Here is a 115,343-nt window from a genome sequence, read left to right on the forward strand (position 1 = left end):
AATTGCTGCGCCATGCTCGGTGAGTTTCACCAGCACGCCCCGCTTGTCATGTGGATTCGGAAGCCTTTCAATCCAGCCTTTACAGGCCAGTCTGTCCAGCATCCGCGTCAGAGCGCCGAGATCGACAGACAGCACTTTTTTCAATTCGACAGGGGTGATGCACACCGCGCAACGGATGGAGCAAAGCACCTTGAACTGCGATGCCGTGATATCCAGCGGTGACAGATAGTCGTTTAGCAAACGATCTTTTTTCTGATTAACCATGTAGATCAAACGACCCAGTGGGATGATTTCGTTAAACAGATCACTGGTGCTTTTCACAATGGTTGCCCTGGCAAGTAGTTAGTCACGGCTGATATTATTGCTTAGGCAAATATAAGTCAAATGAATGAGTCGGCAAATGCCACGTTTTGCTAAAGCATCAGGCCGAACACCTGGCGAGTGGAAATTTAACGGTTTGATAATTATGGTTTATACCTGCAGATGAAAAATGAATCCTTACAGCGCGAAAATGGCTTATCTCCCGGATTTCACCGTATACTTGCCGTTGACGATTAACGCACAGGAAAGATGACATTATGATGGACTTGTTTAAAGCAATAGGGCTGGGGCTGGTAGTCCTGTTACCGTTGGCAAACCCGTTAACCACCGTGGCGTTGTTCCTTGGCCTTGCCGGCAACATGAACAGCGCAGAGCGTAACCGTCAGTCACTCATGGCGTCCGTTTACGTGTTCGCTATCATGATGGTGGCTTACTACGCCGGACAACTGGTGATGAACACCTTTGGGATTTCGATTCCCGGGCTACGTATTGCGGGTGGGTTAATCGTTGCGTTTATCGGCTTTCGGATGTTGTTTCCACAGCAGAAGGCGCATGATTCTCCGGAAGCGAGAAGCAAATCAGAAGAACTGGAAGACGAACCGACGGCCAATATTGCATTTGTTCCGCTGGCCATGCCAAGCACTGCCGGTCCGGGTACGATTGCAATGATCATCAGTTCGGCGTCAACTGTGCGTCATGGTTCCGAGTTTCCAGACTGGGTGATCATGGTCGCGCCGCCGATTATTTTTGCGGCAGTCGGGGTGATCCTGTGGGGCAGTTTGCGCAGTTCCGGTGGGATTATGCGCCTGGTCGGTAAAGGCGGGATTGAGGCGATTTCCCGTCTGATGGGCTTCCTGCTGGTATGTATGGGCGTGCAGTTTATTATTAACGGCGTGCTGGAAATCATTAAAACTTACGCTTAAAACAACGCGCCCGGCATGGCCTGCCGGGCACGGTTTTTTACGAATGTTGAGGCTGTTCTTCCAGTGATACCGGCCATTTACGGAAGATAATTATCGACCAGATCAACGCCAAAACGGCAGGCACTGCGCCGACATAACCAATCGTAGACATTGACCAGTGCAGACTCACCTGATTTCCCACCAGCGCGCCAGCCCCTATACCGATATTAAAAATGCCTGAGAAAAGGGCCATTGCGACGTCGGTGGCATCCGGGGCCAGCGCCAGCACTTTGACCTGCATACCCAGACCTATCAACATAATGGCGATGCCCCAGAATATACTCAGGACGGCCAGATGCATTTCGCTGTTTGCGGCGGGAAGTAACAACACCAGGCACACCGTCAGCAGGGCAATGGCGCTGCTAATCAGTACGGATGCATGTTGATTACCCAGCTTGCCAAAAATGACGCTACCGACAATTCCCGCACCCCCCAGAACCAGCAGTAGCACGGTTGCAAAGTTTGCGCTCAGCCCGGCGACGGTCTGCACAAACGGTTCGATATAGCTGTAGGCCGTGTAATGCGCGGTGACCACAATCACTGTCAGCAGATACAGGCTCATTAACGCCGGACGATGAAATAACACGGGTAGGCTTTTCAATGAACCAGAATGCTCGCTGGGTAATTTGGGCAGGAGCTTAATCAGGCAAAGCAGGGTAACTAACGCCCCCATACCGATGGCGAAGAAGGTGGTGCGCCAGCCAAAATACTGGCCAACGATCCGCCCGATAGGCAGACCAAGCACCATCGCCAGCGCGGTGCCGGTCGCAATCAGACTGAGCGCCTGCGCGCGTTTCCCGGCAGGAGCCAGGCGAATCGCCAGCGAGGCGGTGATCGACCAGAAAATGGCGTGCGCAAAAGCAATACCAATACGGCTAATTACCAGCACGGTAAAATTCCATGCCAGGAAAGAGAGTACGTGGCTGGCGATAAACACCACAAACAAGCAGATCAAAAGTTTACGGCGTTCTACCTGGCTGGTAAGCAGCATGAAAGGCAGCGACATCAGAGCCACAACCCAGGCGTAGATCGTCAGCATGATCCCGACCTGCGCGGTCTGCATATTAAAACTTTGTGCGATGTCGGACAGCAAACCGACAGGGACAAACTCAGTGGTATTGAAAATAAAACCGGCAATGGCAAGCGTAACTACCCGTAGCCACGCGACTTTGCGGGAAACAGTGTCTGTTGTCATATCAAATAGGTGGATTAGCTGCGAAAAGGTAAGGTCACGATCTTAAAACGTTTGCTGGCGAAAATACAATCATTTCGTGATTTATATCACATTATTCTGCTGAATGTTTGGCGGTTTTTCGGGGAACCGGTCAGTACGATGACTGACCGGGAAACAGAGCAAAGTAATTGCAGGTGTTAATGCTGTCGTGCCTGGTTCATGCACAATGCGTCATACTCGCTGTCAACGATGGGTTCGACTTTGCCCATTAAAAACAGGTAATTCAAAATACCCAGTACGACGAGTGCCGCGGAAAATACAAGGGCCCACGTAAATGAACCCGTGGCAGCGACGATTGCACCTGTAATAATCGGGCCGACTGCACCGCCCATGTTTGAGACGGTATTCTGTAACCCGGCAACAATCGACACGCTGTTTTTGGGGGCAACATCGCCTGGTAATGCCCAGACCTGTGAGGCCGCGACGGTAGTTCCTGATTTAGCTACACACAGTAAAAAGACAGTCATGAAAACGGAGTCAGTAAAGGGGGCAAAACCAATACATAAAGCCATCAATAAACCAATAGTCAGGAATAATTTTCTTGTAGCGGTGAGCGATAATATCCGTTTATGTACCATGCGATCCGACGCCCAACCTGCGAACACTTCAATCACCATTCCGCAAAGCAATGGTAGGGCCGCGACCATACCCATTTTGATAAAATCCATACCTTTGTCTTTTACCAGATAGGTCGGCAACCAGGTAATAAAGAAATACGAAGTGTAATTGATGGTGAAAAAACCGATACACATTGCCCAGATATTGCGATAGCGTAGCAACTTATACCATCGCATGGGTAATACAGATTTATCACCATGTTTCTGTTTTTGCCCCTCGCGAATATGTTTCACTTCCGCCGGGCTGATTTTTTTGTGATCTTCCGGGTTTTCGGTATAAATAAAATACCACGCAATGACCCATAAAATTCCCACGCTACCAATAATAAGAAACGTTAATCGCCAGTCGAATTGATAAATCATCCAGACGATCAGCGGCATGGCAACGGCTCCGCCGAATTTTGAGGCACTGTCAAACAACCCGGAAACAGTTGCTCGCTCTCTGTCAGGGAACCATCGTGCGGCGATCCCCGCATTGCTTGGATAGGCAGCGGCTTCACCCACGCCCAAAGCCAGTCTGAGTGCCAGCAGTGACTTAAAACCAGTGGCCAGCCCCATCATTGATGTGGCTATTGACCACCACGCTACGGCAATGCCCAGACCTTTTTTCTGGCCGAAGCGATCGGCGAACCAGCCTGCAGGTATTTGCAATAAGGAGTATGACCAAAAGAATGCTGCCATTATAAACCCCATCATTTCGGGATCGAGCTTAAGCTCATCAATAAGATGCGGAGCAGCAGCTGATAATACCGTTCGGTCAATATAGTTAATTGCAATAGCAAGCCACATTAATCCCGCAATCCACCAGCGAATCCGGGATTTTTCAGCTAAATTATTCATATATTTGGCCCATGGTAGATGTTTATTGTTTTAGTATGAAGGGTACATTTTTACCGTTCTTTTAGAGTGAGTTCATAATGTTTTGCGGCTTATGTTGATGTATGACGCACGCAATAATATTGTGTACGCATTGCTCTCCAATATTGCTCACCGCACCTTCGGTATATCCTGCGATGTGCGCCGTCGGAATAAAGTTTTCAAGGGCAAACAAAGGATGTGAATTGCAGGGCTCCTGTATAAAGACATCGGCTGCAGCTCCTTTAATAACGCCCTGAGTCAGCGCCTGGAACAGATCCTCTTCATTAACGACACCACCGCGTGAAACATTGATTAAATAGCTGCTTTTCTTCATTTTCTGCATGCGGGCCAAATCAAAGAGATTTTTTGTTTCAGGGGTTAGCGGTGTATGGAGGGTAATAAAATCACTGTTTTCTGTTAAAGCATCTAATGAGACATACTCAACGCAATTTGCTTTGGCGAATGACTCATCCTGCCAGGCATCGTGTGCCAGTATGCGCATGTTGAAACCGCGGGCACGTAGCGCGACCTGTTTACCTATGTTGCCCAGCCCAATGATACCGATGGTTTTGCCATAGACATCAGAGGCGAAAATACGTGGCCAATTTCCGGCGCGAGTTTGCTCAATTGCACCGGGTAATTGTCGAGCACAGTTAAGGATCAATGAAAAAGCAAAATCGGCGACGGCATGTTTGTTGGCATCCGGCACATTGGTAACGTAAATGCCTTTTTCCCGGGTGGCATCCAGGTCGATGTTATCGACACCGACGCCATGCTTACAGACGATTTTCAGCTGAGGGGCCGCTGCCAGCAATTCAGCATTAACCTCTGTGAAGGCAACGATCATCGCCACCGTGTCTGCAAGGTATGGTTCGAGTTCTTTTCGTCCGATATCTGCGGGAAGCATGATTAATTTAAGACCCGCATCCTGCAGTTGCTCGATTGGCTGCCGATCGTATTTGGCAAATGACGGAGAAGTACAGATGACGTTCATAATACAATCCTGTTAGTTAAGCGGCGTTACCGCCGCTGTAAAAGAGGTTATTGCAGATAGTTATTGATAATCTGTTGGATCAGATTTTCCTGTTGTGCGTTAAACGTGACAGCGTAACGACTTGCGCCAACCTCATGCCCCATGATTTGCAACGCTTTTTTGACTGCAGCGGGCGAGAAGGCAACTTTATAGAGATCGGTTCGCAAGCCCGTGACGCTTTCCTGTGCCTCATGCGATCCGGCAATATCACCGGCCTTGAATCGCGCCCAGATAGCATTAATTTCTTTTGGCGCCACGTTTGCCAGACCAGAAATACAGGCAGAACAACCGTCAACGAATCCCTGGTGAATCAGCGAATCCGGCCCATTCAACACATCAAAACCTTCAATATCTTTGACGGCGTCAAGGAATCCACCGAGGCTTTCATAGCTACCGGCGCTGTCTTTGATGCCAATGATGTTGGGATGCGCCGCCAGCACTCTTGCGGTTGCCGGTTCAATGGTGTTACCCGTACGTGCCGGGATGTTATAGAGAAATACCGGCACCGATAGCGCGTCGGCAATCGCGGTATAGTGGGCAATCAGTTCCTGCTGTTTGAGCGGAACAAAATACGGGGTAATCACCGATACGGCATCGACGCCCAGTTTTTCTATTTGTTTACCCAGACGAATGGTTTCACGGGTTGAGATTTCACCAATATGCGCCACCACATTTGCCCGTCCAGCAACTTCCTCAACGCAGGTACGGGTCACCGCTATTTTTTCTTCCTCGTTAAGTACAAAAAACTCGCCATTGGTGCCGCCGCAGAAAATACCGTTTCCAGCGTTTAGCTGGCGATTAACCTGGTTTTTGAGTTCGGTGAGGTTTAATGCCCCTTCGTTATCGAAAGGGGTGACGATTGCCGTCAGTACGCCACAGATTTTTTTACTCATGATTCACTCCTTTGGTAATCAGTTCTGGAAAAAGTGTTTGATAAATAGCCTTAACATCGTCATGGCTCACCTGACAGGGCGCGTTGTTCATAAGACGTTTTACGTTAAGCGCGGCATCGGCCAGCGCGGAAAGGTCAGTGGAGGGCACGCCAAGCGTTGCCAGGTTGTCGGGCAGGTTGAGCCGTTTCACGAGCGCGGAGAAGTACTCCACCAGCGCGAAAGATTTTTCTTCAGCGCTGAGTGTGCGATCGGCGTCAGGTAGCAGATCCCAGACCTGGGCAAATTTGTTGACCGCGTGAGGGCGAACCACCTTCATGCAGGGTGCTAACAGAATCGCGTTAGCGACACCATGTGGGAGATGGTATCGCCCCCCCAGCGGATAAGAGAGCGCATGAACCAGATGTGTACCGGCGTGATTAATCGCTACACCGCCATAGTATGACGCCCACAGCATTTCCAGTTTAGCCAGCAAATTGTTCGGTTCATTAACCGAGGTTTCGATGTTTTTCAACAATTTCTGTAAACCGATGAGCGCAGCGTTGTCGCTGATTGGGTTGGCGATAGTTGCTGTAAAGCACTCAATCAGATGACAGAGCGCGTCAATGCCGGTGGATGAGGCGATGTGCGCTGGCATACTGGTGGTGAGTTCCGGTAGCAAGGCGACATAATCCGGCAGCAGCACCGGGGAGATGATACCCACCTTGGTGTTTTGTTCGGGGATGGCCAGTATCGCGTTTGGAGTGGCTTCTGAACCCGTGCCTGCTGTGGCGGGGATTAGCACGGAGGTCACACGTTGTTGCGGTTTTTCACCTGCCAGCATGGCGTCAAGCGTCGGGGACTCAGGGTGACATAAGACGGAGAGCAGTTTCGCCACATCCAGTACGCTACCGCCGCCAATGCCTATCACCATTTCCACATTGAGGTCAGCCACGCGTTTGACGAGTTTGCTGACGTCATGATGTCCCGGCTCGGCGGGTACGTTATCAATCAGTGTCACCTGACGGCCATCATTAGCCAGCAGGGTACGGATCTGCGCTACTGCATCCAGTCGAACAATATTTGCATCAGTTACCAGCAGTAACTGGCGTTTACCGCTCAGTAATGGCTCCAGAGCGGGGATGGCATGCGAACCGCTGATCACGGTGCTATTAATTGTTGCCACAACATTCTCCTGTTGTTTGAGTGATTGAATTCGCTCACTGTGATTCAGGAACGATGACATCATGGGCTAAATTTATAATTTATCTCGGAACTGAATAACTTGAGCTTGCTCACACTTAATCAATTGTGATTGAATATAATCATTAACAACACATAACGACCCGGAGCATGGATGAGTAAACAAGTAGCTAGACCGCAAATCCTGGTTATCGCCGATGACTTTACCGGGGGGAACGATGCGGGGGTCAGCCTTGCGCTGACGGGAATGACGGTGAATGTCGCCTTCACGTTACCCTCCACCGAGGAGACCGACGTACTGGTCGTTAACAGTGATAGTCGTGCGTTGGATGCACCGCAGGCATCTTCCCGCGTGAGAGCTTTAGCGCTTGCCTGTCATGCAGACTCGCGGGCGCTGTGGCTAAAGAAAATGGATTCCACATTACGTGGCAACCCAGGGGCCGAAGTTGAGGCGTTAATGCAGGTCACCGGTAAAAATCTGGCCATTGTTGCGCCAGCGTTTCCCCTGGCCGGTCGGACGACTGAACAAGGTCTTTGCCTTATCAACGGTGTCCCGGTTACCCAAACCGAATTTGCCAGTGACCCGAAAACCCCGGTAGCTAGCGCTGATATTTGTGCGGTACTTCAGGCACAAACCACCATCACATGCCGGGCTATGTCACTGACTGACTATTTGCAACGCCTGACAGAACCTGCCGCTGATATGCCGCAAATTTGGGTGGTTGATGCGCAGAGTAATGCCGATCTCGATGCCATTGTTGTTGAAGCAAGGGAGCGAAATGATACGCCGCTTTTGGTGGGGTCAGCAGGAATCTGTGACGCACTGGCCCGCCATATCCAGACGGCATCTTCCCGGCGTTTACTGGCGATTGTGGGCTCAATGAGTGAAATTGCTCAACGCCAGATTGCTGTTGTGCGCAGAAACCCGCAGGTAGAGACGGTATTCATTGATATCGAAGATATGTTGAAGGGGGCTGTGACGGGGTACGTCGCCCGCATTATTGGCGTTCTGGCATCCGGTAAACACTGCATTGTTCACACTTGTCCTGATACTGATGCGCGGCACCATATTCCGCATCTTTGCGCCCGCTGGCAGGTAAGTCGCGCTCAGTTGGGCGAAAAAATCTGCCAGTTCCTTGGGCAACTTACCCGACAGGTTGCTGATGATATCTCACCCGCAGCGCTGTATCTCTCTGGCGGCGATGTTGCTATGGCGGTTGCTGAAGCGCTCGGAGCAACAGGATTTCGTATCAGCGACCGTGTGGCCCAGTGCGTGCCGTATGGTCATTTTGTTGGTGGATACTGGCAGCGCCCGGTTATGACAAAAGCAGGGGGATTTGGTGACGAAACGACCTTGCGTCAGGTTTTGAATTATGTTGAGGAGAAAATGAGTGAATAACACTATTGCGGTAACCATGGGCGATCCGGCGGGTATTGGACCGGAGATCATTCTTAAATCACTGGCGAAGGGAGAGCTTTCTGGCGCGCCGGTCATTGTTGTTGGATGCGTGCAGACGCTGCGACGGATCCAGTCATTGAATATAACACCGCCAGCGGAACTTCGGGTGATTGAAAGTGTAGCCCAGGCGCAATTCGACGCAGGTGTAATCAATGTCATTGATGAACCGCTTGCCGATCCAGATTCTCTCCAGCCCGGTGTAGTGCAAGCACAGGCCGGGGATCTGGCATATCGCTGTATCAAGCGTGCCACGATGTTGGCGCTGAATGGCGAAGTTAAAGCGATAGCCACTGCGCCTCTGAATAAAGAAGCATTACATCTGGCGGGTCATCATTATCCTGGGCATACCGAACTGCTGGCGCAACTGACCAACAGTAAAGATTATGCAATGGTGCTGTATACCGACCAGCTCAAAGTCATCCATGTCACCACCCATATTGCGTTACGAACATTCCTGGATACGCTCAGCGAACAGCGGGTGAAAACTGTTATTCAGGTAGCACATGATTTCCTGCGTCGCGTTGGGTATGAAAATCCGCGTATTGCGGTGGCAGGGGTGAATCCACATGCTGGAGAAAATGGTCTTTTTGGCGATGAAGAAATCAAAATAGTTGGACCCGCAATCCAGACTATGCAGGCGCTGGGGCTAAATGTCACCGGGCCGTGCCCACCGGATACGGTATTTATGCAGTGCCACGAAGGAATGTACGACATGGTGGTAGCGATGTATCACGATCAGGGGCATATTCCGCTAAAATTGCTTGGATTCTATGATGGGGTGAATATCACCGCCGGGTTACCGTTTATTCGCACCTCTGCAGACCACGGTACGGCGTTTGATATTGCCTGGACAGGTAAAGCCAAGTCTGAGAGCATGGCGGTGTCCATCCAGTTAGCAATGCAAATCACGCGGGATTAAAATGAAGGGATATAATCGGTTAGAACAGATTATGGATTATCTGAAAGGGCATAATCTGGCGACGGTAGAACAGTTGGTTGCCGTGACGGGCGCCTCTCCGGCGACTATTCGTCGCGATCTGATTAAACTCGATCAGGAAGGCGTGATCAGCCGTACCCATGGTGGTGTGACGCTTAACCGATTTATCCCATCGCAGCCTACTACGCATGAGAAAATGCAACGCAGCCTGCAAGAAAAACAAGCGATCGCCAGCGCGGCAGCAAGCCTGGTGAAGGCAGGGGATTCTATTGTTCTGGATGCAGGTACGACAATGATTGAACTGGCTCGTCAGCTCACCCATCTGCCGCTGCGGGTCATCACCAGCGATCTGCACATCGCACTTTTTTTCTCCGAGTTTAAACAAATTGAAGTGACGATCATTGGCGGGCGGATTGATGACTCCAGCCAGTCATGCATCGGCGAGCATGGGCGTAAACTGTTGCAGAGCGTCTGGCCGGATATCGCGTTTTTAAGCTGTAACGGTTGGGATCTGGCGCGTGGGATCACCGCGCCGACGGAAGAGAAGGCCGGGGTAAAACGTGACCTGATTGCCAACGCCAGTCGCCGGGTACTGCTGGCAGACAGTTCAAAATATGGCGCGTGGTCATTGTTTAATGTTACCCATTTGAATGCGCTGACGGATATTGTGACCGATGCCCGGCTCAATGAGGGCGTGCGCGAGCAACTAGAACAGTTACCCTGCCAACTGACGATTGCCAGTTAATCCCTATTCTGCGACAACTGGGGGTTCAAGATCTCAATAAACGCTTCCAGTTGCCTCGTCATTGCGCCTCTGCGCCAGACCAGCCACGTATTCAGCCAGCGCCAGTTTTCGCTTAGCGCCCAGGCGTTGACCTGATGATGCCCAGGCATGCTCTCCAGCATCGAGCGCGGGATCAGCGCGATACCCGCGCCGGCAATAACGCAGGCCAGCATTCCGTGATACGACTCCATTTCATGAATGGTGCCGGGCATTGCGCGATCGGCATGAAACCAGCTTTCAAAGTGGCGGCGATAGGAACAGTTGGCGCGAAAGGCGTAAATACTACAACCGTTAACATCACTGGCCCGCTGGATGGGAGGGTGACCGTGCGGCGTGACAATCATCATCTCTTCACGGTAGACCGGCATTCCTTCAAGGCCAGGATGGGTAATCGGACCGTCAACAAAGGCGGCGTTCAGCGTCCCCTCGAGCACACCATCCAGCATCGTGCCCGAAGGGCCTGTCGCCAGCGCAAACTGAATTTTGGGGTAACGCTGGTTATATTCCGCCAGCGTGGCGGGGATTCGCACAGCGGCAGTACTTTCCAGCGAGCCAAGAGAGAACAACCCCTGAGGTTCATCCCCGGCGACGACCATTCTCGCTTCCTCAACCAGTGCGAGGATCCGCTGGCTGTAGCGCAAAAAGTTGTGCCCGGATGGGGAAAGTCGCAGACGCTGGTTTTCACGAATAAACAGATCGACGCCAAGGTCGGCTTCAAGCTGGCGAATGCGGGTGGTGAGATTAGATGGCACGCGATGCACCTTCGCAGCGGCCTGCGTAATACTGCCGGTCTCTGCGACGGCATTGAACATTTCCAGTTGCGTCAGATCCATGGTGTTCTCTATTCGTGAATGGTGTGGTTAATATTATTCATTTTTCAGAAAGAGTAAATATGCGCATGATATAACCATACCCTGCGATGAAGAGAGGCAACTATGACTATCACAGCAGCAACACATGCGATTTCCGTTAATCCTGCTAATGGAGAAAGGCTGGCAGCGATGCCATGGGCGAGCGCTGAAGAGATTGCACATGCGCTGAGCCTTGCTGCGAAAGGCTACAGCGAATGGAAACATACTTCCGTTGAACACCGTGCGCAAACGCTGCGTGATATTGGGCAGGCTCTGCGTCATCGTGCGGAAGAGATGGCGCAATGTATTTCCCGTGAAATGGGCAAACCCATCAAGCAGGCACGGGGTGAAGTTGCCAAATCGGCCGCATTGTGCGACTGGTACGCCGAACATGGCCCGGCGATGCTCAATCCGGAACCTACGCTGGTGGAAAACAATCAGGCTGTGATTGAGTATCGCCCCGTAGGAACCATTCTGGCGATCATGCCGTGGAACTTCCCACTCTGGCAGGTACTGCGTGGCGCCATTCCAATTCTGTTGGCCGGAAATGGCTACCTGTTAAAGCATGCACCGAATGTAACCGGCTGTGCTGCGATTATCGCCCAGGTATTTGCTGATGCGAATGTTCCTGCCGGGGTTTACGGTTGGGTGAATGCCGACAACGCTGGGGTAAGTCAGATGATCAATGACCCGCGTATTGCGGCGGTAACGGTGACGGGCAGTGTTCGTGCCGGTGCGGCGATTGGCGCTCAGGCAGGGGCGGCGTTGAAGAAATGTGTGCTTGAGCTGGGTGGTTCCGATCCGTTTATTGTCCTTAATGATGCTGATCTTGACCTGGCCGTTAAGGCGGCAGTTGCCGGGCGTTACCAGAACACTGGGCAGGTGTGTGCGGCAGCGAAGCGTTTCATTATTGAAGAAGGTATTGCGGCAGAATTTACGGCTCGTTTTGTCGCGGCCGCGAGCGCGCTCAAAATGGGCGATCCGCTGAACGAAGAAAACGATCTGGGTCCGATGGCGCGATTTGATCTGCGTGATGAGCTTCATCAGCAGGTTGAAGCCTCCCTTGCTGAAGGAGCGCGATTACTTCTCGGCGGGGAAAAAATTGCAGGCCACGGCAATTACTATGCTGTGACGGTACTGGGTGATGTCACTCCAGAGATGACGGCTTTTCGTCAGGAGCTGTTTGGCCCGGTTGCAGCGATTACCGTGGCAAAGAATGCGGAACATGCCTTAGCACTGGCAAATGATAGTGATTTCGGTTTATCCGCCACGGTGTTCACCGCAGATGAAGCGCTGGCGCAGAATATGGCGTCACGCCTGGAATGTGGAGGCGTATTCATCAATGGCTTCAGTGCCAGCGATGCCCGTGTTGCATTTGGCGGCGTGAAGAAAAGTGGTTTTGGCCGCGAGCTCTCTCACTTTGGCCTGCATGAGTTCTGTAACGTGCAGACCGTCTGGAAAAACCGCCTCTGATGGTGTGGGTGCCTCCATCGGGGGCACCTGTCTTATTTCTGCAATTTTTCTGTCATTTACTCTCCGTATATTCGCGTCTAACGCTTTGATACAGAAGAGTAATATGAACATAACGCAAATTTTTCAACGTCTGATCCCCCGTCAGTTTGGTTTGTTAACTGGTATTTTCTGCATAATTGCACTGTTCTCTGTATTGCAGGTCGCGTCCTCTTTGATGCTCTCGGCCTCAGTCAGCGACGCGCAGCATAATGAAGGTCGTAATCAGCTCGCGCTAATACAGCAGGCGAAGATCGATGAAGCGAGGGTGGCATTATTGTCTGCCAGCGATCTGCTTAACCGGGCTGGAGTTTATTTTATGCAGGATGCCGCCACCGGCTCTGATGGAAGTTGGCGGCCATTAATGGAGGAGGCTCATCGGGCGCTGACACAGTCAAAAACCGCATGGGATGCATGGAGTCATTTAAAACCGCAGCCGGATCCAGAACTCACGGAGAGCTATCAGCGCTTTTATAGCGGCATTCAGGAACAGGCGGACGGGCTGATGCAGTCCGGTTCGATTGACGCTTTTTTTGCCGTGCCCGTACAGGCGTTTCAGTCAGATTTTAACGACAACTACGCCCGCTTTCAGCAGGAAAGTGGGCGACATGCGGAAGTTGGGCGTCAGCAATTGTTGACCAGTCTTGAGCGTTTACAGCATCTGTTTTTGTTTATTCCTCTGGTGCTGGTGGTTATCGCTGTGCTGGTCTGGCGCAGTATGTCTCGTTGGGTGATAACACCGCTGCGACGGCTGATCGATCATATCGATATTTTAGCGGCAGGCGATCTTTCCCGACCAGCTCCGCAGGTGAGTCAGTTCAATCGGGAAGTGATGCAATTAAGTTTGCGAATTGCTGCAATGCAGCAGGGACTCTGCGCGCTGGTACAGCAGGTGAATGACGCCACAACCGCAATGGTGGGGAACATCAGCGAACTTGCGCAAAATAATAAGCAGTTGTATCAGCAATCGGCGAAGCAAAGTGAAGAGTTGAGTACCGTGACTTCGCATATTGGTTTTCTTGAAACGCATGTTGAGGATAACAGTGGCTTTGCTCAACTGGCGAATCAGCGTGCTGTGCAGGCCCGTGATATTGCGGCGGGCGGAGACCGAATGATGGCGACGGTAAATGCGTCAATGCAGGCGATTGTGACGCGCTCGTCTGAAATGCGCGGAATTATAACGCTAATCGACAACATCGCGTTTCAGACAAACATCCTCGCACTGAACGCGGCAATCGAGGCTGCACATGCTGGGGAACAAGGGCGCGGGTTTGCAGTGGTCGCCAAAGAAGTTGGACTTCTGGCGCGAAAAAGCGGTCAGTCGACGCAGAATATTCAGGCGCTCATTCAACACTCTTTACAGGGCATTGAAGAGGGCTTTCATGCCGTAAACGGGCTGGATGAGAATCTACAGCAGGTTATTTCGCTGGTGGAAAACCTCGGCGCATTGCTGAACGATATTTCGGCGGCAACGTTAAATCAGGGGGACAGTATTCACCAGTTGACTCGTAAGCTTCATGTTCTGAACGGAGAGGCCCGGCAAACCAGCGATCTGGTGAATGCCGCATCCAATTCTTCCTTGCAGCTACATCATGAATCTCACCAGCTTATGCAGGCAGTGGCCAGATTCCGCCTTCCGGCCTGACGCTGCGTATTCAGCTCTGTTATACTCGCAGGCCTTTCATACCTGCGAGCAAGGAGCATGTTGTGGCCAGGGCCATGGACAATTCAATTTTAGAGACCATTGTGCAGCAGGTTCGTCCGCTGATTGGTCAAGGTAAAGTCGCTGATTACATTCCTGCATTAGCTTCCGTGGACGGTTCAAAACTGGGTATTGCCATTTGCACCGTCGATGGACAGCACTATCAGGCGGGGGATGCGCAAGAGCGCTTTTCTATTCAGTCAATTTCAAAGGTGCTCAGTCTGGTCGTGGCGATGCGTCATTATCAGGAGGATGAGATCTGGCAACGTGTCGGCAAAGATCCATCCGGTCATCCTTTTAATTCCCTGGTACAGCTGGAAATGGAACAGGGGATCCCGCGTAATCCCTTCATCAATGCCGGGGCGCTGGTGGTTTGCGACATGCTGCAAGGGCGACTGAGCGCACCGCGTCAACGGATGCTGGAAGTGGTTAGGGCATTAAGCGGCGTATCGGATATCGCCTATGATTCGACAGTGGCGCGTTCTGAGTTTGAGCACTCGGCGCGTAACGCGGCTATCGCCTGGCTGATGAAATCATTTGGCAATTTCCATCATGATGTGACCACCGTTTTACAAAATTACTTTCACTATTGTGCGTTGAAAATGAGCTGTGTAGAACTGGCGCGTACGTTCGTCTTTCTGGCGAATCAGGGACATGCCTTTCATCTTGCGGAGCCCGTGGTTACGCCCATGCAGGCCAGGCAGATCAACGCGTTGATGGCTACCAGTGGCATGTATCAGAACGCAGGGGAATTTGCCTGGCGAGTAGGTTTACCGGCGAAATCTGGCGTTGGCGGCGGTATAGTGGCTATCGTTCCCCACGAGATGGCGATTGCCGTCTGGAGTCCGGAACTGGATCCTGCGGGAAATTCGCTGGCGGGTATCGCCGTGCTGGAGCAATTAACACAACAACTGGGGCGCTCGGTTTACTGATGAATACGCTCGGTCCTCTTTTTGCCAGGCTGGCGAAATCAACGTTTCGCTCGCGGTTTCGTCTTGGTCAGAAAGAAAGGCAGTATTGTCTGGATAAAGGTGCGCCAGTTATCGAGCAACACGCTGCGGATTTTATTGCCAAACGGCTGGCTCCGGCGTTACCGGTCAATGATGGTAAGCAGACGCCCATGCGTGGGCATCCGGTCTTTATCGCTCAACATGCTACGGCCACCTGTTGTCGGGGCTGTCTGGCGAAATGGCATGATATTCCTCAGGGTGTCGCGCTTAACGATGAGCAGCAACGTTACGTTGTCACGGTTATTTATCACTGGTTAGTGCTTCAAATGAATAAGCCATAGATAACATAATCCTATGATATGTCTCCTTGTGTTGTGCTTTTGTTAAAAGCAGTATAAGGGGTCAATCTAAGGAGAAAAAATGGCTACCTGCAAACCCTGCTTTGTGATGAGTTCGGCACAGATTCTGTCGAGAATCGACGAGCTCAGCGACATCCTTGAAACATGCGTCAATGACGGCGCCTCTGTCAGCTTTATGCTGCCTTTTACGAGTGAAAAGTCACGACCTTTCTGGATGAGCGTCGCGCAAAGTGTCGACCGTGGAGAAAGGATTGTTCTGGGGGCACAGGACGCACAGGGTGTTCTAGTTGGTACCGTCCAGCTCATTATCGATCAACCCGAAAACCAACCCCATCGTGCAGATGTCGCCAAACTACTGGTTCACACCTCTGCGCGACGGGGCGGTGTGGCTCGGGAATTGATGAACGGACTCGAACGTTGCGCGCATCAACAAGGCAAGACGCTGCTGGTGCTTGATACGGCCACGGGCAGTTCCGCTGAGTTGTTCTACCACAATTGCGGATGGCAAAAAGTTGGGGTGATACCCGACTATGCCAAAATGCCCGACGGGACGCTGACCGGGACCACACTTTTCTATAAAACGCTCTAATTTGTTATCGGGAATTGATCAAAACAGGGTTTCAATGTATTAAAGTTTGCTAACCTATTGGACCAATTCAATCAGGTTGTATGACTAATCATAAAGGGAACCCATTGTGCAAACACTAAATCGTCGCGATTTCCCCGGTGCTCAGTATCCTGAACGCATCATTCAGTTTGGTGAAGGAAACTTCCTGCGCGCCTTCGTTGACTGGCAGGTTGATCTGCTGAATGAGCATACCGATCTGAACGCAGGTGTGGTCATTGTTCGTCCTATCGAAAGTACCTTCCCACCATCGCTGAGTACACAGGATGGTCTCTACACCACCATTATTCGTGGCTTGAATGAGAAGGGCGATGCCGTAAGTGATGCTCGTTTAATTCGTTCAGTTAACCGCGAAATCAGCGTCTATAGCGAATACGATGAGTTCCTGAAGCTGGCGCATAATCCAGATATGCGTTTTGTTTTTTCCAACACCACTGAAGCAGGCATCAGCTACCACGCGGGCGATAAGTTTGAGGATGCACCGGCGGTGAGTTATCCCGCTAAACTGACCCGACTGCTGTTCGAGCGGTTCAGCCATTTTAATGGTGCGTCGGATAAAGGCTGGATTATCATCCCTTGCGAACTGATTGATTACAATGGTGATGCGCTGCGTGAACTGGTCCTGCGCTACGCTCAGGAGTGGGCGCTACCGGAAGCATTTATTCAGTGGCTGGATCAAGCCAACGCATTTTGTTCCACGCTGGTGGACCGCATTGTTACCGGTTATCCGCGTGACGAAGTAGCGCAACTTGAAGCTGAGCTTGGCTATCATGATGCATTCCTGGATACGGCTGAGCACTTCTATCTGTTTGTCATTCAGGGGCCAAAGTCATTAGCCGCCGAACTGCGTCTGGATAAATATCCGCTCAATGTCCTGATTGTTGATGACATCAAACCGTACAAAGAACGGAAAGTGGCCATTCTCAACGGCGCGCACACCGCACTGGTTCCTGTTGCCTGGCAGGCAGGGCTCGATACTGTTGGTGAGGCGATGAATGACGCAGAGATTTGCGCCTTCGTTGAAAAAGCTATTTATGAAGAGATCATTCCGGTACTGGATTTACCTCGCGATGAGCTGGCATCTTTCGCCAGCGCGGTGACCGGTCGATTCTGCAATCCGTACATTAAGCATCAGCTGCTGTCGATTGCCCTGAACGGCATGACTAAATTCCGTACCCGTATATTGCCGCAGTTGCTGGCAGGGCAACAGGCCAGCGGCAAACTGCCGGCGCGCCTGACGTTTGCGCTTGCCGCGCTGATTGCCTTTTATCGTGGAGAGCGTAACGGTGAGTCATATCCGGTTCAGGATGATGCGCACTGGGTGGAGCGCTTTCAACAGCTTTGGTCCCAGCATCATGACCGCCAGATAAACACCGAAGATCTGGTTAAATCTGTACTGGGCGTTAAAGAGCACTGGGAGCAGGACCTGACTCAGGTTTCTGGGCTGGTGGAGCAGGTTTCTGCCGATCTGGATACCATTCTGGCAAAAGGCATGCGTGAAGCCGTTAAACCACTGTGCTAAGAAAACAGCCCGGCTCAGGCCGGGTTTTTTGCAAAACAATTATTAGTTACAACATACTATTGTATGTTAAATACTAAGCCATTCTGTAACTCAGGTGCGGGAATTGTCTGGCAGGAAAAAGATGTTTAGTTAATGTTGCGATTAACTTGCAACATTGATCACTATCGCGTCTAATGTGACGGGTTTCACATTTTTCCGAAGATAACCATGATCGTTCGCCCCCAACAACACTGGCTACGCCTGATTTTCGTCTGGCATGGTTCCGTATTATCAAAAATCTTTTCACGTCTGTTGCTGAACTTCCTGCTCTCCATCGCCGTTATTATCATGCTTCCGTGGTATACGATGCTGGGTATTAAATTTACTCTGGCGCCGTTCAGCATTCTCGGCGTGGCTATTGCTATCTTTTTAGGCTTTCGCAATAACGCCTGCTATTCACGTTACGTTGAGGCCCGCCACCTTTGGGGGCAGTTGATGATTGCTTCCCGATCGCTTTTACGAGAGGTAAAGACCACCTTACCGGATGACGTCGAACTGGGGCAGTTTGTTCGTCTGCAAATCGCGTTTGCCCACTGTTTACGCATGACTTTACGCCGAAAACCGCAGGCAGCGCCGTTGGCGAAGTACCTCAGCGAGAAAGATCTGCAGACGGTATTTGCCTCACAATCACCGGCAAACCGCATATTGTTGCTGATGGGGGAGTGGTTGGCCGTGCGCAGGCGTAATGGACAACTATCAGATATATTATTCCATAGTTTAAACAATAGGTTAAATGATATGTCTGCGGTGCTGGCAGGTTGTGAGCGGATTGCGAATACTCCGGTCCCGTTTGCGTATACTTTGATCCTTCATCGCACGGTGTACCTGTTTTGTATCATGTTGCCATTCGCCTTAGTGGTGGATCTGCACTACATGACACCTTTCATTTCAGTGCTTATTTCCTACACTTTTATTTCGCTCGACACGCTTGCAGAAGAACTGGAAGATCCGTTTGGCACAGAGAACAACGACCTGCCGCTGGATGCGATTTGCAATGCTATCGAAATCGATTTACTGCAAATGAACGATGAAACAAATGTGCCAGCAAAACACATGCCGGATAAACATTATCAACTCACTTAGCGACGTTCGTTTTGCCACCAGGCGGGTTGCATATCGGAAAACGAATGAAACTCTGGGGCCAGATCTTCATCGTTAGGATCGTCAAAAGCTCCGGCTAAAAGTGCAATTACCGGGGCGTCATCAATGGCGCCCACGGAACTCCCGCACTGAGGGCAAAAGGCCCGACTGGTCGTTTCAGATGAGCGCCAGGTTGTCGGTTTTCCGGCTTTTCCCGTCCATTCTACATTTTCTGCAGCAAACTCAATCCAGACGACGGTCGGCACGCCAGTATGTTTCCGGCATATATCGCAGGAACAGGTATGGGAATTATTAGGACTGCTGGCAGTGAAGCGGATCGAGCCACACAGACACCCACCAATGTAGACTTTAGACATAACAACTCCCGTCAGAAATACGTGGCAAGACACTAGCAGATGCACGCCATTGCCACTAGAACCTTATAATAAAAAGGCGAGGGCGCGCATAGACGATAGTTCATTCCTGTGATCTGTCTGATGATTAACGCTTAACTATTGCGTCTGGCAACCATAAACATTCGCGGAAACGCCAGTAAAATTTTGCCATTTTCCTGTAATGGATATTGCTCCTGCAGGAGTTCGTGGTAGCGCGCCAGGTACTGGCGTTGCTCTCTTTCGCTCAAATCCTGCAACCAGGGGCGCAGGCCTGTAGAACTTACCCAGTCGATAATCGCCTGATGAGAATCCATAATGTGATAATACGTTGTGCGCCAGATATCTACCTCACAACCTGCCTCGCTCAAGATATCATAGTAGGCGTGTACGCCTGGAAGTGGCGTCCGGCCCCGGTCGGGATAACCCTGTTCATAAGCTACTTCGCGCATCAGAACATGCGTGGGTTCCAGCCAGTTATCCGGCATTTGCACGGCCAAAACGCCGTTGCGACCAAGAAGCGATACCAGATTTGGCAACAGTTCATAGTGATTGGGTACCCACTGTAATGACGCATTGGCATAAAGCAGATCTACGGGATGCTCTACCTGGAACTTACTGATATCCGCTTCAATAAAACGGCATGTCGGTAATACGTTTCGCGCCTCATTAAGCATGGCGGGTGAGGAATCAACTCCGGTTATTACAGCCGAGGGCCAGCGCTGATATAGCAATGCCGTACTGTTTCCCGGACCACAGCCAAGATCGACGACTGAACGGACACTCTCTAACGCCACTCTGCTGAGTAATTCCGCAGCGGGTCTTGAACGTTCAGTTTCATATTGCAGATAAAGCGAAGGGTTCCAGTCGGCCATGAATGAATCTCCAGTATGAGAGAAAAAGGCGGAAAGGGTGCATAAATCCTTGCCGATGAGCCATTTCTTTTAGAAGATTATATGAAAATGAAAGATAAGGGCAGAAATATGCTGGAAACATCGAGACTGGTTTTACGCCAGTGGGAAGCCAAAGACAGAGCCCCGTTTGCTGCGCTAAATGCCGATCCGGACGTGATGCGTTTCTTTCCGACTCCGCTGCAACGAACGGAAAGCGACAACCTGGCTGCAAGGTTCGAGGAAGGCATTACAGAGCGCGGTTGGGGATTCTGGGTCGTTGAACTTAAAGAAACACACCAGTTTGTGGGGTGTGTAGGTTTACATCCACAGCCTGATAAATTTCACTTTTCACCCTGTACCGAAATAGGCTGGCGTCTGGCTAAAGACTACTGGCACCAGGGGCTGGCATTGGAAGCCGCCGAGGCATGCCTGACGTTTGCTTTCGAGGAGCTGGGGTTAAGTGAGGTGGTTTCATTTACTTCCGTACTGAATAAACCGTCAGAGCGCCTGATGATACGGTTGGGCATGAATAAGACTGAAGAGTTCCTGCATCCCGCGTTGCCGTCTGATCATCGGCTAGCACAACACGTCCTGTATCGTCTTTGCCGATAATTAGTCAGACTATTTTGAACCCTTCCTCATATCAGAAAAAATAACTAAGCCTATTCCAGCTAAAATAATAATGCTTGCAAGAAGGATCCTGGCGGTGAGCGTTTCACCCAAAAACACGATCCCGCCGAGCGTGGCGAGACAAGGAACGCTGAGCTGGATGGTACTGGCCGTCGTGGCTTTGAGCAACGGAAGAAGCGAGTACCAGAGCAGGTAAGCGCCTCCCGATGTTAGTGCGCCTGATAATACTCCCAGCATTATTCCGTTTATATCAATGTGAAGATGGGTATGAAAGATGAGGGGAATAATCAGTGCAACCGGGACCGTCAGGATGAAATTACCACTCGTTGAGGCTACGGCATGCGTGATTTTTTTCCCTGCGATACTGTACATAGCCCAGGCAACACCGGAAATAATCATCATGACTGAGGCATACAAGGAAGGCCGCTCAGCACCAGGAAGTAGCAATATCGCTATTCCAACCAATGCTCCCAGAATCCCTGTTATTTTTAATATTACGAGTTTTTCTTTCTGAACTAATCCCCATACCGTCATGACGAGCTGAACGGTACCAAAGAGCAGCAGGGCGCCGGTGCCGGTATTGAGCGAAACATAGGCAACGGAGAATGAGAAAACATAAATGCAAAGTAGCAGGGCGTTTAACCATCTAAACTCTATTTTTTTACTCTCAGATGCTATCGTGATGAATAAATAAAGGGCAATCGCACCACTGATTAACCTGAGACTGCTAAAAGAAATGGCATCGGCGTGCATACCCTTTAGCGCGATTCGGCAAAGCACTGAATTTCCTGCAAATGCGCTCATTGCGATAACGATTTTGATAAGCAAGTTAGCGTCCTCAATCTAATACAACAGTCAGTGCCGGTGCCGGTGTTCAGGTTTCAAAAACAGGTGTATTGATCGATGTATTTACCCACATCTACGACGTTGTTCGTTTCAGGATCGACATTGAGAACCACAAAACGCGTTTGCGGACAAAATTGCTCAGCACTTTTCTTGCTGCATTCAGTTTGCAGCCATCGATGTTGACCATAATCGGTGACAACCGTATTGAGATTGCTATATTCGCTGCATACAAAACCTTTTTCAGTCGCTCTTTGTCTCGCGGCATCCAGACTCAGACCAACAACATTCAGGCTGTCGACTTCTTTGGCATGTGCGCTGTCGGAAACGCGGGTCAATACGCATCCCGTTAGCGTACAGGCAAAGAGCAGTAAGAGTGCCAGGCGTTGGATGGGTTGAGCATTTTTATTACGCATTGTCTGGATAGTGGTCAATTTTATTACCGTTTTTCTGAAAGTGAGCGATGCCTCATGGAGCAGTATATAACGATTACATGCATCTGCTTTAGAATCGCCGACATGCTGCTTTCCGTTTTTAAATGAAACATTTCAATGCCGGGACGCACAGAATAAATAAGGGAGATAGATATCAGTTAGGTCGCGGCGCTTTAAACAACGGTTCGACATCATTATTGAGCAGCACAAGGACTACCATAAAACCTTAGATTCTTCCTCATTCCATCTTAGTGCGCATAATGTATATTATGTTAAATGCAAAATAATGGTCTCTCAGTTCATGGCCCTCAGCATATGGTGCTCACTCGCGTGCTTACCCTTCCCCAATCCGGCTTCGGTTAAAGCGAATAAGTTTTCTATCCGTTCTGGTGCCGGAAACATGGCGTGAGTTTCTGTTCGTCGAACTCATACATGCGGTCCTGGCCACCAACTGTCTGCCAGCAATCTTCACAGAATCCTTTAATGAAACTAACTTCAGCGTAAAATCGCTTCTGCTATTTGTTCCTGCTCATCAATGCGCTGAGCAACCCGTGTGTTTGCTTGCGGCTGCTGCGGTAAAGCTTCAGTCAGATCCTTCGAATAAAAACTCGTTTGATATCTATAGTATCTCTAATGCGATGTCCGCTGTTACGAATTAGCCCGACCCGGCTATCATTTGGATACATTTTCAAGGGTTGGTAACGGTGATGATAAACGACAAGGTCAAAGCTATAGTCGCATTTTAACGTGGAGGCGGTTTTTGATTCCCGGGAAAAGAACGCTCTGACTCATCCTGTGGGCAAACAGTGAACATGACTGTCTGCTTTGAGTGTAAAACAGACAGTCACCTGGATTTTCTACGTAAACTTTATCTATTTCTTATAATCAATGCATCTGGCTGGATGTTTTTATAACAAATTTGTAAGTTCAAAATCAGCCACAATGACACTTCCCTTTTAATTTACAATTAAAGGTTTGCAACGTTATGATATACTTTTTGAACATCATCGTCAGCCTCAAGAGCGTCAACGAGTCCTTCAAAGATTTCTAAATCTTCAGGTGAAAGTTCAATTTCTGATTGAGCAATCATTTCTAATTCTGTTGTTGAGAACTCAGTAATGCCAGCTTCTTTTAAAGCAGCAATTCCTTTGTGGAGATCTGTAGATTCAGTATAAACAACGATGTTCCCTTCTTCTTCGGTTACATCGCGGACATCTACTTCGGCATTCAGCAAAACTTCAAAAATATGGTCAGGGTCTGTTCCTTTAAATACAATCACCCCGGTATTGTCAAACATATAGCTGACTGCACCTGCTGCTCCAATGTTTGCCCATTTACGTCCCACTGGAATGGTCTCCTCAAAAATTCATTTATGCTACGGACAGGTTAATAACCTGCATATTTTTCCGCCGCATTATATCATGATACACAAACTCTCGTCCATGAAAACAAAAATATACAGATTATATGGTGTGTTACTTTAATTACATTAATTATTAACATTATGGATAAAATATTTCCACATTATATTTTAGATCTTTTATATTCTTAATAATTGAACCGCAGCAATAATAAAAAACCCGTCATTGCTGACGGGTTATTACATGATTTCTATCTACAATTAAGGTGTCACAATGTTAAACCAGAAATCAAAACTGTCTAAATATCCGACGAACTCGTCAAGTTTGGCGTGATTGCCAGTGATCTGTACCTCACCCTTCTCTTCCGCTTGCTTCAGCGATTCTTCCTTCAGGATAATTTTGTTCAACGTCGCCCGATTCAGCGTAATGGAGGCATCAGCATGACTGGCCTGAGTATCAGCACTATGGTTAAGAACACCGTTTTCCAGTTCCAACTTGTATTTACCACCGTCAGCGCCTAAATCAACGTTGAAGATCGCCTGCGCATTTGCCGCTTTTTCGCCATTAATATGTACAGCCAGATAATCGAAGAACATTTCCGGCGACATAGCTTTAACCGTATCCGGGCTGGCGGTATTGGGGGTTGCGCCTTTTACCACACCGTTGCGTAATTCTTGCGCACCAGTCAGATAAAAATTACGCCATGGGCCGGACTCTGCCTGGTAACCCATCTGCTCAAGAGCATCGGCTTCCAGATTACGAGCCTCTTTATTGCTCGGATCCGCAAAGACGATATTGTTAGTCACCTGCGCCACCCAACGGTAATTACCGTGGGCATAATCCGCTTTTGCTTTTTGCATGATGGCATCGGCCCCTCCCATATAATCGACATATTTCTTCGCGGCATCTACTGGCGGTAGTTCGTTCAGCGTTGCCGGGTTACCGTTGAACCAACCGAGGTAAAAGACATAAGTTGCTTTCACGTCATGGCTAACGGAACCATAGTATCCGCGGCTGGCCCATGATTTTTCCAGACCAGACGGCAGTTTGAAGTTAGCGGCGATTTCGTCACGAGTCAGACCCTGGTTAGCCATTCGTAATGTCTGATCGTTGATGTAACGGTACATATCGCGCTGGCTCTTCATTAACTTCACAACATTTTCATTACCCCAGGTTGGCCAGTGGTGCTGAGCAATAATAATGCTCGCCTTACCTCCCCAGCGGCCAATAACGTCATTGATATATTTTGACCATGCCAGCGGATCGCGGATCTTCGCGCCCCGCAGCGAATAGGTGTTATGCAGCGTGTGGGTTACATCTTCAGCGGCCTCAATCATTCCCTTCTCTTCTACATACCACAGCATTTCAGAGGGCGCTTCTGAACCCGGCGCCATCATGAAATCATAGGTTAGACCGTCGATAACTTCTTTCTGCCCGGTGTGGGTAATGTAATTAGTAGGTTCAATCAGCGTCACCGTACCCGCAGAGGTTGTCGTACCAAGGCCTGCACCTACCTGACCTTTTGCATCCGGTTTTAACAGATTGCCATACATATAACTGGCCCGGCGACTCATGGCGTTACCTGCCATAATATTTTCAGATACGGCCTCCTTCATAAAACCAGCCGGTGCATATACCTTCACTTTGCCGGATTTAACATCAGCTTCATCCACGACACCACGTACGCCGCCGTAGTGGTCAACATGGCTGTGCGTATAAATGACGGCAACAACGGGTTTTTTACCGCGATTTTCATAATAAAGATCCATTCCGACTTTTGCCGTTTCTGCCGATACCAGCGGATCAATGACCGTAATTCCCTCTTTCCCCTCCATTATGGTCATATTCGAGAGATCCAGATTACGGATTTGATATACACCATCGGTTACCTGGAACAGACCACCGATATTGATCAACTGCGACTGACGCCACAGGCTTGGATTAACCGTAGCGGGAGCTTTTTCGCCTTCCTTGATAAAAGCATATTGCTGCGGATCCCAAACAATGTTCCCTTGCTTTCCTTTGATTAGTTCATCGGGAAGCGGAGCGATAAATCCCTTATGGGCATTTACGAAATCTGTTTTATCAGTGAATGGCAATTGCCCGTATAAGGCATCATTCGCGCTTTTGGTTTGAGCTGTAGCATCTTTTGCCCCTTCCTGTGCGATTGCAGAAAGTGACATTAACGATGTCGAACAGACACCGGCTAAAGCCAGATAGCTTACTCGTTTATTTAGTTTCATAAATTCTCTGCTAATAATAAATTTTCAAGCAGGATCAAAACTGCTTCATTGATTATTGACATGCATCTGCGATGCGATGTTTATCAGGACGGCGTGATTGAGTATTGAAAGGTTAACATAACCTTATAAGCCAGTATCATTAAAAAATATTTAATTATAAATTTTTATTTAAATAAATCATCCGTAGACAATGGGTTGTTTAAAAAGATAATGACTGGCATCCATTTCCTTAGGTCAATAAATATGCGTGCATTTTATCTATTACTCATCATTGGAACCCTCTCTGGTTGTAGCTCTTCGCCACCGGAGAAAGTAATTAGAATTAATAAAATGATTATTCCTGTTATCCAGAATAACTCCGTGACTAAATCGAGCAGTAATTCGAGATCCTTGTCGTTATATCAAGAAAATAAACTGCAAATTAAAAACGTGGCAAATACGCTAAAAAGTGATTATCTTCATGATGTTAAGCGTAATGAGATGTTTGATGTTCATAGCCAGGCATACCAGGTGTATGCTTCATTATCTAAGCTTGAGCAAATGCAACAGATGAACAATTTTTATTATAAGGAGCATAATCAAACGGGTCTGTTGAGCATCAATCAGTCGGTTAATTCTCTTATTGAATAATAAAAGAGCCTCCTCATTGATGAATGAGGAGGCTCTTAAATATGGGCTGTTTGATTAACTAAGGTTAGTCATGCTGGCCAAAACGATATGACAGCCCCGCCGTAACAGAACTGACATCGCTGGTTGCTCCAATCTGGTTTTCGTTACCGACATTGCTGACCCATTGATACTCAAGGCGCCCTGCCCAATTATTATTAAAGGCATATTCAGTACCTACCGCCACTACCGGACGGACACCGGTATCAAAACGATTATTCCCTTTAATATCGGACTCTGCGCGATATCCCATGGCACCTGCCCGACCATATACATCCCAGGCGTCGTTCAGACCATAACTTGCTTTCAGTGTGAGTTGCAGTCCCTGGCTTTTCATTTGCGAACCTGATGCGCCATTTTTACCATTGAACTGCATATTACCTAAATAATCATAACCACCTTCAACGGCGAGCCATGGTGTAATTTGATAACCGGTGAATACACCGCCACCAACATTATCGCCATCGGTGCCAACATTTCCAAATTTTTCACCGTGATTATTGCTCTGTTGTGTGGTGCTGGAGTCAAAATAGTGTGACCAACCAAATTTTCCGCCAGCATACCAGGTTCCGACATCCGCTGCAGCAAAAGCGGTTGTGGCTGTAAAAGCGTTAGCAATAATAAGTGTAATAAGCGTCTTTTTCATGATTTTCCTATCGAGGCTTTCAGTTACGATTGATACAAATAACGTGTGGCTACAATAGGGTATTTAAGTTGTGGTGATAATTGCTTTTTAATTTATTTTTGGATTTCCTCAAAATCGCTCAGGTAATTTATTGATGGTGGTAAGATATCCCCCGCGTTCAAAATCAATATAGCCTCCTTTTTTTAGGGCTGAAATGACATTTAAAACGCTGCTGCGTGATAAGTGGGTGCGATCCTGAATGTAATCCAAAATAGACATGCGTTTGCGGGTCTCTTCCGGTAACAAAATCATTTCCTCGAGATGGTTTCGTATCACCGAATAGGTACGTTGCTGTACCACTAAATCATCGCGATAAAAGAGATAACCCGTGTGATATGAAAGCACAGCCGCCGCATCTTCCCACAACCCTTGTTGATGGAAGAGCTCTCGCGCTTTATCGGCATCCACGCGTAATATTGTCGACTCGGCTTCTGCGCGTAATAAGTGACCATGAACCGGCTGGATCATCTCGGCAATACCGAACAGATGAGGTTCATAGACAGTCACAATTAACAGGCCATCAGACGAACGTAAAATGGAGAGTTCTCCTTGCAGGAAAAGATATAGCTGAGGCTTATTTTTGTATTTCCACATGATACGGCGTCGAGGTACAACCTTAAGATTTTCTGCAATCGGCTCAAGCACTTGCATTAAACGTTGTATGCTTTGTTCAGGGCGTACCGGGGGTGAAATTTGCATGTTCAAACCTGTATTCTTTTGATTGAGATAACGCTATGATTCTACGTATATTCCATGAAGAATAGTACAGCCTCATATTAAAACCATAGGTTGCGCAATACTAAAAGTACAAATTTATTTTTATTTAAATGATTTTTTTAGAAGGCCACCAGCAGACGGTCACTGAACATTAGTGGATGGATGCTTTGCTATGGTGATTATTGACAATACATAACATTTCGACTTGATAACAACGATGCTAAAACTGATAGCTGTAGTTAACGCTGGCAAACCAAAGCCACGGATTTTTATACTCACCGGCATAGATATCAGATTTAACGCTGGATGACTGCATATGCAAATACTCAACGGCTACCCCGATATTACTGGCTGGGGTAATCTGGTACTGAGCCCCGGTGGCAAATCGCCATTCATCCCCGGTCGGTAACGAAAGCGCGGCATTACTTTGTGTTTTGTACGGTGAACTGTCAAATGCGACCCCGGCATTAATTCGCCACTGCTCATCGGGATGATATTGCACACCCACCGCCGTATGCCATGTATCTTTCAGCCTATTAACACGATCGTCAGATTGACCATTTATTGTAATCTGAGGACTACCAAACTGACTCCAGTCCTGCCAGCCAAGATCCCCCATCACTGACCATCTTCGGTTAATATCGTGAACCACACTAACCATTACCTGCTGTGGCGCGCGGACCTGGGCGGAAATCGGCAGGTCATAGCCAATATTAGGTAGATGTGGGAAACGCGCTTTGCCGTCAATATTGAAATGATAATCAGTCTTGCTGCTCCAGGTTACGCCCGCCCGTGTTTTGTCATTTAAATCCATCAATAAGCCAAGGCGGTAATTCAACGCCCAGTCATGATCGCTTTGTTTTTCATCGCGGCCGTCGACATTTCTTTTTAAAGACAGAAAACCGTAGTTCAAACCCGCAGCAGCACCAACCGACACCTTGTCACTCAGTTTCCATGCAACGCCTGGACTCAGCGTCATCGCAACCAGGGTGCTTTGTTTAATCAACCGATCCCCGGCCCAGTTGCCAAAATCGATACCCAACCCATAGTTGCCATATAATCCCAGCCCGGCTGAAACGGTATCGCTCAGGCGTTGCGCATAAAACATACTGGAATTGGGGAACAGCGTCATTACGTTCCCCGGACTTTGCCTTTCGTCAGCGCTATTGTTCAGCGTATAGGGAATATCTCCCCCCATCGCCTGCAACCCTCCGGTGACCATATGGTCAGACAGACGGGTCATTCCCGCTGGGTTCGTTAAAAGCGTTGAGGCATCCTGAGCGCGAGCGGCCTGCCCTGCACCAGCGAGTGCTGTATCCTCCGTTCCGACTTCATAAAAATAGAGCGTACTGGCGTTACCGAACGCCGAAAAGAGCATTCCGGAAAGAAGAATTATATTTTTTTTCATTGTATTACCTGTCTGGATGGGAACTTAACAAAACGTAGGCCAGTTATCACACAGTATTGATTTACGCTAATAGCATAATCAGGCCTCTGGAATGATGTCGCGTTAAGTTTCATCCAATATTAAATTTTATAATCTGCCCCTGCTCTCTTAAATATCGCCTTAATGAGAATTCTTCTTAATAAGAAATTTGGCATTAATTAAAATGTAAAGAAATGAAAATTTAATGTTTTCATAAAAAAGTATGAGTGAAGTCGGCAACGGAAAAACCATAGTTATGATCATCACATAAATGTAATCTGAGTTTAAAAAAACCTACACATTCACTGCTTGAGAAGACCTCGTCTTCTCAAAACTTCGCGTCCCAAACATGCCTTTAATTTCAATAAGGCACGGTTAGCATCGGTCACTAAAACCCAATTCATAAGTGAGGTGAATATCTTATTGGTCTGGTTAAATATCTGGAGAATAACACTAACCCGGTCGTGGATATCGTTTGTGCTTTAAAATACGGAGCTTAATCATGTACTAACAATCAGATATCTGATGCGACTCATTCTTCTGTCAGCTTTTGTAAGCAGAAGAAAAGAGTGATGATAGCTAATACAGGTAAAGATAGGGGTAATGACTTATGGCCTCACAATATGACTTTACTGTCACTCTGCACGATCTGGCTTTTATTCTTAAGCAGATCAAAATATCCGAAGCGGCAACTAACGCGGATGGTAGCGTTAATGATGAAATGCTTCGAGAATTAGTCTCCAGTCCGCTATTACCTTATGGCCTTCGTACGGTAGATGGTTCATGGAATAACCTTTTACCGGGTCAAGAGTTATACGGCTCAGCCGACCAGACTATGCCAAGATTAACCGCATTAAACTGGCAAGACGCGGATGAAATGACCAGTTATATCCAAATTGGCGGGATGGTTATTGATGCTGACCCGCGAATTATCAGTAACTTAATTTCGGACCAGACGGCTTCAAACCCGGCGGCTCTGGAGGTATTCAACGCATTAAAAGATGCGCCTGGCGGCGGTACTATTACAGGAGAAGGCAGCTTATCTATTCCCAACCAGTCTCCGGATATTGGACTTTCCCCCGCTTTTAACGGCTGGATGACCTTCTTTGGTCAGTTTTTCGACCACGGTCTGGATTTGATACCGAAAGGTGGCAACGGTATTGTTTTCATTCCGCTACAGCCAGACGACCCTTTATATGTTGAGGGGTCGGATACAAACTTTATGCTATTAACCCGGGCGACGGTGAACGAAAACCGAGAGACGGTAAACCTGACAACCCCTTTCATTGATCAAAACCAGACCTACACCTCCCACCCTTCACATCAGATTTTCATCCGCGAATACGTAATCATTGACGGTAAACCCGAGCCAACGGGAAATCTGTTAGGCGGCGCTAACGGAGGACTGGCGACCTGGGCTGACGTTAAAAATCAGGCTGAAACTCTACTGGGTATAAAACTCACCGATCAGGATGTTTTTAATGTTCCTCTGCTGGCAACGGACCGCTACGGTAATTTGATTTTAAGTGAAAACGGGAAGGTACAGATTGTGACCACCAACGGCCTGGTTGAAGCCAATGGCGGCCTGTTACCTGCGGAGACGTTCCGCACCGGCCACGCGTTTCTGGATGATATTGCTCATACTGCCGCGCCAAAAGCGGGCCTGCTGGCGGATGATGACAGTGCTATCGGCGGCGAAGGGGCGCAACCTGCGGGAACCTATGATAACGAACTGCTCGACCGCCACTTTATCACCGGCGATGGGCGTGGTAATGAAAACATTGGCTTAACCGCTGTGCATGCCGTTTTTCACAGCGAACATAATCGCCTGGTTGAACAGTATAAAACCACACTGCTGGAAACCGGCGACATCGACCTCATTAACCAGTGGTTGATGCCGAATCACCAAATCACTGAGATGCCTGCCAATACCAGTACTCTGGTATGGAATGGCGAGTACTTATTCCAGGCCGGTCGCTTCTCCACGGAAATGCAGTACCAGCACCTCGTGTTTGAGGAGTTTGCGCGTACCGTACAACCCGCCGTTGATCCGTTTGTCTTCTCCAACACGGCGGATATTAACCCCCTTATCTTTGCCGAGTTTGCGCACGTGGTTTACCGTTTCGGACATTCAATGCTGACAGAAACCGTGGCGCGTACCGACATTGATATGCAAAGCGGCGATATTGGCCTGATAGCCGCGTTCCTGAATCCTGTGGCATTCAATGAAATCAACGGTGCCACCGTCACTGACGACCAGGCCATCGGCGCGATTGTGCGTGGTATGACGCGTCAGGTGGGCAATGAAATTGATGAGTTTATTACCGATGCTCTGCGTAATAATCTCATCGGCCTGCCCCTTGATTTAGGCGCGCTTAATATTGCCCGTGGCCGTGATACGGCAATGCCTTCGCTGAACCAGGCTCGCGAGCAGTTTTTTGCATTAAGCGGTGATAGCCAACTGAGGCCCTATACCAGTTGGGCTGACTTTACCACCTACCTGAAAAACCCGGCCTCTATTATTAACTTTATGGCCGCTTACGGTCAGCATGAGCTGATCCTCAATGCCACCAGCCTTGAAGGTAAACGCGCGGCGGTTAACTTCCTGCTGTTTGGCGATGCCAATAACGCCCCACCTGCGGATGCAATGGATTTCTTTAATAGCACTGGGGCGTGGGCAACGAAAGAAACCGGCCTGAATATGGTCGATTTCTGGATTGGCGGACTGGCTGAGCGCAAAAATGAATTTGGCGGCATGCTGGGTTCAACCTTCAACTTTGTTTTTGAAACGCAAATGGAAATGTTGCAGGACGGCGATCGTTTCTACTACCTGAGCCGCGTTCAGGGGTTGAACTTACTCAATGAACTGGAGGCCAACTCGTTTTCCGCGCTGGTAATGCGTAACAGCGATCTTGGTGAGGAGGATTCCTCTCACCTGCCCGCCAACCTGTTCCAGACGCCGGACCATATTTTTGAAGTGAACCGCGTGCTGCAAACGGAAATCGACCCGAAATGGGGAAATCCGCTGAAGGATCTGCTCTCGCCGTTGTTGGTGCGTCGCGACCCTGGCGCGGATGTTGACGGCGATAGCTTTGCGGACGGTGGTTATCTGAAATATACCGGTGATGGGCATGTGGTGCTTGGCGGAACGGCAGGCAACGATACGTTAATCGGCGGTAAAGGGATCGACAGCCTGTGGGGCGATGGCGGAGATGACCGACTGGACGGTGGTGACGAAGCCGATGTGGTCCACGGCGGTGACGGTGATGACATTATTACCGATACCGGTACACCCGTTGGCGATGCTGACTTCTTGCACGGCGATGCCGGACATGACGTTATTTTCTCCGGAAATGGCAATGATTTGGTCTTTGGCGGCAGCGGCAGCGACTTCGTGGTGGTCGGTGAAGATGCGCAGGAGGTCTTCTCTGGTCAGGATAACGACTTTGCGCTTGGCGGCTCGGGTGGTGATTTCCTGATGGGCAACGAAGGCGATGACTGGCTGGAAGGCGGCGACGGGTTTGACACGCTGGCGGGTGATAACTCTGAGCTGTTCTTCAACAGTACCATTATCGGTCACGATGTCCTTAACGGTCAGGGTAACGACACCGACTACGATGGCGAAGCTGGTGACGACATCATGGTTCAGGGCGCGGGGATCCTGCGCAATAATGGTATGGCCGGTTTCGACTGGGCTATCCATAAAGGCGACCCTAATGGCGCTAACTCTGACCTTGGGATCCCCATTTTCGTTAACCAGCAGGAATTTATTCTGCGCGATCGTTTTGACCTGGTTGAGGGGCTGTCGGGCTGGAAATACGACGATATCCTGACCGGGACGGAACAGCCGATAGGAACCGCCCCGGTTCAGGGTGTTCCCCTCTCTAACAACCTGACCCAGGAAGGTGCAGACCGGATCAACGGGCTTCAGGCCATTCTCGGCGTAGAACGTTCTGCTAACCCGGACGCGGTGCTACTGAACCCTGATGATGGTAGCGATATTTTACTCGGCGGCGGCGGTAGCGACCGCATTATGGGTAAAGCCGGTAACGATATTATTGATGGCGATGCGTGGCTCAACGTGCGTATTGCCGTTACCGGTATGGCAGGACTCACCAGCGCCGAAGGCATGGCCGAACTGAAGTCGTACATGCTTGCTGGCACGCTGAAACCGAATCAACTGTCGATTGTGCGCGAAATTCTGCATGAAGGTAACGACACGGAAACCGACGTTGCGGTGTACCGTGATGTCAGCAGCAACTATGTCTTCACCCGTATGGCTGACGGTAGCCTGCGTGTCGATCACGCTACGCCCAATGCCGCGCTGAACCTGAATGATGGCATTGATCGTTTGTTGAACATCGAAAAACTGGAGTTTGGCGATGCTCAGCAGTTGTGGGTGACGGCGCAGCAAGCGACGGGCGATCTCACCATCAGCAATCCTAACCCTTCGGTGGGCGATCTGCTGCGCGTCAACGTGGCGAATTTGCTGGACGGTAATGGGCTGGCAGCGGATGTGGCCATCACGATGACCTGGCAGGCATTCGTCAACGGCCAATGGCGGGATCAGGCAATCGGTGCGGAGTTCAGAGTGCCTGGCGCTATTCAGGGCGCGCCGCTGCGTGTGGTAGCCAGTTTTAACGACCGTATGGGTGACGCAGAAACGCTGGTGTCGGCACAAACTCAGGCAATCCTGCCGAGAAATCAGGCCACCACCGGTGCGCCGGTAATTAATGACCTCACTCCGACTGAAAGTCTGACGCTGACCGCGGTGGTTTCGGGCATTGCGGACGCTGACGGTCTGAGCGGCGGTAATTTCACCTATCAATGGAGAATGAGTTCGCCAACCGGATTCGTCAACATTAACGGCGCGACATCCGCGACCTATACGCCGGGCCAGGCCATGGTCGGTCGAACGCTGCAGGTGGTGGTTACCGTCGTCGACGATGAAGGCAACCCCCCTGTTGTTCTGACCTCGACCACCACACAGCCTGTGGGCGATCTGATTGTCGGTACCAACGGCGCGAACACGCTCGTCGGTACCGCATGGAGCGATATTCTGCGCGGTGAAGGTGGGAATGACACTTTGTTGGGCGGCGCAGGTGACGATCTGCTCGTGGGCGGTGCGGGTAACGACAGTCTGTCTGGTCAGGCGGGGCAAGATATCCTGCAGGGGGATGCGGGTAATGACACGCTTGATGGTGGTCTTGGCGCCGACAGTATGACCGGCGGCGCGGGCGATGATACCTACATCGTTGATGATTTCGGTGATGTGGTTATTGAAGGTGTGAATGGCGGTACGGACATTGTGCGTACCGGCCTCAGCAGCTATGACCTCACTGACAACGTGGAAGAACTGGTCTTTACCGGCAGCGGCAGTTTTATCGGTACCGGGAATGCCATTGCTAACACCATTACGGGCGGTTCCGGCAATGACTATCTGTTTGGTATGGGAGGTAATGACCAGTTGTTTGGCGGTACCGGGAATGACTTCCTCGATGGCGGAGATGGCGCTGATAACCTGCAGGGCGGAAACGGCAACGACGTCATGATTGGCGGCGCGGGCGCGGATACCCTCTCCGGCGGTAGCGGCGACGATATTCTCAATGGCCAGGAGGGTAACGACATTCTTGACGGAGGGGCCGGGAGCGATATCTTCGCCTTCGGTGCTAACTTTGGGCAGGACCGGATCACCGGTTTTGACAGTAACCCCAACGGCGGCCAGGACTTCCTCGATCTCGTCTTGTTAGGCATCAACGCGGGTAATTTTGCCAGCAGCGTGTCTATCACCGGAAACAATGGCAACACCATTGTGACTATCGGCACTGACACCATCACATTAGTGGGCGTCAATTCGACCACCGTGAATATTGGTGACTTTTATCTGGAAATGCCCACCACCCTTGCCAGCAACAATGGCAATAGTTCATTGATCGTATAAGGAGAAGACTATGTCGCGCCAGCATACGCCAACAGAACTGAATGATGCATTAAAAGGAACGAAACCCACTTTTCTGATGCTGCTGTTTTTTAGTTGTGTGATTAATATGCTTATGCTGGCGCCGGCAATTTATATGCTACAAGTATACGACCGCGTGCTGGTGAGTAAAAATACCACCACGCTGTTAATGCTAACCTTATTGATTGTCGGCTTGTACATCGTTATAGCCATGATTGAATCCGCCCGCGCGCAGGTCATGGTCAGGCTTGGCAACCGGCTGGATATAAAGCTAAGCCAGTTAGTCTTTAACGCGGCATTTAAAAGAAAGATGGTTACCGGTGATAATAACCCGGCGCAATCTTTAGCCGAACTGGATCAGCTCCGTCAGTTTCTTTCCGGGAATAGTCTGTTCGCCCTGCTGGATATTCCCTGGACGCCGATATATCTGTTCATCGCCTTTCTGGTCCATCCTCTGCTGGGCTATCTCTCCCTCGGTGGAATAACGTTATTATTCATTCTGACGCTGGTCTCGGAAATCGCTACCAAGCGCCCTATTCAACAAGCGCACGCCTTAACGATTAACAATGCCAGTAAACTGAATAAACAGCTACAAAACTCCGATGCCATTGAGGCGATGGGAATGCTCTCAACCCTGAAGTCCAACTGGCAGGAACAGCATAACAAAGTGCTGGCGTTACAAACGCTGATTGCCGACAAAACGGCCGGGTTAAGCAGTCTCAGCCGCTTTGTGCGGGTGTTGCTGCAGTCGATTGCGCTGGGCGCCGGGGCTTTACTGGTGATCGGCGGCCATATTACCCCGGGCCTGATGATTGCCGCGTCGATTATTCTTGGCCGCGTCCTCAACCCGGTAGAACAGGTGATCGGCAGTTGGAAGCAGTTTGTGCAGTTTCGTAGCGCCTGGCACCAGCTCTCTGACCTGCTGAAAGAGTATCCGGCACCGAAAGAGGTGCTGACCCTGCCTCGTCCGAACGGCAACATCAGCGTTGAAGGTGTTTTTGCTGCGGCTCCCGGTCAGTCTTCCCCACTATTGCGTAATATCTCATTCCAGTTGGAACAAGGCGAAGTGCTGGGGATTATCGGTCCCTCTGCCTCAGGGAAGACATCGCTGGCCAAGGTTTTGGTTGGCGTCTGGAAGCCGTTATCAGGAAAGGTCAGATTAGACGGGGCGGATATTTGTCAGTGGGATAAAGCACTGCTGGGTCCGTCCATTGGCTATCTGCCGCAGGATGTTGAACTGTTTGACGGCACCATCGCGCAAAACATTGCCCGTTTCACCACAAATGACAGTGAGCTTATCGTCGCTGCCGCCCTGCTGGCCGGCGTACATGAGATGATTCTGCGTTTGCCGCAAGGGTACGACACACCGCTTGGCGCAGGTGGGTACCAGCTCTCCGGCGGGCAGCGACAGCGTATCGGGCTGGCTCGCGCCGTTTACAACAACCCTGCGTTTATCGTGCTTGATGAACCGAATGCCAATCTTGACGACGCGGGGGAATTCGCACTCGTTAAAGCCATCAATACCCTGCGTACGCAGGGGCAAACCACCGTAATTATCTCGCACCGACCCACGCTGCTCGGCGTGGTCAATAAAGTTTTGCTGCTTAACGATGGCGCTATACAGGAGTTTGGCACCCGCGATCAGGTTTTTGCCCATTTGCGTCAGGCCAACGTACTGAAACCGGTGGCTACGCCTTCTCCATCCACTACTGAACAGCAACGTGAGGCCTGATGATGAAAAAGAATCCCCACAACGCGGCCTCCGCTGGCGTAGATACCAATATCTGGTCGCCGATTATTCGGGGCGTGATCGTCATTATGCTGGGTGTCGGCAGCTTTATCCTCTGGGCGGTACAAGCACCGTTAGATGCGGGCGTGGTCGCCGATGGCACGGTAACCGTATCGAGTAACCGTAAAACCATTCAGCATCTGAATGGCGGTCGGGTAACGGATATCTTTATCAAAGAAGGCGACTTCGTGAAGAAAAACCAGGTTCTTGTCCGGCTGGATAAAATGCAGCTCGAAATGCGTTTCAGCGCCTTAAACGCCCAGTATATTTCTGCTAAAAGTATTGAAGACCGCCTGCTGGCAGAACGCGATGGTCTGGAAACAATCGGCTTTAATACGACGTTGACGCAGCAGTTCTCCGGCAATAAACGGCTGGCGGAAGTGAGAAATCTGCAGGCTAAACTTTTCGATACGCGCCGCAAGACCATTCAGGACGAACTGTCGATGATTCAGGAGACGCTCGATGGCCTGGTGGGACAAACGGATAATCTTTATAAAATAAAAGGCTATCGCGACCGCCAGTTCAATCTGATTAACCGGGAACTGGGTGCTATTCGCGCACTGAGTGAAAAAAACTATTACCCCAAAGCGCAGTTACTGGTGCTTGAGCGCGAAGCAGCAGAAATATCCAGCAGCGTTTCAGAAGATATACTTAATATTGCCAAACTGAAATCCCAGCAGAATGAATTAAAAATTAAAGCCTACCAGGTGCGTCATCAATATTTACGTGAGGTTGAGTCTGAACTGACCGAAAACCAAAAAGAGGTGGCAATGTTGGAGGATGAACTGGTATCCACGCGTCATGAACTGGATAACACCGAGATCCGCTCGCCGATTAACGGCATCGTGCTGGATGTTAAAGTCAGTACCGTTGGCGGCGTCATCCAGCCTGGAGAACATTTAATGGATATCGTTGCCGCCGGGCAACCGATGCAAATCGATGCCAAAATACCGGTGCACGCCATTGATAAACTGGTCCCCGGTTTAACCGTTGATGTGCTATTCCCTGCCCTTAACCACGCGCTGTTACCGTCGGTCCCGGCCCAGGTTCTCACCATCTCGGCGGATCGTTTAATTGATGAGGCCACACAGCAGCCTTACTACCTTGCTGAAGTACAGGTTTCAGCAGAGGGCGCGCGTTTGCTGGGCGATTACAAAATTAAAGCGGGAATGCCCGCCAGCGTGACGATCAAGACTGGTGAACGAACCCTGATGAGTTACCTGTTTAAACCGTTGATTGCCCGTCTGGAACTGGCCTTTAAAGAGTATTGATCCATCCATTGCCGGTTGGGTGCTCGTCTTGTGGCGCCATGTCGGTTTCTGCCATTGCTGGCAGCTTTGCTTTCTTGTAACCTTCTTCCCGTAAAATCTGGAACCACTGAACTGGACTTCATATGAATGCTCATATTTCTAAAGACCCATTACATGGCGTAACGCTTGAAATGCAGGTCAATGCCCTGGTTGATCGTTATGGTTGGGCTGAACTGGCGCAACGCATTAATATCAACTGCTTTAAAAATGAACCGAGCGTTAAATCCAGTCTGAAGTTTTTGCGCCGTACGCCGTGGGCGCGGGCAGAAGTCGAAGCGCTGTACCTTGATTCGCTGCATGACCAGGTCTCAAACAACACCCCCGAACCGGCCTTCGACCCATGGGCTAACAGCCGCAACAAGAAGAATTAAGAGCAAAATCTGATGTCAGCATCCGGTTTTATTTCAGGAAATTATCAGAAAAAACTAGCGAATGTTCTCGCCCGTTTCCGCGCCGGGCTGCCGCTAACCAACATGAAATGGTTCGCGCTGCTGGTAGGCAGTATGTTGCTACTGGGCAGTTGTTCATCGCAACCGCCCGGCTCCAGAGTTACGCCACAGCCTCCGGTGAGTAAACCACAGCAAAGCAAGGAGCCGGTGCGTGGTATCTGGCTGGCAACGGTTTCGCGTCTGGACTGGCCGCCGATTTCATCTGTCAACATCAGCTCGCCTGCCGCTCGCATCAGCCAGCAGCAAAAAGCGCTGACGGACAAGCTGGACAACCTGAAGCGCCTTGGTATTAACACCGTTTTTTTCCAGGTGAAACCTGATGCCACCGCGTTGTGGCAGTCTAAAATCTTGCCATGGTCAGATACCCTGACCGGTAGGATTGGGCAGGATCCGGGTTACGATCCACTCCAGTTTATGCTCGATGAAGCGCATAAACGCGGCATGAAAGTCCATGCCTGGTTTAACCCCTACCGCGTGTCCGTGAACACCAGGCCTTCGACGGTTACCGAACTAAACAATACCCTGACGCAGACGCCCTCCAGCGTTTATGTCCTGCACCGGGACTGGATCCGCACCTCGGGTGAGCGTTTTGTGTTAGATCCCGGTATTCCCGAAGTGCGTGACTGGATAACCAGCATCGTGGCTGAAGTCGTTGAGAATTACCCGGTTGACGGCGTGCAGTTTGATGATTACTTCTATACCGAGTCTCCCGGATCTGCGCTCAACGACACTCAGACCTTCAGAAGATACGGCCAGGGATTCGCTTCCAAAGCGGACTGGCGGCGGGATAACACGCAACGTCTGATCGCTCAGGTTTCGCGAACCATCAAGAAACTCAAACCTGAAGTCGAGTTTGGCGTCAGCCCTGCGGGCGTGTGGCGCAACCGTTCGCACGATCCGGCAGGTTCCGACACGCGCGGCGCGGCAGCGTATGATGAATCGTATGCTGACACCCGTCGTTGGGTGCAACTAGGTCTGCTGGACTACATCGCTCCGCAGCTGTACTGGCCTTTTGCCCGCGACGCGGCGCGCTACGATGTACTGGCAAAATGGTGGGCTGATGTCGTCAAATCAACCAACACCCGCCTGTATATTGGGGTGGCGCTGTATAAAGTCGGCGAACCGTCGCGAAAAGAGCCGGACTGGACGGTCAAAGGCGGCGTACCGGAGCTGAAAAAACAGCTCGATCTGAACGAGTCTGAACCGCACATTAATGGCACAATTCTGTTTCGCGAAGATTACCTTAATCAGCCGCAAACGCAGGAAGCCGTGACCTACATTCGCAATCGTTGGGGGCGCTAATGGTTGTCCTGACCGCGAAGCCTGAGCCAGACGCTCACGTAGCGGCTAAATTTCCCCACAAAAACACCGGCGAAGATGCCGCCAGTAATGATAGCCATGGCACTCATTGCGGGCTGGCGTAAAACGTCGGGGGAAACGGCGTTAAGTACGCCAAGTACGTACTTAACGCTGAATGCCAGCAGCATAAACGGCAATGCGGAATAGTCCGCCGGACGGTGAATACTCCGCGGTGCGCTACCTCGACTCAAACGGCTGGGGTTAATCAACATGTAGCCAATTATCGCGCCACTGATAATACCTATTACCCACTGGATATAGGTAATGAGGGTCGGATCGCGATAAGTGATTAAATCGTAGATATCCCAGAACAGAAAAATAGCGGGGATTAGCGCCAGTTTTTCCAGCGTGACGGTGGCGGGCGTTCTGGCTTTAATCCCCCGGTAAAGCAGAAAGACAAACAACAGATACACCCAAACTGGTGTGTGTTCCAGCATACCCAAGACAAATTCAGCCATAACATTGCCCCGCTCAGCTTTAATTCTCCGGTAAGTGTAGCGGCTATATCTGCGTCACCGGGACATTAACCGGCGGACATTATCATTAATTTGTTTCTGTATCGTATTCAGCGTGGATTGCGTTATCTGATCGGGATATTTATCCCTGGCGACAGCGCTCAATCCTGTGGCAGAGTGACAGACCTTTTCGATTATGCCGTTCACATGATCAGCAGATAACTCAGCTTCCTGAACGCCTAGCGACAGAAGGTGCTTTCTTTCGATATCCAGCGCCTCTCCCAGTACGTCCATTTGGTGATATCCACCAGGCCCTTCACACCAGGTGACGTCGTAGGCCGGAGCCAGAGTCCAGTTTCCATCAGCTGACATTAAATAGGCAAAATTCTTCGGATGATCGTCGCGGTTGTTAAATGCTACGTTGAAAACCATGCGTTCGAACGCTTTTGCCTTTTCTCTGACATCATTGGTACAAATCTGGGCACATACCTCAGCATGCTCATGCCTGGCGGGAAATTTAATCAGCCAGCTTTCGCTCCCGGGTAGCGGCGCCGTGGTGAATTTAGACGTGACAGTGTCACGATAAAGTAGCGCCTTAGGCCTTGCTCCCTGTGGCGAACCGCCCATCTGGAGTAGTTTTTGCAAGAATTCCCCGCCTTCCCCGCTCAGGACTTCCTGAACCTCCGCGGCCAGTTGTGCGAGAGGAACATCCTCTTTTGACAGCGTCTCGACATCTGACTGAACGGGCTGGAATGTCATGGCGCCCATCGCGTTGTTGCCGACCCAGGTTAAGCGCTCCAATGGACCAATGCGTGCTGCGTTGAGCCCGCGGCGTTTAAATAGTCGGTCCATCAACAGCATACCCCAGCCATCAGGTAGCGAATCATAGACCGGCCCAGGTAATCCCAACTGATGAGCCGGGAAATCCCTGCGTAAACGGGGACCGTTCAGCGGTAACATCAGTCGGGACAGTTCCAGCCCCTTACGTAAGGCCTCTTCACTGTATTCAAAGGCGATCAACGGACGTCCGGTTAGGGCTGTGGAAGACATCAGTTTGCCCCACAGCCATTTCTCACCCCAGCCTTCATAGAAGACATCAACTTGCTCAGGCATCAGAGTTTTTCCTTTTGATCCGCTGACGTGCCGCGCTCTTTTCGTAACGCAAAATATCATCGAGACTATCAATCCTGGGTTTGAATAACCCCTCCAGCGCATCGCCATAGCCTAACACCATCGCGACTTTGACCAGATTCTCAAATCCTACATTTTTCCCCGCTTCCAGATTTGAAACGGTATTCACACCGACCCCTGAACGCGCGGCAACATCAGCCTGCGTCATTTGCCGGGCGAGTCGTTCTTTACGCAACCTGTCGCAAAGTAGTTTGACGATATCGGCTGCAGTATTTAGCGTTAAATCCATAATATTGGCTCTTATTGGGATAAAAACGACTTTACACCCAATATTATAGAGTTAAACGGGGAATGATTCAAAGCCTTATAAGGCACAATAAAAGGGAGTTAAACCGGAAAATCTTGCTTAAGGGCCATTATACTGGAGTTATCCGGGCACATTGCCTGTACCCGGATAGGGTGTGGTTATCCGGCAACGCCAGGCTCAGGTAATCTGAAGGATGAGACCAGCAGTGCCAACTGTTCCGCCTCCTCTTTCAGCGCCTGCGTCCGTGCTGCGGCATCATCAATTAATGAGGCGTTTTGCTGAACGGTGCTGTCCATTTCGGTAACGGCCAGCGTAACTTCGGAAACGCCCTTACGTTGTTCTTCACCCGCAACGCGTATTTCCCCCATCAACTGGCGCACCTGACGCACATTGCTCACCAGTTCTCCCAGACGTTCGCCGGCAGTGTGGATTTGCTGACTTCCGCTACCTACATGAGAAACGGATTCATCAATCAACGCTTTAATTTCCTGGGCAGCAGTGGCACTGCGCTGAGCCAGCGTGCGCACTTCTGAGGCCACGACGGCAAACCCTCTGCCAGCATCACCCGCTCTGGCGGCTTCAACCGCGGCATTCAGGGCGAGAATATTGGTCTGGAACGCAATGCTGTCGATGACCGCGACAATTTCCACCATTCTGCCTGATGAGGCGCTGACGTTATCCATCGTAGAGATCACGCCCTGCATCACATCGCCGCAACGGTTTGCCGTTTGCGCGGTACTGTCGGATAGCTCATCCGCCAGTTGTGTGTTACTGGCATTTTGATGAACGGTCGCATTTAACTGCTCCATAGCCGCCGAACTCTCTTCCAGAGCAGCAGCCTGCTGCGTTACGCGAGATGAAAGCTCCATATTACTGTCAGCCAGGCTAACGGCGTTATTCGCCACCACTGTGCTACTGCTTCTGACGGTGATCAAAATGGCTGAGATTTTATCGACGAACAGGTTAAACGCCTCGGCAATAGCAGAGATCTCATCTTTGCCGCGAACATCCAGACGACGGGTAAGATCGCCTTCGCCCTGCGCGATGTCATCAAGAGCCTGACGGGTATCATCGAGACGAGAAATCAGTCGGCGAACCACCAGCCAGGATCCCACCAGCAACAACGTCATTATCGGGATTAATACTTCCAGGACGTCCTGCATCATTACTTTGGCAAGGCCGACGATACGCGACTCAGGTGTCACCAGACCGACAACCCAACCGGTATCCGCCATCGGGAACAGCATTACCCGTGACGCCGTATTCAGAACGTTGTCGTTTGCAAGCGTAATCGTCTTCACCCCATCGGCCGGGCGCAGAGATTTCAGCCCCTTTTCCACCGGGATAAGCCATTGCGCGCTTTGCGCCAGATCGTTAATGGTTTTATATTTTGCCAGGTCGGCCTGCGGGAAATAGAGAATTTGTCCCTGCTTGTCTACCACAAACGCGTAGCCGCCGGTGCTGTTGCCCTGCTGCTGCATGAAAGTAGCGACATTATCCAGGCGAATGTCGGTGGTGGCGACCCCGGCAAACTTGCCCGCCAGTTGATAAGGCACGCTGCATGTCACCATGTTGACGCCAGAACTGGCATCCTGGTAAACATCAGACCATAGGCAGTTGTTTTGTGATTGCCCTTTGGCGTGCTGATACCAGCTTTCATTGTGGTATCCGCTTGATCCTTCGACATTGTAGTCGTTGGAATACACCAGTTTTCCTTCAGCATTACGCGCCCAGAAAAAGCTTCTTTTCTCTACACCAGCGGTGAAGGCATCAGGTTCTGGCCAGATGCCGCCGCCGGTAATAATCGAATCTTTACCTTCACCAATCAGGTGTGGAACGACGTTTTGGTACAGAGATTCATCATTTGGCAGCACCTCAGCCAGCCGTGACAGGCTGACGGTCTCGCCTTCAATTCTGGACAATACGGTACTCAATTGACGGGTTAAACCTTGCCCTGTTTCTTCGATAAGGGCGGTGTTGATTTCAACGACGCGCGGCTGACCACGCCAGAGCATAATCACCACTATCACAAGGCTCGTGACTGCAAGCAGCAGAATGCCGCCGATGGTTAAACGCGTTGAAATACGAGTAGGATACCAGGCCATACAAACTCCTTCTGCAAAAGGCTAACTTTTATCCAGTATCGGCACAGGAGTTTATATCTTTATAAAGTTTTCTTAAGTATTACAAAACAAATAAGTGACATTGTCACGAATAGCAAAACCCAGCACTCTGGCTGGGTTTTAATAACTGCTTAATCTTATTTGGATAATTCTTTTTTGATTTCGTCTTTTATTTTGCTTAATTCACTCTGAGGATGTTTTTTACAAAGTTCAACGGTCAGGGGAACTGCAGTCGTCACGGTTTCGTTATAGTCTACGTAATCGCCACCTTTGAAGTCTTCGTCTTCATTGAGCACCCAGAAAGCCACCGGAGCCATAGTTTGCGGGTTCAAATCAATAAACTCCTGGCAGCTCATGCCTTTTGGAGTCACTTCAGTTTTAGCGTTATCAGTTGCTGCATTGACGCTGACACTGGTTAACAGCGCTGCGACCAGAATACCAGCTGTAGAAAGAGAAAATTTATTCATTGTAGAACTCCATTTATAATATAAATAATATCTACACTTGCGCTTCAAACCGTTAATGTAGTTCGCAAAAATAATACCCCTACCATCATGAGAATAAAGATTGCCGCCATGGATATAGCTGAAATTTATATTTCACATTACTGATTCTGATGTTTGGGCGTAAAACGTGGCCACAATGTGATCGTTCCGACGAAATCAACAGAATCCTGCCCCGCTCCCCCTGCCGCTGCACCAAAACTGAACTACGCTGCACAAATGTTGATCATTAGTTAACGAATATGAGTTTATTTTAACAAAAACAGCCAGTGTGCCGCTGTTACCGACCTGGCACGCGTCCTGCATTGTTAATTTGCTAACAGTGAACCGTAATCTGACAGACAACTAACAGCGAGAAGGTAATGACAGCGAAACCTGAGTTATTTACCCGCATAGAGCAGACCTTTAGCCAGCTGACGCCCAGCGAAAAGCGCGTGGCCGGGTGGCTGTTAGCCCATGCTGTACAGATCCCTTTTGAAACCGCGGATGGTATCGCTAAAGCAACCGGAACCAGCGGTATTACCGTTGGACGCTATCTGCGTAAACTGGGGTTTCGCAATCTGGAAGATGCAAAAGCCAGTCTGCGAGAGCTACCCGTTGTCCCGTATCAGCCCTGGGGAATGAACGAGCGGCTGGACTCCTGGCACCAACAGCAAAGCCTGCCGGATCGCGCGCAGCAGTCGCTGTTACTGGAAATCGACGCCATTACCCACGTCTATCAACTTGCACAAGGCGAAACGTTTTTACGCATTGCGCAGCAGCTGGCGCATGCGGAAGCCGTGTATATTCTCGGGATCCAGTCCACCCGTGGGATCGCCAACGCCTTTTTTAGTCACCTGGAATACCTGCGACCTAAAGTTAGCTACTCCGAAGGGCTTTCCGGCAGTTGGGTGGAGTCGCTGAATTCGGGATTCAGCCAGCCTTACGTGGTGATCACCGATATGCGCGCCTATTCCGCTATCTCGCGACAATATTGCCGCGTCGCCACGGAACGTTGCATTCCGCTGGCGCTAATCACCGATGTGTGGTGTCCATGGGCCAGAGACTATTCTATTGATTTACTTCAGGTAAAAACCGACACCGGACATTTCTGGGACTCACTGGCGCCGGTGAGTTGTTTGTTCAATTTATTACTCTCTGCGGTGGTGGCCCAACTGGGTGACTCCCTCGCAGGACGCCTGCAAACCAATCGCCAGTTACAACAACAATTTGGTCAATTCGAACAATGAACAGGAAACGTGCTATGTCAGAAACCCCAGAACTGGTCGATCTGTCGGTGATATTTCCGTCGCTGCATATCGATCTTAAATACGCCACTGCCGACAACATTACCGGTGCGCCTATCTATCGGGAAGCGCGCTGCCTGTTGCACGCCGAGGCGGTAACCGCGCTGGCTAAAAGCATTAGTATTGCGCAACTGGCGGGATTGTCGCTGGTGGTGTACGACGCGTATCGCCCTCAGCAGGCGCAGGCAGTACTGTGGAATGCCTGTCCTGATCCCCAGTACGTTGTTGATGTGGCGATAGGATCCAATCACAGTCGCGGAACGGCCATTGACGTTACGTTAATGGACGATCGTGGCGTTCTACTCGATATGGGGGCCGGTTTTGATGAAATGCACGACCGTTCCCATGCCTGGCACCCTTCTGTTCCTCCGGCTGCGCAGCGCAATCGGCTGCTGCTCAATGCCATTATGTTCGGGGGCGGTTTTGTCGGTATCAACAGCGAGTGGTGGCATTTTGAATTACCTGATGCCGCTCGTTATCCGCTGCTTGACGACCAGATAGCCTGTTTCCCCGCTTCACCCATAACAACACAACATCCCCTTTAATTCTGGAGCCTGGTTATGAAGACTACACCTGCGTTAAACGCGTTTTTTCGCCCCGCTCTGATAGCCGTTGCGTTGGCGTTTGCCCTGCCCGCCGCGCAGGCCGCCGTGCCTAAAGACATGCTGGTGATTGGTAAAGCCGCCGATCCTCAGACGCTCGATCCCGCCGTGACCATCGATAACAACGACTGGACGGTCACCTATCCCTCTTATCAGCGGTTGGTTCAGTACAAAACCGATGGTGGCAAAGGTTCCACGGAAGTTGAAGGCGATTTAGCCAGCGGTTGGAAAGCCTCGGACGACCAGAAAGAGTGGACGTTTACTCTGAAAAACGATGCCAAATTCGCCGACGGAACGCCGGTGACGGCTGATGCGGTAAAGCAATCCTTCGAACGTTTGCTCAAAATTGGTCAGGGTCCCGCAGAAGCGTTCCCGAAAGATCTGAAGGTTGAGGCGATCGATAACACCACGGTGAAATTTACCCTGAGCCAGCCGTTTGCTCCGTTTCTGTATACGCTGGCAAATGACGGGGCTTCAATTATTAACCCGGCTATCTTAAAAGAGCATGCCGCAGACGATGCCCGTGGATTCCTCGCGCAGAACACGGCGGGTTCCGGGCCATTCATGCTTAAAAGCTGGCAAAAAGGACAACAGCTGGTGCTGGTGCCTAACCCGCATTATTCCGGCACTAAACCGACGTTTAAGCGGGTTTCGGTGAAAATCATCGGTGAAAGCGCCTCCCGCCGCCTGCAATTATCGCGTGGCGATATCGACATTGCCGATGCGCTTCCTGTTGACCAACTGGCCGCCTTAAAACAAGAAGGCAAAGTGAACGTGGCGGATTACCCCTCATTGCGCGTGACCTATCTGTATCTCAACAACAGTAAGGCCCCGCTCAATCAGGTGGATTTACGCCGAGCCATCTCGTGGGCCACCGATTATAAAGGCATGGTCAACGGGATCCTGAGCGGCAATGGGAAGCAAATGCGTGGCCCGATCCCTGAAGGCATGTGGGGTTTTGACGACAAGGCCATGCAGTACAGCTTCGATGAAGCCAAAGCGAAAGCGGCCCTGGACAAAGTTGCCACCAAACCTGAAAGCCTGAGCTTCCTGTACTCTGATAATGACCCTAACTGGGAACCTATCGCGCTCGCGACCCAGGCAAGCCTTGGCAAACTGGGCATTAAGGTGAAGCTGGAAAAACTGGCGAACGCCACCATGCGTGACCGCGTGGGTAAAGGCGATTACGACATTGCCATTGGCAACTGGAGCCCGGACTTCGCCGACCCGTACATGTTTATGAACTACTGGTTTGAATCAGACAAGAAAGGCTTGCCGGGTAACCGTTCGTTCTATGAAAACGCTGAGGTCGATAAACTCCTGCGTAGCGCGCTGGCCACGACCGATCAGGTTGCCAGAACCAATGACTACCAGCAGGCGCAAACCATCGTGATTGATGAAGCAGCCTACGTCTATCTATTCCAGAAAAACTATCAGCTGGCGATGAACAAAGACGTCAAAGGATTTGTATTCAATCCGATGCTGGAACAGGTCTTCAATATCTCCACCATGAGTAAATAAGCCACGATGATGCGGAGCCGCTCTGGCTCCGCAAGGGGAAGCTAATGACGTTCTGGAGTATTTTACGCCAGCGATGCTGGGGACTTATTCTGGTGGTTATCGGTGTTTGCGTAATCACCTTTATTATTTCACACCTGATACCAGGCGACCCCGCGCGGCTGCTGGCGGGCGATCGCGCCAGCGATGAAATTGTCGAAAATATTCGCCAACAGCTGGGGCTGAATCAGCCGCTGTATGTGCAGTTTTTTCGCTATGTCAGCGACATTTTTCATGGCGATTTAGGCATCTCTATTCGCACCGGACGTCCGGTACTGGATGAGCTACGCATTTTCTTCCCCGCTACCCTTGAGCTGGCTTTCTGCTCCTTGTTGCTGGCGCTGATTATTGGGATTCCGTTAGGTATTTTATCTGCAGTATGGCGCAATCGCTGGCTTGATCATCTCGTTCGCCTGATGGCGATCACCGGCATCTCCACGCCTGCATTCTGGCTGGGGCTGGGGGTTATCGTGCTGTTTTATGGGCATCTGCAAATTTTACCCGGCGGCGGGCGTTTAGACGACTGGCTGGATCCGCCTGCTCACGTTACCGGGTTCTATCTGATAGATGCACTGCTGGAAGGCAATGGCGAAGTCTTTTTCAATGCGCTTCAGCACCTGATCCTGCCATCACTGACGCTGGCATTTGTGCACCTGGGGATTGTCGCTCGCCAGATTCGCTCCGCCATGCTTGAGCAACTGAGTGAAGATTACATTCGTACCGCTCGCGCCAGCGGGCTGCCGGGCTGGTACATCGTATTGTGTTACGCGTTGCCCAATGCGCTCATCCCCTCGATAACCGTTCTCGGCCTGGCATTAGGCGATCTGCTCTACGGCGCGGTGCTGACTGAAACGGTCTTCGCCTGGCCAGGCATGGGCGCGTGGGTGGTGACGTCGATTCAGGCGCTCGACTTCCCGGCGGTAATGGGATTTGCCGTAGTGGTCTCTTTCGCCTATGTGCTGGTTAACCTGGTGGTGGATTTGCTCTATTTGTGGATAGACCCACGAATTGGACGTGGAGGCGCACAATGATGCTCACACAAGAAACGCCGACCGCCCCTCAGACAACACGCCGCCGCACGGACTGGGCTAAACTGTTCTGGATGATGAAAAGCAGCCCACTGACGATGGTTGGCGGGGTCATCATTGTACTGATACTACTGCTAATGGTGCTGTCGCCGTGGCTAACCCCTTACGATCCCAATGCTATCAATTTGAGTGCACGTCTGCTGCCCCCGTCAGCCGCGCACTGGTTTGGTACCGATGAAGTTGGCCGCGATCTGTTCAGTCGCGTTCTGGTGGGAAGTCAGCAGTCGGTCGTTGCGGGGCTGGTGGTGGTGGGTATTGCCGGGGGATTGGGTTCGCTGCTGGGGTGTCTGTCTGGCGTCATGGGCGGACGTGCCGATGCGATTATTATGCGGATAATGGACATTATGCTGTCTATTCCCTCGCTGGTGCTGACGATGGCGCTGGCCGCCGCGCTGGGTCCAAGCCTGTTTAACGCCATGCTGGCGATTGCCATCGTACGTATTCCGTTTTATGTGCGCCTCGCCCGCGGTCAAACGTTAGTGGTGCGCCAGTTTACCTATGTGCAGGCCGCACGAACCTACGGGGCTTCACGCTGGCATTTGATTAGCTGGCACATTTTACGTAACTCTCTGCCGCCGCTCATTGTACAGGCGTCGCTGGACATCGGCAGCGCGATCCTGATGGCCGCCACGCTCGGGTTTATTGGTCTGGGCGCACAGCAGCCCAGTGCTGAATGGGGGGCGATGGTCGCAATTGGCCGCAACTACGTGCTTGATCAGTGGTGGTATTGCGCTTTTCCTGGCGCCGCCATTCTGATTACCGCCGTGGGTTTTAATCTCTTTGGCGATGGTATTCGCGATCTGCTGGATCCGAAAGCCGGAGGAAAACAGTCATGACACAACCTGTGCTGGAAATTGAAGATTTGCATCTGAGTTTCCCCGGCTATAAAGCTGACGTGCATGCGCTGAACCATGTATCGCTGCATATCAACCGCGGAGAAATCGTTGGCGTGGTGGGTGAATCCGGTTCCGGTAAGTCCGTGACGGCTATGCTCACCATGCGTTTGCTGCCGGAGGGAAGCTATCATATTCACCAGGGGCGCGTTTCGCTGCTGGGTGAAGATGTGCTCAACGCCAGCGAGAAGCAAATGCGCCAATGGCGCGGCGCACGTGTGGCGATGATCTTTCAGGAACCCATGACGGCGCTGAATCCGACCCGACGTATAGGTCAGCAAATGGTGGAAGTTATTCGCCATCATCAGGCGTTAAGCCGCACGGATGCTCGTCAGAAAGCCATCGCTTTACTCGACGAAATGCAAATCCCGGACGCGTCGGAAGTCATGAAACGTTTCCCGTTTGAGCTTTCCGGCGGGATGCGTCAGCGGGTAATGATTGCCCTGGCCTTTTCGTGCGAGCCGGAGCTTATCATTGCCGATGAACCGACCACCGCGCTGGACGTCACGGTACAACTGCAGGTGCTGCGTTTGCTGAAGTTAAAAGCGCGCGCCAGCGGGACAGCCGTATTATTTATCAGTCATGATATGGCGGTGGTTTCACAGTTATGCGATCGGTTATACGTCATGTATGCCGGGAGTGTGATTGAGAGTGGCCCGACGCAAACTGTTATTCAACGCCCAACGCATCCCTATTCCATTGGTCTACTGAAATGCGCGCCGGAACACGGTGAGCCACGCGCATTACTGCCCGCCATTCCCGGTACCGTGCCGAACTTAACCTGTTTACCGGCCGGATGCGCATTTCGCGAGCGCTGCTTTGCCGCTGGCCCACGTTGTGAAGAAACGCCTGCGTTAAGCAGTCAGGGAGGCGCGGATCAACAATCTGCCTGCTGGTATCCGCAACTGGAGACAACACATGTCTGATTTTTTACTGGCGCTGCAGGATGTTCATGTCAACTTCCCTGCGCGTAAAAACTGGCTCGGCAAAGTAACGGAACGGGTGCATGCGCTCAACGGCCTGGATTTACAGATCCGTCAGGGAGAAACGCTGGGGATTGTCGGTGAGTCCGGCTGCGGAAAAAGTACACTGGCGCAACTGCTGATGGGGATGCTGAAACCCAGTCAGGGTAACTATGCTTGCCGGGGGGACACGCAGCACAACGGTATGCAGATGGTCTTTCAGGATCCCCTTTCATCGCTGGATCCGCGCTTACCGGTGTGGCGGATAATTACCGAGCCGGTGTGGATCCAAAAGCGGAGTCCGGAGCGTGAGCGACGCATGCTTGCCGAGGATTTGGCGCGCCAGGTGGGGATTCGCCCGGAATACCTCGATCGCCTGCCGCATGCGTTTTCTGGCGGACAGCGTCAGCGTATTGCCATCGCCCGGGCGCTATCATCAGAGCCCAATGTGATTGTTCTCGATGAACCTACCTCGGCGCTGGATATCTCCGTGCAGGCGCAAATTCTCAACCTGCTGGTGTCATTGCAGGCGCGCAGGAATCTGACTTACGTGCTGATATCGCACAACGTGTCAGTGGTCCGCCATATGAGCGACCGGGTGGCGGTAATGTACCTCGGGCAAATTGTCGAGCTGGGCGATGCGCAGCAGGTACTCGCTCAGCCCGCTCATCCCTACACGCGATTATTACTGGACTCGGTCCCCAAAACGGGCGCACCGCTGGCGGAAGATTTGGTGTTGCGCAAAACCGAACTCCCGGGGAACCGTACGCTGCCTCAGGGCTGCTTTTTCCGTGACAGATGTCCGCTGGCAACCCGAGGTTGTGAGCAGAAACAGCCATTGCTGAAAAGTGACACCGGATGTGAGGTTCGCTGCTGGCGGGCGGTGGCATAACCTTAACGGCTGGCGTAATGCGTGAGAGCATCAGGCGCAATAGGCCTTTTTCAGTGAATCCACCAACACTTCTGAGGCGGTGGACAACTTATGATGCGCCGAACGCAAAACGCCGATCCGCCGCTGGATCACCGGCGTATCCAGATCGATACAGGTTGCGCCCAGCTCGGTCATTTGCGTGCGGCACAGGGCGGGTACGGCACTGCCGCCCAGTCCGTTGGCTACCAGCCGGCCAATGGTCACCAGTTGATGGCTCTCCAGCGCCACCTCCAGCGTATGTCCACTTTGCACCAGTTGTTCTTCCAGCATCAGGCGCACGGCAGAAGGACGTTGCAGCGTGATGAAATCCAGCGTTAACAGTTCGCGCCACGCAATACGATCCCTGCCCGCCAGCCGACACGTTGGCGGCACAATGGCGATAAAACGATCCACACCGAGCGGCGTGAAATGCAGATGACCTGAATAGTCCGGCTCAAAGGCAATCCCCATCTCTACCCGCCCTTCACTGACCATTTCAATTACGTGTTCGTTAATCACATCGTGAACCGTTACGTTGATACCGGAGTAGGAGTCCCGAAACGTTTTTAGTACCGATGGCAGGACGTTAGCAGCGAATGAGGGCATGGCGGCAATAGAGATTTTCCCGCGCTGTAGCGTAAAGCGCTGGCGCATTGCCTCTTCCGTATTTTCCCAGTCCGCCAGCAGTTGTCGCCCCATGTTCAGCAGCGTTTCGCCCTCTTGCGTCAGGGTCACTTTGCGTGTGGTTCTCAACAGTAACGCCCCGCCCAGCGAATCCTCCAGTCCTTTAATCGCCAGACTTAGTGCGGGTTGCGACATATTCAGTCGTTCACTGGCATGAGCAAAATTCAGAGTGTGAGCTACCGCTAAAAACGCGCGTAAATGTTTGATGCTCATTCCCATTTCGCATTCCCTTAACTTGTTGAATACCTTTAATTAACATTAAATTGATAAAAAAACCCAATGAGTGAGTCACAAATTTAAAATTAACAAATCATTTTTCACCCCCAATGATGTCAGCAAGGACAACAGAAGGGGCAAGTGTATGGCTGGACTGGATAAACGGGTTGCCACTTATCAAGAGGCGCTGGAAGGACTAACCGATAACATGACGTTGCTGGCTGGCGGTTTTGGCTTATGTGGGATCCCTGAGAACCTGATTGCCGAAGTACGTCGTCGGGAGGTTCAAGGGCTTACGGTTGTGTCAAACAACTGCGGCGTGGATGGTTTTGGCCTTGGTGTACTGCTGGAAACGCGCCAGGTACGCAAGGTTGTCGCATCTTATGTGGGTGAAAACGCCCTCTTTGAGCAACAGGTACTTAATGGTGAACTGGAAGCTATCCTGACGCCGCAGGGCACGCTGGCAGAGCAACTGCGTGCGGGCGGTGCGGGGATCCCGGCCTTCTATACCGCAACCGGATACGGGACCCCGGTTGCGCAAGGCAAAGAAGTTCGCGAGTTTGCCGGACGCCCTTACATCTTAGAACAGGCGATAACCGGTGATTTTGCGTTGGTTAAAGGCTGGAAAGCCGACTGGTACGGCAACGTTATTTATCGCCACACCGCGCAGAATTTTAATCCGCTGATGGCCGCCGCCGGGCGTATTACCGTTGTGGAAGTCGAAGAAATTGTCCCTCCCGGAGAACTGGATCCCGCCGCAATTCACACCCCAGGAATTTTCGTTAACCGCCTGATTCAAGGGCAGTTTGAAAAACGTATTGAACAACGCACCCTGCGCCAGAAAGGAGCCTGACCATGTTAACGCGTGAACAAATGGCGATGCGTGTTGCCCGCGAACTGCGCGACGGTTATTACGTCAACCTTGGGATTGGTATCCCCACTCTGGTGGCGAACTATATTCCCGATGGCATGGACGTAATGCTGCAATCGGAAAATGGTTTGCTGGGTATGGGCCCGTTTCCTACGGAAGATGAAATTGATGCTGACATGATCAACGCCGGGAAACAGACCGTGACGGCGCGCAAAGGTGCGGCGATCTTCGATTCGGCGCAATCTTTCGCCATGATCCGCGGCGGCCACGTTGATCTTACGGTGCTTGGCGCATTTGAAGTGGATGTTAACGGCAATATCGCCTCATGGATGATCCCCGGAAAAATGGTGAAAGGCATGGGCGGCGCGATGGACCTGGTTGCCGGAGCCGACAACATCATCGTGGTGATGACGCATGCCTCCAAAAGCGGAGAGTCGAAACTGCTCCCCGCCTGCACCCTGCCGCTGACCGGCGTAGCCTGCATTAAACGCGTGCTTACCGATCTGGCGCTACTGGAAATTGCCGACGGCGCGTTCATTCTGCGTGAGCGTGCGCCGGGCATCAGTGTGGATGAGATTGTCGCCAGAACCGCCGGCAAGCTGATCGTTCCCGAAAATGTCCCCGAAATGCACTTTAGCTGAGGAGCTGACCATGCAGGATGTTGTTATTGTCGCGGCAACGCGCACCCCGATTGGCAGTTTTCATGGCGCACTGGCGCCGCTTTCGGCGGTTGAACTGGGTTCGGTGGTGATCCGTTCGTTGCTGGAAAAAACAGCCGTGACCCCTGAGCAAATTGATGAAGTGATTTTAGGTCAGGTCCTGACGGCGGGCTGCGGCCAGAATCCGGCCAGACAAACGGCATTACGCGCAGGCCTGCCGGTAACTACGCCGGCGTTAACCATTAATCTGGTGTGCGGCTCGGGCCTTAAAGCGGTGCATCAGGCGGTACAGGCTATTCGCTGCGGCGATGCGCAAATCGTGATTGCCGGTGGGCAAGAGAGCATGAGCAATGCGCCCTATTTTCTCGATGGCGCTCGGGCGGGCCTGCGACTGGGTCATGCCAGCATGAAAGACAGCGTGGTGCATGACGGTCTGTGGGATGCGTTCAACGACTATCACATGGGCATTACCGCCGAAAATCTGGCGGATAAGTTTGCCATTAGTCGTGAGCAGCAGGACGCTTTTGCCCTTCGCTCCCAGCAAAAAGCCGCCGCCGCCATTGAAGGTGGTCGTTTTAGCGCGGAAATCACGCCGGTCAGCGTCCCACAGGGCAAAAAACCGCCGCGTGTAGTGGATCATGACGAACAGCCACGTCCGGATACTCAGGCCGATAAACTGGCGCAGCTCAAGCCAGCATTTCGCCCAGGTAACGGCACGGTGACCGCCGGGAATGCCTCGTCAATCAATGATGGCGCCGCCGCGGTAATGTTGATGAGCGCCGCCAAAGCGGCAGAACTCAACCTGCCGGTTATGGGCCGGGTGGCGGGCTACGCCGTCTCCGGCGTCGACCCTGCGATTATGGGCATTGGGCCAGTAGAAGCGTCACTCCAGTGCCTGAAGCGAGCGGGCTGGACGTTAAATGATGTCGATCTCATTGAAGCCAACGAAGCCTTTGCCGCACAAGCGCTGGCGGTTGGCGAATCCCTGAACTGGGACGGTAATCGGGTGAACGTGAACGGCGGAGCGATTGCGCTGGGCCATCCCATTGGTGCCTCAGGTTGTCGAATTCTGGTGACACTGCTGCATGAAATGTCCCGCAGCAATGCCGTCAAAGGGCTGGCTACGCTGTGCGTAGGCGGCGGTCAGGGCGTAGCACTGGCGGTGGAACGTTCTCAGGAGGCATCTCATGCAAAGTAAACCTATCTGCGTACTGGGTGCGGGTTTGATGGGCGTCGGTATTGCCACTCACTTCGCCCGGTATGGTCACGATGTCTGGCTGTATGACACCGACAGCAGCCGCATTGCGGACATTGGCGCCGTTGCCAGCGGCATTATGGATGAACTGATTGCTACCGAACAGTTTGCCGCAGACGAAAAAACACAGGTTGTGAGCCGTCTGCATGGCACTACCTCGCTACAAGATATTGCCGCGTGTGGGTTGCTGATTGAAGCCATCCCGGAGCGACTCGAACTCAAGCACGCGTTGTATGCGCAACTGGAAGAGCTGATCGCGCCGGAGGCCGTGATTGCCAGTAATACCAGCGGCCTGCCGCCGGATGCGCTGGCAGAAAAGCTCGCCCATCCCGAACGCTTGCTGATCGCCCATTTCTGGCACCCGCCGCATTTTATTCCGTTGGTCGAAATTGTCCCCGGCACGGCCACGAAGCCAGAATACCTGCATGCGCTGCAACAGCGACTGCTTTCAATGCAACTGGAAGCCGTGGTGCTCGATCGCGCCGCACCGGGGTTTGTTGGTAATCGCCTGCAGTTTGCCCTGCTGCGCGAAGCGTTGCATATCGTCAAAAGCGGTATCGCCAGCGCAGAGGTGGTGGACCAGGTCATGCGCGCCTCGCTTGGTCGTCGCTATGCGATGGTTGGTCCGCTGGAGGCGGCAGATATGACCGGACTTTCTACGGTGCAGGATATTTGTCGGCATCTGCTACCGGAACTGGCAACCGGTAGCGACATGATGTCGCTGGTCGCTGACAAAGTTGCCAACGGTGATACCGGTTTACGCAGCGGTCAGGGATTTTATCGTTGGGATGATTCGCGCAAGGAATATATCCAGCAACGCAGAGAGCATCAGCTGCGCTTTGCCCTGAAACCGTAACTTCTCTTTCTGTACCCCACTATAACAATGATATTGAGGAGTCATGATGAGTGTATTAATCGCCCTGGCAGCGCTGGGCCTGCTGATGCTGGCAGCCTATCGCGGATATAGCGTCATACTTTTTGCCCCCATCGCGGCATTAGGTGCTGTATTGCTTACCGAACCCAGCGCCGTCGGACCTGCTTTTACCGGCCTGTTTATGGAAAAAATGGTCGGTTTTGTGAAGCTTTACTTCCCGGTGTTCTTGCTGGGAGCAGTGTTTGGCAAGTTAATCGAGTTATCTGGTTTTTCACGCTCCATTGTCGCCGCCGCCATCAACATTCTCGGCCGTCGCCACGCCATCCCGGTGATTGTGCTGGTGTGTGCGCTGTTGACCTACGGTGGCGTGTCGCTGTTTGTAGTGGCGTTTGCGGTGTATCCGTTTGCGGCGGAACTGTTCCGCCAGAGTAATATCCCAAAGCGCCTGATCCCGGCAACCGTTGCGCTGGGGGCCTTCTCTTTCACTATGGACGCCCTGCCAGGCACGCCGCAGATCCAGAATATTATTCCGACCAGCTTCTTTGGGACTAACGCCTGGGCCGCGCCGTGGCTGGGTTTGATAGGTTCCGTGTTTATTATCGTTGTCGGTCTGGTTTATCTCGAGCGCCAGCGTCGTAAAGCCCAGTCGAAGAATGAAGGATATGGCACTGAACTGTTAAACGAGCCCGAAACGCCAGATAACATTAATCTGCCGAACCCGATAATTGCTATCTCTCCGCTGATCCTGGTTGGCGTATTTAACCTGCTGTTCACCCGCTGGATCCCCCAATGGTATGGCGCCACGCATCAGTTAGAGCTTCCGGGTCTTGCCAAACCGATTACCACCGAAGTCGGTAAAATCACTGCTATCTGGGCGGTAGAAGCGGCGCTGATTTCTGGAATTTTACTGGTGGTACTCTTCGGCTATCGCAACATTAAAGGTCGCCTGGCGGAAGGGAGCAGAACGGCGGTTGGCGGTGCGATCCTCGCAGCGATGAATACCGCATCAGAGTACGGCTTTGGCGCAGTGATCGCCGCCCTGCCGGGTTTCCTTGTGCTGTCCAAAGCGCTGGCGGCCATTCCCGATCCACTGCTCAATGAGGCTATCAGCATCACCACGCTTGCCGGGATCACCGGTTCGGCGTCTGGCGGGATGAGTATTGCCCTCGCCGCCATGTCTGACACTTTTATTGCCGCTGCCCATGCCGCCAATATCCCACTTGAAGTCTTCCACCGCGTGGCGTCAATGGCCAGCGGTGGTATGGACACCCTGCCACACAACGGCGCGGTCATTACCCTGCTGGCCATTACCGGTCTCAGCCATCGTCAGGCGTACGGTGGGATTTTTGCCATTACCGTCATTAAAAGTCTGGCCGTGCTGTTTGTTATCGGCGTCTTCTACACCACCGGAATTGTTTAAGGAGAATCATCATGAACTTAACGGGAAAAACTGCCCTTGTAACCGGTTCAACCAGCGGTATCGGATTAGGCATCGCACAGGTGCTGGCGCAAGCGGGAGCAACCCTGATCCTTAACGGGTTTGGCGATGTTGAAGCCGCCAAAGACGCCGTGGCGCAGTATGGCAAAACGCCGGGCTATCATGGCGCGGACCTGAGCGATGAAGCGCAAATTGCTGACATGATGCGCTATGCTGCAAGCGAATTTGGCGGTGTGGATATCCTGGTCAACAACGCCGGGATCCAGCACGTTTCACCGGTGGAAACCTTCCCGGTTGATAAATGGAACGCGATTATCGCCATTAATCTCTCTTCTGTCTTTCACACCACGCGCCTGGCGCTTCCCGGCATGCGTAAGCGTAACTGGGGGCGCATTATTAATATCGCTTCTGTTCACGGGCTGGTGGCCTCAAAAGAGAAGTCCGCCTATGTGGCAGCGAAGCATGGCGTGGTGGGACTAACCAAGACCATTGCGCTGGAAACCGCGCAAACGGGCATCACCTGCAATGCGCTGTGCCCCGGTTGGGTGCTCACACCGCTGGTCCAGCAGCAGATTGATAAACGTATTGCCGAAGGCGCTGAGCCTGAAGCCGCGCGTGACGCCCTGCTGGCGGAAAAGCAGCCGTCGCGCGAATTCGTCACGCCGGAACAGTTGGGTGAGCTGGCGCTATTTTTGTGCTCAGACGGCGCGGCGCAGGTGCGAGGCGTTGCGTGGAATATGGATGGCGGTTGGGTAGCGCAATAACATCATCTGGTGCCGGATAAGACGCAGTCGCATCCGGCACGCCACGATTAAGACTTCAACTGATAATCCAGCGTAATTTCCGCGTTCAGCACCTGCGATACCGGGCAGCCCGCTTTCGCTTTCTGGATAATGCCGTCAAACGTGGCGGCATCGATCCCCGGGACGCTCACCTCGCTGTGCAGCGCGACTTTGGTGATAGCAAACCCGGCATCCACTTTATCCAGAGAAACATCGGCAGTGGTATCAATGGCATCTGGCGTAAAACCCGCTTCGCCCAACATCAGAGAAAGCGCCATTGAGAAGCAGGCCGCATGGGCCGCGCCAATCAACTCCTCGGGATTGGTGCCTTTCACCCCTTCGAATCGGGTATTAAACCCATACGGTTGCTGATTCAACACGCCACTTTCGGTCGATACGGTACCTTTACCGCGCTTAATGTCGCCTTCCCAGTGTGCCTGACCTTTCTTATGGATAGTCATTACCGTTCTCCTGTGTTGTCGTTGGAGTTACAAGTATAGGACGGCTGGGAAAAAGCATGGCACATACGGGAAAGTTCTCATTTGCCGCTTAAGCATTGACCTTTCAGATAAAATGACCGACCATCCAGAAAGCCGTTCTTTTGAACATCGGCTTTCTATCAGGTTGTATTTCGTCCGTTGTCATACGGGCTCGCCCTTGAAACCAGTAACAGGATTAAGGAGTTAGAATGAAATCGAACCGTCAGGCCCGTCATATTCTCGGACTGGACCACAAAATCTCAAATCAACGTAAATCCGTGACCGAAGGTGACAAAACCAGCGTGGTCAATAATCCTACCGGAAGAAAGCGCCGCGCTGACGGCAAGTAGACCTTTCGCACGTCTGACTGAATAACGAGATAAACACCATTGCAACCGCAGTGGTGTTTTTGCTTATAAAACCCCTTTACCCATTCACAATGCTTTATACTTCGCCCGTTTCCCTGGCGAACAGGCCACATACGATCATAAAGAGTGCCAGGGACGGTTATTCAAAAAAGAGTGAGTGACATGGAAAACGAAACTAAAAAACTGCGTTCCCTTTACATCCCTTACGCTGGCCCGGTACTGCTGGAATTCCCCTTACTGAATAAAGGGAGCGCTTTCAGTGTGGAAGAACGCCGTAACTTCAACCTGCTGGGGTTACTGCCGGAAGTGGTCGAGACGATTGAAGAACAGGCCGAACGCGCCTGGATCCAATATCAGGGATTCAAAACTGAAATTGATAAACACATTTATCTGCGCAACATCCAGGACACCAACGAAACCCTGTTTTACCGACTCGTGCATAATCACCTCGATGAGATGATGCCGGTTATCTACACCCCAACGGTCGGCGCGGCCTGTGAGCGTTTCTCTGAGATCTATCGTCGCGCGCGCGGCGTATTTATCTCTTATCAGAACCGCCACAATATGGACGACATCCTGCAAAACGTTCCTAACCACAATATCAAGGTTATCGTCGTTACCGATGGCGAACGTATTTTGGGGCTTGGCGATCAGGGCATCGGCGGAATGGGGATTCCAATCGGTAAACTGTCGCTGTATACCGCGTGTGGCGGAATTAGCCCGGCCTACACCCTGCCGGTGGTACTTGACGTCGGGACCAACAACCAGCAACTGCTCAACGATCCGCTGTATATGGGCTGGCGTAATCCGCGCATCACTGATGATGAGTACTACGAATTTGTCGATGAATTCATCCAGGCCGTGAAGCATCGCTGGCCGGACGTACTGTTGCAGTTTGAAGACTTCGCGCAGAAAAACGCCATGCCTCTCCTGACCCGTTATCGCGATGAAATCTGCTCGTTTAACGACGATATTCAGGGTACCGCGGCGGTGACCGTTGGCACGCTGATTGCTGCCAGCCGCGCGGCCGGTAGCCAGTTGAGCGAACAAAATATCGTCTTCCTCGGGGCGGGTTCCGCCGGTTGCGGGATTGCCGAGCAGATCATCGCGCAAATCCAGCGTGAAGGCTTAAGCGAAGAAGCGGCACGTCAACGCGTATTCATGGTTGATCGCTTTGGCCTGTTAACCGATAAGATGCCGAACCTGCTCTCTTTCCAGACCAAACTGGTGCAAAAACGAGAAAACCTCCAGCACTGGGATACGCAAGAAGATGTGCTGTCGCTACTCGACGTGGTACGCAACGTTAAGCCGGATATCCTGATTGGTGTTTCCGGACAGACCGGCCTGTTTACAGAAGAAATCATTCGCGAAATGCATAAACATTGTCCGCGTCCGATCGTCATGCCGCTGTCTAACCCGACTTCCCGCGTAGAAGCCACGCCACAGGATATTATCGCCTGGACAGAAGGTAATGCGCTGGTTGCGACCGGTAGCCCGTTCGCACCGGTACTGTGGAAAGAGAAAATTTATCCGATCGCCCAGTGTAACAACGCCTATATCTTCCCGGGTATTGGTCTGGGGGTTATTGCTTCTGGCGCGTCGCGCATCACTGATGAAATGCTGATGTCGGCAAGCGAAACGCTGGCGCAGTATTCACCGCTGGTGCTCAACGGCGAAGGACTGGTGTTACCGGAGCTGAAAGACATTCAGACGGTGTCGCGCGCCATCGCTTTTGCCGTAGGGAAAATGGCCCAGCAGCAAGGCGTGGCGGTTAAAACGTCCGCCGAAGCGCTACAACAGGCGATTGACGATAATTTCTGGCAGGCGGAATATCGCGACTACCGTCGTACTTCTATCTGACGCTTTGCCCGGCGGCAAACTGCTGCCGGGCAATGTTAAGCGTTTGATGAACAAAAGGCTGTATGTGGATTACTGCTCTGAAAGTTCAAGCTCAGCAATAACCGGCAGGTGATCGCTCGCCGTAGACCACGTAAATTCGGATGAATTATGTGGGATCTGCAGATTTTTGACGTTCCACTTTTGCCCTTTAAATGTGAAAATATGGTCTATATCAATCGCTGGGTTAACGGCTGGCCAACTGCGCGTATCAATTCCCTCTTTCGTCACTTCATTGAAAAAGTAACGTATTTCTTTTAGGGGTTGTTCATCCCGGGTTGAATTGAAATCGCCCGCCAGGATTTTAATTGAAGATGCGATATCCGGGAAATCTGTTGTTGCGTCACCAATGCTAATATCTAACAGGTAACGCGCCTGCTCAGTTCGCATGGTTGGATCTTTTTGCCAGTCGAGGTGAGTTACCATGATGATCGGTGCGGAATCAAAGCCGGGAACATCAATCTGCGCCAGTAATGCCACACGTTGTTCTGCATCACCCGACGGTAATTTCACGACCTGCGAATGCAGTATTTTATATTTGGAAAGAAGACCTAAGCCGTATTCACCGCCGTCAAAGTCGATAGCTTTTCCAAAGACATAATGCAGTTTATTGGCATCAGCGATTTTTTTGAGTTGATCAATTTTTTGGCTACGACCTGTTTTATTATCAACCTCCGGAACCGCAATAATATCGGCATTTATTCTTTCAATCGCCGAATTAAGTGCAGTAAAATCCGCTACATCAGCAGAGGCTTCATTTTTACCAATGTTATAGGTGGCAATCTTTAAATGAGGTTTTTGTTGCGTGTAAATTTTGTCGGGAACCCCACCTTTTTGAACTTTAAGTATCTCATTACCCGCAAGTTTTTCACTTGCCTGTGCATTTGCAAATAAACATCCCAGCGCAATCATCGTTAATGTAATTGTTTTTTTCATGTTATCTATTCTCCAAATAATAAAATAGTGTGCAGAGGATACTGGAGAATGTAGATCGTTGTTGTGATCCTTAACTCATACTTTTGACGCGATGAAAATTAACTTTCGCATGAATAATCTGCGTTCATTCCTTCTGAATCAAGGTAACTGTTCCCGTATCAGTGTTTACGGTTCCAATGCTGTCGCGTGCAAAGCTTGCGCGACTGCGTAACTTGCGATTACACTTTCGCTACCGATCAACATTCTGAAAAACAAAAGGAGGATACTTATGCTGTACTGTGAACGTTTTATCGTTTCACATGCTTTTGGCGATCGCCAGTGCTCAAGCGTTATCGGTATCGTGCTGCGATAACTTCTGCTTGAGCGAAGCTAACTTCTAAATCCCCTTCTCTCGGGCTTACCGGGTTATCGTCAGCGATGTTTGACGAGGCGTTTTCACGCCTGTAACTCTTGAGTAAGCAACAATGAGCACATTACTAACCGCACAATCCTTACACGTTGATACGGCATTCGGCACGCTATTCGACGATCTTTCCTTTACCCTGAAAAAAGGCGACCGCATCGGGCTTATCGGTTACAACGGCTGTGGCAAAAGCACGCTGTTAAAACTGCTCGACGGCACGATCTCGCCCACCAGCGGGGCAATCGCGCAGGCGAATCACTGTCATCTCGCTCGTGTGGAACAACATCTACCTGACGATATACTGCCGCTTACGCTGCAGGAAGCCGTTCTCGCTCAACTTCCCGAGCATGAACGCGCAGCTCAGCAGTGGCGGGTTGAAGCACTGCTTGCCGAAATGGGGTTCACGCCGGAGAATTTATCCCTGACAGCACAAACGCTGAGCGGCGGCCAACATACGCGTCTGCTATTAGCGCGGGCGCTGATGCGAAATCCTGACTTACTGCTGCTGGATGAGCCGGGTAACCACCTGGATTTGCCCACATTACTGTGGCTGGAACAGTTCTTACAGAACTGGTCTGGCAGTTTTGTGGTGGTTTCTCACGACCCGCAGCTGCTGGACGCGGTGACTCACGGAACGTGGATCTTGCGCGATCGCACTCTCCATGCTTTTGATCTGCCCTGTAGCGCGGCGCGTCAGGCGCTGGCAGAAAGAGACGTCAGCGATGCTTTGCGCCATAAGGCTGAACAAAAGGAGATCGACCGTGTGACCGCCAGCGCCAGGCGGCTGGCTACCTGGGGGCGGGTCTACGACAACGAAGATCTCTCCCGCAAGGCCAAACAGATGGAAAAACAGGTACAGCGCCTGAAAGAGGTACAGACGGAAGTGACGTCAGGAAGTCAGTGGACGCTAACATTGCAGGGGGATGCTCTGCGTGCGGATCGTTTGCTGGAGATGACAAATCTGTCCGTAGCCCCCGCTCCCGGCGCTGATACGCTATTTTCCATTGCCGGTATCCGGTTAAAAAGTGGCGATCGCGTGGCGATTGTCGGGCGTAACGGTTGCGGGAAATCGTCGCTGTTAAGGCTTATCTGGCAACAGTTTCAGTCACAGATGGCATCACCTTCACTGGTGTTACACCCGCGCGTTACGCTGGGGTATTACGACCAGACGCTGCATCAGCTCGCAGACAACGATTCGTTATTTGACGCGCTGGAAGCGTTTGCCCCGCAGCCGGAGATTCGCAAGATGGCGCTGATTAGCGCGGGTTTTCCGTGGGTCCGACATGCGCAGCGAGTCAGTACATTAAGCGGCGGTGAACGATCCCGGCTGCTGTTTGTGGGTCTGACGCTTGCGCGCTACAGCCTGCTAATGCTCGATGAACCGACCAACCATCTGGATATGGAAGGTAAAGAAGCGCTGGCAGAAACGCTGCAGAGCTATAACGGCGGCGTGTTGCTGGTCAGTCATGACCGTCAGCTTATCAGCCAAAGCTGTAACCGGTTTTGGTTAATCGACAATGGCGAACTGAGCGAATGGCACGATCTGGACGCGGTCAATGCGCGTATTCGGGAAACATCCTCTGAGATAACTGTTCCCAAAACGGTGGTCGAAGCGAGGTCCGAAATCAGCGTTGACAGCGATGGATTGCTGGAACAACTCCTCGAGCTGGAGCAACGTCTGGCCGACGATCTCGCCCGCAAGCCAAAACATCAAAAACCGTTGTTACAGGCACAATGGCGAAAGGAGATTGAGCGTCTGAACTCACAACTGGAGTAAACTCTGGTGCCGGATGGCGTACGCTTATCCGGCCTACATCAGCAAAATGCGCGTGTAGGCCAGCCATCCGGCAATTCTTGCGTGACCCTTTCCAGATATTGCCCCTCTCCCTTTTTCTTTTCGCGCATTCGCCGCACAATTATAAATATCACAATCTTGTTGTTGCGTTTAACGCAACACTAATGGTAGTGTTCCTCCCGAAGGAACAGAGATGATACGGATGATCATGAACTTCAGACACAAGGGATTGCGCGATTTGTTTCTTCATGGACGAACATCAGGCGTTATGGCGAAACATGTCCGACGATTACGACACAGGCCTGCCGTTATTGATGCGGCAAGTAAGGTTACAGATATCAATATGCCCGGCTATAAGCTACATCCTCTGGTGGGTGAGCGTGACGGCATATGGGCAATTTCTGTTTCAGGTAACTGGCGTATTACGTTTGAATTCGTCAATGGCGATGCGTACATACTGGACTACGAGGACTATCATTGATGAAGATGGCAAATCATCCCCGTCCTGGGGATATCATTCAGGAAGCGCTGGACGAACTCAATGTCAGCCTGCGCGAGTTTGCCAGGGCTATGGAAATTGCACCTTCAACGGCAAGTCGACTATTAACCGGGAAAGCGGCCCTGACGCCTGAGATGGCAATTAAACTCTCTGTGGTGATTGGCAGTTCACCCGAAATGTGGTTAAACCTGCAAAATACCTGGAGTCTGGCAGAGGCCCAAAAAAGCGTGGATATTTCACGCCTGCGTAAGCTGGCAGTACAATGATAAAAGTAAATGCCGGATCAACTTTTGCCATCCGGCATGCTAATTATTGCTGCGGTTTTTTCTCTTTCCAGGCCTCCCAGGCCTGTTTGATCTCTTGCTTCGCCGTAGCGGCATCGTTGAAACCGTTTAATTCGACCTTCTTGCGCCCTTCCGGCAGATCTTTGTACACGCGGAAGAAAGATTCCAGACGTTGAACTTCAATCTTTGGCAGATCGCTCAGCTCTTTGATGTTGTCATAAGTAGGGTCAATTTTACTGGCCGGAACGGCAACAATTTTGTCGTCCTTTTCACCGCCGTCGATCATCTTCAGTACGCCAATAGCGCGCAGCTTAATCAACGTTCCCGGAGTCAGCGGCGCGCGGGTATAAAAGATAACATCCAGCGGGTCGCCGTCACCGGCTAAAGACTGGGTCAGAGAACCGTAGTTGGCGGGATAGGCAACCGGCATGGACTGGAAGCGATCGGCAATGATAAAACCGGTTTTGGCGTCAGTTTCATATTTGATTATTCCACCTGCCGGGATTTCGGTCACGGCATAAAACTCTTCCGGGTTATTCTCCGGCTGCGGAAATTCGAGGACATTCTGCGCCTGAGCGGATGCACAAAGAAATAGGCTGACTGCGAGTAATTTTTTCACCAGATGCATTGTCTTTTAACTCTTCTATTATTGGAAAGACAACACCTTACGTTCAGCAGATGACAGAAACATGACGTTTTTTTGGCAAAAAAATGGCGCTACATCGGTAGCGCCATTACGTACAGGGAACGTCAGGAGTTAGTTAACCCCTTCCTCGCTCTCTTTTTTCGCTTCTTGTCTTTCAACTTCGCGATACCAGCGTGGGTGATGTTTCTTCGCCCAGCGACGGCTCACTTTCCCTTCAACCATGCCTTTAATCGATCCTTTCACCCAGAATGCCATATACATATGGATGAGGATGGCGTGCATCAGGATAATCCCCGCCGCCGCATGGATCAGCAGGCTATAGCGCACAACCTGCATCGGGAAGAACTGCGCAAAGTACGGACGCCAGATAATGATACCAGTAATCAACAGCACGAAAATCATGCTCATGATTGACCAGAACATCATTTTCTGCCCGGCGTTGTACTTGCCCACATCCGCCACTTTATGTTCATTGCCTTTCAGCACTTCCACAATGTTTTTCAGCCACGGGATATCTTTTTTATCCGGGATGTTGTGGTGAACAAAGCGTACAAACATGAACATCAGCGCCACGAAGATCAGTATGCCGAAGAACGGGTGCAAAATGCGTCCCATCTGCGGCGTACCGAAGGTCTGCGTCAGCCATTGCAGAGTCGGGAAGAAAAAAGAAATCCCCGACAACGCAACCAGGAAGAAGCAAATCACCACCGTCCAGTGACAGGCGCGGTCGATAAACTTCGTGCGCACAATCATTTTCGACTTACTCATGATGATCCTCCTCGTCGTCGTCCACTTCCTTATTCGGGCCGATACCAATGTAGTGGTAAATCAGCCCGGCGAAGGTGGCGATAAATCCGGCAGCGGCCAGCGGTTTCAACGCCCCTTTCCACAGATTGATAGAGGTATCGATCTGCGGATCTTTCGGCAGGCCATGATACAGCTCAGGCTGGTTGGCATGATGCAGAACGTACATAACGTGCGTACCACCTACACCTTCCGGATTGTAGAGACCGGCGTGTTCGAAACCGCGTGCCTTCAGTTTTGCCACGCGCTGTTCGCCCATTTCCAGCATTTCCTGCTTAGTGCCGAAATGTATTGCACCGGTCGGACAAGTCTTCACGCAGGCAGGTTCCTGCCCGACGCTGACCCGGTCCACACACAGCGTACATTTATACACGCGGTTATCCTCTTTATTGAGGCGCGGAATATTAAATGGACACCCGGCAATACAGTAGCCGCAGCCAATACAGTGTTCTGACTGGAAATCGACAATCCCGTTGGCGTACTGGATGATAGCTCCGGCAGACGGGCATGCCTTCAGGCAGCCCGGATCTTCACAGTGCATACAGCCATCTTTACGAATCAACCACTCCAGCTTGCCGTTCTGTTCGGTTTCGGTAAACCGCATCACCGTCCAGGACTTGGCGCTGAGATCGGCGGGGTTGTCATACACCCCGACGCAGTGGCCGACTTCATCGCGGATATCGTTCCACTCTGAGCATGCCACCTGACAAGCTTTACAGCCTATACAGGTGGAAACGTCGATCAGCTTCGCGACCTCCGCTTTATAATCACGGGCCTGAGGCGGCGGCGTGATGGAGTTTGTTGCGGACCTTTTGATGATGTCCTGCGTTTCCATAGACATATGTTCGCCTCCCTTACGCCTTCTCGATGTTAACTAAAAACGCTTTGTATTCCGGCGTTTGCGAGTTTGCATCACCGACATTCGGCGTCAGGGTGTTGGCGATATAGCCTTTACGCGCGACTCCTTCAAAGCCCCAGTGGATTGGGATCCCAACCGTTTCAACCTGCTGACCGTTGACGTTCAAAGTACGCAGACGACGGGTAACCACGGCAACTGCGCGAATAAATCCACGCTTGCTGCTGACTTTCACGTGATCGCCGTTGTTGATACCTTTCGCTGCCGCCAGCGTTTCGCTGATTTCCACAAACTGCTCTGGCTGGGCAATCGCATTCAGCAATGCGTGCTTGGTCCAGGTATGGAAATGCTCGGTCAGACGATAGGTCGTCCCGACGTACGGGAAGTCCTGTTTCGTACCCATGCGGAGCTTATCCGCTTCGTACAGACGCGCTGCCGGGTTGGAGATCACGTTCGGGTGCAGCGGGTTAGTACCCAGCGGTGTTTCCATCGGCTCGTAGTGTTCCGGGAACGGACCTTCCGCCATCTTATCGATAGCAAACAAACGCCCCAGCCCTTCCGGCTGCATGATAAACGGATTGGTACCGCTGCCTGGTGCCGCAGTATTGAAGTCCGGGATATCGTTCCCCGTCCACTTCGTACCGTTCCACTGGATAAGCATGCGTTTTGGATCCCACGGTTTACCCTGTGGATCCGCCGAAGCGCGGTTATACAGCACGCGACGGTTCAACGGCCATGCCCAAGCCCAGCCCAGCGTATTACCGAGACCTGACGGGTCGGCATTATCGCGATTGGCCATCTGGTTGCCCTGCTCGGTCCAGCTACCGGTATAAATCCAGCAGGATGATGAGGTAGAACCATCATCACGCAGCAACGCAAAGCTGTTGAGCAACTGACCTTTTTTCGCAACCAGCACGCCGTTAGCATCATAGAGGTCTTCCAGCGCATAGCCGTTGTTCTCTTTTGCCACTTCCTCTGAGTGCGGTTCGTCCGGCTGCTTATAGTTCCAGCTCATTTTCAGAACGGGTTCTACCGCTTTACCGCCTTCAGTGCGATACATGTCGCGCAGACGATGGTAAATACCGGCCAGAATTTCGCCGTCGTTGCGGGCTTCACCCGGTGCGTCCTGACCTTTCCAGTGCCACTGCAGCCAGCGGCCGGAGTTGGCGATGGAGCCGTCCTCTTCCGCAAAGCAGGTCGATGGCAAACGGAAGACTTCGGTCTGAATAGATGCCGGATCGACGTCGTTTGATTCACCGTGGTTCTGCCAGAACGTTGAGGTTTCGGTCACCAGCGGATCGATAACCACCAGATACTTCAGTTTGCTCAGGCACTGCACCACTTTGTTTTTGTCCGGGAAGGACGCAACGGGGTTAAAGCCCTGACAGATGTAGCCGGTAACTTTTCCGCTATCCATCATGTTGAAGTATTTGATGACGTCGTAGGACTGATCCCACTTCGGCAGCCACTCAAAGCCCCAGTCGTTCTCTTTCTGCGCCGCATTGCCGTAGAAAGATTTCATTAGACTGACGAAGAACTTCGGATAGTTACCCCAGTAGTTAACCTGGTCGGCCAACGTCGCTTTTGGCGTATTAGCAGCCAGATAGGTTTGCAGATCCGTCTGTTTCTCTGACGGCAGCGTCAGGTAACCTGGCAGACTGGTAGAGAGCAGACCTAAGTCGGTTAATCCCTGAATGTTGGAGTGACCACGTAAGGCGTTAACCCCGCCACCTGCCATCCCCATGTTGCCGAGCAGCAACTGGATCATCGCCATGGTACGGATGTTCTGCGCCCCTACGGTATGTTGTGTCCAGCCCAGCGCATACAGGAACGTAGTGGTGCGATCCGCCGCGCTGGTGGAAGCCAGTACTTCGCAGACTTTCAGGAAGTCTTCTTTCGGCGTACCGCAGATGTTTTCCACCACATCCGGCGTGTAGCGGGAAACGTGCTGTTTTAGCAGATTCCACACGCAGCGAGGATGGCTTAACGTTTCATCGCGTTTCGCGTAGCCGTTTTCATCGAACTGGTAGTTCCAGGACGATTTATCGTATTGGCGTTTTTCCGCGTCATAGCCGCTGAACAGACCGTCTTCAAAAGCAAAGTCATCCCGCACCAGCAGGCTGGCGTTGGTGTAATGCCTCACGTATTCAGCGTTAATTTTGTTGTTTTCAATCAGGTACAGCAAGACACCGGACAGGAACGTAATGTCCGTGCCGGAACGAATTGGCGCATAGATATCCGCCACCGAGGCTGTACGAGTAAAACGAGGGTCAACAACAATCAGCGTGGCATCATTGTTGTTTTTGGCTTCCATCGCCCAGCGGAATCCCACCGGATGTGCTTCAGCGGCATTACCGCCCATCACCATCACGACGTTAGCGTTTTTAATATCAACCCAGTGGTTGGTCATCGCACCGCGACCAAATGTTGGAGCAAGACTTGCTACCGTTGGTCCGTGTCAGACGCGCGCCTGGTTGTCTACTGCCAGCATGCCGAGTGAGCGCACAAATTTTTGCGTCAGCATGCCAGTTTCATTACTTGCCGCAGATGCACACAGCATCCCGGTTGAAAGCCAGCGGTTTACCGTTACGCCCTGCTCATTCTTCTCAATAAAGTTGGCGTCACGGTCAGTTTTCATCAGCTTCGCGATGCGGGTGAATGCTTCATCCCAGCTGATACGCTGCCATTTGTCGGAACCAGGAGCGCGATATTCCGGGTAACGCAGACGGTTTTCACTGTGCACGTAATCCAGTAATCCTGCGCCCTTAGGACATAATGCCCCGCGGCTCACCGGATGATCCGGATCCCCTTCAATATGGTAAATCGACTCTTTGGCGTTTTTTGCTCCATCTCCCAGGCTATACATTAATAGCCCGCAACCTACGGAACAGTATGTGCAGGTGTTTCGGATCTCTTTGGCGCGTAACAGCTTATAGTTTCGCGCCTGAGCCAGTGCCATTTTGGGTGCAAAACCCAGAGCGGCTACTGTTGTTCCCGCCATACCGCCCGCGCAGATTTTAAAAAATTGTCTGCGGCTGACGTCCATTGCTTTCCTCTTTTTTGCAGGGGTTCGTACAGGAAATCTCTCAAATTGCGCGAGCGCGGCAGTCTGAAAGATGCCATGTACAACTTCGCGACGAAACTATCAGCTATATCCATATTTTTTTTGCGTCAAATCAATAACGAAACGGTTCCGCTACTAAATAGTGCACTTTGTTTAACCTTTGTACCCATAAGGGAGTATGGGAAAGGCAATTGATTAGCGCGCTACGGTATAAAAGTGCTATAAATTTCAGCTTAATTTTTTGCCAGCACCATGGACAGACAATCAGAATGACAAAACAAAAAGCAACGTTAATTGGGCTCATTGCCATAGTGCTCTGGAGCACTATGGTCGGACTCATGCGTGGAGTAAGTGAAGGGCTGGGTCCTGCGGGCGGCGCGGCAATGATTTTTTCGTTAAGCGGCCTGTTACTGATTTTTACCGTCGGCTTTCCGAATATCAGGAAAATACCTGTTCGCTATTTAATCGCCGGTAGCGTGCTTTTTGTTAGCTATGAAATCTGTTTAGCGCTGGCTCTCGGTTATGCGGCTACTCGTCACCAGGCTATTGAAGTCGGTATGGTTAATTATCTCTGGCCAAGTCTGACGATATTGTTTGCTATTTTATTTAATGGTCAGAAAACAACCTGGTTGGTAATCCCTGGATTAATTATCGCATTGACCGGGGTGTGTTGGGTATTGGGTGGCGAAAATGGCCTTAATCTTGATGAAATTATCAGCAATGTTGCCAGCAGTCCGCTCAGCTATTTTCTCGCCTTTCTCGGCGCTTTTATCTGGGCAACGTATTGTACGGTGACCAATAAATATGCAAAAGGCTTTAACGGCATCACCGTATTCGTTTTACTGACGGCAGCAACTTTGTGGGTTTACTATTTTATTACCCCTCAACCGGAAATGGTTTTCAGTACTTCGGTGACGATTAAAATGTTCACTGCAGCATTAACGTTAGGATTTGCCTATGCTGCGTGGAATATTGGCATTTTGCACGGCAACGTGACCGTCATGGCTGTTGGGTCTTATTTTACCCCGGTGCTCTCCTCCTCGCTGGCCGCGGTGTTGCTCAGCGCCCCGCTGTCGCTTTCGTTCTGGCAAGGTGCGCTGATGGTCTGCGCAGGCTCTCTGCTTTGCTGGCTGGCAACGCGACGCGCCTGATAAAAAGTCGGGTTTTATCACAAACAAATAAAACCCGGCTATACTTTAGGCAAATTGATGAATAATATTTGTTCATTCCACCTGCGATTATGTTTATATTTGTTTAATTAAATGTTAAATATATGGTAATTAATTAACATTCGAAAGTATTACCTGGTTATTTATATCTCTTCACTTGTATATATTACACCTGCGAAATTAACACCATTTAAACCATAGCCTGCACAATAGTCCCGTATGTAAATATACCCATTCAGATCTGTCACATATTATGATTAATACAATCAGCTATATTATGTAGATCTGGATCACACAACTTCAAATATTTCGCAATAATATGAAACTTATTATTGAACTTATACCACTGCGTCATTTAAAAATAGTTTGCCATTGACGAACCCCTTCGTTTAGCAATGGTTTAGGAAACACACCAAGAAAAAATTATAAGGATTATTTAGAATGAAACTTAAATTAGTTGCAGTGGCAGTGACTAGCCTGTTGGCGGCAGGTGCGGTAAACGCAGCTGAGGTATATAACAAAGACGCAAACAAACTGGATATCTACGGTAAAGTTCACGCTCAGCATTACTTCTCTGACGACAACGGCAGCGATGGCGACAAAACCTACGCGCGTCTGGGCTTCAAGGGCGAAACCCAGATCAACGACCAACTGGTTGGTTTCGGTCAGTGGGAATATGAATTCAAGGGCAACCGTTCTGAAGATCAGGGTTCCGAAGCAGACAAAACTCGTCTGGCATTCGCTGGCCTGAAATTCGCTGAATACGGTTCTTTCGACTACGGTCGTAACTACGGCGTAGCATACGACATCGGCGCATGGACCGACGTTCTGCCAGAGTTCGGTGGCGATACCTGGACCCAGACTGACGTCTTCATGACCCAGCGTGCTACTGGCGTTGCAACCTATCGTAACACCGACTTCTTCGGTCTGGTTGAAGGTCTGAATTTTGCCCTGCAGTACCAGGGTAAAAACGCCCGTAGCAACGACAAAGAAGCTAACGGTGACGGCTTCGGTCTGTCTACCACTTATGAGTACGAAGGCTTCGGTGTAGGTGCAACCTATGCGAAATCTGACCGTACTGATTCTCAGAACAACCACAATGGTCTGTTCAAAGCTGACGGTAAGAACGCTGAAGTTTGGGCTGCTGGCCTGAAATATGATGCGAACAATATCTACCTGGCAACTACCTACTCTGAAACCCGTAACATGACTACCTTTGGTGGTACTGTTAACGGTAGTAAGATCAACGGTATTGCAAATCAAGCACAGAACTTTGAAGCTGTTGCTCAGTACCAGTTCGACTTCGGTCTGCGTCCGTCCATCGCTTACCTGAAATCCAAAGGTAAAGACATTGCATTCTTCGGCGACCAGGATCTGGTTGAATACGTAGACCTGGGTGCTACCTACTACTTCAACAAAAACATGTCTACCTTCGTTGATTACAAAATCAATCTGCTGGACGACAACAACTTCACCCGCGCTGCCGGTGTAAGCACTGACAACATCGTGGCTGTTGGTCTGAACTACCAGTTCTAATTTTGTTGTAGCCTGAATAAAAAGCCAGTCCTTCCAGGGCTGGCTTTTTCTCTTAATGTAGACTCGGTCATAAGGAGTATGCCGTGCAGACATTCACTGGTCGTTGTCTTTGCGGACAGAGTCATTTTACCGTCGACGTCGAAATGCTGGATGTCTATGCCTGCCATTGTACCCTGTGCCAGAAGTGGTCGGGCGGCATCGCTATGTATCTGGAAGCCAGCACTCATCCGCTGATGTCGCCAGATTCAGCAGAACCTGCGCACTTTCCTTCTTCAAATCGTGGTGAACGTTTCTTTTGTTCTGGTTGCGGGTGCCCGCTGTGGTTTACCCTGACGGGCAGCGATCGCTATTTTGTGCCGTGGACGCTGCTGGAGCTTAATGAGGTAGATCGCCGCCGCCTGGTGTTAGCGGCAGAGATCTATACGGAAACGCAGCCCGCATTCTGGAGACTGACGGGGCAATACGCTCGACTCAGTGGGAAAGAAGTCGAAGAAATGGATTACCCCTGTCATTTAGCTCATTAGTTATTGACGCTGTACCTTTGCCAGACTGAACCACATTCCTACCGCTAATACGATAAGCATGCTGCCGGCGCTGCTTAAGGCTACGCTGTGCGACCAGGTAAAGGCTTCTTTAGCAGCCGACAGCAACGCCTCACTCAGCGACGATGGGAGCGAATGCGCCAACTGCACCGCCTCACCCATTGACGATGAGGCTCGTTCTATCTCCTGCGGATTAAGGCCAACTGGCGGCAGAATCGAGGCTGAAAAGCTGCGGCTTAACAGCAAACCAAAGATAGCGATCCCAAGCCCGGCGCCCAGTTCATAAGCCATCGTCTCAATGGCGCCCGCGGCTGCGGCTTTTTCTGCCGGAGCTGCCGCCATGATAGCCGCCGTTGAGGCCAGGAGCGCACTCGCCGCGCTAAAACCGAGCAACGCCATTAATATCCAGGCTTGAATCTGCTGAGTGCTGAAATCCGTCATCGCCAGACCGTAAAAGCTCACAGCGCTCAGCGCCATACCCGCCGTGGCCACACACCGTAATCCCAGACGTGACACCAGCATGCCGGCAATCGGTCCGCTGAAGCCGCTTGCCAGCATCACCGGCAGCATAAAAAGGCCCGCCTGATAAGGCGTTAAACCATGAACAAACTGTAGCTCCTGAGCCATCAGTAACTCGAACCCTACCAGAGTTATCATCGCGGTCATCGCCATCACTACGCCGCTTAAGATAATGCGATGCGTGAACAACCGCATATCAATCATCGGGCGGGAAGCAGCTAGCTGGATACGGACAAACTGCCACAACAATAAAGCGCCGGTTAACAACGTCAGCGCGATCGCAACGGTCGCCGTATGCCCTTTCAGGGCGGTTTTAGCGCTGTAGACCAGCAGCAGAATGGCGACAATCAGCATTATCGCATGACCAAAATTTAACGATTGATCGCGACGTCCGGCCTGACGCGGCACTAAGCGTGCAGTTAAGGCCATTACCACCAGGACAATCGGCACATTAATTAAGAACACGGATCCCCAGTAGAAGTGCTCCAGCAGCATCCCGCCAACGAGTGGGCCAAATGCCGCACCGCCAGAACCGACCGCGGCCCAGACGCCGAGCGCCATATTACGATGCCGTTGCTCTGCGAACGTGGCGCGAATCCCCGCAAGCGTTGCCGGCACAATCATCGCCGCGCCAATCGCCAATACCGCCCGGGTGGCTATCAGCCAGCTTGCACTGTGGGCAAAAGCGGCCGCCAGCGATGCGAGACCAAACAGTCCAGCGCCTAATAGCAGCAGGCGTTTAAAGCCGATGCGATCGCCCAGCGCGCCCATTGGCAATACCATACCGGCCATTACCAGGGAATAAATATCAATGATCCACAGCAGCTCGTTACCACTGGCACCCAGCGTCATACTCAGCGTGGGCGCGGCAACGTGCAGCACCGTTGCATCAATCGCAACAGGGATGTAGACCAGCACAATAATGACTAACGTTAACCACTGACGAAACATAAAACTCCCTAACGAAACTTAAACTGGACACATGTCCAACTTGAGCGATCCTACGGAAAATTGAACATATGTCCAACTTTTTGTTAGACTGCGTGATACACGGGTACAGGAGGAAAGATGAGCTATCTGAATCGGGATGAACGTCGGGAAGTTATTCTGCAGGCGGCCATGCGTGTCGCGCTTGAGGAAGGGTTTACCGCGATGACGGTGCGACGCATTGCAGCTGAAGCACACGTGGCAACGGGCCAACTACACCACCACTTTGCCTCTGCCGGCGAACTTAAATCCCAGGCATTTGTACGTCTGATCCGTACCCTGCTCGACGCGGAACTGGTCAGTGAAAATGCCAGTTTTCGTGAGCGACTGCATGCCATGCTGGGCAGCGAAGATGGCGGATTCGAACCCTATATTAAGCTATGGCGTGAAGCGCAGGTTGTGGCGGGTAAAGATCCAGAAATCAAAAGCGCCTACCTGTTGACCATGCGGATGTGGCACGAAGAAACCGCCAACATCATCACTCAGGGACAGAAAGCCGGTGAGTTTTCCTCCACCCCAGATGCCGCCGACGTAGCCTGGCGCTTAATCGCATTGGTCTGCGGTCTGGATGGTATGTACATATTAGGCATTGAGGAAATGGCCGATCCTGCATTCGATCGCCATCTTGACCGTATGATTACGCTGGAGTTATTTATTTGACGCAATAGATGAATTAACAATACATCTTTTATGTTTACAATTGGTAACACTTAAGCAACGTGTAATTCTCCCATCACGCCGCGTTATTGCGCTTTTTTATCTATTCTTTCAGTCAATATTCCTAAAACTTTTCAATAGTTTCTAAAAAGAAGCCGCGCGGCGCTGCATGCGTTTATTTCTTTTTCATGAACGGCATGTGCATGGAGAATAATATGTCATCATCAAATGAGAAAAATAATCGTTATCTTTTAACTGACTGGAAACCAGAGAACCCCGGCTTTTGGGAAAACAAAGGCAAGCACATTGCACGCAGAAACCTATGGATATCATTGAGTTGCTTGCTGCTTGCTTTCTGCGTCTGGATGTTGTTCAGCGCCGTTGCCGTCAATCTGAATAAAATAGGCTTTAATTTCACCACCGACCAACTGTTTTTATTAACGGCATTGCCCTCTCTTTCTGGTGCAATATTGCGCGTTCCCTACTCCTTTATGGTACCTATATTTGGTGGGCGCCGTTGGACCATTTTTAGTACGATCATTCTGATTATTCCCTGCGTCTGGCTCGGATTTGCCGTGCAAAATACCGCTACTCCGTTTGGCGTATTTATTATTATTGCGCTGATGTGTGGTTTTGCTGGCGCTAACTTTGCCTCCAGCATGGGCAATATCAGCTTTTTCTTCCCCAAAGCGAAGCAAGGCAGTGCGTTAGGCGTGAACGGCGGTCTCGGCAACCTCGGCGTCAGCGTAATGCAGTTGATTGCGCCTTTGGTTATCTTTCTGCCCATCTTTACCTTTTTGGGCGTTCAGGGCGTACCGCAAGCTGACGGCTCGTTATTGTCGCTGGCCAATGCCGCATGGATTTGGGTGCCGTTACTGCTGATAGCCACCGTGGCGGCAGGTATGGGAATGAACGACATTGCCAGTTCGAAGGCTTCGATCGCTTCCCAATTACCGGTCCTCAAGCGTTTTCATCTGTGGTTATTAAGCCTGCTGTATCTTGCCACCTTCGGTTCATTTATCGGTTTTTCTGCAGGTTTTGCCATGCTGGCGAAAACCCAGTTTCCTGACGTGAATATCCTGCAACTGGCGTTCTTCGGCCCTTTCATCGGCGCGCTTGCGCGATCGGCGGGCGGCGTTATCTCTGACAAGTTCGGCGGAGTACGCGTCACGTTAATTAACTTCATCTTTATGGCGCTGTTTAGCGCCCTGTTGTTTCTCACCCTGCCAGGATCAGGCGAAGGGAACTTTGTCGCTTTCTACCTGGTGTTTATGGGCCTGTTCCTGACCGCGGGTCTGGGAAGCGGGTCGACCTTCCAGATGATTGCGGTGATCTTTCGCAAAATCACGATTTACCGGGTGAAGCTGCATGGTGGTACCGAAGAGCAGGCTCAACGTGAAGCGGTAACCGATACCGCCGCCGCCCTGGGATTCATCTCAGCCATTGGCGCTGTAGGGGGCTTCTTCATCCCTAAAGCGTTTGGCTCATCACTGGCGTTGACCGGCTCTCCGGTGGGTGCCATGAAAATATTCCTCGTGTTTTACATCGTCTGCGTGCTGGTGACCTGGCTGGTCTATGGCCGTAAATCACAAAAAAAATAACGAAATGGATACCGCAGGATCGGACATTCGGCCAGGCCGGGAGTTCGATTCACCGTCGGCAATATTATCGAAGCAGGAGTTATGTCATGAGTAAACTGTTAGACCGCTTTCGCTACTTTAAACAAAAGGGCGATACGTTTGCCGAGGGGCACGGGCAAGTGATGCACACCAACCGGGACTGGGAAGACAGTTATCGTCAGCGCTGGCAGTTCGACAAAATTGTGCGTTCTACCCACGGTGTTAACTGTACCGGCTCATGCAGCTGGAAAATCTACGTCAAAAATGGACTGGTAACCTGGGAAACGCAGCAAACCGACTACCCACGAACCCGCCCTGACTTGCCAAATCATGAACCCCGCGGCTGCCCGCGCGGCGCCAGCTATTCCTGGTATCTTTACAGCGCCAACCGCCTGAAGTATCCGCTGGTGCGTAAACGTCTGATAGAACTGTGGCGCGATGCCCTGTCCCGCCAGCCCGATCCGGTGCTGGCCTGGGAATCCATTATGAACGACCCGCAAAAATGCCAGAGCTACAAGCAGGTACGCGGGCGCGGAGGTTTTATCCGCTCCAACTGGAAAGAGCTTAATCAGTTGATTGCCGCCGCTAACGTCTGGACAGTGAAAACCTATGGCCCGGACCGCGTGGCTGGATTCTCCCCGATCCCTGCGATGTCGATGGTCTCCTATGCTGCAGGTACACGCTATCTCTCGCTACTGGGCGGAACCTGCCTGAGTTTCTATGACTGGTACTGCGACTTACCGCCCGCCTCACCAATGACCTGGGGTGAGCAAACCGATGTGCCAGAATCCGCCGACTGGTATAACTCCAGTTATATCATCGCCTGGGGCTCTAACGTGCCGCAGACCCGTACCCCGGATGCGCACTTTTTCACCGAAGTACGCTACAAGGGCACCAAGACGATTGCCATTACGCCGGATTACTCGGAAGTCGCTAAACTGTGCGACCAGTGGCTGGCACCTAAGCAAGGCACCGACAGTGCGCTGGCGATGGCAATGGGCCACGTCATCCTGAAAGAGTTCCACCTCGACAATCCCAGCGATTATTTCCTCAATTACTGTCGTCGCTATACCGATATGCCGATGCTGGTTTTACTGGATGCCCGGGAAGATGGCAGCTATGTGCCTGGACGCATGATGCGCGCCTCAGACCTTGTCGATGGTCTGGGTGAAAGCAACAATCCGGAGTGGAAAACGGTAGCCTTTAACAGTGCTGGCGAACTGGTTGTCCCGAACGGATCTATCGGTTTTCGCTGGGGTGAGCAAGGCAAATGGAACCTGGAACCCCTGGCGGCTGGCGCGGAAACTGAGCTTACTCTCTCGCTGCTCGGTCAGCATGATGAAGTGACCGGCGTGGCATTCCCCTATTTTGGCGGAAATGAAAACCCGCATTTTCGCAGCGTAAAACAAGAACCGGTGCTGATCCGTCAACTGCCGGTAAAACATCTTACCCTCGCCGATGGCAGCCGTTGCCCGGTGGTGAGCGTCTATGATCTGGTATTGGCGAATTACGGCCTCGACCGTGGTCTGGATGACGTTCATAGCGCGCAAGATTACAGCGAAGTGAAAGCCTATACCCCTGCCTGGGGCGAGCAAATTACCGGCGTGCCACGCCGTCATATCGAACAAATCGCCCGCGAGTTTGCCGATACGGCGCATAAAACGCATGGCCGTTCGATGATCATTCTCGGGGCTGGCGTCAACCACTGGTATCACATGGATATGAACTACCGTGGCATGATTAACATCCTCGTGTTCTGTGGATGCGTGGGGCAAAGCGGCGGTGGCTGGGCGCACTATGTGGGCCAAGAGAAACTGCGACCGCAAACCGGTTGGTTACCGCTGGCCTTTGCGCTGGACTGGAACCGACCACCCCGTCAGATGAACAGCACTTCGTTTTTCTACAACCACTCCAGCCAGTGGCGTTATGAAAAACTCACCGCGCAAGAACTCCTCTCTCCACTGGCCGATGCGTCTAAGTTTACCGGACATTTGATTGACTTTAACGTGCGTGCAGAAAGGATGGGCTGGCTGCCGTCCGCGCCGCAGCTTAACCTCAACCCACTGACCGTAAAAGCAAAAGCCGAACAGGCGGGGCTGTCTCCTGCGCAATACACCGCCCAGGCGCTGAAATCGGGGGATATTCGTTTTGCCTGCGAGCAGCCGGATAGCGGTAGCAACCATCCGCGCAACCTCTTCGTCTGGCGCTCTAACCTGCTCGGCTCCTCCGGTAAAGGGCATGAATACATGCTCAAGTATTTACTGGGTACCGAAAGCGGGATCCAGGGGGAAGCGCTTGGCTCAAGCGAGGGTATCAAACCTGAAGAGGTTGAATGGCAGTCGGCGGCGATAGAGGGCAAACTTGATCTGCTGGTCACGCTCGATTTCCGTATGTCGAGCACCTGCCTGTTCTCCGATATCGTTTTGCCAACCGCTACCTGGTATGAAAAAGACGATATGAACACCTCGGATATGCATCCGTTTATTCATCCGCTGTCGGCGGCGGTCGATCCCGCCTGGGAATCGAAGAGCGACTGGGAAATTTATAAAGGCATCGCCAAAGTATTCTCTGAAGTTTGCGTCGGACATCTTGGACAAGAAACGGATGTGGTATTGCAACCGCTGCAACACGACTCCCCGGCAGAGCTGGCGCAGCCGTTTGACATTCTGGACTGGCGCAAAGGCGAATGCGATCTTCTTCCTGGGAAAACGGCGCCCAATATCGCCGTTGTGGAACGCGACTACCCTGCCACCTACGAACGCTTTACTTCACTTGGTCCACTCATGGACAAGCTCGGCAACGGTGGGAAAGGCATAGCGTGGAATACCCAGGCGGAAGTCGATTTCCTCGGCAAGCTTAACTACACCAAGCGCGAAGGTCCGGCGAAAGGAAGACCGCTAATTGACACCGCGCTGGATGCCTCTGAGGTGATCCTTGCCCTGGCGCCGGAAACGAACGGTCAGGTGGCGGTGAAAGCCTGGGAAGCGCTGGGGGCGATGACCGGACGCGACCATACGCATCTGGCGTTGAACAAAGAAGACGAGAAGATCCGTTTTCGCGATATTCAGGCCCAGCCGCGCAAAATCATCTCCAGCCCTACCTGGTCCGGGCTGGAAAGTGAACATGTCTCTTATAACGCTGGCTATACCAACGTCCATGAGCTGATCCCCTGGCGTACCCTGTCCGGTCGCCAGCAGTTGTATCAGGATCACGCATGGATGCGTGCGTTTGGTGAAAGTCTGGTGGCGTATCGCCCGCCTATTGATACCCGCAGCGTCAGCGAAATGCGCGAAGTTCCGCCTAACGGCTTCCCGGAAAAAGCGCTCAACTTCCTGACCCCACACCAGAAATGGGGGATCCACTCTACCTACAGCGAAAACCTGCTGATGCTGACGCTGTCACGTGGCGGACCCATTGTCTGGATCAGCGAGACCGATGCCAAAGAGTTGGGCATTGAGGATAACGACTGGATTGAAGCCTTCAACGCCAACGGCGCGCTTACCGCGCGTGCAGTGGTGAGTCAACGCGTGCCGCCGGGAATGACCATGATGTATCACGCTCAGGAGCGAATCATGAATATCCCCGGCTCGGAAGTCACCGGAATGCGTGGCGGGATCCATAACTCGGTCACCCGCGTCTGCCCAAAACCCACGCATATGATTGGCGGCTATGCGCAACTGGCATACAGCTTCAACTATTACGGCACGGTCGGCTCTAACCGCGATGAGTTCATCATGATTAGAAAAATGAAAAATATTAACTGGCTGGATGATGAAGGTCGCGATCAGGTACAGGAGGCGAAAAAATGAAAATACGCTCACAGGTAGGCATGGTTCTTAATCTGGATAAGTGCATCGGCTGCCACACCTGCTCCGTTACCTGCAAAAACGTCTGGACCGGACGTGAAGGGATGGAATACGCGTGGTTTAACAACGTCGAGACCAAACCGGGTATAGGTTATCCGAAGAACTGGGAAGATCAGGAAGAGTGGCAAGGCGGCTGGGTTCGCGATGTTAACGGCAAAATAAGACCGCGTCTGGGCGGCAAGATGGGCGTAATCACCAAAATTTTCGCCAACCCGGTGATCCCGCAAATTGACGACTACTATGAACCGTTTACCTACGATTATCAGCATCTGCATAGCGCGCCGGAAAGCAAGAATCAGCCCACCGCACGCCCACGTTCGCTGATCGATGGTAAACGGATGGACAAGATTATCTGGGGGCCCAACTGGGAAGAGCTGCTGGGCGGCGAGTTCTCAAAACGCGCCCGCGACCGTAACTTTGAGAAAATGCAAAAGGAGATGTACGGCCAGTTCGAAAACACCTTCATGATGTATCTGCCGCGTTTGTGTGAGCATTGCCTGAACCCAAGTTGCGTCGCCACTTGCCCGAGTGGTGCTATCTATAAGCGTGAAGAAGATGGCATCGTGCTGATCGATCAGGACAAATGTCGCGGCTGGCGCTTGTGCATCAGCGGTTGTCCGTACAAAAAAATCTACTTTAACTGGAAGAGCGGTAAGTCTGAGAAGTGCATTTTCTGCTACCCGCGTATTGAGTCTGGCCAGCCGACGGTATGTTCGGAAACCTGCGTTGGACGTATTCGTTATCTCGGCGTATTGCTGTACGACGCCGACCGTATTGAAGAAGCGGCCAGCACCGAGCATGAGACCGATCTCTATGAGCGTCAGTGCGATGTGTTCCTTAATCCGCACGACCCGGCGGTCATTGAAGAAGCGTTAAAACAAGGTATTCCGCACAACGTCATCGAAGCGGCCCAACGTTCGCCAGTTTACAAAATGGCGATGGACTGGAAGCTGGCGCTGCCGCTGCACCCGGAATATCGCACCCTGCCGATGGTCTGGTATGTTCCGCCGTTGTCACCGATTCAGTCGGTCGCTGACGCAGGCGGACTGCCGCACAATGGCAACATTCTTCCTGCGGTTGAATCACTGCGAATTCCGGTTCAGTACCTCGCCAACATGCTAAGCGCAGGCGATACCGGTCCGGTGCTACGCGCGCTCAAACGGATGATGGCCATGCGCCACTATATGCGCGCGCAAACCGTCGAAGGCGTGACGGACACCCGCGCGATTGAGGAAGTGGGTCTGACCGTTGAGCAGGTTGAGGAGATGTACCGCTATCTGGCCATCGCCAACTATGAAGACCGCTTCGTGATCCCAACCAGTCACCGTGAAATGGCGCGTGACGCCTTCCCGGAGAAAAATGGTTGCGGGTTTACCTTTGGTGACGGCTGCCATGGTTCAGATACCAAATTCAACCTGTTTAACAGCAGTCGTATTGATGCCATCGACATCACCGAAGTGCGCGATAAAGCGGAGGGGGAATAATGCAAATCCTGAAGGTTATCGGCCTGCTTATGGAATATCCCGACGAGCTGCTGTGGGAGTGTAAAGACGACGCGCTGGCGCTTGTGGCCAGCGATGCCCCTATGCTTACCGAATTTAGCCAGGGGTTGCTCAATGCCCCACTGCTGGATAAACAAGCCGAATGGTGCGAAATATTCGACCGGGGCCGGGCCACCTCTCTGCTGTTGTTTGAACACGTCCACGCCGAGTCCCGTGATCGGGGCCAGGCGATGGTTGATCTACTGGCGCAGTACGAAAAGGTCGGGCTACAGCTTGACTGCCGCGAACTGCCGGATCATTTGCCGTTGTATCTGGAGTATCTGAGCGTGCTGCCGGAGGCCGAGGCCAAAGAAGGACTGCAGAACGTCGCACCGATTCTGGCGTTACTGGGTGGGCGCTTAAAACAGCGCGATACACCGTGGTATCAACTGTTCGACGCCCTGCTGCTGCTTGCCGGAAGCCCTCTTTCAAGTGACAGTGTCACCAAACAGGTTGGCGCGGAAACCCGCGATGATACCCGTCAGGCGCTGGATGCAGTCTGGGAAGAGGAACAGGTGAAGTTTATCGAAGATAACGCCACCGCCTGCGACAGTTCACCGTTACAAAACTATCAACGACGCTTTAGCCAGGACGTGGCGCCGCAGTATGTCGACGTCAGCGCGGGAGGCCCGAAATGATACAGTACCTGAACGTCTTTTTTTACGATATCTACCCGTACCTGTGTGGGACGGTGTTTATCCTCGGCAGTTGGCTACGCTATGACTACGGGCAATACACCTGGCGCGCCTCTTCCAGCCAGATGCTGGACAAACGCGGTATGGTATTATGGTCCAATCTGTTCCACATCGGCATTCTGGGGATCTTTTTCGGACACCTGTTCGGCATGTTAACGCCGCACTGGATGTATGCCTGGTTCCTGCCGATTGCGGTAAAGCAACAGATGGCAATGATTGCCGGTGGGCTATGCGGCGTGCTAACGCTGGTTGGTGGCGCAGGTTTGCTGGTGCGCCGTCTGACCAACCCGCGTATTCGTGCGACATCTTCCACCGCCGATATTCTGATCCTCTGCGTTCTGTTGATTCAGTGTATCCTCGGCTTAACCACCATCCCGTTCTCTGCGCAACATCCAGACGGCAGTGAAATGCTGAAACTGGTCGGTTGGGCGCAGTCGGTGGTGACCTTCCAGGGCGGCGCGTCTGCGCATCTGGATGGCGTGGCGTTGATTTTCCGTGTGCATCTGGTTCTTGGGATGACAATCTTCCTGCTGTTCCCGTTCACTCGCCTGGTCCACGTCTGGAGTGCGCCGTTTGAGTACTTTACCCGTCGCTACCAAATAGTGCGTTCCCGCCGCTAATTTCCTCTGCTGCCCGGTAGCGCTTGCGCTTACCGGGCCTGGATGGCGCATGATGGGAAAACGTTACGTGTTCAGGGACATCAGGGCCGCGCGCTCGGGCGTGACGGGATTGTTGATGTAACGGTGACTATCCGTGAAAACCTGCCGGAAAAAGTCACCATTACCGGTTCGGCGGTGATCTTGTTTCACGCAGAATGGGCAATAGATTTTTAATCATTTCCGTAAGCCGGATAAGGCGATGACGCCGCATCCGGCATGACTTACGATGCCCCTATTTTCCCGCCTCCGGATGCGTATCAAACGCCGCCATGACCGTCGCCAGCTCACCGAGTGTAAACCCATGCTTCACATCATCCACGCCTAGTCCAAAACGTTCTTGCAACAAAGCATACAGGCTGGCGACGTCCGGCAGATTAATCTGCTCCACCGCGTGTCCATCCTGATAATGGGTAAAATGAAAATTGGTTAATGTTAATTTCCCGCCGTCAGGCAGATGACGACACATCAGCAGATGATGGCGAAAATGCGATTGTGGCCAGTGAGCAGACCAAAAGTTGCCCATCAGATAATCGCTCTGGTGCTGTACCACCAGGTCGAAATGGTACATCGATTGCCAGTGTTCATGATGACGGAACTGCAGGATCCAGTCTTCACCCTCCTGAATCAGCCGATACTCGCCGTGTGGCGTCTTCTGCTCAATGTTAGCCTGCAGACGAATCGGCGCCGTCAGCGTTTGCCCGCCGAAGCCAACGTCGGCAATCCACTGTTCTCCTTGTAACTCGACCAGCAGCAAACGATGCGTGCGCGGCGGCAGGCTTGACGGATTTGCCAGTACCACACGCCCGAGCAGACTGCGTACGTTAAAACCGATCTCACGTAGCGCTCGTTCAAACACTCCGTTCTGTTCAAAGCAATAACCGCCGCGACGCGCCGTTACCAGCTTCTCTTCCAGCGACAAATCGTCAAGCTGCATTTCACGGGGCAGCAATACATCCAGGTTTTCAAAAGGTATGGCGGCGTTGTGCAATAAATGCAGCGCTCGTAAGGTTTCAATGTCGACCCAGGCCAAATCTGACCAACCAATACGGGCAAAATAAGCGGTTAAAAAAGGCGTCATACGGAGTTCCTGTTCGGTTAATGCAGTACTTATAACGCATTTTTAAATTTACGCCGTCGATTTTGTGCGTTGTTCCTCCTGGTGAGGCGACAAAATCGCTAATACCGTTAATATCTATGTTTATTGTGGTGTGTTATCTCTCAGCCAAGGAGCATCCATGAGCCATTTTCGTCCGATCGAATTAAAACACGCCAGTCGGCTACTCAATCACGGTCCTACGATATTGATAACCAGCCGGGATGAGCATACCGAGCGGCGAAATGTGATGGCAGCGGCATGGTCAATGCCCGTGGAGTTTGAACCACCGCGGGTAGCAATTGTTGTTGATAAGACCGCCTGGTCACGTGAACTAATCGAACGTAGCGGTAAATTCGGCATCGTTATCCCGGGCGTTGCCGCCGTCAACTGGACCTGGGCCGTAGGCAGCGTTTCTGGTCGAGCGGAAGATAAATTCAACTGCTACGGCATTCCCGTAGTGCAAGGACCGGTCCTGGGTTTACCGCTGATAGAAGCGAAATGCCTGGCCTGGATGGAGTGTCGCCTGTTGCCGGCCACTGCGGCACTAGAAAAATATGACACGCTGTTTGGGGAAGTCGTCTCGGCTGCCGCTGATGAGAGAGCCTTCGTCGAAGGACGTTGGCAGTTTGATGATGGCAAGCTCAATACTTTGCATCACCTTGGAGCCGGAACGTTTGTCTCCAGCGGGAAGCGTTTTATCGCTGGTGAATGATACTCTGCCAACGGATGGCAGTTCTCCGCTGTCATCCGCAACTGTTTTCTTAAAACTGCTGAAAAACCAATCAGATAAATTCTCCCTCCTTCCTTGCTGAATCATTCGCGTGAATTATAGTTAATCTTGCACTAACGCAAATATCTAATCAAAACATTATCCGTGAAAGCAGCATCCCCCAACTGTACTTATGAAGTGTCAGAGAGGTTTTACGATGCAACTTAATAGAATCGCACAGAGTTTTATACTGGCTGGGTTACTCACATCGTTATCTGTTCCCGTTATGGCCGCTGAAGCTCCCAAAGACGCCACCGCCTCCACGCAACAAGCCAACAACGCGCTATACAACCAACTGCCATTCTCCGATAACACCGACTTTACCGACGCCCACAAAGGCTTTATCGCTCCACTCCCGCAGGAAGTGATCAAAGGTGAAGAGGGAAATGTTATCTGGAATCCGCAGCAATACGCGTTCATCAAAGAAGGCGATAAAGCGCCGGATACGGTAAATCCGAGCCTGTGGCGCCAGTCCCAGTTGATCAACATCAGCGGGCTATTTGAAGTAACGGATGGCGTTTACCAGATTCGTAACCTCGATCTGTCGAACATGACCATTATTGAAGGTAAAGAAGGCGTTACCGTCGTTGACCCGCTGGTTTCTGCAGAAACGGCTAAGGTCGGGATGGATCTTTACTTTAAAAACCGCGGTCAAAAACCGGTTGTCGCGGTGATTTATACCCACAGCCACGTTGACCATTACGGCGGCGTACGCGGCGTTGTTGATGAAGCCGACGTTAAAGCGGGCAAAGTGAAAATTTATGCGCCTGCCGGATTTATGGAAGCTGCGGTCGCTGAGAATATCATGGCAGGTAACGTCATGAGCCGCCGCGCGAGCTACATGTACGGCAACCTGCTAAAACCTGATGCCAAAGGTCAGGTCGGCGCGGGACTGGGAACCACAACTTCTGCGGGAACCGTTACCCTGATTGCGCCAACGAATATCATTGAGAAAGATGGACAAAAAGAGGTCATTGACGGCCTGACCTATGATTTCATGCTGGCCCCGGGTTCTGAAGCGCCTTCGGAGATGCTGTGGTACATCGAAGAGAAGAAACTGATCGAATCTGCTGAAGATGTCACCCACACCCTGCACAATACCTACTCTCTGCGCGGAGCCAAAATCCGTGAACCGCTGCCGTGGTCCAAATACATCAACGAAGCGATTGTCCGCTGGGGTGATAAAGCAGAAGTGCTGATGGCGCAGCACCACTGGCCTACCTGGGGTAATGACAAGGTTGTAAGCCTGCTGAAAAGCCAGCGCGATTTGTACCGTTACATCAACGACCAGACGTTGCGCATGGCTAACGAAGGTCTGACCCGCGATGAGATCGCCGCAAACTTTAAGCTGCCGGACTCACTGGCCCACACCTGGGCTAACCGCGGTTACTATGGCTCCGTGAGCCATGATGTAAAAGCAACCTATGTGCTCTATCTCGGCTGGTTTGACGGCAACCCGGCAACGCTGGATGAACTGCCGCCGGAAGAATCTGCGAAGAAATTTGTCGACTACATGGGCGGCGCTGACGCCATTTTGCAGAAAGCAAAAGCCGACTATGACCAGGGTAACTACCGCTGGGTAGCTCAGGTGGTGAGCAAAGTGGTGTTTGCCGATCCGAATAACCAGGCCGCGCGTAATCTGGAAGCGGATGCGCTGGAGCAATTGGGGTATCAGGCTGAATCCGGCCCGTGGCGTAACTTCTATCTTACCGGGGCGCAAGAGCTGCGTAACGGCGTAGTCAAAGGCCCAACCCCGAATACCGCCAGCCCGGATACCGTTCGCGCCATGACGCCGGAAATGTTCTTCGATTATCTGGCGGTGCATATCAACGGACAAAAAGCGGGCGATGCGAAGTCGGTGTTTAACATCGACCTTGGTAGCGACGGTGGTAAATACAAACTTGAGCTGGAGAATGGCGTACTGAACCATACCGCCAATGTCGAAGCAAAAGACGCCGACGCCACCGTCACGCTGAATCGCGACACGCTGAACAAAATCATCCTCAAGGAAGTGACGCTAAAACAGGCGCAAGACAGCGGTGACGTGAAGATAACCGGTGACGGCACCAAGCTTGATGCCATGCTCGGCTATATGGATAAGTTCGAATTCTGGTTCAACATCGTTACGCCGTAATCACAACGAAAATGGGCGGATTATCCGCCCGTTTTTTCTTACATACTGTAGCCGGGTTTTTTAATCAACTTTGCCATCTGCGGCGCTATTTCCGCATCCCACACGCCCTGCCACGCCTCGGGCTCAATTTCATTGAGCGCCACGCTCACGGAACTGTCTTTGCTTTGCAAATGACGAATAATGACCTCGGTAATATCCGCCGCCAGCGCATTTTTTTGTTCGTCGGTAAGGGAGCGGGGAAAACATTTAATATCAACGTGCGGCATAGCAGATTCCTTAATGTTTTGGGATGCAGGTAACTTATGCGGACTCTCGTTCAACCAGGTGAAATCCGACATCAATAATATCGTCTTCACGCGGAATTTGTTCGATACGATCGGCAAGCAGAGAGGCGGCACGTTGTCCAATGGCCCGTCGGTCGACGCTGACGGTGGTGATGGCTGGTCGGTTACTGGCAGCAAAATCGAGATCGCCAAAACCGATAACCGCTAACTCCTGCGGCACGCGCAGACCACGACTTTCGGCTTCCATGATCGCCCCCTGGGCTAGCGTATCTGAGCTACAGACAATGACATCAAAAGCGCCTTCAGCCAATAGTTGAGCTAATCCGCTGCGCCCCAATGCCAGAGAGGCCGGTAGCGGGACATCCACCTGAGCCTCAGCGGCAATACCATGACGACTCAGCGCATCGCACAGTCCTTGTTTACGCTGGCCTGCCCGACGATCGGCTGTCCATAGCAAGCCAGGACGGCGATAGCCTTTTTCCAGCAAATAATCTGCCACCGCCATCCCGACTTTTTCATGCGAAAATCCGACCAGCATATCAATAGGTGTTGGCGTTAAATCCCAGATCTCCACGACCGGAATGGCTGCATTAAGAATCACCTTTTTCAGTTCGGCGGTATGATGAATGCCGGTGAGCAGTACGCCATCCGGGCGGCGAGAAAGCAGTGTCGCCACCAGCTCAGCCTCTGTTTGCGGCGTATAACCCGACACGCAGAGTAAGATGTGGTATCCGCGTTCAGCCAGTTCATCGCTCAATGACTGGATGGTATCGACAAACATATTGTTGTTAATTTGCGGGACCACCACGGCGATAAGCTTACTGCGTCGTGACGCCAGTCCGCCGGCCAGCGCGTTGGGAATATAGCCGGTGGCGCGTACCGCTTGCATTACTTTTTCCACCGTTTTCGGGCGCACCAGCTGCGGGGTATTCAACGCCCTGCTCACCGTCATGGGTGACAATCCCGCGGTACGGGCAACATCTTCCAGCGTGGGGGCGCGCGGAGGTCTGGAGTTTTTCACTGTCGATGCCCTTGTCAAAAATCGCCGATGTATCCTGGCATTATTCATCATGATTTGGGCTATTGCCAGCGTCGCTCGGTGATAATGCAGGGAAAACAGCAGCTTAGTTAATTATCGCCGCTCAAAATGATAGCGCAATCACAAAGATTTGTGCATTTCTCCATAAAGTATTGGAATGTGACGTCGTTTATAATTTACCACCCTTTTCTCTCAGTATTTGTGAGCAATTGTTCAAATCGCAGTCAATTCACTGGCACAGTGATTGCGCTAACATTAAAAATGATAGCGCAATCATTCGTTATCACCAGGAGAGAACATTATGTCTTTAAGTGCCAATTCTGATGCCGTGACCTATGCCAAATCGGCCAATGCAAAAACCGCGGCAGAAACCGGCGATCGGATCGAATGGGTTAAGCTATCCCTCGCTTTCCTTCCCCTGGCAACACCAGTAAGCGATGCCAAAGTGCTGACCGGTCGTCAGAAACCTCTAACCGAAGTCGCCATTATCATCGCCGAGATCCGCAGCCGTGACGGGTTTGAAGGCGTTGGATTCAGTTACTCAAAGCGGGCTGGCGGTCAGGGGATCTATGCGCATGCCAAAGAAATTGCCGATAACCTGTTAGGCGAAGACCCAAACGATATCGACAAGATCTACACCAAGCTGCTGTGGGCTGGCGCCTCCGTGGGACGTAGCGGCATGGCGGTTCAGGCAATCTCCCCTATCGATATCGCCTTGTGGGATATGAAGGCCAAGCGTGCAGGGTTGCCGCTGGCAAAACTGCTGGGTTCGCATCGGGACTCCGTGCAGTGCTACAACACCTCCGGTGGATTCCTGCATACCCCGCTGGATCAGGTGCTTAAAAACGTGGTTATTTCCCGTGAAAACGGCATTGGCGGTATCAAGCTCAAGGTTGGTCAACCAAACTGCGCTGAGGATATTCGTCGCTTAACCGCGGTGCGTGAAGCGCTGGGTGATGACTTCCCACTGATGGTCGATGCCAATCAGCAGTGGGACCGGGAAACCGCCATCCGTATGGGACGTAAAATGGAGCAGTTCAATCTGATCTGGATTGAAGAGCCTCTGGACGCCTACGACGTTGAAGGTCACGCCCAACTGGCCGCCGCGCTTGACACCCCGATTGCCACCGGTGAAATGTTGACCAGCTTCCGCGAACATGAACAGTTGATCCTCGGAAATGCCAGCGATTATGTGCAGCCCGATGCTCCGCGTGTGGGGGGAATTTCACCGTTCCTGAAAATTATGGACCTGGCGGCGAAACACGGACGCAAACTGGCTCCGCACTTCGCCATGGAAGTTCACCTGCATCTGTCCGCAGCGTATCCCCTTGAGCCATGGCTTGAACATTTTGAATGGCTGAACCCGTTATTTAATGAACAGCTTGAGTTGCGTGATGGCCGGATGTGGGTTTCCGACCGTCATGGCCTGGGGTTTAGCATCAGCGAGCAGACGCGCCGCTGGACACAATTGACCTGCGAGTTTGGTAAACGTCCTTAATTTATTTGGCGGGTAAGTAATACCCGCCCTCTTCCCTACAGAAACGCTCTCAACCTTATGAAAGGAGTGGGTGATGAACACAATAATAAAGCGTACAAAAGTGCGTTACGGCATTCTGATATTTCTGTTTCTTGCTACCGTATTTAATTACGCCGATCGCGCGACATTATCCGTCGTGGCTCCGATTATGAGCAAAGAATTAGGTTTTGATCCTGAAGCAATGGGGCTGGCCTTTTCTGCCTTCGGTATTTCTTATGTCATTATGCAACTGCCCGGCGGCTGGCTCCTGGATCGCTATGGTTCTCGTCTGGTATACGGCTGCGCACTGATTGGCTGGTCGCTGGTAACGATGTTTCAGGGCACCATTTATCTGTACGCCAGCCCACTTGTCGTATTGATTATCTTACGACTACTGATGGGGGCGATTGAAGCTCCAGCCTTTCCGGCCAACAGCCGATTAAGCGTGCAGTGGTTTCCTAATAACGAACGGGGCTTTGTTACCTCTGTCTATCAGGCCGCACAATATATCTCGTTAGGGATTATTACGCCGTTAATGACGATTATTTTGCATAATCTAAGTTGGCACTTTGTTTTTTATTACATTGGGGCGATTGGCGTTATTCTTGGCATTTTCTGGCTGGTGAAGGTCAGAGACCCTATGCATCACCCGAAGGTAAACCAGCAGGAAATTGACTATATCAGGGAAGGCGGTGGCGAACCATCGCTGGGTAATAAAAAAGAGCCACAGAAAATTACCTTTGCGCAAATTAAAAGCGTCTGCGTCAACCGCATGATGATTGGCGTTTATATTGGACAGTTCTGCGTGACGTCAATCACCTGGTTTTTCCTGACCTGGTTTCCTACCTATCTGTATCAGGCTAAAGGCATGTCGATCCTTAAAGTGGGATTTGTCGCCAGTATCCCTGCCATTGCCGGTTTTATCGGTGGATTGTTGGGCGGCGTTTTCTCCGACTGGCTTTTAAAACGCGGCTACAGCCTGACAATTGCCCGTAAGCTGCCGGTTATCTGTGGGATGTTGCTTTCCTGCGTCATCGTTATCGCGAATTACACATCGTCAGAATTTGTGGTTATCGCCGCGATGAGTCTGGCGTTCTTCGCCAAAGGCTTTGGCAATCTGGGATGGTGCGTTCTCAGCGATACCTCACCAAAAGAAGTGCTTGGCATTGCAGGAGGCGTATTCAATATGTGCGGCAATATGGCCAGTATCATCACACCACTGGTGATCGGCGTCATTCTGGCGAATACCCAGTCCTTTGATTACGCCATCCTGTATGTCGGCTCGATGGGGCTGATCGGCCTGGTTTCCTATCTGTTTATCGTGGGTCCGTTGGATCGTATTACGCTCACCCCTTCTGTTGCGTAATTTAAACTTATGGCGATAGTCCGCCCGCTGTTCCGGGAATTGCACTCCTGCGGAACAGCGTTTTTTTTATTTAAATAATCTTATTGTTTTTCAGTACAGTACGCAGCCGTGGGTGCTGACAAACCGCATCGGCGATAGCGCTAATATTCGGCGTGTTGTCCTGAAACCAGTCATGACCCGGTCCCCAGGTGCGCATAACGGCAATATAAACGTCCAGCAGCGTTAACTGCTCCCCGAACGCGTACGGCTCGGCGCTTAGCTGGTCGTTCAGCCATATATAAAGCGATTTACGGTACTCAATACCGTTCTTTTTCAACTGCGCCGGGGCGTCCGGTGCCCAGCGTTGTGGGTAATCGGCATAGGTAAACGTGGGATAGACATTTGCCACCAGCCATATCAGCAGACGCTGAAACTGCTGGCGTTCGGCGTGCCCAACGGGTGGTGAAAGTGCTGGACAACGATCGAGGATCATCAGCGCGATCGCCGCCGTTTCCGTCATCACGCTGCCATTTTCCAGTATTAGTGTGGGCACCTGGCATAGCGGATTCATTGTTTTAAGCAACTCCCGCGAAGGACCATCGCTGTCAAAACCGTCCACATCAATAAAGCGGTAAGGGATATCCGCCAGTGTGAGCATCACTTCACTGATGGCCGATCCCCAGCCCGGTACCCCATAGACCTTAATCATGCTGCACCCCACAAAGTTAAAACCCTAAGTGTAGAGCAGCATTCGACATCCTATGCAGACATGCCCATCTTTCCCTGAAACTCACAGCACTTTCGACAAGAACTGCTGGGTACGTGTGTGGCGCGGATGATTCAACACCTGCTCGCTGCTGCCCTGCTCGACGATTTTGCCATCGACCATAAACACCACCTGATCCGCGACTTCCCGGGCGAAGCCAATCTCGTGCGTCACCACAACCAACGTGGTTCCCGACTGTGCCAGTGCTTTAATGACATCCAGCACTTCACCGACCAGTTCAGGATCCAGCGCAGATGTCGGTTCATCAAACAGCATAACGCGCGGATTTAGCGCCAGCGCACGGGCAATAGCGATCCGCTGCTGCTGACCGCCGGACAGATGTCGCGACCAGGCATCGGCTTTATTCCGCAGTCCTACCGCATCAAGCAGAGTTAATGCTCGCTCGGTGGCGGCTTTTCGCGATGCCAGACCGTGCGCAATGGGCGCTTCAATCAAATTCTCCAGCACGGTTAAGTGCGGGAACAGATTAAAATTCTGGAACACATAGCCGACGTTAACGCGCTGGCGCAAAATTTCCGCCTCTTTCAGCTCATACAGCGTGTCTCCCTGCCGACGATAGCCAATGTAATCACCATCGATTTGAATAAATCCCTCATCGACGCGTTCCAGATGATTGATGGTCCGCAGGAGTGTGGATTTCCCTGAACCGGACGGCCCGAGAATGACCGTTACCGAACCAGGAGGGATCTCCAGCGACACATTATCCAATGCTTTGTGGCGGCCAAAGTATTTGCTGACGCCGGTAATGGAAATATGGCCTTCAGGCGAGTGGGACATGGACGGCCTCCTGCTGTGGATGTTGACGACTGCGTTTTTCTGCACGACTCACCCGGGCAGTATTAATGGCTGAACGTCGTTCGCTGCGCGCCAGCGCGCGTTCGACCAGGTGCTGAATTAGCGACAAAACGCTGGTGATCACCAGATACCATACCGCGCCCACCATCAGCAGCGGGATCACTTCCTGCGTGCGGTTGTAGATCATCTGGATGGTATAGAACAGCTCCGGCATTGCCAGCACGTATACCATCGCTGTCCCTTTCGCCAGACTGATGATTTCATTGAAGCCAGCAGGCAAAATGGTGCGCAGCGCCTGCGGCAGAATAATCCGCAGCGTACGCCGCCATGCCGGTAAACCCAGCGCTGCCGCCGCCTCATACTGGCCGTGATCAACCCCTAAAAATCCACCCCGAATAATTTCAGCAGTATAGGCGCTTTGCACCAGTGTCAGGCCAATCACCGCAGTGGAAAACTGGCCGAGCACATTGATGGTCTCAAAACTTACCCACTGAATGGGCGTAAACGGAATACCAATCGCCAGCGTGTCGTACAGATAGGAGAAGTTGTATAAAACGATCAGCACCACAATCAGCGGTAACGAACGAAACAGCCAGATGTATCCCCATGCCAGAAAGTTCAACAGCCAGGAAGATGAAAGCCGTGCCAGCGCCAACAGACCGCCGATAAGAATACTCAACAGCGTCCCGATAAGCGTCAGTAACAGCGTTTGCCCGAGGCCGGACAAGATAACCGGATCAAAGAACCAGCGGGCAAACACGCCCCATTCCCAGCGCGGATTAAACGCCACAGACTGGATAATCACCGCCAGAACAAACAAAGCAATGACCGCGCCAACGGTGCGCATGGGATAACGCGCCGGTACGACTTTAATGCTATCCGTCGTTTTCATCTTCTCTCCTCAGGCGATTCTGGCCTGACCGGCGATAGTTAACAGTTTGGTAAAGCGCAGTCGGCCATCAAATGGCGGCAGGCTGTACTCTTCGGGATCGCGCGTCGTATCAAATTGCGGATCGTAGCCCTGACTTAAGTAAAGCCGGACGGCTTCCGGCTGGCGAAATCCCGTGGTCAGATAAATCCGGCTGTAGCCCGCGAGCAGCGCCCGGCGTTCCAGCTCCTGCACCACACGCGCCGCCAACCCCTGCTGACGCAGGCTGCTTTTCGTCCAGATGCGCTTAATCTCAGCGGTGTCCTTGTCGTAAGGTTTGTAAGCTCCGGTGGCGATAATCTCACCGTGGCGCTCCAGTACCACGAAAAGTCCCTGAGGCGCCAGATACCATTCCGTCAGTTCTACTTCAGCGTCGCGAGAAAAATAATCGCCATAGCGGGCGGCATATTCACCGAACAGACCGTTCAAAATGGGCTGCAGTTCGCTGGCTTCAGGTGAGACCACGCGAAATTTATCGCTCACGATGACCTCCTTAGTCGCCTAAACCGGCCGGGTTTATTTCAGATTGCGGAATACGTTCCACCCCTTCACCCCAGCGATTCAGCACCTTGTCATAGTCGCCGTTGCCAATAACCCCGTTGAGGGCAGTTTGTACTGGCAAAACCAGACCGCTGTCCTTTTTCAGCGTCACGGCAATATGCGCTGCTTTTGGCCAACCGCCATCAACGCTACCCACTAATTGTGTTTTACCGTTGAGCGCGGCTTTCCACGCGCCAATAACGTTAGGCCCGAAGTAGGCATCGGCACGGCCCGACTGCAGTGCCAGGGTTTGCGCGGCATCGTCTTTGGTATACACCGGCGTAAACGGCTGCAACCCTTTCTTCACGTTCTCATCGTTCCAGGCGAGCAGGATGGCTTCCTGGTTCGTCCCCGAACCGACGATGATGCGCAGACCGGCGATATCTTCCGCCTGATCGATTTTCTTCAGCTTGCTGCCGGTTTTGACATAAAAGCCAAGAGAGTCTTTCCGGTACGTCGCGAAATCGAATTTCTCTTTGCGCGCTTTGGTGACGGTAATATTGCTGATCGCGGCATCGTATTTGCCGGAAGTGACGCCCAGCGGCCAGTCTTCCCATGACGTGGGTACAACGTTGAGCTCCAGCCCCAGACTGTCAGCCACCAGACGTGCGATGTCCGCCTCGCTGCCGATCAGCGTTTTATTGTCATCGGCAAAGACGGTCAGCGGCGGCTGGCTGAGCCCGGCAATCGCCACGGTGAATTTGCCCGGTACGGCCAGGTGCAGGTTTGCTGGCAACTGCGCAATCGCCTGCGGATTTTTTACCGTATTAATCGGCGCTTTATTCGCTTCCAGGCTTACGCCCGTGCCATTAATCGTCACCTCATTTGCCCAGACGGTAGCGCTGAAAGCCAGTGACAGCGCGAGGAATAGTGATTTTTTCTGCATAGCGTTTTTCTCTTATTGTGTGAATTGATTTGCAGGTGTCGCTAATCCCAGGCTTGCGCGCAGGGTCGTACCGGGATATTCATGGCGGAACAGGCCGCGCGCCTGAAGCACGGGGACAACCTGTTCGACAAACCGCGGGAAGGTATCCGGCGTTCCGCCCTGGATGATAAAACCGTCAGCGGCTTTTTCGTCGAACCACTGCTGAAGGCCGTCGGCAACCTGTTGCGGCGTGCCGCTGAAGCGCGGACGTGGGCTGGCCGCCTCCAGTGCAACCTGGCGGAGAGTTAAGCCACGCTCACGCGCAGTGCGTTTGATCTCATCAGTCGTACTGCGAAAGCTGTTTTGCCCGAGAGAGCCCAGATCCGGGAACGGTGCATCCAGCGGATATTGGGTAAAATCATGATGTTCAAAGTAGCGACCAAGGTAGTTCAGCGCGTCGGTAATAGAGACCAGCGCAGCGGTAGTCTGATACTGCAGCTCAACGTCTTCCGCGTTGTCGCCAACAATAACGCTAACACCCTGGAATATATGCAGTTGATCGGGATGTCGTCCGGCGTTTTCCAGCTGGCTTTTTACATCCTGATAGAACGCTTTCGCCTCTGCCAGCGACTCCTGATGGGTAAAAATGGCATCAGCATGCTCCGCCGCTAATTTCTTGCCATCTGCTGAAGCGCCCGCCTGAAATATAATCGGACGGCCTTGTGGCGTACGCCCAATATTTAATGGCCCAGCGACCTGGAAATAATCTCCATGATGGTTAAGCGTGTGCAGTTTTTGCGGATTAAAAAATTCCCCGCTTGTTTTATTACGGGTAAAAGCATCGTCTTCCCAGGAATCCCACAATCCTTTCACTACCTGTAAATATTCATCGGCAATACGATAACGCTGAGCATGCTCTGGATGCTGAGCACGGGAATAGTTTTTTGCCGATCCTTCCAGAGGCGACGTAACCACGTTCCATCCTGCGCGCCCCTGACTGAGGTGGTCCAGACTGGCGAACTGCCGTGCAGTCGTAAACGGCTCGCTGTATGATGTGGACACCGTGCCAACCAGCCCCAGATTCTGGGTGATGCTGGCCAAAGCGGATAATACCGTTAACGGCTCAAAACGATTTAAAAAGTGCGGGATTGATTTTTCATTAATATACAGACCATCGGCGACAAAAATAAAATCCAGCTTCCCTTTTTCCGCAATAAGCGCTGTCTCTTTGACAAAATCAAAATTAATACTGGCATCGGCCTGAGCCGCTGGATGACGCCATGCGGACATATTTCCCGATGCGCCATGCAGAATAGTGCCGAGCCGTAGTTGCCGATTTTCAGCCATAATAACCCCTACCCAACAGGTAAACTTAAAGATGTGCGAATGCCGTTTTTGCTAACTGCGCAAAATAATGCGCGGCAGGTTCAATTAAACGCTCGTCCGGTTTGAATCCCGGGTGATGTAATCCGTATTCACTGGCGCTGCCAATACTGACGAATGCGCCAGGCGTATTTTGCAGGTAGACGGCAAAATCCTCCCCGCCCATATGCAGATCGGCATGGTGGGTGGTATAACCTGACTGTTTCGCCACCGCGGTGGCAATACCGGCCCAACGATCATCATTTACCAACGCGGTCGGTCCCGCATGCCAGATTACGTCGATTTGTGCGCCAAAGGCGTGAGCAAATCCGGCAGCGATGTCATTAACCCGGGCCTTAACCTGCTGCTGTACCTGGGTTCTGTGCGTTCTGAGCGTCCCTTCCAGCTCAACGGACTCTGGTAATACGTTCCATGTATTTCCTCCCTGAATACGGGTTACGCTTAGCACGACTGAATCCAGCGTGTTAACGTCGCGACTGGCAACGCTTTGCAACACCGTTACCAGTTGGCTGGCGAGCAGGATGGCATCTTTGCCTTCATGCGGACGCGCCGCATGTGCACCTTTGCCATTAATGCGCAGTACGAAGCGGTCGACATTGGCATAAAATGCGCCGCCGCGTGTGGCAAATTCGCCCACCGGTAAACCCGGCTCATTGTGCATACCAAAAATAGCCGCTACGTTTTGTAGCGCACCAGCGCGGATCAGCGTTTTTGCGCCACCGAAACTCTCTTCAGCTGGCTGAAATAAAATACGTACTCGCCCCGGTAGATATGTTTCCTGCTGTTTAAGCAGCAGCGCAGCGCCAAGCATGACGCTGGTGTGAACATCGTGCCCGCAGGCATGCATCACACCCGGCGTGAGGGAGCGAAACGGAACATCGGCACTTTCTTCAATTGGTAGCGCATCGATATCCGCGCGCAGCGCGATGATATCTTCTCCCTGGCCGATTTCCGCGACCAGACCGGTTTTCAACTCAAACGGCAAAATGTCGACGTCCGCTGCGCGCAACCAGGCGTGAATGCGCGCCGTGGTTGCTTCCTCCTGCAGGGAAAGCTCCGGATGCTGATGTAATTCACGACGCCAGTCGATAAGCGTTGAGCCGAGGGTCATCAGAGCACCTCCACGGCGTTATGGGCTTGCGCCAACAAACGCAGCGATGTCAGACGCGCGTGCCCTTCCGCCACTGGCGTGTCGATAATGAACTCGTCAATACCAAATTGCGTATGCAGAGCATTCAACTTTGCCATCACTTCCTGAGCGGTGCCGTGTAACAACGCCAGCTCACGACGCGCTATTTTGCGTGGGGGACTGCCAGCCTGTGCGGCAAATGCCAGCGCCTGTTCTTCGCTGGCTACTGTGACACGTTGACCATCTTCCAGCTCTACGCCCCAGATTTGTACGTTTTCCGCCAGTTGCGCAGCGGTGTCGTGACTGTCCGCCACAATCACCTGGACGGCGACTATCGTCGGGCGTGTGCTGTGGGCCTGCCAGAAAGACAAAACGTCATGCAATAACGCTCTGTCACCGTTAAGGTGCGCAGCGAAGATAAAATTCCAGTCGGATTGCGCTGCTAATTGAGCGCTTTGCACACTGGCTCCCAGCACAAATCCTTCCGGCGGTAACGGTGGAATTGGCGTTGGGAATACCGTCACCCCACTTTCCGTTCCACGCAGCACCAGCCAGTCGTTAAGCTGGGAAAGCTGGTCAGCAAAACTGCCTTTTTCATCCTGATGTAGTCCCTGCTGTAACGCCTGGGTCGAAAGCGGTAAGCCGCCAGGGGCTTTCCCTACGCCGAGATCGACACGTCCAGGGGCCAGTGATGCCAGAAGATTGAAGTTTTCCGCCACTTTGTACGGGCTGTAATGTTGCAACATCACGCCGCCGGAACCTACGCGGATACGCTGGGTTTGCCCGAGGATCCAGGCGATCACCAACTCCGGCGATGGACTGGCCAGCTGTGGCGTATTATGGTGTTCCGCGATCCAGAAACGATGGTATCCCCACTCTTCTGCCTGTTGCGCCAGACGCAACGTCCGGGCAAGCGCCATCGCGGCGGTTTCACCTTCCCCGATGGGGCTTTTATCCAGAATACTCAGGCGATATGACATGTTACGGGCCTATGCTTGTTAACATGTCTTTATTATTAATTTATTGAATAACCACACAGAAACATTTAATTCACATTTGTTCAGCTAAAAAGTAGATAACCAACCCTGTTGCCATCAGGGATAATACCAGGGGCTTGCTTTACTGGTCGGAACACTCAGCGGAACACATCCGGACTTTATGGCCTACAAAATATAATAGGGTTGCTGGTTTCACAGAAATAGCATCAAAATAATTTCATACCAGTTTTCTTTTTACGAAAACGTTTTTTAGCGCGATTTACGTTAAGTCAGGTTAAACGACTTGCAACGTTATGCGGTTGTATTAAATGTTTCACTTTTATGACGCTGAATGAATAGTTCACCTGGTTTTTTTAAATTTAAATACTTCCACAGCAATGATGATTAGTAGAGAATGCAGCGTTTCTTATTAAAACGGTTTAAAACAGCTTTTTAATATCTCCCGATTTTATTGCGGGGATTTTTGTATGGATTATACATACCATCATGGGGCCTCTATGAAAAGTAACATGCCCGTTACACAAATTGAGCACACACTTAACGGCAAAGCGACGCTGCTTTCAACGACGGATAAAGAAAGTCATATTACCTACGCCAACTCTGCTTTTATTGATGCCAGTGGATTTGACGAACATCAGTTAATGGGCGAACCGCATAATATTATTCGCCATCCCGACATGCCTCCGGCTGCTTTCGCCGATATGTGGTACACGCTACAGCAGGGAGACAGCTGGACAGGGATGGTGAAAAATCGCCGGCAGAATGGCGACCATTACTGGGTTCGCGCCAACGTTACGCCGGTCTGGCACAATGAAAAACTCACTGGTTACATCTCGGTGCGTACCGTTCCTTCGCGCGATGAAATAACTCAAAGCGAAAGCTTATATCAAAAAATTAATAATCAGCAGCTTAAAGGATTTCAACTTTTTAAGGGCATTATCATTCGTCGCGGCATATTGTCATGGGCATCAATGTTTAAATGGTTGAGTATTAGTCAGCGCGTCAATTATTCTTTAGGGGTAATCTCCCTGCTCGCTTTGTTATTTATCTTCGCCCCTGTCAATCCATTTATTCAGGCAGGTGGATTGTTGTTCTTATTTCTAATGCTTGCTATTTACCTTAAGTATCAAATTTGTCAGCCAGTTAATACGCTACTGACGCAAATGAAGAAAGTGGTATCGGGGCGAAAACCTGATAACTGTCATTTAAATCGGGTGGATGAGATCGGAATGCTGATGCGTCTGGTTAATCAATCCGGGCTTAATCTGAATTCTCTGGTCGATGACGTCAGTAAGCAAATAACCGGTATTCGCGCTATCAGTCAGCGGGTATCAAAAGAAGGTACAGCGCTGCATAAGCGTTCAGAAGAAACCTCTGCCGACCTGCAACAAACGGCTGCAGCCATCGAAGAAATTGGCAGTGCGGTACAGCAAACCGCTGAAACCGCGGCACATACTATGACTATGGCCGATAAAACCAGCGCCAACGCTGCAGAAGGTGGCGATATCATGAAACAAACTATCGCCATGATGCAGGCGATATCGCGTGACAATGGACAGATCGTCGACATCATCGGCGTTATCGACAGCATCGCCTTTCAGACCAATATTCTGGCGCTCAATGCCGCGGTTGAGGCCGCACGAGCCGGGGAATCAGGGCGCGGCTTCGCCGTTGTCGCGGCAGAAGTTCGCAATCTGGCGCAGCACTCGGCGTCGGCGGCAAAAGAGATTAAACAGCTTATTGAGAAGAATGTCGCTAACGTTAACAGCGGCGTCAAAATGGTGGAGCAAACGGAAACGCATCTCACCGGGATGATTGGCGATGTAATGCAGATGTCGATGATGATCAAAGACATTAGTCTGGCCACGCGCGAGCAAACCCAGGCGCTGGATCTGATTAACGATTCGATTTCACGCGTTGGCACCATGACACACAATAATGCCGAGATGGTGGAGCGCGTTACCGATGCTACCGCCGATCTGACCCAGCGTTCATCGCGCTTACAGCAGGCCGTTCAGGTCTTTGGCGTATCAGCATAACGTTGCAGCGCTTATCGGGTAAATGTCTCGATAAGCGCACGCCTCTCCATGTATTAACACCCTTCTCTTTTATTGGCTGAATCGAGGCCACACCGCACCAGTTGTGGCTGCATAAAAATGCTGAATTCTTGTTATCGGGGCTTTGCGGAACCGATCAATTGAATGTAGGATGCTCGGCCGGCCGTTTTACTCCGTAACACCATGAAGGGTAAGACTGTTTTCGCCGCAACTGGTGCGGCAAAAAGGATTTTGTATTTTGTCAGGTCAACAGGAATCGTAATGAACACAAACAACACGCAAGCCGCGGAGCAACATGCGGCGAAACGACGCTGGTTGAATGCCCACGAAGAGGGGTATCACAAAGCGATGGGCAATCGACAGGTACAAATGATCGCCATTGGCGGCGCAATTGGTACCGGGCTGTTTTTAGGCGCTGGCGCACGCTTGCAGATGGCCGGCCCCGCTCTGGCGCTGGTCTATCTGGTGTGTGGTATTTTTTCGTTCTTTATACTGCGCGCGCTCGGCGAGCTGGTTTTACATCGCCCTTCCAGCGGCAGTTTTGTCTCCTACGCCCGCGAGTTTCTCGGCGAAAAGGCCGCCTACGTGGCGGGCTGGATGTACTTCATCAACTGGGCAATGACCGGTATTGTCGATATCACCGCGGTGGCGTTGTATATGCACTACTGGGGCGCCTTTGGTGATGTACCGCAATGGGTGTTCGCTCTCGGCGCGCTGGCCATTGTCGGCACCATGAACATGATCGGCGTGAAATGGTTCGCAGAGATGGAGTTTTGGTTTGCGTTGGTGAAAGTGCTGGCAATTGTCATTTTCCTTGTAGTGGGTACCGTCTTTTTAGGCACCGGAAAACCGCTGGACGGTAACGCCACGGGTTTTCATCTGATTACCGACAACGGCGGATTCTTCCCGCATGGCCTGCTGCCTGCGTTGGTTCTGGTACAGGGTGTGGTTTTCGCATTCGCCTCTATTGAACTGGTGGGTACAGCCGCCGGTGAGTGCAAAGATCCGCAAACGATGGTGCCGAAAGCGATCAATAGCGTCATCTGGCGTATTGGTCTGTTCTATGTGGGTTCTGTCGTACTGCTGGTTCTGTTATTGCCATGGAACGCCTATCAGGCGGGGCAAAGTCCGTTTGTTACTTTCTTTTCCAAACTGGGCGTGCCGTACATTGGCAGTATCATGAATATTGTGGTGCTCACCGCGGCGCTTTCCAGCCTTAATTCAGGGTTGTACTGCACCGGACGTATTTTACGTTCCATGTCGATGGGCGGATCGGCGCCGAAATTTATGGCTAAAATGAGTCGTCAACAGGTGCCCTGGGCTGGGATCCTCGCCACGCTGGTCGTGTATGTCGTCGGTGTTTTCCTGAACTATCTGGTGCCGTCGCAGGTATTTGAGATCGTGTTGAACTTCGCGTCATTAGGCATTATTGCGTCGTGGGGATTTATCATGATCTGTCAGATGCGTCTGCGCCGGGCCATAAAAGAAGGCAAAACGGCAGACGTCAGCTTTAAACTGCCGGGCGCGCCTTTTACCTCCTGGTTAACGCTGCTGTTCCTGCTGAGCGTTCTGGTGCTGATGGCGTTTGATTATCCCAACGGCACCTATACCATCGCCTCATTACCGCTGATTGCTATCCTGCTGGTTGCGGGCTGGTTCGGCGTTCGTAAACGCGTTGCAGAAATCCACCGCACCGCGCCATAACGGCAGAAGGCCTGACAGGTTACCCCTTCAGGCCTTCTTTTTTAGTTCGCTTCAATCAACTGCGCGACGTCGTTGCTGTTAATTTCCCGCGCATTCCCATCCTGATCGGTATAGCTGGTCATTCCCGTGTCTTTATCCAGTTTTGGCTTACCCTGGGTGGTGATGGTTTGTCCGCTTTTCGTCGTCATGACGTAATCGGTGGTGCATCCTGCCAGGGTAAACAGCATTACGCCTGCACACAGACAGATAAGTGGCTTTTTCATGGTATTCCTGCGTTATTCAGTTAGCCGTTGAGGGCGTAGTGTAAGTCCCTGAAGTGGGTGAGGCTACTGGCGGGGTGTAACGAGGCGTATCGTGGGGTTTAGAGAAATGACAGGAGGGGTTTCCCCCTCCATTTATATTACAGCGCAATACGAATAACATCGTCCGGCTGAGTGGCTTCCTGCTCGCGAGTGGATTTTTGTTTCACGCTGACGTACAGGGTTTTACCATCGGCGGAGAGCGCCAGGCTGTTCGGGAATGTTGGGGTCTCGAACGTTTTAACGACTTTATAGCTTTTCGCGTCGATCACGCTCACTTTGCCGGCCTGACGATGGGTCACGTAGGCTTCATTACGTGCCGGGTTAAACAGTACGGCCAGGGATTCCGGCGCAGCGACTTTTGCCAAAACGTTGCCATTACGGGTGTCGATGACCAGCACTTCCGCCGCTTTAGAGTCGGTGACAAAGGCGCGGTTGCCCGCGGTGTCCAGGCTCAGATTGATGAAGAAATGCTCTTTTCCATCATCCAGCAGCTTTTTACGGCTGAGAATTTTGTTGGTGGTAGTATCGACGGTGATGAATTCACCGTCCGCATTGGCGGTGTACAGGCGCTTAGCTTTACTGTCGACAGCCAGAGCGGTGCTCATTTTGCCGGTATTTTGAATGGTGTCCTTCAGTTTAATAGCATCACCGTCCACAACCCAAATCACGCTCTCTTTACCAATACCGCTAATGTATACGGTGTTGGTAGCATCATCGGCGACCAGTTCACGCGGCTGCAGCGGGCGAACATCTTCAGAACGCTTACGCGCATCAAGTACCAGGCGTCCTTTCACCGCGCCGGTTTTGGCATCCATCGCCGTTACCGCGCTGTTTACCGTGTTGCCGAACCACAGCGTTTGCGTGGCGTTGTTGATGGTGGCGCCAAACGGTTTGAGATCGTTATGAATAACCTGAGTCACTTCGAGGGTGACAGGGTCAAGACGATAAACCACCCCGCCGGTATCCAGTTTGCGGCTCTGTGAGGTCGCCAGCCACAGTGCGTTCTCTTGCTGGCTGTATGCCATTTCATAGGCACCTTTGCCCACGGCTTTGCGCAGCAGTTCTTCTGCAGCCTGCGTAGTAAAAGATGATGCAACGAGCAGTGAACCTAACAGTAAAGAACCACGCAGACGCGGTGAAAACAGATGACGTAAAGACATGACGACTCCCTTTGATAAATTCGTTTGTTACTGCTTCACATAGCTTCAATGAGCAAAATCATGGTTTTGCTTTTTAGGAATGAGAATAGTAATCATTATTCATCGCAAAGTGGAGCACTTCTTCACATATTGACTACAATCGTTTTCATTGCCCGAAAAATTACCGCAATTACGCAGCGCTAAAATTCATCTTTTATAAAAAAATTCACATGCTTACCGTTAGTTTTTTAACGTAAGCATCATAACTGGCCTTATTCATGACGATTTTTTCAGCCCGCTATACTGTTGTTCCTGTTTCTTTATTGCCTGCCTTCTTCTCGCCTTTTGCCCTGGCAGAAAGTGAGATAAACGATCAAACGCTGATCGTGAGTGCGACGCCACAGTCCGTTTCTGAGCTGGACACCCCTGCTGCCGTCAGCGTTGTTGACGGGGAGGATATGCGTCTGGCAACGCCGCGCATTAACTTGTCTGAATCCCTGACCAGCGTCCCGGGGCTACAGGTACAAAACCGACAGAATTACGCCCAGGACCTCCAGCTATCGATTCGTGGATTTGGTTCGCGAACCACTTATGGTATCCGCGGTATTCGTTTGTACGTCGATGGTATTCCAGCAACCATGCCGGATGGACAGGGTCAAACATCCAATATCGACATTAGCAGCGTACAAAACATTGAGGTTTTACGCGGCCCCTTCTCTGCTCTGTATGGCAATGCGTCCGGCGGAGTGATGAATGTCAGTACTGAAACGGGACATGAGCCGCCAACCATTGAAGCCAGTAGTTATTACGGCAGTTTTGGCACCTGGCGCTACGGGTTAAAAGCAACGGGAGCTCTGGGCGATGGTACTCAGCAAGGCGATGTGGATTACACCGTTTCAACAACCCGGTTTACCACCCACGGTTATCGCGATCACAGTAGCGCGCAAAAAAATCTGGCCAATGCCAAACTTGGCGTGCGCATAGACGATGCGAGCAAACTGACTCTGATTTTCAATAGTGTAGACAGTAAAGCCGACGATCCCGGCGGTCTTACCGAGTCGGAATGGCAGGTCGATCCGCAGCAATCGCCCCGCGCTGAGCAATTCGATACGCGAAAAACCATCAAGCAGACCCAGGCGGGATTGCGCTATGAACGCCAGCTTAGCGCGCAGGATGATATCAGCATCATGACCTATGCGGGGGAACGTGAAACCACTCAGTATCAGTCTATCCCGATGGCTCCACAGTTAAAACCGTCTCATGCGGGAGGCGTCATTACCCTGCAACGTCATTATCAGGGGATAGACAACCGCTGGACTCATCGGGGTGAGCTGGGCATACCCGTGACTTTCACCACCGGTCTGAATTATGAAAACATGAGCGAAAACCGTAAAGGCTACAATAACTTCCGTCTTGATGATGGCGTGCCGGAGTATGGGCAAAAAGGCGACTTACGCCGTAACGAACGCAACCTGATGTGGAATGTCGACCCCTATCTGCAAACCCAGTGGCAATTAACGCAGAAACTCTCACTGGATGCCGGCGTTCGTTACAGTTCAGTGTGGTTTGATTCTAACGATCGCTATATTACGCCCGGTAACGGAGATGACAGCGGTGACGCCAGCTATCACCAATGGTTGCCTGCCGGATCGTTAAAATATGCCATCACCGATGCCTGGAACGTCTATCTGGCCGCGGGTCGCGGGTTCGAAACACCCACCATTAACGAACTGTCTTACCGTTCCGACGGCCAAAGCGGCATGAATTTTGGTTTACAGCCGTCCACAAATGACACCGTTGAAATCGGTAGCAAAACACGTGTTGGCGATGGATTGTTTACCGCGGCCTTGTTCCAGACTAACACGGACGACGAAATCGTCGTTGACAGCAGCAACGGCGGACGGACAACGTATAAAAACGCCGGAAAAACTCGCCGTCAGGGAGGCGAGTTATCCTGGGACCAACACTTTGCCGCAAACTGGCGCGCAAAAGCGTCATGGACCTGGCTGGATGCCATCTACCGCAGCAACGTTTGTGGGGATCAAAACTGCAATGGCAACCGACTGCCCGGCATAGCGCAAAACATGGGATTTGCGTCACTGGGCTACGTTCCTGATGAAGGTTGGTATGCGGGAGCAGATGTTCGTTATATGGGCGACATTATGGCCAATGATGAAAATACGGCGAAAGCCCCGTCATATACCGTTGTTGGCTTGAATACCGGTTATAAATTTTATTACAGCAGTCTCATGGTAGACCTGTTCGGTCGGGTAGATAATCTGTTCGATAAAACTTATGTCGGCTCGGTGATTGTGAATGAGTCAAATGGCAGATACTACGAACCGGCGCCAGGACGAAACTATGGCGTAGGTATTAATCTGGCCTGGCGTTTTGAGTAAAACTGGCGGGAATGACTCCCGCCATCAGTTTTTACGCATCATCGGCAAGACGAATAACCACCTTGCCGAAGTTTTTACCGGTCAGCAAACCGATAAAGGTCTGCGGTGCATTTTCCAGACCGTCGGTGATTTGCTCGCGGTAATGGATTTTGCCCTCTTTAACCCAGCGCCCCATCTCCCGCTGAAACTCATGAATGCGGTGACCGTAATCCTGACCAATAATAAAGCCCTGCATGCGGATACGCTTTTTCAGTAGCGTTGCCATCAGCAAAGGTAATCTGTCAGGTCCTGCCGGAAGCGATGTGGCGTTATAACCGCTGACCAGTCCGCAAAGCGGAATGCGCGCAGAGGTGTTGAGTAACGGCAGGACTGCGTCAAATACCTTACCGCCAACGTTTTCGTAATAAATATCAATCCCCTGCGGGCAGGCTTTTGCCAGCTGTTGCGCAAAATCTTGCGCGTGGTGATCGAGACAGATATCAAAACCCAGTACTTCGGTGGCATGTCGACATTTCTCTGCCCCGCCAGCAACGCCGATCACCCGGCAGCCTTTGAGCTTACCAATCTGCCCTACCGTTGCGCCAACCGGGCCGGTCGCGGCGGCTACCACCAGCGTTTCTCCCGCTTTCGGCTGACCGATATCCAGCAGCCCCATATAAGCGGTAAAACCGGGCATCCCCATAACACCCAGCGCCCAGGAGGGATGCTCGGGATTTTCGCCAAGTTTCACCAGACCGCTACCGTCGGAGATGTCATAGTCCTGCCAGCCGCTGTAGCTCAGCACCCACTCGCCAGGCTGGTAGTCAGGATGGTTGGATGACACCACTCGACTTACGGTGCCGCCCACCATAACACCGCCAATCTCTACCGGTGGGGAGTAAGATGGCTCATCGCTCATACGGCCACGCATGTACGGATCGAGGGAAAGAAAAACGGTACGCAGTAAAACCTGGCCTTCACCCGGCGTTGCCACCTCATCTTCTTCAAGACGGAAGTTTTCCGCAACCGGCGCGCCATGCGGGCGGGAAGCCAGTACCCAGCGACGATTACGATTAGTCTGTTGACCCATGATGTGCTCCTCTGCTTTTGGCATGAATCCATCAATAGTAGCAGCCTGTGCCTGCCATTTGGCTGACGGCATGATTTAACCGCACAACCAGGTAAACGCAGGGTTGCGCGGTTTCATTGATAAATCGACAGTCATTCGGCGGGCCAAGTTCCAGACAATCGCCCGCCTGCATTTCATGGCGCACGTCTCCTTCTACAAAGACGAGTTCTCCCTGTTGTAGCCAGATAAGCTGTCTGGCCTGCACGTAGGAAGAGGCTGGCATTGGGATATCGCTACCGGCAGGCAATTCTATCTGCACCAGATCGATAGGCAGATCGCTGCGCGGTGAAACATGGCGGCGCAGATAGTGGCTTTGCGGGTCGTGCCAGACGGGCTGGTCAGCGAAGCGCAGTAGCTTGCCCTCCTGCATTTCGGCCCGCGCAATCAGCATAGACATGCTGATACCAAAGGCTCCGGAGAGCCTGCCCAGCAGCGTGGCCGTTGGGCTGCTCTCACCGCGCTCTATTTTATGGATCATCGCCCGCGACACCCCTGCTCGCTCGGCAAGTTCCGTCAGTGACCAGCCGCGAGATTCCCGCTCAATGCGAATTCTTGCTCCGATCCGTTGATTTATGCTGTCTTCAATAGTATTCATATTGTAATACTATAGTGAACAATCCCTGAGGTTCAACATGTCAATTCGATTTGCCAGCAAAGAAGACTGTGCCGCCATTGCAGAAATCTACAACCACGCGGTACTGCATACGGCGGCTATCTGGAACGATCAAACCGTCGATGCCGAAAACCGTATCTCCTGGTATGAAGCCCGCCGGTTGATGGGCTATCCGGTGCTGGTGAGTGAAGATCGTGGCGTGGTCACGGGATATGCCTCCTTTGGCGACTGGAGAAACTTTGATGGATTCCGTCATACTGTTGAACATTCGGTGTACGTACATCCGGATCATCAGGGAAAGGGCCTGGGGCGAGCGCTGCTCAGCAGACTGATAGCAGAAGCGCGCGAGTGCGGCAAGCACGTGATGGTGGCGGGCATTGAGTCTCAGAATCAGGCGTCGCTACATCTGCACAGCACGCTGGGTTTTAAAATTACCGCGCAAATGCCGCAGGTTGGCACCAAATTTGGTCGCTGGCTGGATCTGACCTTCATGCAATTACAATTAGACGATCGCCGCGATCCGGATGCCAGCAGATGAACCAGACGCTGACCCTCTCCTTTCTGATTGCCGCAGGTATTGGTCTGGTGGTGCAAAATACCTTGATGGTACGCATTACGCAGACATCCTCGACGATCCTCATCGCCATGTTGCTTAACTCGCTGGTCGGGATCGTGCTGTTTGTCAGCATACTGTGGTTTAAGCAAGGTGCGGCGGGATTTGGTGAGCTGGCTTCCAGCGTACGCTGGTGGACGCTAATCCCCGGATTACTGGGATCGTTCTTTGTTTTTGCCAGTATCAGTGGGTACCAAAATGTGGGGGCTGCGACCACTATCGCGGTGCTGGTGGCCAGCCAGTTAATCGGCGGACTGGTGCTGGATATTCTGCGCAGCCACGGCGTGCCGCTGCGAGCGCTGGTGGGTCCGGTCTGCGGCGCGGTGCTGCTGGTCGTCGGGGCCTGGCTGGTGGCGAGACGCTCATTTTAATTACGCTTATCCGGCCTACGAAACGTGCATGCAGGCCGGATAAGAGGCAACAAAAAGTCAGAGAATAGAGCCGCCTTTGGTCAACTGTTCGCGACGGGATTCCATATCCTCTTTATGCTGACGGCCATGATGTGCGATCGCCGTACGCAAACGCTGTTGCTGGGTATAGCGTTCTTCCCGGCTCAGCGCGGCATCATCGCTGAGTTCAATCAGCAATTCGTTCATATGCGTAATGACGCTCTCTTCAATGGCGGCATCAACACGTGCGCTAACCTCATCCAGATGCGACATAACCTCTCCTTAACTCATTAATTTAATTTTGCTTTTGAAAAATCACTGCCCATCAGGCTGACGCTGTATCCGCTAACGTTGCTGCGCGTAGCGTAGAACGTTTTGCCGTTTGCCAACGCAATCCACGGAGCCTGCTGGTAAAAAATCTCTTGCGACTGCTGGTAAAGCGCGGCGCGTTCCTCTGGTTTGCTTACCAGTTTCGCCTTTTGCACCAGCGAATTATACTCTTTATCGCACCAGCGCGCGGCGTTAGATCCGGTTTTAATGCTGTCGCAGCCCAGCAGTACATCGGCGAAGTTATCCGGATCGCCGTTGTCTGACATCCAGCCGAACAGCGCGGTGTCATGCTCACCTTTGCGCATTCCGGAGAGATATTCGCCCCACTCGTACGACACAATTTTCGCCTTCACGCCAACCTTTGCCCAGTCGCTCTGGATCATCTCAGCAATTCGTCGGGAGTTCGGGTTATATGGGCGCTGAACCGGCATTGACCACAGCGTCGCTTCAAAGCCATTTTCCAGCCCAGCCTGCTTCAGCAGGTCTTTCGCTTTTTGCGGGTCGTAAGCGTAATCCTGCAGATCTTTATTAAAGCCCATCATATTCGGTGGAATCGGCGATTTTGCCACCGTACCGGAACCTAAAAAGACAGCGTTAATAATGGCCTTTTTATCGGTCGCGTAGTTTAGCGCCTGACGTACCAGCACGTTATCAAACGGTTTTTTCTCGGTATTAAACGCCAGATACCCGACGTTTAGCGCTTCAACTGAATGCAGCGTCAAATCTTTATTCTTTTTAATCTCGTCAAATTGTACGGGGGCTGGCGCCGGGATTATCTGGCATTCATTGGTTTGCAGTTTTGCCAATCTGGTCTGAACGTTTGGCGTGATGGAGAAGATCAGGTGCTTCGTTGGGACAGCGCCATCCCAGTAGTTAGGGTTAGCGAGATAGCGGATTTGCGAATCCTGCTTGTACTGCTGCAACACGTATGGCCCGGTGCCAATCGGCCAGTTATCGACATTTTCCGGGGTACCTTTTTTCAACATCGCGTCGGCATACTCGGCAGAGAGGATGGAGGCAAAATCCATTCCCCAGTCGGCAAGAAATGCGGCGTTAGGTTCATTGAGGACAAACTGAACGTGATAGTCATCGACCCTCTTAACTTCTTTAATCAGTTTATCCAGACCGACATCGTTAAAGTATTCGTAGCTTCCCTGAGAAATCTTATGATACGGATGATCGGCATCTTTCTGCCGTAATACCGAGAAAATCACGTCATCAGCGTTGAAGTCGCGGGTCGGTTTAAAGAATTTATTACTGTTAAATTTTACGCCCTGACGCAGGGTAAAAGTGTAGGTTTTACCGTCCGGGGAAATCGTCCAGTCCGTTGCCAGAGAGGGTACTGGCGTATTTTTTACCGGGTCGAAGTTGATGAGTCGGTTGTAGAGCACTTGTGAACTGGCCACAAACGATGGACCGGAACTGGCAATTTGCGGGTTAAAAGATTCCGGCGATGCTTCTGAGCAGTAGATGATGGTGTCAGTATTGGCCGCGAACGCTGCGCCTGACGGTAAGACGGCGCTGAGAGCCAGCGCGAGTAACGTTTTCCTTGCAATCATGGTTATAAGCCTTCTTATTTTATTATTAACTGGAATATCAGAGCATAGCTGACAAAAACTGACCAATAACAAATCACTATCAGGTTATTCTAATCTGGTGTATTTCGCTGAATAATTCATCAGCCTGAGCGAATTAATTTCCCTTAAGTCTTTTTCAAAACGTCAAGATTTTTCCCGGCACTCTATGCCATGAAAATTCGCCCCTTTTTGCCTCTCTTCCACCGTTTGCTCGTTTTTATAAAACGTAAAGTAGATACGTGAAGAAGTCTAAGGGGTAACAACGTGGCAAAAACTCTCTTGCGCAGCGGCAATTTGGATGACTATCAGGCCGTGGGCGGCGGCGGTCAGGCCGTGTTTGATTCAGCATTGCAAATTCGTGAAACGCTTCGTCTACGCAAACAGCAGGCGATGGTGGATTGTCTGGCGATCCCACAAATTAACGACAGCGGCGATCGGGTGGACTGGTACTCGCCGGTTGAAGGGAAAGCCGTTGCGTGGAAAGCCGCTGATGAAGAGGCACGTTTTCGTGCGCTGCGCTATCTGGGGAGCACGCTGGAAAATGCGGCGGCCCTGAGCCGTAAAAGCCTGCAATCGGGTAAAACCTCCCTGCAGCTATTTGGCTCACTGCTCGAAAAAGCCATCCAGTTTCCTGGTGAAAACCACGTGTTTCTGGTTGATGGCAAACCCGTTATTACGTTCTGGGGCTTCGTCAATCTGAATGAAAATCCTCGCGACGATGTGCTTGATTGCCTGCGCCTTATTGATAATCCTCCGGTCGTCACCGTAACAGAGCCTGAGCCGGAAGAAGAAACCACCGCGGAAATCACCTTCGCCGAGGCCGACGCGCCTTTGCTGACCCCGGTCGTTGAGCTGCCTAAACCGGCAGAGCCTGAACCTCAACCCCCGGTCGTTGTTAACGAACCTGAAGTTACACCGCCCCCGGTACAGAAAAAGCCCGCACGCCGCCTGCCGCTGTGGAGCCTGCCCGTTGCCGCAGTGATCGTTGCCGCCATTATTGGACCACTGCTGTGGAAGCAACAAACCGCCGAGCCCGTACCCGTAGTGCCTCACGGCGAGGTTGCGAAAGCTGATGTGGCGCCGCTGCCAGAACTGACATCGGCACTGCCGCTGCATCGGGCTGAAGTGATCCCGGCAGCGAAAAAAGAGAAACCCGTCGAAGGGCCGGTTGTGATCGCTGCTATTCCAAAAGATGCGCTGGTGATGGACGCCAACCAGATGAAGGCTGGAACGACGCGTTTTCTTAACGGCAACTGGCGCGTCATAGTCGATGTTAAAGATCCGGTCAGCGGTAAAGCGCCGTCGCTGCGCTATCAGATCCAGACCAATAAAGGCACTGCGCGCGTGGTTCATGGCGACAATATCGTTTGTCGCGCCGAGATTTTCTCCGGTTTGCACCAGTCAGGTGAATTAATGATTAAGAGTCGCGGCAATGCCCGTTGTACGGACGGTTCTCGTTATCCGATGCCTGAAATTACCTGCAAAGCGGGAACCAATGACGTCGCCGCCTGTACCGCACGATATGACGCTCACGCGGAAATCCCTCTGACGATCAAAAAGATAGGTGCCTGATTTTATGTTGGTGAATTTGTGTGACTACAAACAGAGCGTGACGCTCATCGCCAATAGCGGTGTGCAATTTCTGGATTTTGGCCTGACGCCGCAGGAGTCTGCGCATCATGGCCGCTTTGTGCGCAAAACGGCCAACGGCCCCCTGCTACGGCTGGACTTCGATCTGACAACGGGACGCTATACCCTGCCAGGCAGCACCGGCGGTCAGCCCGAAGTCGTAAAGCCGGAAAGCACCCAAATGCTGCATTATTCCCTGGACGTGCTCGACGGCGTCTGGCTGCCACTGCCGTTCCTGCGTTTTAACCCGCCGCGAACGTTTGTTGAAGGCCCGGATAACTGGGCGCGCGTACAGGTACGAAAACTGGCGCAACCTGACAGCGCGGGCAACACTCACCGCGTTACCGTGGCGCTGGACAGCCAGCTCACTGAAAATGCCCCTGCGGCATTAACCCCCAACGAAAATGACTTGCTAAACGGTACACGGTTTGCGCTAGCCTGGCATGACAACGAAATTGCTGATTTCCTCGACCAGACCTGGATTGACGGCTGGTTGCGCGAATCCTTTATGCATCATGTCACTCAACATGAGAATCGCTCTGAACAAGAGATCCAGCAGGCGCTGCGTAACTTTGAATACCAGGCGCACTGGTTGAATGTTCTGACCCTGTTAGGCGAGCAGCTTTCTGTCCCGGAAGTGAAACTGGTCACCCATACCCTCAGCACGCCCGCCATTCCGGTCGATCTTATCCTGGATATCGGTAATACCCATACCTGTGGCGTCCTGATTGAAGATCACGGCGATGCCAATGACGGACTACGCCAGACCGCTGAATTGCAGGTGCGTTCCTTAAGCGAGCCACAGTTCCTTAACGATCCGCTGTTTACCAGCCGGCTGGAGTTTTCCGAAGCCCGTTTTGGCAAGCAGCACTTTTCCGTTGAGAGCGGTCGTGATGATGCCTTTATCTGGCCGTCGATTGTTCGCGTTGGCGACGAAGCCCGAAAGCTGGCGATGCAGCGCATGGGCACCGAAGGCAGCAGTGGGATCTCCAGCCCGCGCCGTTATCTGTGGGATGAAACGCCGGTACTGCATGACTGGCGCTTTAGCCAGATAAATGGCAAAACCCAGCGCGAACCGCTGGCTACCGCCTTCCCGCTGATGAACCTGATGAACGATGACGGTCAACCGCTGTTCAGTCTGCCGCAGGACGATCGTCTGCCGGTGTTCTCACCGCAATACAGTCGCAGCACGCTGATGACGCATATGCTGTGCGAAATACTGGCCCAGGCGCTGGGGCAAATCAACAGCGTGGCGACGCGTTTGCGCCTCGGATTCCCGGCGTCTCCTCGTCAGTTGCGGACGCTGATCCTGACTCTGCCGTCGGCGATGCCCAAACAGGAGCGCGAGATTTTCCGCCTGCGCATGTTTGAGGCTATTGCGCTGGTCTG

Annotated in this window: 101 protein-coding genes and 2 pseudogenes (2 of these 103 cut by a window edge); 57 read left to right on the forward strand and 46 right to left on the reverse strand. The window is 51.7% G+C overall.

Features of this window, described 5'->3' with window-relative positions:
- Positions 1–321, reverse strand: partial view of a multiple antibiotic resistance transcriptional regulator MarR gene (gene marR, locus OGV94_RS10750; RefSeq protein ID WP_016156485.1) — the 5' portion only. 114 nt of this gene lie to the left of the window's left edge; the window shows 321 of its 435 coding nt (coding positions 1–321); its start codon is at positions 319–321; its stop codon lies off the left edge, out of view.
- A 257-nt stretch (positions 322–578) separates the two neighbouring features.
- On the opposite strand from marR, the gene OGV94_RS10755 reads away from it, so the two are divergent.
- Positions 579–1,244, forward strand: a complete 666-nt coding sequence (locus OGV94_RS10755) for a MarC family NAAT transporter (RefSeq protein ID WP_043016355.1) — start codon at positions 579–581, stop codon at positions 1,242–1,244.
- 37 nt (positions 1,245–1,281) lie between these two features.
- On the opposite strand, the gene OGV94_RS10760 is transcribed toward OGV94_RS10755, so the two are convergent.
- From OGV94_RS10760 to OGV94_RS10780, 5 genes are all read right to left on the reverse strand, one after another.
- Positions 1,282–2,478: a sugar transporter gene (locus tag OGV94_RS10760; RefSeq protein WP_047411323.1), complete on the reverse strand. Its 1,197-nt coding sequence runs from the start codon at positions 2,476–2,478 to the stop codon at positions 1,282–1,284.
- Between the two features lie 176 nt (positions 2,479–2,654).
- Complete coding sequence (locus OGV94_RS10765) at positions 2,655–3,974, reverse strand: MFS transporter (RefSeq protein ID WP_043016353.1); 1,320 nt, start codon at positions 3,972–3,974, stop codon at positions 2,655–2,657.
- Positions 3,975–4,035: 61 nt separating this feature from the next.
- Complete coding sequence (locus OGV94_RS10770; RefSeq protein WP_043016352.1) at positions 4,036–4,986, reverse strand: phosphoglycerate dehydrogenase; 951 nt, start codon at positions 4,984–4,986, stop codon at positions 4,036–4,038.
- Positions 4,987–5,033: 47 nt separating this feature from the next.
- Entirely contained in the window at positions 5,034–5,918 is an 885-nt protein-coding gene (locus tag OGV94_RS10775) for a dihydrodipicolinate synthase family protein (RefSeq protein WP_087053269.1), read from the reverse strand.
- Positions 5,911–7,080, reverse strand: a complete 1,170-nt coding sequence (locus tag OGV94_RS10780) for an iron-containing alcohol dehydrogenase (protein ID WP_043016350.1) — start codon at positions 7,078–7,080, stop codon at positions 5,911–5,913. Before OGV94_RS10780 ends, OGV94_RS10775 begins: the two co-directional genes overlap by 8 nt.
- A 171-nt stretch (positions 7,081–7,251) precedes the next feature.
- Between OGV94_RS10780 and dtnK the strand changes: the two genes are divergently transcribed.
- The 3 genes from dtnK to OGV94_RS10795 are packed head-to-tail and all read left to right on the forward strand — an operon-like array spanning position 7,252 to position 10,238.
- Positions 7,252–8,496, forward strand: a complete 1,245-nt coding sequence (gene dtnK / locus OGV94_RS10785) for a D-threonate kinase (RefSeq protein ID WP_043016349.1) — start codon at positions 7,252–7,254, stop codon at positions 8,494–8,496.
- Positions 8,489–9,475, forward strand: a complete 987-nt coding sequence (locus OGV94_RS10790; RefSeq protein ID WP_286523306.1) for a D-threonate 4-phosphate dehydrogenase — start codon at positions 8,489–8,491, stop codon at positions 9,473–9,475. Before dtnK ends, OGV94_RS10790 begins: the two co-directional genes overlap by 8 nt.
- Position 9,476: 1 nt before the next feature.
- Positions 9,477–10,238: a DeoR/GlpR family DNA-binding transcription regulator gene (locus OGV94_RS10795; protein ID WP_043016347.1), complete on the forward strand. Its 762-nt coding sequence runs from the start codon at positions 9,477–9,479 to the stop codon at positions 10,236–10,238.
- Here OGV94_RS10795 and ptrR read toward each other — a convergent pair.
- Complete coding sequence (gene ptrR, locus OGV94_RS10800) at positions 10,235–11,110, reverse strand: putrescine utilization regulator PtrR (RefSeq protein WP_181634691.1); 876 nt, start codon at positions 11,108–11,110, stop codon at positions 10,235–10,237. The two genes, OGV94_RS10795 and ptrR, sit on opposite strands and share 4 nt — an antisense overlap.
- A gap of 102 nt (positions 11,111–11,212) precedes the next feature.
- Here ptrR and sad point away from each other — a divergent pair, with 102 nt between their 5' ends.
- The 7 genes from sad to OGV94_RS10835 all read left to right on the forward strand — a co-directional run bounded on the left by sad (position 11,213) and on the right by OGV94_RS10835 (position 18,917).
- On the forward strand, positions 11,213–12,601 hold the full coding sequence (gene sad, locus OGV94_RS10805) for a succinate-semialdehyde dehydrogenase (protein ID WP_181231424.1): 1,389 nt from the start codon (positions 11,213–11,215) through the stop codon (positions 12,599–12,601).
- A gap of 103 nt (positions 12,602–12,704) precedes the next feature.
- On the forward strand, positions 12,705–14,282 hold the full coding sequence (locus OGV94_RS10810; RefSeq protein ID WP_043016344.1) for a methyl-accepting chemotaxis protein: 1,578 nt from the start codon (positions 12,705–12,707) through the stop codon (positions 14,280–14,282).
- A gap of 62 nt (positions 14,283–14,344) precedes the next feature.
- Positions 14,345–15,271 (forward strand): glutaminase B, encoded by a 927-nt coding sequence (gene glsB / locus OGV94_RS10815; RefSeq protein WP_043016343.1) that lies wholly within the window; start codon positions 14,345–14,347, stop codon positions 15,269–15,271.
- On the forward strand, positions 15,271–15,630 hold the full coding sequence (locus OGV94_RS10820) for a DUF4186 domain-containing protein (protein WP_286523308.1): 360 nt from the start codon (positions 15,271–15,273) through the stop codon (positions 15,628–15,630). Before glsB ends, OGV94_RS10820 begins: the two co-directional genes overlap by 1 nt.
- A 79-nt stretch (positions 15,631–15,709) precedes the next feature.
- The gene (locus tag OGV94_RS10825; protein ID WP_075146161.1) at positions 15,710–16,237 is read left to right on the forward strand and encodes a GNAT family N-acetyltransferase; all 528 of its coding nucleotides are present in this window, start codon (positions 15,710–15,712) and stop codon (positions 16,235–16,237) included.
- Positions 16,238–16,343: 106 nt separating this feature from the next.
- Positions 16,344–17,795, forward strand: a complete 1,452-nt coding sequence (locus tag OGV94_RS10830) for a tagaturonate reductase (protein WP_043016340.1) — start codon at positions 16,344–16,346, stop codon at positions 17,793–17,795.
- A 207-nt stretch (positions 17,796–18,002) separates the two neighbouring features.
- On the forward strand, positions 18,003–18,917 hold the full coding sequence (locus tag OGV94_RS10835; protein WP_043016339.1) for a bestrophin family protein: 915 nt from the start codon (positions 18,003–18,005) through the stop codon (positions 18,915–18,917).
- Here OGV94_RS10835 and OGV94_RS10840 read toward each other — a convergent pair.
- On the reverse strand, positions 18,914–19,291 hold the full coding sequence (locus OGV94_RS10840; protein WP_047411299.1) for a GFA family protein: 378 nt from the start codon (positions 19,289–19,291) through the stop codon (positions 18,914–18,916). The two genes, OGV94_RS10835 and OGV94_RS10840, sit on opposite strands and share 4 nt — an antisense overlap.
- Before the next feature lie 131 nt (positions 19,292–19,422).
- The gene (tam, locus tag OGV94_RS10845; protein ID WP_043016337.1) at positions 19,423–20,181 is read right to left on the reverse strand and encodes a trans-aconitate 2-methyltransferase; all 759 of its coding nucleotides are present in this window, start codon (positions 20,179–20,181) and stop codon (positions 19,423–19,425) included.
- Between the two features lie 108 nt (positions 20,182–20,289).
- On the opposite strand from tam, the gene OGV94_RS10850 reads away from it, so the two are divergent.
- Entirely contained in the window at positions 20,290–20,811 is a 522-nt protein-coding gene (locus OGV94_RS10850) for a GNAT family N-acetyltransferase (RefSeq protein WP_087053423.1), read from the forward strand.
- A 9-nt stretch (positions 20,812–20,820) separates the two neighbouring features.
- On the opposite strand, the gene OGV94_RS10855 is transcribed toward OGV94_RS10850, so the two are convergent.
- The 4 genes and pseudogenes from OGV94_RS10855 to OGV94_RS10870 all read right to left on the reverse strand — a co-directional run bounded on the left by OGV94_RS10855 (position 20,821) and on the right by OGV94_RS10870 (position 25,710).
- Positions 20,821–21,657 carry a DMT family transporter gene (locus OGV94_RS10855; protein WP_087050559.1) on the reverse strand — a complete coding sequence of 279 codons (837 nt, stop codon included), beginning with the start codon at positions 21,655–21,657 and terminating at the stop codon, positions 20,821–20,823.
- 53 nt (positions 21,658–21,710) lie between these two features.
- Positions 21,711–22,106 (reverse strand): hypothetical protein, encoded by a 396-nt coding sequence (locus OGV94_RS10860; RefSeq protein WP_230586304.1) that lies wholly within the window; start codon positions 22,104–22,106, stop codon positions 21,711–21,713.
- Positions 22,107–23,073: 967 nt separating this feature from the next.
- Positions 23,074–23,445: pseudogene (locus tag OGV94_RS10865) on the reverse strand (YebC/PmpR family DNA-binding transcriptional regulator); the annotation flags it as partial.
- 282 nt (positions 23,446–23,727) lie between these two features.
- On the reverse strand, positions 23,728–25,710 hold the full coding sequence (locus tag OGV94_RS10870; protein ID WP_286523314.1) for an alkyl/aryl-sulfatase: 1,983 nt from the start codon (positions 25,708–25,710) through the stop codon (positions 23,728–23,730).
- Between the two features lie 243 nt (positions 25,711–25,953).
- Between OGV94_RS10870 and OGV94_RS10875 the strand changes: the two genes are divergently transcribed.
- A complete protein-coding gene (locus OGV94_RS10875) occupies positions 25,954–26,340 on the forward strand; it encodes a KPN_03583 family lipoprotein (protein ID WP_080625182.1) in 387 nt (128 codons plus the stop codon).
- A gap of 64 nt (positions 26,341–26,404) precedes the next feature.
- Here the strand turns inward: OGV94_RS10875 and OGV94_RS10880 are convergent, their stop codons facing one another.
- From OGV94_RS10880 to OGV94_RS10890, 3 genes are all read right to left on the reverse strand, one after another.
- Positions 26,405–27,022 (reverse strand): outer membrane beta-barrel protein, encoded by a 618-nt coding sequence (locus tag OGV94_RS10880; RefSeq protein WP_047411283.1) that lies wholly within the window; start codon positions 27,020–27,022, stop codon positions 26,405–26,407.
- Between the two features lie 108 nt (positions 27,023–27,130).
- A complete protein-coding gene (locus OGV94_RS10885) occupies positions 27,131–27,760 on the reverse strand; it encodes a winged helix-turn-helix transcriptional regulator (protein WP_075146165.1) in 630 nt (209 codons plus the stop codon).
- Positions 27,761–27,998: 238 nt separating this feature from the next.
- Positions 27,999–29,186, reverse strand: coding sequence for an OmpP1/FadL family transporter (locus OGV94_RS10890; protein ID WP_286523317.1), 1,188 nt, complete (start codon positions 29,184–29,186; stop codon positions 27,999–28,001).
- A gap of 628 nt (positions 29,187–29,814) precedes the next feature.
- Here OGV94_RS10890 and OGV94_RS10895 point away from each other — a divergent pair.
- The 5 genes from OGV94_RS10895 (at position 29,815) to OGV94_RS10915 (ending at position 40,013) form a co-directional block, all read left to right on the forward strand.
- Positions 29,815–35,145 (forward strand): peroxidase family protein, encoded by a 5,331-nt coding sequence (locus OGV94_RS10895; RefSeq protein ID WP_286523319.1) that lies wholly within the window; start codon positions 29,815–29,817, stop codon positions 35,143–35,145.
- A gap of 10 nt (positions 35,146–35,155) precedes the next feature.
- Positions 35,156–36,895 carry a type I secretion system permease/ATPase gene (locus tag OGV94_RS10900; protein WP_043016327.1) on the forward strand — a complete coding sequence of 580 codons (1,740 nt, stop codon included), beginning with the start codon at positions 35,156–35,158 and terminating at the stop codon, positions 36,893–36,895.
- Positions 36,895–38,223 (forward strand): HlyD family type I secretion periplasmic adaptor subunit, encoded by a 1,329-nt coding sequence (locus OGV94_RS10905; RefSeq protein WP_198432233.1) that lies wholly within the window; start codon positions 36,895–36,897, stop codon positions 38,221–38,223. Before OGV94_RS10900 ends, OGV94_RS10905 begins: the two co-directional genes overlap by 1 nt.
- Before the next feature lie 122 nt (positions 38,224–38,345).
- Complete coding sequence (locus tag OGV94_RS10910) at positions 38,346–38,633, forward strand: VF530 family protein (RefSeq protein ID WP_043016326.1); 288 nt, start codon at positions 38,346–38,348, stop codon at positions 38,631–38,633.
- A 12-nt stretch (positions 38,634–38,645) separates the two neighbouring features.
- Positions 38,646–40,013, forward strand: a complete 1,368-nt coding sequence (locus tag OGV94_RS10915) for a glycoside hydrolase family 10-like protein (protein ID WP_200007019.1) — start codon at positions 38,646–38,648, stop codon at positions 40,011–40,013.
- Here the strand turns inward: OGV94_RS10915 and OGV94_RS10920 are convergent.
- The 5 genes from OGV94_RS10920 to hdeB all read right to left on the reverse strand — a co-directional run bounded on the left by OGV94_RS10920 (position 40,010) and on the right by hdeB (position 44,553).
- Positions 40,010–40,528 (reverse strand): DUF6622 family protein, encoded by a 519-nt coding sequence (locus tag OGV94_RS10920; protein ID WP_087053327.1) that lies wholly within the window; start codon positions 40,526–40,528, stop codon positions 40,010–40,012. The two genes, OGV94_RS10915 and OGV94_RS10920, sit on opposite strands and share 4 nt — an antisense overlap.
- Positions 40,529–40,582: 54 nt before the next feature.
- Entirely contained in the window at positions 40,583–41,638 is a 1,056-nt protein-coding gene (locus tag OGV94_RS10925; protein WP_286523323.1) for a type II toxin-antitoxin system HipA family toxin, read from the reverse strand.
- Positions 41,631–41,945: a helix-turn-helix domain-containing protein gene (locus OGV94_RS10930; protein ID WP_032943458.1), complete on the reverse strand. Its 315-nt coding sequence runs from the start codon at positions 41,943–41,945 to the stop codon at positions 41,631–41,633. The genes OGV94_RS10925 and OGV94_RS10930 overlap by 8 nt, the downstream gene beginning before the upstream one ends.
- 176 nt (positions 41,946–42,121) lie before the next feature.
- Positions 42,122–44,068 (reverse strand): methyl-accepting chemotaxis protein, encoded by a 1,947-nt coding sequence (locus tag OGV94_RS10935; RefSeq protein WP_075146171.1) that lies wholly within the window; start codon positions 44,066–44,068, stop codon positions 42,122–42,124.
- Positions 44,069–44,223: 155 nt separating this feature from the next.
- Entirely contained in the window at positions 44,224–44,553 is a 330-nt protein-coding gene (gene hdeB, locus OGV94_RS10940; RefSeq protein ID WP_043016321.1) for an acid-activated periplasmic chaperone HdeB, read from the reverse strand.
- A 398-nt stretch (positions 44,554–44,951) separates the two neighbouring features.
- Between hdeB and OGV94_RS10945 the strand changes: the two genes are divergently transcribed.
- The 7 genes from OGV94_RS10945 to OGV94_RS10975 are packed head-to-tail and all read left to right on the forward strand — an operon-like array spanning position 44,952 to position 51,869.
- Entirely contained in the window at positions 44,952–45,818 is an 867-nt protein-coding gene (locus tag OGV94_RS10945; RefSeq protein WP_080625189.1) for a MurR/RpiR family transcriptional regulator, read from the forward strand.
- Positions 45,819–45,832: 14 nt separating this feature from the next.
- Positions 45,833–46,420: a D-alanyl-D-alanine dipeptidase gene (ddpX, locus tag OGV94_RS10950; RefSeq protein WP_087050545.1), complete on the forward strand. Its 588-nt coding sequence runs from the start codon at positions 45,833–45,835 to the stop codon at positions 46,418–46,420.
- Positions 46,421–46,435: 15 nt separating this feature from the next.
- Complete coding sequence (locus OGV94_RS10955; RefSeq protein ID WP_080625191.1) at positions 46,436–47,998, forward strand: ABC transporter substrate-binding protein; 1,563 nt, start codon at positions 46,436–46,438, stop codon at positions 47,996–47,998.
- A 44-nt stretch (positions 47,999–48,042) separates the two neighbouring features.
- On the forward strand, positions 48,043–49,065 hold the full coding sequence (locus tag OGV94_RS10960; protein WP_075146175.1) for an ABC transporter permease: 1,023 nt from the start codon (positions 48,043–48,045) through the stop codon (positions 49,063–49,065).
- Positions 49,062–49,958 (forward strand): D,D-dipeptide ABC transporter permease, encoded by an 897-nt coding sequence (gene ddpC / locus OGV94_RS10965; RefSeq protein ID WP_043016316.1) that lies wholly within the window; start codon positions 49,062–49,064, stop codon positions 49,956–49,958. Before OGV94_RS10960 ends, ddpC begins: the two co-directional genes overlap by 4 nt.
- Positions 49,955–50,941 carry an ABC transporter ATP-binding protein gene (locus OGV94_RS10970; RefSeq protein WP_043016315.1) on the forward strand — a complete coding sequence of 329 codons (987 nt, stop codon included), beginning with the start codon at positions 49,955–49,957 and terminating at the stop codon, positions 50,939–50,941. The genes ddpC and OGV94_RS10970 overlap by 4 nt, the downstream gene beginning before the upstream one ends.
- On the forward strand, positions 50,934–51,869 hold the full coding sequence (locus tag OGV94_RS10975; RefSeq protein WP_172863032.1) for an oligopeptide/dipeptide ABC transporter ATP-binding protein: 936 nt from the start codon (positions 50,934–50,936) through the stop codon (positions 51,867–51,869). The genes OGV94_RS10970 and OGV94_RS10975 overlap by 8 nt, the downstream gene beginning before the upstream one ends.
- Positions 51,870–51,899: 30 nt before the next feature.
- On the opposite strand, the gene OGV94_RS10980 is transcribed toward OGV94_RS10975, so the two are convergent.
- On the reverse strand, positions 51,900–52,790 hold the full coding sequence (locus tag OGV94_RS10980) for a LysR family transcriptional regulator (protein WP_286523326.1): 891 nt from the start codon (positions 52,788–52,790) through the stop codon (positions 51,900–51,902).
- Between the two features lie 142 nt (positions 52,791–52,932).
- Here OGV94_RS10980 and OGV94_RS10985 point away from each other — a divergent pair, with 142 nt between their 5' ends.
- Genes OGV94_RS10985 through OGV94_RS11010 form a run of 6 tightly spaced genes read left to right on the forward strand, consistent with a single transcriptional unit; the run spans position 52,933 to position 58,648 of the window.
- Positions 52,933–53,640: a CoA transferase subunit A gene (locus OGV94_RS10985; protein WP_043016312.1), complete on the forward strand. Its 708-nt coding sequence runs from the start codon at positions 52,933–52,935 to the stop codon at positions 53,638–53,640.
- Between the two features lie 2 nt (positions 53,641–53,642).
- Positions 53,643–54,299, forward strand: a complete 657-nt coding sequence (locus tag OGV94_RS10990; RefSeq protein ID WP_047411246.1) for a CoA transferase subunit B — start codon at positions 53,643–53,645, stop codon at positions 54,297–54,299.
- Positions 54,300–54,309: 10 nt separating this feature from the next.
- Positions 54,310–55,515, forward strand: a complete 1,206-nt coding sequence (locus OGV94_RS10995; RefSeq protein ID WP_043016310.1) for an acetyl-CoA C-acetyltransferase — start codon at positions 54,310–54,312, stop codon at positions 55,513–55,515.
- Positions 55,505–56,428 (forward strand): 3-hydroxyacyl-CoA dehydrogenase family protein, encoded by a 924-nt coding sequence (locus tag OGV94_RS11000; protein WP_043016309.1) that lies wholly within the window; start codon positions 55,505–55,507, stop codon positions 56,426–56,428. Before OGV94_RS10995 ends, OGV94_RS11000 begins: the two co-directional genes overlap by 11 nt.
- Before the next feature lie 43 nt (positions 56,429–56,471).
- Positions 56,472–57,866 (forward strand): GntP family permease, encoded by a 1,395-nt coding sequence (locus OGV94_RS11005; RefSeq protein ID WP_196770167.1) that lies wholly within the window; start codon positions 56,472–56,474, stop codon positions 57,864–57,866.
- Positions 57,867–57,877: 11 nt separating this feature from the next.
- Complete coding sequence (locus OGV94_RS11010; RefSeq protein ID WP_043016307.1) at positions 57,878–58,648, forward strand: 3-hydroxybutyrate dehydrogenase; 771 nt, start codon at positions 57,878–57,880, stop codon at positions 58,646–58,648.
- A gap of 47 nt (positions 58,649–58,695) precedes the next feature.
- Here the strand turns inward: OGV94_RS11010 and osmC are convergent, their stop codons facing one another.
- Complete coding sequence (osmC, locus tag OGV94_RS11015; RefSeq protein WP_042308368.1) at positions 58,696–59,127, reverse strand: peroxiredoxin OsmC; 432 nt, start codon at positions 59,125–59,127, stop codon at positions 58,696–58,698.
- Between the two features lie 227 nt (positions 59,128–59,354).
- Between osmC and sra the strand changes: the two genes are divergently transcribed.
- Together sra and maeA are read left to right on the forward strand one after the other, a co-directional pair.
- On the forward strand, positions 59,355–59,495 hold the full coding sequence (gene sra / locus OGV94_RS11020) for a stationary-phase-induced ribosome-associated protein (protein ID WP_043016306.1): 141 nt from the start codon (positions 59,355–59,357) through the stop codon (positions 59,493–59,495).
- 180 nt (positions 59,496–59,675) lie between these two features.
- Positions 59,676–61,373: a malate dehydrogenase gene (maeA, locus tag OGV94_RS11025; RefSeq protein ID WP_043016305.1), complete on the forward strand. Its 1,698-nt coding sequence runs from the start codon at positions 59,676–59,678 to the stop codon at positions 61,371–61,373.
- 69 nt (positions 61,374–61,442) lie between these two features.
- On the opposite strand, the gene OGV94_RS11030 is transcribed toward maeA, so the two are convergent.
- Positions 61,443–62,345 (reverse strand): endonuclease/exonuclease/phosphatase family protein, encoded by a 903-nt coding sequence (locus OGV94_RS11030; protein WP_043016304.1) that lies wholly within the window; start codon positions 62,343–62,345, stop codon positions 61,443–61,445.
- Positions 62,346–62,809: 464 nt separating this feature from the next.
- Between OGV94_RS11030 and OGV94_RS11035 the strand changes: the two genes are divergently transcribed.
- From OGV94_RS11035 to OGV94_RS11045, 3 genes are all read left to right on the forward strand, one after another.
- Positions 62,810–64,525, forward strand: a complete 1,716-nt coding sequence (locus OGV94_RS11035) for an ABC-F family ATP-binding cassette domain-containing protein (RefSeq protein WP_286523329.1) — start codon at positions 62,810–62,812, stop codon at positions 64,523–64,525.
- 220 nt (positions 64,526–64,745) lie between these two features.
- On the forward strand, positions 64,746–65,024 hold the full coding sequence (locus OGV94_RS11040) for a type II toxin-antitoxin system RelE/ParE family toxin (RefSeq protein WP_181634717.1): 279 nt from the start codon (positions 64,746–64,748) through the stop codon (positions 65,022–65,024).
- Positions 65,024–65,308, forward strand: a complete 285-nt coding sequence (locus tag OGV94_RS11045; protein ID WP_043016302.1) for a HigA family addiction module antitoxin — start codon at positions 65,024–65,026, stop codon at positions 65,306–65,308. The genes OGV94_RS11040 and OGV94_RS11045 overlap by 1 nt, the downstream gene beginning before the upstream one ends.
- 45 nt (positions 65,309–65,353) lie before the next feature.
- On the opposite strand, the pseudogene OGV94_RS11050 reads toward OGV94_RS11045, so the two are convergent.
- From OGV94_RS11050 to fdnG, 4 genes and pseudogenes are all read right to left on the reverse strand, one after another.
- A pseudogene (locus tag OGV94_RS11050) lies at positions 65,354–65,954 on the reverse strand (inorganic diphosphatase); the annotation flags it as partial.
- A gap of 129 nt (positions 65,955–66,083) precedes the next feature.
- The gene (fdnI, locus tag OGV94_RS11055; protein WP_003020054.1) at positions 66,084–66,740 is read right to left on the reverse strand and encodes a formate dehydrogenase-N subunit gamma; all 657 of its coding nucleotides are present in this window, start codon (positions 66,738–66,740) and stop codon (positions 66,084–66,086) included.
- Positions 66,733–67,617 (reverse strand): formate dehydrogenase N subunit beta, encoded by an 885-nt coding sequence (gene fdnH / locus OGV94_RS11060; RefSeq protein WP_003833024.1) that lies wholly within the window; start codon positions 67,615–67,617, stop codon positions 66,733–66,735. Before fdnH ends, fdnI begins: the two co-directional genes overlap by 8 nt.
- A gap of 13 nt (positions 67,618–67,630) precedes the next feature.
- Complete coding sequence (gene fdnG / locus OGV94_RS11065) at positions 67,631–70,678, reverse strand: formate dehydrogenase-N subunit alpha (protein ID WP_146040266.1); 3,048 nt, start codon at positions 70,676–70,678, stop codon at positions 67,631–67,633.
- Between the two features lie 287 nt (positions 70,679–70,965).
- Between fdnG and yddG the strand changes: the two genes are divergently transcribed.
- The 3 genes from yddG (at position 70,966) to OGV94_RS11080 (ending at position 73,925) form a co-directional block, all read left to right on the forward strand.
- Positions 70,966–71,847, forward strand: coding sequence for an aromatic amino acid efflux DMT transporter YddG (gene yddG, locus OGV94_RS11070; RefSeq protein ID WP_286523332.1), 882 nt, complete (start codon positions 70,966–70,968; stop codon positions 71,845–71,847).
- A gap of 459 nt (positions 71,848–72,306) precedes the next feature.
- Positions 72,307–73,401, forward strand: a complete 1,095-nt coding sequence (gene ompC, locus OGV94_RS11075; RefSeq protein ID WP_043016298.1) for a porin OmpC — start codon at positions 72,307–72,309, stop codon at positions 73,399–73,401.
- A gap of 83 nt (positions 73,402–73,484) precedes the next feature.
- Positions 73,485–73,925 (forward strand): GFA family protein, encoded by a 441-nt coding sequence (locus OGV94_RS11080; RefSeq protein ID WP_043016297.1) that lies wholly within the window; start codon positions 73,485–73,487, stop codon positions 73,923–73,925.
- Here OGV94_RS11080 and OGV94_RS11085 read toward each other — a convergent pair whose 3' ends face one another.
- Entirely contained in the window at positions 73,926–75,413 is a 1,488-nt protein-coding gene (locus OGV94_RS11085) for an MFS transporter (RefSeq protein ID WP_043016296.1), read from the reverse strand.
- A gap of 117 nt (positions 75,414–75,530) precedes the next feature.
- On the opposite strand from OGV94_RS11085, the gene OGV94_RS11090 reads away from it, so the two are divergent.
- The 7 genes from OGV94_RS11090 to OGV94_RS11120 all read left to right on the forward strand — a co-directional run bounded on the left by OGV94_RS11090 (position 75,531) and on the right by OGV94_RS11120 (position 84,660).
- The gene (locus OGV94_RS11090) at positions 75,531–76,109 is read left to right on the forward strand and encodes a TetR family transcriptional regulator (RefSeq protein WP_043016295.1); all 579 of its coding nucleotides are present in this window, start codon (positions 75,531–75,533) and stop codon (positions 76,107–76,109) included.
- A 212-nt stretch (positions 76,110–76,321) separates the two neighbouring features.
- Complete coding sequence (locus OGV94_RS11095) at positions 76,322–77,707, forward strand: NarK family nitrate/nitrite MFS transporter (RefSeq protein WP_286523334.1); 1,386 nt, start codon at positions 76,322–76,324, stop codon at positions 77,705–77,707.
- An 86-nt stretch (positions 77,708–77,793) separates the two neighbouring features.
- Entirely contained in the window at positions 77,794–81,534 is a 3,741-nt protein-coding gene (locus OGV94_RS11100) for a nitrate reductase subunit alpha (protein ID WP_080625200.1), read from the forward strand.
- On the forward strand, positions 81,531–83,075 hold the full coding sequence (gene narH / locus OGV94_RS11105; RefSeq protein ID WP_008784807.1) for a nitrate reductase subunit beta: 1,545 nt from the start codon (positions 81,531–81,533) through the stop codon (positions 83,073–83,075). The genes OGV94_RS11100 and narH overlap by 4 nt, the downstream gene beginning before the upstream one ends.
- Positions 83,075–83,770 carry a nitrate reductase molybdenum cofactor assembly chaperone gene (gene narW / locus OGV94_RS11110; RefSeq protein WP_181230424.1) on the forward strand — a complete coding sequence of 232 codons (696 nt, stop codon included), beginning with the start codon at positions 83,075–83,077 and terminating at the stop codon, positions 83,768–83,770. The genes narH and narW overlap by 1 nt, the downstream gene beginning before the upstream one ends.
- A complete protein-coding gene (gene narI, locus OGV94_RS11115) occupies positions 83,767–84,447 on the forward strand; it encodes a respiratory nitrate reductase subunit gamma (RefSeq protein WP_003833047.1) in 681 nt (226 codons plus the stop codon). Before narW ends, narI begins: the two co-directional genes overlap by 4 nt.
- A gap of 6 nt (positions 84,448–84,453) precedes the next feature.
- The gene (locus OGV94_RS11120) at positions 84,454–84,660 is read left to right on the forward strand and encodes a PhzF family phenazine biosynthesis protein (RefSeq protein ID WP_259651646.1); all 207 of its coding nucleotides are present in this window, start codon (positions 84,454–84,456) and stop codon (positions 84,658–84,660) included.
- 58 nt (positions 84,661–84,718) lie between these two features.
- Here OGV94_RS11120 and nhoA read toward each other — a convergent pair whose 3' ends face one another.
- A complete protein-coding gene (gene nhoA / locus OGV94_RS11125; RefSeq protein ID WP_047411185.1) occupies positions 84,719–85,564 on the reverse strand; it encodes an N-hydroxyarylamine O-acetyltransferase in 846 nt (281 codons plus the stop codon).
- Between the two features lie 157 nt (positions 85,565–85,721).
- Between nhoA and OGV94_RS11130 the strand changes: the two genes are divergently transcribed.
- A complete protein-coding gene (locus OGV94_RS11130) occupies positions 85,722–86,294 on the forward strand; it encodes a flavin reductase family protein (RefSeq protein WP_047411182.1) in 573 nt (190 codons plus the stop codon).
- A 214-nt stretch (positions 86,295–86,508) separates the two neighbouring features.
- On the forward strand, positions 86,509–88,485 hold the full coding sequence (locus OGV94_RS11135) for an alkyl/aryl-sulfatase (protein ID WP_286523338.1): 1,977 nt from the start codon (positions 86,509–86,511) through the stop codon (positions 88,483–88,485).
- A gap of 38 nt (positions 88,486–88,523) precedes the next feature.
- Here the strand turns inward: OGV94_RS11135 and pptA are convergent, their stop codons facing one another.
- On the reverse strand, positions 88,524–88,751 hold the full coding sequence (pptA, locus tag OGV94_RS11140) for a tautomerase PptA (protein WP_043016288.1): 228 nt from the start codon (positions 88,749–88,751) through the stop codon (positions 88,524–88,526).
- A 34-nt stretch (positions 88,752–88,785) separates the two neighbouring features.
- The gene (locus OGV94_RS11145; RefSeq protein ID WP_370638287.1) at positions 88,786–89,838 is read right to left on the reverse strand and encodes a LacI family DNA-binding transcriptional regulator; all 1,053 of its coding nucleotides are present in this window, start codon (positions 89,836–89,838) and stop codon (positions 88,786–88,788) included.
- A 271-nt stretch (positions 89,839–90,109) separates the two neighbouring features.
- Between OGV94_RS11145 and OGV94_RS11150 the strand changes: the two genes are divergently transcribed.
- Both OGV94_RS11150 and OGV94_RS11155 read left to right on the forward strand, forming a co-directional pair.
- Positions 90,110–91,306 (forward strand): L-talarate/galactarate dehydratase, encoded by a 1,197-nt coding sequence (locus OGV94_RS11150; protein WP_043016286.1) that lies wholly within the window; start codon positions 90,110–90,112, stop codon positions 91,304–91,306.
- 73 nt (positions 91,307–91,379) lie between these two features.
- The gene (locus OGV94_RS11155) at positions 91,380–92,690 is read left to right on the forward strand and encodes an MFS transporter (RefSeq protein ID WP_043016285.1); all 1,311 of its coding nucleotides are present in this window, start codon (positions 91,380–91,382) and stop codon (positions 92,688–92,690) included.
- A gap of 70 nt (positions 92,691–92,760) precedes the next feature.
- On the opposite strand, the gene OGV94_RS11160 is transcribed toward OGV94_RS11155, so the two are convergent.
- From OGV94_RS11160 to OGV94_RS11190, 8 genes are all read right to left on the reverse strand, one after another.
- Positions 92,761–93,378: a glutathione S-transferase family protein gene (locus OGV94_RS11160; RefSeq protein WP_087053346.1), complete on the reverse strand. Its 618-nt coding sequence runs from the start codon at positions 93,376–93,378 to the stop codon at positions 92,761–92,763.
- Between the two features lie 81 nt (positions 93,379–93,459).
- Positions 93,460–94,233, reverse strand: a complete 774-nt coding sequence (locus OGV94_RS11165; RefSeq protein WP_047411170.1) for an amino acid ABC transporter ATP-binding protein — start codon at positions 94,231–94,233, stop codon at positions 93,460–93,462.
- Positions 94,217–95,143: an amino acid ABC transporter permease gene (locus tag OGV94_RS11170; protein ID WP_286523341.1), complete on the reverse strand. Its 927-nt coding sequence runs from the start codon at positions 95,141–95,143 to the stop codon at positions 94,217–94,219. Before OGV94_RS11170 ends, OGV94_RS11165 begins: the two co-directional genes overlap by 17 nt.
- A 9-nt stretch (positions 95,144–95,152) precedes the next feature.
- Positions 95,153–95,662, reverse strand: a complete 510-nt coding sequence (locus OGV94_RS11175) for a GNAT family N-acetyltransferase (protein WP_043016281.1) — start codon at positions 95,660–95,662, stop codon at positions 95,153–95,155.
- Between the two features lie 10 nt (positions 95,663–95,672).
- The gene (locus tag OGV94_RS25215) at positions 95,673–96,605 is read right to left on the reverse strand and encodes an ABC transporter substrate-binding protein (RefSeq protein ID WP_043016280.1); all 933 of its coding nucleotides are present in this window, start codon (positions 96,603–96,605) and stop codon (positions 95,673–95,675) included.
- 12 nt (positions 96,606–96,617) lie between these two features.
- The gene (locus OGV94_RS25220) at positions 96,618–97,931 is read right to left on the reverse strand and encodes an LLM class flavin-dependent oxidoreductase (RefSeq protein WP_502874129.1); all 1,314 of its coding nucleotides are present in this window, start codon (positions 97,929–97,931) and stop codon (positions 96,618–96,620) included.
- A 25-nt stretch (positions 97,932–97,956) separates the two neighbouring features.
- Positions 97,957–99,078, reverse strand: coding sequence for an amidohydrolase (locus tag OGV94_RS11185; RefSeq protein ID WP_043016278.1), 1,122 nt, complete (start codon positions 99,076–99,078; stop codon positions 97,957–97,959).
- Positions 99,078–100,076 carry an MsnO8 family LLM class oxidoreductase gene (locus tag OGV94_RS11190; RefSeq protein ID WP_047411161.1) on the reverse strand — a complete coding sequence of 333 codons (999 nt, stop codon included), beginning with the start codon at positions 100,074–100,076 and terminating at the stop codon, positions 99,078–99,080. Before OGV94_RS11190 ends, OGV94_RS11185 begins: the two co-directional genes overlap by 1 nt.
- Before the next feature lie 515 nt (positions 100,077–100,591).
- Here OGV94_RS11190 and OGV94_RS11195 point away from each other — a divergent pair.
- Entirely contained in the window at positions 100,592–102,133 is a 1,542-nt protein-coding gene (locus OGV94_RS11195; protein WP_213733049.1) for a methyl-accepting chemotaxis protein, read from the forward strand.
- Positions 102,134–102,412: 279 nt separating this feature from the next.
- Entirely contained in the window at positions 102,413–103,855 is a 1,443-nt protein-coding gene (gene ansP, locus OGV94_RS11200; protein WP_047411154.1) for an L-asparagine permease, read from the forward strand.
- Positions 103,856–103,896: 41 nt separating this feature from the next.
- On the opposite strand, the gene OGV94_RS11205 is transcribed toward ansP, so the two are convergent.
- Positions 103,897–104,118: a YgdI/YgdR family lipoprotein gene (locus OGV94_RS11205; RefSeq protein WP_043016274.1), complete on the reverse strand. Its 222-nt coding sequence runs from the start codon at positions 104,116–104,118 to the stop codon at positions 103,897–103,899.
- A 137-nt stretch (positions 104,119–104,255) separates the two neighbouring features.
- Positions 104,256–105,317, reverse strand: coding sequence for a 7-bladed beta-propeller protein YncE (gene yncE / locus OGV94_RS11210; RefSeq protein ID WP_043016273.1), 1,062 nt, complete (start codon positions 105,315–105,317; stop codon positions 104,256–104,258).
- 257 nt (positions 105,318–105,574) lie between these two features.
- On the opposite strand from yncE, the gene pqqU reads away from it, so the two are divergent.
- Entirely contained in the window at positions 105,575–107,695 is a 2,121-nt protein-coding gene (pqqU, locus tag OGV94_RS11215; RefSeq protein ID WP_286523344.1) for a TonB-dependent receptor PqqU, read from the forward strand.
- A 31-nt stretch (positions 107,696–107,726) separates the two neighbouring features.
- Here the strand turns inward: pqqU and curA are convergent, their stop codons facing one another.
- Positions 107,727–108,764, reverse strand: coding sequence for an NADPH-dependent curcumin/dihydrocurcumin reductase (curA, locus tag OGV94_RS11220; protein ID WP_080625207.1), 1,038 nt, complete (start codon positions 108,762–108,764; stop codon positions 107,727–107,729).
- A gap of 31 nt (positions 108,765–108,795) precedes the next feature.
- Positions 108,796–109,398 (reverse strand): helix-turn-helix domain-containing protein, encoded by a 603-nt coding sequence (locus tag OGV94_RS11225; protein ID WP_286523346.1) that lies wholly within the window; start codon positions 109,396–109,398, stop codon positions 108,796–108,798.
- Between the two features lie 37 nt (positions 109,399–109,435).
- Here OGV94_RS11225 and OGV94_RS11230 point away from each other — a divergent pair, with 37 nt between their 5' ends.
- Together OGV94_RS11230 and OGV94_RS11235 are read left to right on the forward strand one after the other, a co-directional pair.
- The gene (locus OGV94_RS11230) at positions 109,436–109,954 is read left to right on the forward strand and encodes a GNAT family N-acetyltransferase (RefSeq protein WP_075146195.1); all 519 of its coding nucleotides are present in this window, start codon (positions 109,436–109,438) and stop codon (positions 109,952–109,954) included.
- Positions 109,951–110,400, forward strand: a complete 450-nt coding sequence (locus OGV94_RS11235; RefSeq protein WP_043016268.1) for a DMT family transporter — start codon at positions 109,951–109,953, stop codon at positions 110,398–110,400. Before OGV94_RS11230 ends, OGV94_RS11235 begins: the two co-directional genes overlap by 4 nt.
- 57 nt (positions 110,401–110,457) lie before the next feature.
- Here OGV94_RS11235 and OGV94_RS11240 read toward each other — a convergent pair whose 3' ends face one another.
- Complete coding sequence (locus OGV94_RS11240) at positions 110,458–110,691, reverse strand: YdcY family protein (RefSeq protein ID WP_043016267.1); 234 nt, start codon at positions 110,689–110,691, stop codon at positions 110,458–110,460.
- Between the two features lie 17 nt (positions 110,692–110,708).
- A complete protein-coding gene (locus OGV94_RS11245) occupies positions 110,709–112,307 on the reverse strand; it encodes an ABC transporter substrate-binding protein (RefSeq protein WP_087053356.1) in 1,599 nt (532 codons plus the stop codon).
- A gap of 282 nt (positions 112,308–112,589) precedes the next feature.
- On the opposite strand from OGV94_RS11245, the gene OGV94_RS11250 reads away from it, so the two are divergent.
- A complete protein-coding gene (locus tag OGV94_RS11250; RefSeq protein WP_181230435.1) occupies positions 112,590–113,897 on the forward strand; it encodes an SrfA family protein in 1,308 nt (435 codons plus the stop codon).
- A gap of 4 nt (positions 113,898–113,901) precedes the next feature.
- Positions 113,902–115,343: the 5' portion of a virulence factor SrfB gene (locus tag OGV94_RS11255; protein ID WP_172863021.1), read on the forward strand. 1,540 nt of this gene lie beyond the right edge of the window; only the first 1,442 of its 2,982 coding nucleotides appear in the window; it begins with the start codon at positions 113,902–113,904; its stop codon lies beyond the right edge, outside the window.

The organism is Citrobacter sp. Ce006 (assembly GCF_030336535.1).
Classification (GTDB): domain Bacteria; phylum Pseudomonadota; class Gammaproteobacteria; order Enterobacterales; family Enterobacteriaceae; genus Citrobacter; species Citrobacter europaeus.

Bases quoted from the DNA above. Each gene is read 5' to 3' on its own strand.
- OGV94_RS10755 (WP_043016355.1), top strand. From the start codon at position 579: ATGATGGACTTGTTTAAAGCAATAGGGCTGGGGCTGGTAGTCCTGTTA.
- OGV94_RS10760 (WP_047411323.1), bottom strand. From the start codon at position 2,478: ATGACAACAGACACTGTTTCCCGCAAAGTCGCGTGGCTACGGGTAGTT.
- OGV94_RS10765 (WP_043016353.1), bottom strand. From the start codon at position 3,974: ATGAATAATTTAGCTGAAAAATCCCGGATTCGCTGGTGGATTGCGGGA.
- OGV94_RS10770 (WP_043016352.1), bottom strand. From the start codon at position 4,986: ATGAACGTCATCTGTACTTCTCCGTCATTTGCCAAATACGATCGGCAG.
- OGV94_RS10775 (WP_087053269.1), bottom strand. From the start codon at position 5,918: ATGAGTAAAAAAATCTGTGGCGTACTGACGGCAATCGTCACCCCTTTC.
- dtnK (WP_043016349.1), top strand. From the start codon at position 7,252: ATGAGTAAACAAGTAGCTAGACCGCAAATCCTGGTTATCGCCGATGAC.
- OGV94_RS10795 (WP_043016347.1), top strand. From the start codon at position 9,477: ATGAAGGGATATAATCGGTTAGAACAGATTATGGATTATCTGAAAGGG.
- ptrR (WP_181634691.1), bottom strand. From the start codon at position 11,110: ATGGATCTGACGCAACTGGAAATGTTCAATGCCGTCGCAGAGACCGGC.
- sad (WP_181231424.1), top strand. From the start codon at position 11,213: ATGACTATCACAGCAGCAACACATGCGATTTCCGTTAATCCTGCTAAT.
- OGV94_RS10810 (WP_043016344.1), top strand. From the start codon at position 12,705: ATGAACATAACGCAAATTTTTCAACGTCTGATCCCCCGTCAGTTTGGT.
- OGV94_RS10820 (WP_286523308.1), top strand. From the start codon at position 15,271: ATGAATACGCTCGGTCCTCTTTTTGCCAGGCTGGCGAAATCAACGTTT.
- OGV94_RS10825 (WP_075146161.1), top strand. From the start codon at position 15,710: ATGGCTACCTGCAAACCCTGCTTTGTGATGAGTTCGGCACAGATTCTG.
- OGV94_RS10835 (WP_043016339.1), top strand. From the start codon at position 18,003: ATGATCGTTCGCCCCCAACAACACTGGCTACGCCTGATTTTCGTCTGG.
- OGV94_RS10840 (WP_047411299.1), bottom strand. From the start codon at position 19,291: ATGTCTAAAGTCTACATTGGTGGGTGTCTGTGTGGCTCGATCCGCTTC.
- tam (WP_043016337.1), bottom strand. From the start codon at position 20,181: ATGGCCGACTGGAACCCTTCGCTTTATCTGCAATATGAAACTGAACGT.
- OGV94_RS10850 (WP_087053423.1), top strand. From the start codon at position 20,290: ATGCTGGAAACATCGAGACTGGTTTTACGCCAGTGGGAAGCCAAAGAC.
- OGV94_RS10870 (WP_286523314.1), bottom strand. From the start codon at position 25,710: ATGAAACTAAATAAACGAGTAAGCTATCTGGCTTTAGCCGGTGTCTGT.
- OGV94_RS10875 (WP_080625182.1), top strand. From the start codon at position 25,954: ATGCGTGCATTTTATCTATTACTCATCATTGGAACCCTCTCTGGTTGT.
- OGV94_RS10880 (WP_047411283.1), bottom strand. From the start codon at position 27,022: ATGAAAAAGACGCTTATTACACTTATTATTGCTAACGCTTTTACAGCC.
- OGV94_RS10885 (WP_075146165.1), bottom strand. From the start codon at position 27,760: ATGCAAATTTCACCCCCGGTACGCCCTGAACAAAGCATACAACGTTTA.
- OGV94_RS10890 (WP_286523317.1), bottom strand. From the start codon at position 29,186: ATGAAAAAAAATATAATTCTTCTTTCCGGAATGCTCTTTTCGGCGTTC.
- OGV94_RS10895 (WP_286523319.1), top strand. From the start codon at position 29,815: ATGGCCTCACAATATGACTTTACTGTCACTCTGCACGATCTGGCTTTT.
- OGV94_RS10900 (WP_043016327.1), top strand. From the start codon at position 35,156: ATGTCGCGCCAGCATACGCCAACAGAACTGAATGATGCATTAAAAGGA.
- OGV94_RS10905 (WP_198432233.1), top strand. From the start codon at position 36,895: ATGATGAAAAAGAATCCCCACAACGCGGCCTCCGCTGGCGTAGATACC.
- OGV94_RS10910 (WP_043016326.1), top strand. From the start codon at position 38,346: ATGAATGCTCATATTTCTAAAGACCCATTACATGGCGTAACGCTTGAA.
- OGV94_RS10915 (WP_200007019.1), top strand. From the start codon at position 38,646: ATGTCAGCATCCGGTTTTATTTCAGGAAATTATCAGAAAAAACTAGCG.
- OGV94_RS10920 (WP_087053327.1), bottom strand. From the start codon at position 40,528: ATGGCTGAATTTGTCTTGGGTATGCTGGAACACACACCAGTTTGGGTG.
- OGV94_RS10925 (WP_286523323.1), bottom strand. From the start codon at position 41,638: ATGCCTGAGCAAGTTGATGTCTTCTATGAAGGCTGGGGTGAGAAATGG.
- OGV94_RS10930 (WP_032943458.1), bottom strand. From the start codon at position 41,945: ATGGATTTAACGCTAAATACTGCAGCCGATATCGTCAAACTACTTTGC.
- OGV94_RS10935 (WP_075146171.1), bottom strand. From the start codon at position 44,068: ATGGCCTGGTATCCTACTCGTATTTCAACGCGTTTAACCATCGGCGGC.
- hdeB (WP_043016321.1), bottom strand. From the start codon at position 44,553: ATGAATAAATTTTCTCTTTCTACAGCTGGTATTCTGGTCGCAGCGCTG.
- OGV94_RS10945 (WP_080625189.1), top strand. From the start codon at position 44,952: ATGACAGCGAAACCTGAGTTATTTACCCGCATAGAGCAGACCTTTAGC.
- ddpX (WP_087050545.1), top strand. From the start codon at position 45,833: ATGTCAGAAACCCCAGAACTGGTCGATCTGTCGGTGATATTTCCGTCG.
- OGV94_RS10955 (WP_080625191.1), top strand. From the start codon at position 46,436: ATGAAGACTACACCTGCGTTAAACGCGTTTTTTCGCCCCGCTCTGATA.
- OGV94_RS10960 (WP_075146175.1), top strand. From the start codon at position 48,043: ATGACGTTCTGGAGTATTTTACGCCAGCGATGCTGGGGACTTATTCTG.
- ddpC (WP_043016316.1), top strand. From the start codon at position 49,062: ATGATGCTCACACAAGAAACGCCGACCGCCCCTCAGACAACACGCCGC.
- OGV94_RS10970 (WP_043016315.1), top strand. From the start codon at position 49,955: ATGACACAACCTGTGCTGGAAATTGAAGATTTGCATCTGAGTTTCCCC.
- OGV94_RS10975 (WP_172863032.1), top strand. From the start codon at position 50,934: ATGTCTGATTTTTTACTGGCGCTGCAGGATGTTCATGTCAACTTCCCT.
- OGV94_RS10980 (WP_286523326.1), bottom strand. From the start codon at position 52,790: ATGGGAATGAGCATCAAACATTTACGCGCGTTTTTAGCGGTAGCTCAC.
- OGV94_RS10985 (WP_043016312.1), top strand. From the start codon at position 52,933: ATGGCTGGACTGGATAAACGGGTTGCCACTTATCAAGAGGCGCTGGAA.
- OGV94_RS10990 (WP_047411246.1), top strand. From the start codon at position 53,643: ATGTTAACGCGTGAACAAATGGCGATGCGTGTTGCCCGCGAACTGCGC.
- OGV94_RS10995 (WP_043016310.1), top strand. From the start codon at position 54,310: ATGCAGGATGTTGTTATTGTCGCGGCAACGCGCACCCCGATTGGCAGT.
- OGV94_RS11000 (WP_043016309.1), top strand. From the start codon at position 55,505: ATGCAAAGTAAACCTATCTGCGTACTGGGTGCGGGTTTGATGGGCGTC.
- OGV94_RS11005 (WP_196770167.1), top strand. From the start codon at position 56,472: ATGATGAGTGTATTAATCGCCCTGGCAGCGCTGGGCCTGCTGATGCTG.
- OGV94_RS11010 (WP_043016307.1), top strand. From the start codon at position 57,878: ATGAACTTAACGGGAAAAACTGCCCTTGTAACCGGTTCAACCAGCGGT.
- osmC (WP_042308368.1), bottom strand. From the start codon at position 59,127: ATGACTATCCATAAGAAAGGTCAGGCACACTGGGAAGGCGACATTAAG.
- sra (WP_043016306.1), top strand. From the start codon at position 59,355: ATGAAATCGAACCGTCAGGCCCGTCATATTCTCGGACTGGACCACAAA.
- maeA (WP_043016305.1), top strand. From the start codon at position 59,676: ATGGAAAACGAAACTAAAAAACTGCGTTCCCTTTACATCCCTTACGCT.
- OGV94_RS11030 (WP_043016304.1), bottom strand. From the start codon at position 62,345: ATGAAAAAAACAATTACATTAACGATGATTGCGCTGGGATGTTTATTT.
- OGV94_RS11035 (WP_286523329.1), top strand. From the start codon at position 62,810: ATGAGCACATTACTAACCGCACAATCCTTACACGTTGATACGGCATTC.
- OGV94_RS11040 (WP_181634717.1), top strand. From the start codon at position 64,746: ATGATCATGAACTTCAGACACAAGGGATTGCGCGATTTGTTTCTTCAT.
- OGV94_RS11045 (WP_043016302.1), top strand. From the start codon at position 65,024: ATGAAGATGGCAAATCATCCCCGTCCTGGGGATATCATTCAGGAAGCG.
- fdnI (WP_003020054.1), bottom strand. From the start codon at position 66,740: ATGAGTAAGTCGAAAATGATTGTGCGCACGAAGTTTATCGACCGCGCC.
- fdnH (WP_003833024.1), bottom strand. From the start codon at position 67,617: ATGTCTATGGAAACGCAGGACATCATCAAAAGGTCCGCAACAAACTCC.
- yddG (WP_286523332.1), top strand. From the start codon at position 70,966: ATGACAAAACAAAAAGCAACGTTAATTGGGCTCATTGCCATAGTGCTC.
- ompC (WP_043016298.1), top strand. From the start codon at position 72,307: ATGAAACTTAAATTAGTTGCAGTGGCAGTGACTAGCCTGTTGGCGGCA.
- OGV94_RS11085 (WP_043016296.1), bottom strand. From the start codon at position 75,413: ATGTTTCGTCAGTGGTTAACGTTAGTCATTATTGTGCTGGTCTACATC.
- OGV94_RS11090 (WP_043016295.1), top strand. From the start codon at position 75,531: ATGAGCTATCTGAATCGGGATGAACGTCGGGAAGTTATTCTGCAGGCG.
- OGV94_RS11095 (WP_286523334.1), top strand. From the start codon at position 76,322: ATGTCATCATCAAATGAGAAAAATAATCGTTATCTTTTAACTGACTGG.
- OGV94_RS11100 (WP_080625200.1), top strand. From the start codon at position 77,794: ATGAGTAAACTGTTAGACCGCTTTCGCTACTTTAAACAAAAGGGCGAT.
- narH (WP_008784807.1), top strand. From the start codon at position 81,531: ATGAAAATACGCTCACAGGTAGGCATGGTTCTTAATCTGGATAAGTGC.
- narW (WP_181230424.1), top strand. From the start codon at position 83,075: ATGCAAATCCTGAAGGTTATCGGCCTGCTTATGGAATATCCCGACGAG.
- narI (WP_003833047.1), top strand. From the start codon at position 83,767: ATGATACAGTACCTGAACGTCTTTTTTTACGATATCTACCCGTACCTG.
- nhoA (WP_047411185.1), bottom strand. From the start codon at position 85,564: ATGACGCCTTTTTTAACCGCTTATTTTGCCCGTATTGGTTGGTCAGAT.
- OGV94_RS11130 (WP_047411182.1), top strand. From the start codon at position 85,722: ATGAGCCATTTTCGTCCGATCGAATTAAAACACGCCAGTCGGCTACTC.
- OGV94_RS11135 (WP_286523338.1), top strand. From the start codon at position 86,509: ATGCAACTTAATAGAATCGCACAGAGTTTTATACTGGCTGGGTTACTC.
- pptA (WP_043016288.1), bottom strand. From the start codon at position 88,751: ATGCCGCACGTTGATATTAAATGTTTTCCCCGCTCCCTTACCGACGAA.
- OGV94_RS11145 (WP_370638287.1), bottom strand. From the start codon at position 89,838: ATGAATAATGCCAGGATACATCGGCGATTTTTGACAAGGGCATCGACA.
- OGV94_RS11150 (WP_043016286.1), top strand. From the start codon at position 90,110: ATGTCTTTAAGTGCCAATTCTGATGCCGTGACCTATGCCAAATCGGCC.
- OGV94_RS11155 (WP_043016285.1), top strand. From the start codon at position 91,380: ATGAACACAATAATAAAGCGTACAAAAGTGCGTTACGGCATTCTGATA.
- OGV94_RS11160 (WP_087053346.1), bottom strand. From the start codon at position 93,378: ATGATTAAGGTCTATGGGGTACCGGGCTGGGGATCGGCCATCAGTGAA.
- OGV94_RS11165 (WP_047411170.1), bottom strand. From the start codon at position 94,233: ATGTCCCACTCGCCTGAAGGCCATATTTCCATTACCGGCGTCAGCAAA.
- OGV94_RS11170 (WP_286523341.1), bottom strand. From the start codon at position 95,143: ATGAAAACGACGGATAGCATTAAAGTCGTACCGGCGCGTTATCCCATG.
- OGV94_RS25215 (WP_043016280.1), bottom strand. From the start codon at position 96,605: ATGCAGAAAAAATCACTATTCCTCGCGCTGTCACTGGCTTTCAGCGCT.
- OGV94_RS25220 (WP_502874129.1), bottom strand. From the start codon at position 97,931: ATGGCTGAAAATCGGCAACTACGGCTCGGCACTATTCTGCATGGCGCA.
- OGV94_RS11185 (WP_043016278.1), bottom strand. From the start codon at position 99,078: ATGACCCTCGGCTCAACGCTTATCGACTGGCGTCGTGAATTACATCAG.
- OGV94_RS11190 (WP_047411161.1), bottom strand. From the start codon at position 100,076: ATGTCATATCGCCTGAGTATTCTGGATAAAAGCCCCATCGGGGAAGGT.
- OGV94_RS11195 (WP_213733049.1), top strand. From the start codon at position 100,592: ATGAAAAGTAACATGCCCGTTACACAAATTGAGCACACACTTAACGGC.
- ansP (WP_047411154.1), top strand. From the start codon at position 102,413: ATGAACACAAACAACACGCAAGCCGCGGAGCAACATGCGGCGAAACGA.
- OGV94_RS11205 (WP_043016274.1), bottom strand. From the start codon at position 104,118: ATGAAAAAGCCACTTATCTGTCTGTGTGCAGGCGTAATGCTGTTTACC.
- yncE (WP_043016273.1), bottom strand. From the start codon at position 105,317: ATGTCTTTACGTCATCTGTTTTCACCGCGTCTGCGTGGTTCTTTACTG.
- pqqU (WP_286523344.1), top strand. From the start codon at position 105,575: ATGACGATTTTTTCAGCCCGCTATACTGTTGTTCCTGTTTCTTTATTG.
- curA (WP_080625207.1), bottom strand. From the start codon at position 108,764: ATGGGTCAACAGACTAATCGTAATCGTCGCTGGGTACTGGCTTCCCGC.
- OGV94_RS11225 (WP_286523346.1), bottom strand. From the start codon at position 109,398: ATGAATACTATTGAAGACAGCATAAATCAACGGATCGGAGCAAGAATT.
- OGV94_RS11230 (WP_075146195.1), top strand. From the start codon at position 109,436: ATGTCAATTCGATTTGCCAGCAAAGAAGACTGTGCCGCCATTGCAGAA.
- OGV94_RS11235 (WP_043016268.1), top strand. From the start codon at position 109,951: ATGAACCAGACGCTGACCCTCTCCTTTCTGATTGCCGCAGGTATTGGT.
- OGV94_RS11240 (WP_043016267.1), bottom strand. From the start codon at position 110,691: ATGTCGCATCTGGATGAGGTTAGCGCACGTGTTGATGCCGCCATTGAA.
- OGV94_RS11245 (WP_087053356.1), bottom strand. From the start codon at position 112,307: ATGATTGCAAGGAAAACGTTACTCGCGCTGGCTCTCAGCGCCGTCTTA.